This window comes from Serratia aquatilis, from assembly GCF_044865145.1.
In the GTDB taxonomy this organism is placed as follows: domain Bacteria; phylum Pseudomonadota; class Gammaproteobacteria; order Enterobacterales; family Enterobacteriaceae; genus Chania; species Chania aquatilis.
In genome coordinates this window covers 4,430,491-4,545,833 of the sequence record NZ_CP173186.1, presented here as the reverse complement: position 1 = coordinate 4,545,833, position 115,343 = coordinate 4,430,491, and the positions used below count along the sequence as shown (strand labels likewise).

General features: G+C 51.8%; 98 protein-coding genes, 3 tRNA genes and 9 pseudogenes (1 of these 110 running past the window's edge). 72 read left to right on the top strand and 38 right to left on the bottom strand.

Going from position 1 to position 115,343, the window contains the following annotated elements; translation table 11 throughout:
• The 12 genes from SAQUA_RS20525 to SAQUA_RS20470 form a co-directional block, all read left to right on the top strand.
• Nucleotides 1–125: the end of a fimbrial protein gene (locus SAQUA_RS20525; RefSeq protein ID WP_380678894.1), read on the top strand. 427 nt of this gene lie to the left of the window's left edge; 125 of the gene's 552 nt are visible here — the last part of the coding sequence; its start codon lies off the left edge, out of view; it ends in the stop codon at nt 123–125.
• A 68-nt stretch (nt 126–193) separates the two neighbouring features.
• Complete coding sequence (locus SAQUA_RS20520) at nt 194–715, top strand: fimbrial protein (RefSeq protein WP_380678897.1); 522 nt, start codon at nt 194–196, stop codon at nt 713–715.
• 265 nt (nt 716–980) lie between these two features.
• Nucleotides 981–3,521 carry an outer membrane usher protein gene (locus SAQUA_RS20515; RefSeq protein ID WP_380678900.1) on the top strand — a complete coding sequence of 847 codons (2,541 nt, stop codon included), beginning with the start codon at nt 981–983 and terminating at the stop codon, nt 3,519–3,521.
• A 55-nt stretch (nt 3,522–3,576) separates the two neighbouring features.
• Entirely contained in the window at nt 3,577–4,329 is a 753-nt protein-coding gene (locus SAQUA_RS20510) for a fimbria/pilus periplasmic chaperone (protein ID WP_380678927.1), read from the top strand.
• A 7-nt stretch (nt 4,330–4,336) separates the two neighbouring features.
• A complete protein-coding gene (locus SAQUA_RS20505) occupies nt 4,337–4,840 on the top strand; it encodes a fimbrial protein (protein WP_380678930.1) in 504 nt (167 codons plus the stop codon).
• 28 nt (nt 4,841–4,868) lie between these two features.
• Nucleotides 4,869–5,345 (top strand): fimbrial protein, encoded by a 477-nt coding sequence (locus SAQUA_RS20500; RefSeq protein WP_380678903.1) that lies wholly within the window; start codon nt 4,869–4,871, stop codon nt 5,343–5,345.
• Between the two features lie 15 nt (nt 5,346–5,360).
• The gene (locus tag SAQUA_RS20495; protein ID WP_380678906.1) at nt 5,361–5,879 is read left to right on the top strand and encodes a fimbrial protein; all 519 of its coding nucleotides are present in this window, start codon (nt 5,361–5,363) and stop codon (nt 5,877–5,879) included.
• A gap of 183 nt (nt 5,880–6,062) precedes the next feature.
• Nucleotides 6,063–6,866 (top strand): hypothetical protein, encoded by an 804-nt coding sequence (locus SAQUA_RS20490; RefSeq protein WP_380678909.1) that lies wholly within the window; start codon nt 6,063–6,065, stop codon nt 6,864–6,866.
• Between the two features lie 801 nt (nt 6,867–7,667).
• Nucleotides 7,668–8,384, top strand: coding sequence for a DUF4123 domain-containing protein (locus SAQUA_RS20485; protein ID WP_380678912.1), 717 nt, complete (start codon nt 7,668–7,670; stop codon nt 8,382–8,384).
• Nucleotides 8,385–8,404: 20 nt separating this feature from the next.
• Complete coding sequence (locus tag SAQUA_RS20480) at nt 8,405–9,550, top strand: hypothetical protein (protein ID WP_380678915.1); 1,146 nt, start codon at nt 8,405–8,407, stop codon at nt 9,548–9,550.
• Nucleotides 9,543–13,508 (top strand): RHS repeat-associated core domain-containing protein, encoded by a 3,966-nt coding sequence (locus tag SAQUA_RS20475; protein ID WP_380678918.1) that lies wholly within the window; start codon nt 9,543–9,545, stop codon nt 13,506–13,508. The genes SAQUA_RS20480 and SAQUA_RS20475 overlap by 8 nt, the downstream gene beginning before the upstream one ends.
• Entirely contained in the window at nt 13,505–13,894 is a 390-nt protein-coding gene (locus SAQUA_RS20470) for a hypothetical protein (RefSeq protein ID WP_380678921.1), read from the top strand. Before SAQUA_RS20475 ends, SAQUA_RS20470 begins: the two co-directional genes overlap by 4 nt.
• 166 nt (nt 13,895–14,060) lie before the next feature.
• On the opposite strand, the pseudogene SAQUA_RS20465 reads toward SAQUA_RS20470, so the two are convergent.
• Nucleotides 14,061–14,666 (bottom strand): annotated as a pseudogene (locus tag SAQUA_RS20465) (IS5 family transposase); the annotation flags it as partial.
• 138 nt (nt 14,667–14,804) lie between these two features.
• Here SAQUA_RS20465 and SAQUA_RS20460 point away from each other — a divergent pair.
• Both SAQUA_RS20460 and SAQUA_RS20455 read left to right on the top strand, forming a co-directional pair.
• Nucleotides 14,805–15,050: pseudogene (locus tag SAQUA_RS20460) on the top strand (transposase family protein); the annotation flags it as partial.
• 8 nt (nt 15,051–15,058) lie between these two features.
• Nucleotides 15,059–15,700: pseudogene (locus SAQUA_RS20455) on the top strand (RHS repeat-associated core domain-containing protein); the annotation flags it as partial.
• Here SAQUA_RS20455 and SAQUA_RS20450 read toward each other — a convergent pair.
• Entirely contained in the window at nt 15,649–16,776 is a 1,128-nt protein-coding gene (locus tag SAQUA_RS20450) for an ISAs1 family transposase (RefSeq protein ID WP_404413090.1), read from the bottom strand. The pseudogene SAQUA_RS20455 and the gene SAQUA_RS20450 overlap by 52 nt on opposite strands.
• Nucleotides 16,777–16,895: 119 nt before the next feature.
• Here SAQUA_RS20450 and SAQUA_RS20445 point away from each other — a divergent pair, with 119 nt between their 5' ends.
• The 3 genes and pseudogenes from SAQUA_RS20445 to SAQUA_RS20435 all read left to right on the top strand — a co-directional run bounded on the left by SAQUA_RS20445 (nt 16,896) and on the right by SAQUA_RS20435 (nt 19,059).
• Nucleotides 16,896–17,222, top strand: a complete 327-nt coding sequence (locus SAQUA_RS20445) for a hypothetical protein (protein ID WP_380679808.1) — start codon at nt 16,896–16,898, stop codon at nt 17,220–17,222.
• Nucleotides 17,222–17,608 (top strand): hypothetical protein, encoded by a 387-nt coding sequence (locus SAQUA_RS20440; RefSeq protein WP_380679811.1) that lies wholly within the window; start codon nt 17,222–17,224, stop codon nt 17,606–17,608. Before SAQUA_RS20445 ends, SAQUA_RS20440 begins: the two co-directional genes overlap by 1 nt.
• A gap of 317 nt (nt 17,609–17,925) precedes the next feature.
• Nucleotides 17,926–19,059, top strand: a pseudogene (locus tag SAQUA_RS20435) (ISAs1 family transposase).
• A 7-nt stretch (nt 19,060–19,066) separates the two neighbouring features.
• Here the strand turns inward: SAQUA_RS20435 and SAQUA_RS20430 are convergent.
• From SAQUA_RS20430 to SAQUA_RS20420, 3 genes and pseudogenes are all read right to left on the bottom strand, one after another.
• A pseudogene (locus SAQUA_RS20430) lies at nt 19,067–19,168 on the bottom strand (winged helix-turn-helix domain-containing protein); the annotation flags it as partial.
• A gap of 36 nt (nt 19,169–19,204) precedes the next feature.
• Nucleotides 19,205–20,413: an IS256 family transposase gene (locus SAQUA_RS20425; RefSeq protein ID WP_404413008.1), complete on the bottom strand. Its 1,209-nt coding sequence runs from the start codon at nt 20,411–20,413 to the stop codon at nt 19,205–19,207.
• Nucleotides 20,414–20,485: 72 nt separating this feature from the next.
• Nucleotides 20,486–20,764 (bottom strand): annotated as a pseudogene (locus tag SAQUA_RS20420) (transposase); the annotation flags it as partial.
• Nucleotides 20,765–21,136: 372 nt separating this feature from the next.
• Here SAQUA_RS20420 and SAQUA_RS20415 point away from each other — a divergent pair.
• The 4 genes from SAQUA_RS20415 (at nt 21,137) to SAQUA_RS20400 (ending at nt 23,376) form a co-directional block, all read left to right on the top strand.
• Nucleotides 21,137–21,544 carry a hypothetical protein gene (locus SAQUA_RS20415; protein WP_380674533.1) on the top strand — a complete coding sequence of 136 codons (408 nt, stop codon included), beginning with the start codon at nt 21,137–21,139 and terminating at the stop codon, nt 21,542–21,544.
• Nucleotides 21,545–21,815: 271 nt separating this feature from the next.
• On the top strand, nt 21,816–22,196 hold the full coding sequence (locus SAQUA_RS20410; RefSeq protein ID WP_380674531.1) for a hypothetical protein: 381 nt from the start codon (nt 21,816–21,818) through the stop codon (nt 22,194–22,196).
• Nucleotides 22,197–22,247: 51 nt separating this feature from the next.
• On the top strand, nt 22,248–22,433 hold the full coding sequence (locus SAQUA_RS20405) for a hypothetical protein (RefSeq protein WP_380674529.1): 186 nt from the start codon (nt 22,248–22,250) through the stop codon (nt 22,431–22,433).
• 160 nt (nt 22,434–22,593) lie between these two features.
• Entirely contained in the window at nt 22,594–23,376 is a 783-nt protein-coding gene (locus SAQUA_RS20400) for a DUF4253 domain-containing protein (protein ID WP_380674527.1), read from the top strand.
• Between the two features lie 326 nt (nt 23,377–23,702).
• On the opposite strand, the gene SAQUA_RS20395 is transcribed toward SAQUA_RS20400, so the two are convergent.
• From SAQUA_RS20395 to SAQUA_RS20385, 3 genes are all read right to left on the bottom strand, one after another.
• Complete coding sequence (locus SAQUA_RS20395) at nt 23,703–24,176, bottom strand: hypothetical protein (protein ID WP_380674525.1); 474 nt, start codon at nt 24,174–24,176, stop codon at nt 23,703–23,705.
• A 73-nt stretch (nt 24,177–24,249) separates the two neighbouring features.
• Entirely contained in the window at nt 24,250–25,251 is a 1,002-nt protein-coding gene (proX, locus tag SAQUA_RS20390; protein WP_380674523.1) for a glycine betaine/L-proline ABC transporter substrate-binding protein ProX, read from the bottom strand.
• 682 nt (nt 25,252–25,933) lie between these two features.
• A complete protein-coding gene (locus SAQUA_RS20385; protein WP_380674521.1) occupies nt 25,934–26,854 on the bottom strand; it encodes a LysR family transcriptional regulator in 921 nt (306 codons plus the stop codon).
• A gap of 96 nt (nt 26,855–26,950) precedes the next feature.
• On the opposite strand from SAQUA_RS20385, the gene SAQUA_RS20380 reads away from it, so the two are divergent.
• The gene (locus tag SAQUA_RS20380; RefSeq protein ID WP_380674519.1) at nt 26,951–27,337 is read left to right on the top strand and encodes a hypothetical protein; all 387 of its coding nucleotides are present in this window, start codon (nt 26,951–26,953) and stop codon (nt 27,335–27,337) included.
• 1 nt (nt 27,338) lies between these two features.
• Nucleotides 27,339–28,274, top strand: a complete 936-nt coding sequence (locus tag SAQUA_RS20375) for a DMT family transporter (protein WP_380674517.1) — start codon at nt 27,339–27,341, stop codon at nt 28,272–28,274.
• A 116-nt stretch (nt 28,275–28,390) separates the two neighbouring features.
• Here the strand turns inward: SAQUA_RS20375 and SAQUA_RS20370 are convergent, their stop codons facing one another.
• The gene (locus SAQUA_RS20370) at nt 28,391–29,506 is read right to left on the bottom strand and encodes an MFS transporter (protein WP_380674545.1); all 1,116 of its coding nucleotides are present in this window, start codon (nt 29,504–29,506) and stop codon (nt 28,391–28,393) included.
• A gap of 474 nt (nt 29,507–29,980) precedes the next feature.
• Between SAQUA_RS20370 and SAQUA_RS20365 the strand changes: the two genes are divergently transcribed.
• Nucleotides 29,981–30,865, top strand: coding sequence for a LysR family transcriptional regulator (locus SAQUA_RS20365; RefSeq protein WP_380674515.1), 885 nt, complete (start codon nt 29,981–29,983; stop codon nt 30,863–30,865).
• 66 nt (nt 30,866–30,931) lie between these two features.
• Here the strand turns inward: SAQUA_RS20365 and SAQUA_RS20360 are convergent, their stop codons facing one another.
• The 3 genes from SAQUA_RS20360 to SAQUA_RS20350 all read right to left on the bottom strand — a co-directional run bounded on the left by SAQUA_RS20360 (nt 30,932) and on the right by SAQUA_RS20350 (nt 34,978).
• Entirely contained in the window at nt 30,932–32,290 is a 1,359-nt protein-coding gene (locus SAQUA_RS20360; RefSeq protein ID WP_380674513.1) for an MFS transporter, read from the bottom strand.
• Nucleotides 32,291–32,364: 74 nt separating this feature from the next.
• The gene (locus tag SAQUA_RS20355) at nt 32,365–33,837 is read right to left on the bottom strand and encodes a 2-hydroxymuconic semialdehyde dehydrogenase (RefSeq protein WP_380674511.1); all 1,473 of its coding nucleotides are present in this window, start codon (nt 33,835–33,837) and stop codon (nt 32,365–32,367) included.
• Nucleotides 33,838–33,997: 160 nt separating this feature from the next.
• The gene (locus SAQUA_RS20350) at nt 33,998–34,978 is read right to left on the bottom strand and encodes a LysR substrate-binding domain-containing protein (RefSeq protein ID WP_380674509.1); all 981 of its coding nucleotides are present in this window, start codon (nt 34,976–34,978) and stop codon (nt 33,998–34,000) included.
• Between the two features lie 271 nt (nt 34,979–35,249).
• Here SAQUA_RS20350 and mhpD point away from each other — a divergent pair, with 271 nt between their 5' ends.
• The 8 genes from mhpD to ppsA all read left to right on the top strand — a co-directional run bounded on the left by mhpD (nt 35,250) and on the right by ppsA (nt 43,344).
• Nucleotides 35,250–36,020 carry a 2-keto-4-pentenoate hydratase gene (mhpD, locus tag SAQUA_RS20345; protein WP_404413219.1) on the top strand — a complete coding sequence of 257 codons (771 nt, stop codon included), beginning with the start codon at nt 35,250–35,252 and terminating at the stop codon, nt 36,018–36,020.
• Nucleotides 36,017–36,964 (top strand): acetaldehyde dehydrogenase (acetylating), encoded by a 948-nt coding sequence (locus tag SAQUA_RS20340; protein ID WP_380674505.1) that lies wholly within the window; start codon nt 36,017–36,019, stop codon nt 36,962–36,964. The genes mhpD and SAQUA_RS20340 overlap by 4 nt, the downstream gene beginning before the upstream one ends.
• The gene (dmpG, locus tag SAQUA_RS20335; protein WP_380674503.1) at nt 36,961–37,998 is read left to right on the top strand and encodes a 4-hydroxy-2-oxovalerate aldolase; all 1,038 of its coding nucleotides are present in this window, start codon (nt 36,961–36,963) and stop codon (nt 37,996–37,998) included. The genes SAQUA_RS20340 and dmpG overlap by 4 nt, the downstream gene beginning before the upstream one ends.
• On the top strand, nt 37,995–38,777 hold the full coding sequence (locus tag SAQUA_RS20330) for a 2-keto-4-pentenoate hydratase (protein WP_380674501.1): 783 nt from the start codon (nt 37,995–37,997) through the stop codon (nt 38,775–38,777). Before dmpG ends, SAQUA_RS20330 begins: the two co-directional genes overlap by 4 nt.
• Nucleotides 38,774–39,193 carry a RidA family protein gene (locus tag SAQUA_RS20325; RefSeq protein ID WP_380674499.1) on the top strand — a complete coding sequence of 140 codons (420 nt, stop codon included), beginning with the start codon at nt 38,774–38,776 and terminating at the stop codon, nt 39,191–39,193. The genes SAQUA_RS20330 and SAQUA_RS20325 overlap by 4 nt, the downstream gene beginning before the upstream one ends.
• A gap of 39 nt (nt 39,194–39,232) precedes the next feature.
• Nucleotides 39,233–39,802: a 3-hydroxyanthranilate 3,4-dioxygenase gene (locus SAQUA_RS20320; RefSeq protein ID WP_380674497.1), complete on the top strand. Its 570-nt coding sequence runs from the start codon at nt 39,233–39,235 to the stop codon at nt 39,800–39,802.
• Nucleotides 39,802–40,788 (top strand): amidohydrolase family protein, encoded by a 987-nt coding sequence (locus SAQUA_RS20315; RefSeq protein ID WP_380674495.1) that lies wholly within the window; start codon nt 39,802–39,804, stop codon nt 40,786–40,788. The genes SAQUA_RS20320 and SAQUA_RS20315 overlap by 1 nt, the downstream gene beginning before the upstream one ends.
• A gap of 177 nt (nt 40,789–40,965) precedes the next feature.
• A complete protein-coding gene (gene ppsA / locus SAQUA_RS20310; RefSeq protein ID WP_380674493.1) occupies nt 40,966–43,344 on the top strand; it encodes a phosphoenolpyruvate synthase in 2,379 nt (792 codons plus the stop codon).
• 96 nt (nt 43,345–43,440) lie between these two features.
• Here the strand turns inward: ppsA and pcaD are convergent, their stop codons facing one another.
• Genes pcaD through SAQUA_RS20290 form a run of 4 tightly spaced genes read right to left on the bottom strand, consistent with a single transcriptional unit; the run spans nt 43,441 to nt 46,754 of the window.
• Nucleotides 43,441–44,196, bottom strand: a complete 756-nt coding sequence (gene pcaD / locus SAQUA_RS20305) for a 3-oxoadipate enol-lactonase (protein WP_380674491.1) — start codon at nt 44,194–44,196, stop codon at nt 43,441–43,443.
• Between the two features lies 1 nt (nt 44,197).
• Nucleotides 44,198–45,400 (bottom strand): 3-oxoadipyl-CoA thiolase, encoded by a 1,203-nt coding sequence (pcaF, locus tag SAQUA_RS20300; RefSeq protein WP_380674489.1) that lies wholly within the window; start codon nt 45,398–45,400, stop codon nt 44,198–44,200.
• Nucleotides 45,378–46,058 (bottom strand): 3-oxoacid CoA-transferase subunit B, encoded by a 681-nt coding sequence (locus SAQUA_RS20295; RefSeq protein ID WP_380674487.1) that lies wholly within the window; start codon nt 46,056–46,058, stop codon nt 45,378–45,380. Before SAQUA_RS20295 ends, pcaF begins: the two co-directional genes overlap by 23 nt.
• 9 nt (nt 46,059–46,067) lie before the next feature.
• The gene (locus SAQUA_RS20290) at nt 46,068–46,754 is read right to left on the bottom strand and encodes a 3-oxoacid CoA-transferase subunit A (RefSeq protein WP_380674485.1); all 687 of its coding nucleotides are present in this window, start codon (nt 46,752–46,754) and stop codon (nt 46,068–46,070) included.
• 243 nt (nt 46,755–46,997) lie between these two features.
• Here SAQUA_RS20290 and SAQUA_RS20285 point away from each other — a divergent pair, with 243 nt between their 5' ends.
• Entirely contained in the window at nt 46,998–47,831 is an 834-nt protein-coding gene (locus SAQUA_RS20285) for an IclR family transcriptional regulator C-terminal domain-containing protein (RefSeq protein WP_380674483.1), read from the top strand.
• An 11-nt stretch (nt 47,832–47,842) separates the two neighbouring features.
• Here SAQUA_RS20285 and SAQUA_RS20280 read toward each other — a convergent pair whose 3' ends face one another.
• Nucleotides 47,843–48,760 (bottom strand): LysR family transcriptional regulator, encoded by a 918-nt coding sequence (locus SAQUA_RS20280; RefSeq protein ID WP_380674481.1) that lies wholly within the window; start codon nt 48,758–48,760, stop codon nt 47,843–47,845.
• Between the two features lie 112 nt (nt 48,761–48,872).
• Between SAQUA_RS20280 and SAQUA_RS20275 the strand changes: the two genes are divergently transcribed.
• The 7 genes from SAQUA_RS20275 (at nt 48,873) to SAQUA_RS20245 (ending at nt 55,889) form a co-directional block, all read left to right on the top strand.
• Nucleotides 48,873–49,982, top strand: coding sequence for a muconate/chloromuconate family cycloisomerase (locus tag SAQUA_RS20275; RefSeq protein WP_380674479.1), 1,110 nt, complete (start codon nt 48,873–48,875; stop codon nt 49,980–49,982).
• 28 nt (nt 49,983–50,010) lie between these two features.
• Nucleotides 50,011–50,301: a muconolactone Delta-isomerase gene (catC, locus tag SAQUA_RS20270; protein ID WP_380674477.1), complete on the top strand. Its 291-nt coding sequence runs from the start codon at nt 50,011–50,013 to the stop codon at nt 50,299–50,301.
• A 157-nt stretch (nt 50,302–50,458) separates the two neighbouring features.
• The gene (gene catA / locus SAQUA_RS20265) at nt 50,459–51,379 is read left to right on the top strand and encodes a catechol 1,2-dioxygenase (RefSeq protein ID WP_380674475.1); all 921 of its coding nucleotides are present in this window, start codon (nt 50,459–50,461) and stop codon (nt 51,377–51,379) included.
• Between the two features lie 152 nt (nt 51,380–51,531).
• A complete protein-coding gene (gene antA, locus SAQUA_RS20260) occupies nt 51,532–52,923 on the top strand; it encodes an anthranilate 1,2-dioxygenase large subunit (RefSeq protein ID WP_380674473.1) in 1,392 nt (463 codons plus the stop codon).
• Between the two features lie 23 nt (nt 52,924–52,946).
• Nucleotides 52,947–53,447 (top strand): anthranilate 1,2-dioxygenase small subunit, encoded by a 501-nt coding sequence (antB, locus tag SAQUA_RS20255; protein ID WP_380674471.1) that lies wholly within the window; start codon nt 52,947–52,949, stop codon nt 53,445–53,447.
• Nucleotides 53,448–53,509: 62 nt separating this feature from the next.
• A complete protein-coding gene (antC, locus tag SAQUA_RS20250) occupies nt 53,510–54,523 on the top strand; it encodes an anthranilate 1,2-dioxygenase electron transfer component AntC (protein ID WP_380674468.1) in 1,014 nt (337 codons plus the stop codon).
• 37 nt (nt 54,524–54,560) lie between these two features.
• Nucleotides 54,561–55,889: an MFS transporter gene (locus SAQUA_RS20245; protein WP_380674466.1), complete on the top strand. Its 1,329-nt coding sequence runs from the start codon at nt 54,561–54,563 to the stop codon at nt 55,887–55,889.
• Nucleotides 55,890–56,059: 170 nt separating this feature from the next.
• Here the strand turns inward: SAQUA_RS20245 and SAQUA_RS20240 are convergent, their stop codons facing one another.
• The 4 genes and pseudogenes from SAQUA_RS20240 to pfkB form a co-directional block, all read right to left on the bottom strand.
• Nucleotides 56,060–56,476 carry a type II toxin-antitoxin system VapC family toxin gene (locus SAQUA_RS20240; RefSeq protein ID WP_380674464.1) on the bottom strand — a complete coding sequence of 139 codons (417 nt, stop codon included), beginning with the start codon at nt 56,474–56,476 and terminating at the stop codon, nt 56,060–56,062.
• Entirely contained in the window at nt 56,473–56,703 is a 231-nt protein-coding gene (vapB, locus tag SAQUA_RS20235; protein ID WP_380674462.1) for a type II toxin-antitoxin system VapB family antitoxin, read from the bottom strand. The genes SAQUA_RS20240 and vapB overlap by 4 nt, the downstream gene beginning before the upstream one ends.
• A gap of 90 nt (nt 56,704–56,793) precedes the next feature.
• Nucleotides 56,794–56,977: pseudogene (locus tag SAQUA_RS20230) on the bottom strand (IS6 family transposase); the annotation flags it as partial.
• A gap of 282 nt (nt 56,978–57,259) precedes the next feature.
• Nucleotides 57,260–58,201 (bottom strand): 6-phosphofructokinase II, encoded by a 942-nt coding sequence (gene pfkB / locus SAQUA_RS20225; RefSeq protein ID WP_380674460.1) that lies wholly within the window; start codon nt 58,199–58,201, stop codon nt 57,260–57,262.
• Between the two features lie 1,743 nt (nt 58,202–59,944).
• Between pfkB and SAQUA_RS20220 the strand changes: the two genes are divergently transcribed.
• The 5 genes from SAQUA_RS20220 to SAQUA_RS20200 all read left to right on the top strand — a co-directional run bounded on the left by SAQUA_RS20220 (nt 59,945) and on the right by SAQUA_RS20200 (nt 66,201).
• The gene (locus tag SAQUA_RS20220) at nt 59,945–60,544 is read left to right on the top strand and encodes a common pilus major fimbrillin subunit EcpA (protein WP_380674543.1); all 600 of its coding nucleotides are present in this window, start codon (nt 59,945–59,947) and stop codon (nt 60,542–60,544) included.
• A gap of 62 nt (nt 60,545–60,606) precedes the next feature.
• Nucleotides 60,607–61,290, top strand: a complete 684-nt coding sequence (locus tag SAQUA_RS20215) for a hypothetical protein (RefSeq protein WP_380674541.1) — start codon at nt 60,607–60,609, stop codon at nt 61,288–61,290.
• A 155-nt stretch (nt 61,291–61,445) separates the two neighbouring features.
• On the top strand, nt 61,446–63,917 hold the full coding sequence (locus SAQUA_RS20210) for a CS1-pili formation C-terminal domain-containing protein (protein ID WP_380674458.1): 2,472 nt from the start codon (nt 61,446–61,448) through the stop codon (nt 63,915–63,917).
• A gap of 14 nt (nt 63,918–63,931) precedes the next feature.
• The gene (locus SAQUA_RS20205) at nt 63,932–65,524 is read left to right on the top strand and encodes a fimbrial protein (protein WP_380674456.1); all 1,593 of its coding nucleotides are present in this window, start codon (nt 63,932–63,934) and stop codon (nt 65,522–65,524) included.
• Nucleotides 65,521–66,201 carry a fimbrial protein gene (locus SAQUA_RS20200; protein ID WP_380674454.1) on the top strand — a complete coding sequence of 227 codons (681 nt, stop codon included), beginning with the start codon at nt 65,521–65,523 and terminating at the stop codon, nt 66,199–66,201. Before SAQUA_RS20205 ends, SAQUA_RS20200 begins: the two co-directional genes overlap by 4 nt.
• A 41-nt stretch (nt 66,202–66,242) precedes the next feature.
• On the opposite strand, the gene SAQUA_RS20195 is transcribed toward SAQUA_RS20200, so the two are convergent.
• Nucleotides 66,243–67,556 (bottom strand): NAD(P)/FAD-dependent oxidoreductase, encoded by a 1,314-nt coding sequence (locus SAQUA_RS20195; protein WP_380674452.1) that lies wholly within the window; start codon nt 67,554–67,556, stop codon nt 66,243–66,245.
• 432 nt (nt 67,557–67,988) lie between these two features.
• Here SAQUA_RS20195 and SAQUA_RS20190 point away from each other — a divergent pair, with 432 nt between their 5' ends.
• Genes SAQUA_RS20190 through SAQUA_RS20180 form a run of 3 tightly spaced genes read left to right on the top strand, consistent with a single transcriptional unit; the run spans nt 67,989 to nt 71,637 of the window.
• On the top strand, nt 67,989–69,209 hold the full coding sequence (locus SAQUA_RS20190) for a hypothetical protein (protein ID WP_380674450.1): 1,221 nt from the start codon (nt 67,989–67,991) through the stop codon (nt 69,207–69,209).
• 3 nt (nt 69,210–69,212) lie between these two features.
• Complete coding sequence (locus SAQUA_RS20185; RefSeq protein ID WP_380674448.1) at nt 69,213–70,463, top strand: Zn-dependent hydrolase; 1,251 nt, start codon at nt 69,213–69,215, stop codon at nt 70,461–70,463.
• A complete protein-coding gene (locus tag SAQUA_RS20180; protein ID WP_380674446.1) occupies nt 70,453–71,637 on the top strand; it encodes an amidohydrolase in 1,185 nt (394 codons plus the stop codon). The genes SAQUA_RS20185 and SAQUA_RS20180 overlap by 11 nt, the downstream gene beginning before the upstream one ends.
• A gap of 43 nt (nt 71,638–71,680) precedes the next feature.
• Here the strand turns inward: SAQUA_RS20180 and SAQUA_RS20175 are convergent, their stop codons facing one another.
• Nucleotides 71,681–72,889: a lysozyme inhibitor LprI family protein gene (locus SAQUA_RS20175; protein WP_380674444.1), complete on the bottom strand. Its 1,209-nt coding sequence runs from the start codon at nt 72,887–72,889 to the stop codon at nt 71,681–71,683.
• A gap of 590 nt (nt 72,890–73,479) precedes the next feature.
• On the bottom strand, nt 73,480–75,663 hold the full coding sequence (locus SAQUA_RS20170; RefSeq protein ID WP_380674442.1) for a carbon starvation CstA family protein: 2,184 nt from the start codon (nt 75,661–75,663) through the stop codon (nt 73,480–73,482).
• 169 nt (nt 75,664–75,832) lie between these two features.
• Between SAQUA_RS20170 and SAQUA_RS20165 the strand changes: the two genes are divergently transcribed.
• Nucleotides 75,833–76,006, top strand: coding sequence for a hypothetical protein (locus SAQUA_RS20165; RefSeq protein ID WP_380674440.1), 174 nt, complete (start codon nt 75,833–75,835; stop codon nt 76,004–76,006).
• Between the two features lie 789 nt (nt 76,007–76,795).
• Here the strand turns inward: SAQUA_RS20165 and SAQUA_RS20160 are convergent.
• Together SAQUA_RS20160 and SAQUA_RS20155 are read right to left on the bottom strand one after the other, a co-directional pair.
• On the bottom strand, nt 76,796–77,392 hold the full coding sequence (locus SAQUA_RS20160; RefSeq protein WP_380674438.1) for a histidine phosphatase family protein: 597 nt from the start codon (nt 77,390–77,392) through the stop codon (nt 76,796–76,798).
• Between the two features lie 27 nt (nt 77,393–77,419).
• Nucleotides 77,420–78,883 carry an SLC13 family permease gene (locus SAQUA_RS20155; RefSeq protein ID WP_380674436.1) on the bottom strand — a complete coding sequence of 488 codons (1,464 nt, stop codon included), beginning with the start codon at nt 78,881–78,883 and terminating at the stop codon, nt 77,420–77,422.
• A gap of 106 nt (nt 78,884–78,989) precedes the next feature.
• Here SAQUA_RS20155 and SAQUA_RS20150 point away from each other — a divergent pair, with 106 nt between their 5' ends.
• Complete coding sequence (locus SAQUA_RS20150; RefSeq protein WP_380674434.1) at nt 78,990–79,886, top strand: LysR family transcriptional regulator; 897 nt, start codon at nt 78,990–78,992, stop codon at nt 79,884–79,886.
• Between the two features lie 56 nt (nt 79,887–79,942).
• Here the strand turns inward: SAQUA_RS20150 and SAQUA_RS20145 are convergent, their stop codons facing one another.
• Together SAQUA_RS20145 and SAQUA_RS20140 are read right to left on the bottom strand one after the other, a co-directional pair.
• Entirely contained in the window at nt 79,943–82,963 is a 3,021-nt protein-coding gene (locus SAQUA_RS20145) for an autotransporter outer membrane beta-barrel domain-containing protein (protein WP_380674432.1), read from the bottom strand.
• 483 nt (nt 82,964–83,446) lie between these two features.
• Nucleotides 83,447–84,448: an SMP-30/gluconolactonase/LRE family protein gene (locus SAQUA_RS20140; protein WP_380674539.1), complete on the bottom strand. Its 1,002-nt coding sequence runs from the start codon at nt 84,446–84,448 to the stop codon at nt 83,447–83,449.
• A 590-nt stretch (nt 84,449–85,038) separates the two neighbouring features.
• Here SAQUA_RS20140 and SAQUA_RS20135 point away from each other — a divergent pair.
• Together SAQUA_RS20135 and SAQUA_RS20130 are read left to right on the top strand one after the other, a co-directional pair.
• Entirely contained in the window at nt 85,039–86,166 is a 1,128-nt protein-coding gene (locus SAQUA_RS20135; RefSeq protein ID WP_380674537.1) for a fimbrial protein, read from the top strand.
• 335 nt (nt 86,167–86,501) lie between these two features.
• Nucleotides 86,502–87,422, top strand: a complete 921-nt coding sequence (locus tag SAQUA_RS20130; RefSeq protein WP_380674430.1) for a L,D-transpeptidase family protein — start codon at nt 86,502–86,504, stop codon at nt 87,420–87,422.
• A gap of 200 nt (nt 87,423–87,622) precedes the next feature.
• On the opposite strand, the gene SAQUA_RS20125 is transcribed toward SAQUA_RS20130, so the two are convergent.
• Nucleotides 87,623–88,339 carry a GntR family transcriptional regulator gene (locus SAQUA_RS20125; protein WP_380674428.1) on the bottom strand — a complete coding sequence of 239 codons (717 nt, stop codon included), beginning with the start codon at nt 88,337–88,339 and terminating at the stop codon, nt 87,623–87,625.
• Between the two features lie 257 nt (nt 88,340–88,596).
• Between SAQUA_RS20125 and mngA the strand changes: the two genes are divergently transcribed.
• Both mngA and mngB read left to right on the top strand, forming a co-directional pair.
• Nucleotides 88,597–90,528: a PTS 2-O-a-mannosyl-D-glycerate transporter subunit IIABC gene (mngA, locus tag SAQUA_RS20120; protein ID WP_380674535.1), complete on the top strand. Its 1,932-nt coding sequence runs from the start codon at nt 88,597–88,599 to the stop codon at nt 90,526–90,528.
• 46 nt (nt 90,529–90,574) lie between these two features.
• Nucleotides 90,575–93,226 carry a mannosylglycerate hydrolase gene (gene mngB, locus SAQUA_RS20115; RefSeq protein WP_380674426.1) on the top strand — a complete coding sequence of 884 codons (2,652 nt, stop codon included), beginning with the start codon at nt 90,575–90,577 and terminating at the stop codon, nt 93,224–93,226.
• A gap of 224 nt (nt 93,227–93,450) precedes the next feature.
• Here the strand turns inward: mngB and SAQUA_RS20110 are convergent.
• Nucleotides 93,451–93,611 (bottom strand): annotated as a pseudogene (locus tag SAQUA_RS20110) (hypothetical protein); the annotation flags it as partial.
• A 127-nt stretch (nt 93,612–93,738) separates the two neighbouring features.
• Nucleotides 93,739–94,398, bottom strand: a complete 660-nt coding sequence (locus tag SAQUA_RS20105) for a response regulator transcription factor (RefSeq protein WP_380674424.1) — start codon at nt 94,396–94,398, stop codon at nt 93,739–93,741.
• Nucleotides 94,399–94,870: 472 nt separating this feature from the next.
• Here SAQUA_RS20105 and SAQUA_RS20100 point away from each other — a divergent pair, with 472 nt between their 5' ends.
• The 4 genes and pseudogenes from SAQUA_RS20100 (at nt 94,871) to SAQUA_RS20085 (ending at nt 97,927) form a co-directional block, all read left to right on the top strand.
• Nucleotides 94,871–96,364: an APC family permease gene (locus SAQUA_RS20100; protein ID WP_380674422.1), complete on the top strand. Its 1,494-nt coding sequence runs from the start codon at nt 94,871–94,873 to the stop codon at nt 96,362–96,364.
• Entirely contained in the window at nt 96,339–96,926 is a 588-nt protein-coding gene (locus SAQUA_RS20095) for a DUF3156 family protein (protein ID WP_380674420.1), read from the top strand. The genes SAQUA_RS20100 and SAQUA_RS20095 overlap by 26 nt, the downstream gene beginning before the upstream one ends.
• Nucleotides 96,919–97,080, top strand: a pseudogene (locus SAQUA_RS20090) (SDR family NAD(P)-dependent oxidoreductase); the annotation flags it as partial. The gene SAQUA_RS20095 and the pseudogene SAQUA_RS20090, both read left to right, overlap by 8 nt.
• Nucleotides 97,081–97,132: 52 nt before the next feature.
• Entirely contained in the window at nt 97,133–97,927 is a 795-nt protein-coding gene (locus SAQUA_RS20085; protein WP_380674418.1) for a MoaF C-terminal domain-containing protein, read from the top strand.
• Between the two features lie 45 nt (nt 97,928–97,972).
• Here SAQUA_RS20085 and hpaR read toward each other — a convergent pair whose 3' ends face one another.
• A complete protein-coding gene (gene hpaR / locus SAQUA_RS20080) occupies nt 97,973–98,425 on the bottom strand; it encodes a homoprotocatechuate degradation operon regulator HpaR (protein WP_380674416.1) in 453 nt (150 codons plus the stop codon).
• A gap of 334 nt (nt 98,426–98,759) precedes the next feature.
• On the opposite strand from hpaR, the gene SAQUA_RS20075 reads away from it, so the two are divergent.
• From SAQUA_RS20075 to hpaA, 9 genes are all read left to right on the top strand, one after another.
• A complete protein-coding gene (locus SAQUA_RS20075; protein WP_380674414.1) occupies nt 98,760–99,386 on the top strand; it encodes a fumarylacetoacetate hydrolase family protein in 627 nt (208 codons plus the stop codon).
• Nucleotides 99,387–99,388: 2 nt separating this feature from the next.
• A complete protein-coding gene (locus SAQUA_RS20070; RefSeq protein ID WP_380674412.1) occupies nt 99,389–100,153 on the top strand; it encodes a fumarylacetoacetate hydrolase family protein in 765 nt (254 codons plus the stop codon).
• A complete protein-coding gene (gene hpaE, locus SAQUA_RS20065; RefSeq protein WP_380674410.1) occupies nt 100,150–101,604 on the top strand; it encodes a 5-carboxymethyl-2-hydroxymuconate semialdehyde dehydrogenase in 1,455 nt (484 codons plus the stop codon). Before SAQUA_RS20070 ends, hpaE begins: the two co-directional genes overlap by 4 nt.
• A gap of 168 nt (nt 101,605–101,772) precedes the next feature.
• Nucleotides 101,773–102,630, top strand: coding sequence for a 3,4-dihydroxyphenylacetate 2,3-dioxygenase (gene hpaD / locus SAQUA_RS20060; RefSeq protein WP_380674408.1), 858 nt, complete (start codon nt 101,773–101,775; stop codon nt 102,628–102,630).
• A gap of 9 nt (nt 102,631–102,639) precedes the next feature.
• Nucleotides 102,640–103,026, top strand: a complete 387-nt coding sequence (locus SAQUA_RS20055; protein WP_380674406.1) for a 5-carboxymethyl-2-hydroxymuconate Delta-isomerase — start codon at nt 102,640–102,642, stop codon at nt 103,024–103,026.
• A gap of 13 nt (nt 103,027–103,039) precedes the next feature.
• Nucleotides 103,040–103,843 carry a 2-oxo-hept-4-ene-1,7-dioate hydratase gene (gene hpaH / locus SAQUA_RS20050; protein WP_380674404.1) on the top strand — a complete coding sequence of 268 codons (804 nt, stop codon included), beginning with the start codon at nt 103,040–103,042 and terminating at the stop codon, nt 103,841–103,843.
• Nucleotides 103,844–103,852: 9 nt separating this feature from the next.
• Complete coding sequence (hpaI, locus tag SAQUA_RS20045) at nt 103,853–104,647, top strand: 4-hydroxy-2-oxoheptanedioate aldolase (protein ID WP_380674402.1); 795 nt, start codon at nt 103,853–103,855, stop codon at nt 104,645–104,647.
• A 12-nt stretch (nt 104,648–104,659) separates the two neighbouring features.
• Nucleotides 104,660–106,030: a 4-hydroxyphenylacetate permease gene (gene hpaX / locus SAQUA_RS20040; protein ID WP_380674400.1), complete on the top strand. Its 1,371-nt coding sequence runs from the start codon at nt 104,660–104,662 to the stop codon at nt 106,028–106,030.
• A 56-nt stretch (nt 106,031–106,086) separates the two neighbouring features.
• On the top strand, nt 106,087–106,983 hold the full coding sequence (gene hpaA, locus SAQUA_RS20035) for a 4-hydroxyphenylacetate catabolism regulatory protein HpaA (RefSeq protein ID WP_380674398.1): 897 nt from the start codon (nt 106,087–106,089) through the stop codon (nt 106,981–106,983).
• On the opposite strand, the gene ampH is transcribed toward hpaA, so the two are convergent.
• Complete coding sequence (ampH, locus tag SAQUA_RS20030) at nt 106,980–108,122, bottom strand: D-alanyl-D-alanine-carboxypeptidase/endopeptidase AmpH (protein ID WP_380674396.1); 1,143 nt, start codon at nt 108,120–108,122, stop codon at nt 106,980–106,982. The two genes, hpaA and ampH, sit on opposite strands and share 4 nt — an antisense overlap.
• Before the next feature lie 308 nt (nt 108,123–108,430).
• On the opposite strand from ampH, the gene SAQUA_RS20025 reads away from it, so the two are divergent.
• Nucleotides 108,431–108,715, top strand: coding sequence for a DUF1435 domain-containing protein (locus tag SAQUA_RS20025; RefSeq protein WP_380674394.1), 285 nt, complete (start codon nt 108,431–108,433; stop codon nt 108,713–108,715).
• 80 nt (nt 108,716–108,795) lie between these two features.
• Here the strand turns inward: SAQUA_RS20025 and SAQUA_RS20020 are convergent.
• The 4 genes from SAQUA_RS20020 to SAQUA_RS20005 all read right to left on the bottom strand — a co-directional run bounded on the left by SAQUA_RS20020 (nt 108,796) and on the right by SAQUA_RS20005 (nt 110,157).
• Nucleotides 108,796–108,882: transfer RNA gene (locus tag SAQUA_RS20020), tRNA-Leu, on the bottom strand.
• 35 nt (nt 108,883–108,917) lie between these two features.
• Nucleotides 108,918–109,004, bottom strand: a tRNA-Leu gene (locus tag SAQUA_RS20015).
• 34 nt (nt 109,005–109,038) lie between these two features.
• A tRNA-Leu gene (locus SAQUA_RS20010) sits at nt 109,039–109,125 on the bottom strand.
• 138 nt (nt 109,126–109,263) lie between these two features.
• The gene (locus SAQUA_RS20005) at nt 109,264–110,157 is read right to left on the bottom strand and encodes a LysR family transcriptional regulator (RefSeq protein WP_380674392.1); all 894 of its coding nucleotides are present in this window, start codon (nt 110,155–110,157) and stop codon (nt 109,264–109,266) included.
• Nucleotides 110,158–110,274: 117 nt separating this feature from the next.
• Between SAQUA_RS20005 and SAQUA_RS20000 the strand changes: the two genes are divergently transcribed.
• Nucleotides 110,275–111,267 (top strand): aldo/keto reductase, encoded by a 993-nt coding sequence (locus tag SAQUA_RS20000; protein ID WP_380674390.1) that lies wholly within the window; start codon nt 110,275–110,277, stop codon nt 111,265–111,267.
• Between the two features lie 55 nt (nt 111,268–111,322).
• Here the strand turns inward: SAQUA_RS20000 and rsmC are convergent, their stop codons facing one another.
• A complete protein-coding gene (gene rsmC, locus SAQUA_RS19995; protein ID WP_380674388.1) occupies nt 111,323–112,366 on the bottom strand; it encodes a 16S rRNA (guanine(1207)-N(2))-methyltransferase RsmC in 1,044 nt (347 codons plus the stop codon).
• 266 nt (nt 112,367–112,632) lie between these two features.
• Here rsmC and SAQUA_RS19990 point away from each other — a divergent pair, with 266 nt between their 5' ends.
• The 3 genes from SAQUA_RS19990 (at nt 112,633) to prfC (ending at nt 115,316) form a co-directional block, all read left to right on the top strand.
• Nucleotides 112,633–113,070 (top strand): DNA polymerase III subunit psi, encoded by a 438-nt coding sequence (locus SAQUA_RS19990; RefSeq protein WP_380674386.1) that lies wholly within the window; start codon nt 112,633–112,635, stop codon nt 113,068–113,070.
• Nucleotides 113,015–113,458, top strand: coding sequence for a ribosomal protein S18-alanine N-acetyltransferase (gene rimI, locus SAQUA_RS19985; protein ID WP_380674384.1), 444 nt, complete (start codon nt 113,015–113,017; stop codon nt 113,456–113,458). The genes SAQUA_RS19990 and rimI overlap by 56 nt, the downstream gene beginning before the upstream one ends.
• Before the next feature lie 268 nt (nt 113,459–113,726).
• Entirely contained in the window at nt 113,727–115,316 is a 1,590-nt protein-coding gene (prfC, locus tag SAQUA_RS19980) for a peptide chain release factor 3 (RefSeq protein WP_380674381.1), read from the top strand.
• Nucleotides 115,317–115,343: the final 27 nt, after the last annotated feature.

Below are 115,343 nucleotides of genomic sequence, written 5' to 3'. Positions count from 1 at the left end.
CCAATGGTAATGGCAATGTGTTGGAGTTCACTGCCTATCTGACGCCAAACCCAGGCGTAACAGAAGCGCAGATTGTGGAAGGGGCGTTTACCTCCACAGCCAACTTCATCATGAACTATGAGTAAGTAGTCGTAATACTGCATACGGATGATGCGAATTCCGTATGCAGCATGCCAGCCACACGGAGTTGTTTATGTCATGGAAAACGCCTGCTCTAGCAACCATACCTTTGCTGTGCCTGCTGAATGGAACTGTGTGTTGGGCTGGGGATATCAATCTGTCTGGCTCGATTATTGATGTTCCTTGTTCTATTGATGTCGATAGCCGTAACCAGACATTGGATATGGGGCTGTTACCGGCCACGCAAATTATCCGTGAAGGCCAAGGTGGGGAACATGCGTTTACTATAAAACTGGTAAACTGCTTGTTATTCAGAGTCAATGAACAACTACCTGAATGGCGTTATTTTCAAATAACTTTTGATGGCCTTAATGATAATGGCAAGTTCGGTATTATTGGTAATGCCGCAGGAGTAGCGCTGCAAATATCCGATAACCAAGGGCGCATTGCCGTACCCGGCGTTCCTTTACCAACCGGACAGCTCAGCTCGGGAGAAATGTCTTTGCATTATTCGGCCCGTTTGGTCAGCAACTCCCGGCAATTGCATACTGGGGAATATTCTTCTCTGGTGAGTTTTAAAATGGATTATTACTGAGCATACCCAAAAAATTCGAGTTACTTGAAGTATGAAGTGTATGTTGAATTCTATATTTCATCGCTGCCACATATAAAAATTGGTAATCGTGCTTATGCTCTAAATAATTCGAGTTGCATGTGGGCGGCAAACTTGTGCGTTCCCAGGAGCATAGATAATTATGTGACTGGAGTGAGCAAGTGAGGTCAACACACAGGCAATTTGAAGTGTGACGAGTATATTTTGAATAAATAAAAGATTAATTACTATAATAAAAGGTCAACGGATGATGATCTCCTCCCATTCTTCTTTGCGAACTTTTCAGCCTCGATTGCTGAGTGGATTGATCATCCTTGCATTGTGGGGGGGAAGTTGTTGGGGCAATGCGGAAGAGGTTCAGTTCAATACCGACGTCATGGATTTAAAAGACAGTAGCAATATCGATCTGGGGCAGTTTTCCCGCAGCGGCTACATTATGCCCGGCGAATATAGTATGGCAGTACAAATTAATAACGTGAATCTGCCCGAACAGAACATCGCCTTCTATCCAGCAGAAAATGATCCGCAAAGCAGTGAGCCCTGTCTCTCGCCTACGCTGGTTCAGCAGTTGGGGCTCAAATCCCAGGCGCAATCCAACCTGCAGTGGTGGCATCAAGGGCAGTGCCTGCTGCTTGGCAGCCTTGAAGGGATGGAGGCGCGTGGCGATCTGGCGACCTCAACGCTGTACATCAGCATTCCGCAGGCCTATCTGGAATATGTGTCTGCCGACTGGGAACCGCCGTCACGCTGGGATAATGGCATCCCAGGCATCTTGCTGGATTATAACGTTAATGCGCAGGTCCAACGGCAGGAACGGCAAGCGGGTAGCCAGAGCCAGGATCTGAGTGGTAACGGCGTATTGGGCGTCAATCAGGGATCCTGGCGATTGCGTGCCAACTGGCAGAGCCAGATGGTGCATCACACCGGGAGTGAATTGCCGACTGAGAAAAACTGGGATTGGGAGCGCTTCTATGCTTACCGCGCGATTGCCCGTCTGAAAGCTCAATTGACGGTAGGGGAACAGCTTTTGAGTTCCAACCTGTTCGATAGCTTCCGCTTTACCGGCGTTAGCCTGGCGACGGATGACCGCATGCTACCGCCAAACCTGCGCGGCTACGCCCCAGAAGTACGCGGTATTGCCCGTACCAATGCCAAGGTGATTATCAGCCAGCAGGGGCGGGTGCTCTATGAGGCACTGGTGGCCGCAGGCCCATTCCGTATTCAGGATATTAACAGTGCCGTTTCTGGTCAGTTGGATGTTCGCGTGGAAGAACAGGATGGCAGCGTTCAGTCATTCAGCCTCAGTACCGCCAATATTCCCTATCTGACCCGGGCCGGAACTGTGCGTTACAAGCTGATTGCCGGGCGTCCGTCGGATAGGCAGCGCCATATCATTGGCCCGATCTTCACCAGCGGTGAGTTTTCCTGGGGTGTGAGCAACGGTTGGTCACTTTATGGCGGCGGTGTAGCGGGGGAACAATATAACGCACTCGCGTCGGGGCTGGGGCGCGATCTGATGATGTTCGGTGCGCTGGCCTTTGATGTGACCCACTCTCGTGCTCGCCCGGACAGCGAGAATAAGGTGTTGTCCGGTAACTCATATCGTCTCAGCTATTCAAAGCGCTTTGATGATTATGACAGTGAAGTGGCTTTTGCTGGTTATCGCTTTTCACAACAGAACTTTATGAGCATGTCCGAGTTTGTGGACATACGGAATACCGGCGTTCGCTCCCAGAACAGTAAGGAGATGTATACGGTTTCCCTGACCAAGCAATTCCTTGAGTCAGGAGTCAGTGCCTATTTGAACTATGAGCATCGAACCTATTGGGATCGTAGCGATAACAACCGTTACAGCCTCTCGGTGGCACGCTATTTCGACTTTGGGCGTTTCAAGAACCTGAGCCTGTCGATTAATGCCTATCGCAATCGCAACAACAACACCACAGATGATGGCGCGTTCTTATCGTTATCCCTGCCTTGGGGCGATGGTGGAACGATTGGCTATAGCAGTGCGTATACCCGGCAGAACAACGACCAGCGGGTGAGTTATTTCGGCCAGCTTAAAGGCGATGACAGCTACCAGTTGAGTAGCGGAGCAGATCGCGATGGGCTGCGGTTATCCGGTTTTTATAACCACTACGGTGACAGTGCATTAATGAACGCCAGCGCCAGCTATGCCCAGGGACGTTATACCTCATTAGGCATGTCACTACAGGGGGGGGCAACCATGACGATGAATGGTGGCGGGCTGCACCGCGTCGGGACACTGGGTGGGGCTCGTTTACTGCTGGATACCGATGGCGTCGCCGGGATCCCGATTCGCGGCAACAGTCTGGCCAATACCCGCAGCAATAGATTTGGTAAGGCGATATTGGCCGACGTTAACAGCTACTACCGTGATAACGCCAGCATCGACCTGAATCAACTGCCTGAAAAGGCTGAAGCTATCAGTTCAGTTGTCCAGGCGACGCTGACCGAAGGTGCTATAGGTTATCGCCGTTTTGATGTTGTAGCCGGTGAGAAAGTGATGGCCGTGATCCGTCTGCCAGAAGGAACGACGCCACCGTTTGGTGCCACCGTGGTTAATCAGCAACAGAGAACCCTTGGCATGGTGGGCGATGGAGGCAGCGTCTACCTAAGCGGAGTGGCGTTTGGCGAAGAGATGACGGTCAATTGGGGCGGTAGCGCCCATTGCACGGTTTCGCTGCCACAGAATTTGCCGGACGACAAAATGGCCGATCTGCTGCTGCCTTGCCGTCGGCTGGCAGAGAGTAAGCAGGCCCACTAGCACAGAAGCACCGTGCTGCACAGGGTATTTGAGAACGTAAAAAATGAGAAACATGATGAAAATGAATGCCGTTATGGCCGCAACCGTTGGCGTACTGTTAGGCGCGCTTGGCACCCAGTCTGTGCAGGCTGCCATAGCACTCGATCGTACACGGGTAATTTTTAATGGTAGTGATAAGTCTGTCAGCCTGAGCGTCAGTAACGACAACAAGCAGCAGCCCTATCTGGCACAGGGTTGGCTGGAAGATATTCAGGGCAACAAGATAAGCAGCCCGTTGCTGGTACTGCCGCCGCTCCAACGCATAGAGCCGGGCGCCAAGAGCCAAATCAAAGTACAGGCCCTGCCTGCCGTCACCCAATTGCCGCAGGATCGGGAGTCAGTGTTCTACTTCAACCTGCGCGAAGTACCGCCGCGCAGCAACGAAGGTAATACCCTGCAAATCGCCCTGCAAACGCGCATCAAGCTGTTCTACCGGCCGAAAGCCATTGAGCTTACGGCAACGGATCAGGCAACGCCATGGCAGGAGAAAGTCACATTGACGCGGCTGGGCGACAAATATCAGGTGAATAATCCCACCCCTTATTTTGTCACTATCGTGGATGCCAGCAGCAAAAAAGGGGCGCAGAGCATAAAAGGTTTTGAGCCGCTGATGGTGGCACCGAAGAGCAGCGGAACCCTCAGCGTTAGCGCCAATTCATTGGGAAATGCTCCGGTACTGACCTATGTCAATGATTACGGTGGTCGCCCGGCGCTGTCTTTTAACTGCGTTACCAGCACCTGCCAGGTAACGCCGGAGAAGCGTGGTTAGCAACGTGATGAAAACCTTGGGCCGTGTGCTTTACCTGTTGTTTCCTCTGCCGCTGCTGGTTTCGTCCGCGCTAGCTGCAGACAGCAGAACGCTAACGGTAACGGCGAATATCATCGCGATGGTGCCGTGCACGATTGATGTTAGCGGGGTGAATCCATTGAGCCTGGGTGAAATCGTTACCGATAAGGTCAATGGGGTTAATGGCAAAACATTGATCCCCTATACGGTGAGCTGTAGCAGCGCGGCCAATTTGAAGATGACCCTTATCACCAGCAGTGCGGCAACCTGGTATGGGCAGGGCACATTGGTAACGGCTGGGCTGAATTATCAAAATCTGGGGGTGCAATTGTTAAAAGAGGACGGTTCGCCAGTGGTTTTTAATCAGGCCATGTCATTTCACTCATCCAGCCGGCCCAAACTATATGCCGTATTGGTGAAACGCGCTGGCACAAACTTGGTTGCCGCCAATTTTTATTCGGCATCCGCCACGATGAGAGTTGAATATCCGTAGGATCACCATGAAACAGGAGTGTTTATAAATGAAAAAATATAGCGTGTTACTGATGTTGTTTTCTTCCATTGCCATCAACCATTCAGCGCAGGCGGTTGATGCCACCATGTCTTTTTCCGGTGAGTTGGTCAACGCCCCGTGTGTTATTAACAACAATGGGGCAATTAACGTGCCCTTCGGTTATGTCGTGACGACACAGGTTGATGGAACCTATAAAAAACAGTTGGTGAATTATACCCTGACCTGCACGGCCACCGTTCCAATCACCATGAAGATTAGCGGAGCCCCATCGTTATTTACCTATGCGGGCACCCTGCAAACTTCAGTGAGTGATCTAGGTATTCAACTACTGGAAGGAACCACGCCGATTAACTTGAATACCGCCTGGACATTTAACCCTACGGCCAAGCCTGTATTATATGCCGTGCCGGTAAAACGCTCAGGAAGTACCTTATCCGCTCAAGCCTTTACTGCATCGGCAACGATGACGGTCGATTATCCATAAATCAGGGGGGCTGTGATGAGACAAGGTTTTTTCAAGCCAGCTTTATTGCTTGTGGGGATCCTCATCTGCAGCGATTCACTATTTGCAGCTGATATGGCATTTTCCGGGGAGCTGATTGATCCAGCCTGCTCGCTTGGCAAAGATAGGATCTCTGTCAACCTGGGGCGGGTTTATGAACAGTATCTTTATAAGAATCAGCGAACACCCGGAACATTATTTGAGTTGTCTCTAAATAATTGCAATATTACTCAAATAAATAAAGTGAAGATAAAGTTTGATGGAACGCGTAATAGCGCATTGACTGAATACCTGGTGGTCACTGGCTCAACGGTCAGAGGCGTAGCGATTGGCTTGGAAACACCAGCAGGGCAGGCCTTACCGCTGGGGAGCAGTGCGGAATACTCACTGCAACCTGGCGATAACGTGATTAAGCTGAATGCCTATATCCGGGGTGAACCCAATGCACTTATTAATAAGGCCATTAGACCGGGAGCCTTTAGCGCTTTGGCAACGTTTACTCTGGAGTATTTCTAGCGCCGTTATTTCCTTTATATACTCGTCAATCTTCAAGCTGCCTGCGTGTTGGCTGCACTTGTTCACTCCAGTTACATAGTTATTTATGCTATTGGGAACTCACAAGTTTGCCGTCTGAATGCAACTCGAATTATTTAGGGTATTAACGGTTTTTATATTTCACAATGCTTGACAGGTGTCGCGATGCCTATATTTTCGTTGATAAAAATACCAACCACGTTGTCTGTTTTGATGACTGCCTTACTGATATTTACCTCTGAATGCCGGGCCTCATATATATTGCTTTTTGTCAGTTCCCGAATCTCTGGCAGTGAGGTTATTTTTACCTACAACTATCCTGGGCCGTTGATTCCGGTAGGGTGTTCTGGCAATGGTCCTCCAGCAGTGGGGGGCGCCTGGTATATCGGTTATCCGGGGTATGGCTATCCTGGGCCGACCTATTACGCATTTTGTACCTGGAATGGTTACCAATATAGAGGCGAATGGACGCAGGATGTGATCACGCTCAGAGTGCCACTCAGTTTGGTCAAGGAGGGTGTTTGCCCTTCGGTAAAGTATCAGGATTATGGTATTTCTGATGAGTACAACCTGGGTTGTACGGTACCACCGATAGTCACACCGCTGAGTTGTACTTTCGGTAGCGCCTCCAACTTTGTTATCCCCCATGGTGACGTTTCAATTGCAGAGATCAAGAACAATACCGGGAAGGCTACCAAGACGATCAATGGCAATATTTCCTGTACTGGAAGCGGGAGTGGCACCGTGAAATTAAGCTTGCTCAATAACGGATTTGTTAATCTTGCCAGCGACGCAGGGGGGACGTTACGCTCTATGCTGGCGATCAACGGTATTTTAGGCTCGAATCAAATCAATGTCAGTGCGGGTTCTACAACCTTTGAGATCCGTAGCATACTTAATATGCTCAATAACTTCACCACCTCTGGCATGGTTTCTGGGTCAACCACGCTGACTCTGGAGATACCTTGAGGTAGCAAGGTAAAATGAGAAAGCAGACTTAAGAATAAGACACTCTTATCGACAATGGATATCGACATGGAGCTAGGCTGTGTCCCTTAATTGCACGCGAGCGCCGCTGGCGGTCATTTGCGCGCAGAGCAAGGCGTGAGCCGTGAGGTTTGGTGGCCCCAAATAAGCGGCGAACAACGCAGCAATGCGCGCAAATGGCCCCAGCCCGAAGGGTCGCGCCCCAAAAGCCCGTTATCTGTGTTGTCGGGCTTGAACAGAGGGCCACTCTGCTCTTCACCCTCCGCCTTGATAACGGGCTTTTGGGTCTGCGACGGCACCACGGGCAATTAAGGGACACAGCCTAACTTCCTGCGGTATCCAACCCTGCCACTACTGCGGTGTAGAAGACTTCTGCAATAAACCCGAAAGCTGCGCGTTAGAAAATTCTGTAATCTATCGGTAGCGGTTGGAAATATCAGCAAGTCTAATCATACAGACCCTGTCTACTTAGAGTAATCCTCTGTTTTTGCAAGATTTCTAACAGAACTTGCCTTTACTTGTGCCAGCTAAAAATACTAGTATTTTCAGCCATACGCGCACTGTTGAATCAACAATCAGGCTACGGCGTAATACCTCCACCAGCGGGCACCTAGGCTGTCTCCCTCAATTGCCAGCGGCGCTCGCGTGCAATAGAGGGACACAGCCTAATACTACTCATTATTTTTTATTATGAATCTATTCCAAGTGGGGAGCGCCTGGTCACTCTAGTGTGAAAAATGCCAACAGGAAGGCTGTGGGGATCGCCGTCAAGGAGCAATGCAGATGCAACAGACCGTACAGGACTGGGTATACAAAACGGCGGGTGCGCCGCTATACGCCATCCTGGCCAATACGCAGGGGGCGCATGCCGTTAAGGCCTATTACCGTGAGGATGGCAGCCGGACTCCGTTCGGGCTCTATGCGGATACCCCTTATGCCAACTGGTTTGAGGTGATGCCTTTCCTGGTCCCGCTCAGCGACGCCAGCCCTTTTCTACGTTGGGTGGCAGATACACCATTGCGCAACTGGGGGTGGCTGGCGCGTTCCCCTTTACCGCAGACGACCCTGATTGCCCATCTGCGCGGCCTGACCCAGGTGTTGATGCCCGACGGCAAAGCCGTGTTTTTCCGTTACTGGGATGGCCAATATTTTCCCGGCCATCTGGCGTATTACGGCGACGGCTGGGCCGATATCCTCCCCGTGTTCAGCGATTACTGGATCAATGGCCGCACCTTCACCTGCCCCGTCATCCACGATGCCCCGCTACAGTCATTCCCCTGGTGGCGTGTGCCGCAGGGCCTGATAGATGCACTGCTGGATGAGGAACTGTTGCCACTGGTGCTTAACATCAAACAGACCCTGCGGCAGGACTACCCCGAGCAGGTTGCCCGCTGGCCCGACGCGATACTGGATAAAAAAATACGCCGGCTGCTTACCCCGCAGCGCCGCCGTGATCCCCAGTTACTGGCCGAGATCTTGCGCACCCTCGAACACGCCTGATTATCATGGAGATCTGACGAATGGATAACGTTTACGAATTGCGACGCAAACTGAGTGCTGGGCGCAGTGCGATGAGAGGCAATCCCCCGTTACCCACTATGCCGCACAAAGAGGACGAATATGCAGCGATGATCGCCGATTTCAGCCAGGTGATTGAACGCTATAAAAAGGAAAACGGCGACTGGTTCTACGGGCCATTACTCAGCATGAAGCAGCGGATCCGCGTTGGCGATATGAAAAACCAGGATGCCGAACTGACGCAGAGCACGATCGGTGTCGCCATGACCTGCGGTAAAGAGCAGCAGCAAATTACCCTGACCCACGCTTTTCGCTCAACTTTTTATGTACCCATTCCAAACGCCAGTTACAAGTTGGTTAAACGCCCCGCACTCTCCCTCCATGAAAGGATCGCTTTCTCACGTGCTGGGCTTGATGCCAGACGGCTTGATCCCAGCAAGGACATCCCTCTGGATCCCAGCAGCGATCCCGGCCCGCTGAATTTCGATAAAGACGGTAAGGCGCTCATTACCTTACCCCCCTGCCAGATCGGATATGACTATCTGCTGCTGGTCAATCCCGATATTACCGAGGAGGATAAAACGCATTTATATCAATCCTATCAGGCGGTGATTAAGGAATACTCCGACTTTCTGGTTAAGAAATGGGAGATGTCACAGCGGGCTGAATGGGCGAGTTTTATTGAGACAGGTCCTGATGTCGACGTATTGCAAGCCGCGGCGGAGTTTATGCACGGTGCGTATTCTCAACTTGCCCAGCTTTACACCACCCTTGAAGAGGTGTGGAAGTGGCTGACTAATGTCGACAAGTACGCAGAAAAATTACGGGCATTTTTTGACGATGAGGGTCTGGCGCAGTTAAAAGCCATGGCAGAGCAAGGCAATGAAGAGCTGACTGATGCTCTGAGTCTGTTGAGTGACGAGATCATGATGTTCATTATGGGTACGGCCATCTACAACTATTTCCAGTTACTCACCCCACAGCAAATCACCAACTTTCTTGCCAATGCCTTTGGTAACCTGCTGGTGATGTTTGCCCTGATGCTGGTTCTGCCCGTCGGGATGTGCCAAAAAATGCTGTCCATGCTGGATACGCTCAGCGGCCTGGTTCACACCCCTGATGAGAGTAAGGCGGTTAAACATGGCTAAAACACCGATGAACATCACCGCGCTGAGGCTTATCAGTCAGGATCTTGGCAAACTGTACCAACTTCCTCTCGACGTGAGAAAACGCCTCAAAGGTACTCCGGTGCGGGGGGCGCTCCCGTTTAATCCGGAGAATTACAAAACCGCTACCCAACCCCGAGTGGGTGAGTTAACAAACCACACCAATGCGGGAATGGAGTATAAAGCGGGCACCAACAAAGTGGTGGTCAAGTCAACAGCCCCTAATGCGAACGCCAGCGCGCAAACTCCCGGTGGAGAGAGTGCCCTCCCCGCAGGCAAGACGCGGGACAGTGGCGATCCGGTATCGCTGTTTTCGGGTGAAGAATTACTCACCTTAAGTGACATCACCCTGCCCGGTATTCTGCCCTTTGTCTGGCGGCGCTTCTACCGCAGCAGTGGTATAGAACAGCGTGATGCATTGGGCTGGGGTTGGAGTCATAGCGCCAACCCGCAACTGATCTTCGGCGTTGATGAGCAGACAGGGGAAGCCATTGCCTGGTTCTTCGATGATGAAAACCGCGTCACCCGTTTCCTGTTGCCGACGCCGCAAACACCGGTCACCACCAATCGTCTTGGAGGAGGCGTCATCAGCCTGAAGCAGGATGAGTTCAGCAATGAATACTGCGTACAGTGGAGCGAAGGGCAAGGCACCTATCACTTCCTGCGTGACGGTGATGCTTCCTGGTTCCGCGGGATCAGCGATAACTACGGTAACCGTGTCAACACCAGTTACGACAATCAAGGACGGTTGGCGACGCTGGGGCACGACGAAGCCCGGCTCTGTTTTAGCTATGACGATCCCGTTTACCCGCAAGGGATCAGTCAAGTGCGGCTACAGGCACATAATCACGGCAGCCACAGCGCAGAGACCTACTGGCAACCCGGTACGGTGGTAGCACACTACGTTTACAACGCGCAGCAGCAACTGGTGAGTGCCACCAATGCCGCCGGCGAGACCGAGCATTACCGCTACCGCGACGACCACGTGATCCTGTGCCGCACCCTGGCGGGGGGCGCTGAATTTCATTGGGAGTGGCACGGCGAGGGAAAAACAGCGCGTTGCATCCGCCAGTACGGTAACTTTGGCCAACTGGACATCCTGTATCACTGGGATAATGCCAACCAGAGTGTCACCGTGACGCAAAAGGATGGGAGCCAGCAGCGCTATCAGCACTCTCCTCACGCCTTGTTGTTATCAGAAAAGGGAGCCGACGGTGCAGAAACTCACTACGAGTACAATGATGACGGTGCCTGCATACGGGTGACCGATGCGCTAGGTTATCACACAGACTCTCTCTATGATGATGATGGCACCCTGAGCACGATCATCACGCCCGATGGCCAGATCACCACTTACCACTGGTTGTTTAATAAGCTGATTACGCGCACTCAGGGCGTCGGCGAAAGTGCACAGAAATGGCATTACACGTATGACATTAATGGCGCATTAACGAGCGAAACCGGCCCGGCGGGCACCACCACCCATTACCGCTACACCCCGCGTGGGCAGCTTAGCCATATCCGCTTCCCGGACGGCAGCGAACAGCACCTGCAGTGGGATACCTTGGGCCGCTTGCTGAGTGATACCTCCCCGCAAGGCAGCCGCCAACTGCGCTATCAGGGGTTACAGACCCAACCCTGCGAAGTGGAGGAAAACGGCCAGACCACCCATTACCAGTGGGATGCGCTGGAGCGGCTGATAAAAATCACCCACCCGGATGGCAGCACCCGGCAGTATCAGTACAATGCCTATGGTAAAGTGACGCAACTTGTTGATGAAGCGGGCCGCGTCACCGACTATCACTATGCAGCCCCCCTGCATCTGCTGACCGAGAAACGTCTGCCGGACGGCGGTAGCCTGCGCTATCGCTACGATAACGTGCATCTGCAAGTCAGCGAAATTGAGAACCCACTGGGCGAAAAGTACCGCCTTGGCTACACCGGCAGCGGCCTGCTGAGTGAAGAGATTGGTTTTGATAACAGCAAAACCACCTATCACTATGACGCCTGTGGTCGGCTGAGCGAAAAGCGCGAATACGGCAATGACCACCAAAGCCCGCCATTCATCACGCAATACCAACGTGACCCACTAGGCCGCCTGACGCGCAAAATCCTGCCCGATGGCAAAGAGGAAGAGTACCGTTACGACGAGGCGGGCCGCCTGAGTGAGGTATTAGACGGCGAAAATCCGCTAGCCTGGCAATATGACGCCGCCGGACGGCTGGAAGCAGAGCACCAGTCCTGGGCGACAATCCGTTACCGCTACGACGAAGACACGGGACGCCTGACCGGCATCAAACAGCCCAACGGCCAGTGGCAGGAATTCCATTACCAGCATGGCAAACTGCAGGCCTCCAGCCTGGAAGGCCAACCGCTGACGGCGTACGGCTACGACCCTCATCAGCGTCTGCAACAACTGCGCCAAGGCAATCGGCTGGTCAATACCTTCGGGTATGACCCGTTAGGTCGATTGAGCCAACACAGCCTGCATGAAGTGGGCACTTCGCCGGAAGAAAACCTGCTGCGCTGGCAGCAACGGTATGCCTATCAAGCCGACGGCGAACTGGCGCGCATTGAGGGCGACGATGCACGGCAGTATCACTACAGCGCCAGCGGGGCGTTAACCTCGGTCAACTACCCCAACCCGCAGTCGATTATCCCACCTGCCCGGCAGCGCGTTTACCGTCTGCCGCAGTTCCAGCCGGTGGGGGCGACCAAGGAACAACACCACGCCAACCCCAGTGAAAGTTTCCGCTGGGACGGGCGGGGCAACCCGGTCAGCGATGAGCAGCAGCACAGCGCGCCAGGCAACCGGCTGGCGTTTTATGCCGACCGCCATTTTGAGTATGACCGTTTCGGTAACCTTATTGCCGAACGGCGCGGCAAAGACCACAAACTGGTCACACGCTATGAGTATGACTGCCGTCATCGCCTGACGCGGCTGACAACCCCAAACGGCAGTGTCAGCACTTATACCTACGACGCGTTCAACCGGCGGTTGAGCAAAACCGTTAACGGCAAACTGACGGAGTACGTCTGGCGCGGCAATCAGATGGTGGCGGAAACCGATGGCAAGGGCTATTGGCAGAGCTACCTGTATGAACCGGGCAGCTATCGCCCGCTGGCGCTGGTAGTGGGCGAACCTTCTCGGGATCCACAGGACAAACCGCCAGCGATATTCTGGTATCAGAACGACCATCTGGGCACCCCGCTGGAACTGACCGACAGTAATGGCAAGGCGGTGTGGAAAGGGCGGTTCAGCGCCTTTGGGCAACGGCGGGAGGAGTGGCATGCCGAGGATGCCAGCACCCTTAACCAACCGCTGCGGTTCCAGGGGCAGTACGCGGATGAAGAGAGCGGACTGTATTACAACCTGAACCGGTATTATGACCCGGGGATGGGACGGTATCTAACGGCAGATCCAGTAAAACTCGATGGTGGGCTTAACTCTTATCAATATGTTGATGGGAATCCGGTTGGCTGGGTAGATCCGTTGGGGCTGTTTAAAACTGATGTAACAGGTGCAGAGAGGAGTTCGGTTAATACAGGAACCCCACAGTTGCCTGAAATTCCGTGGTCAAACTCAACCGTTAAAAGAGCATCAGATCAACTAGATCGCGGGGCAAGAGACGTCTATGTTAATAGTCGTGCTGAAGCAGAGGAACTATTTCGGGGAAAATATGTAGGCCAGGGCTATAGAAATGCGGAGAATTTCAACTCAGTAACGGCTAAAGATTACTTTGAAGTTAACCGAACCACTAAAGAGCCATATTATCACTGGGATGATGTGCCTGTTTCTGATATCTCGACAAGGAAAGTACACATGGTGAACCATGAGGTTAATAATGTACATGGAGAAATGCCACATCTGCAATTACATCCTATTGAAGGACGAGCAAAAAGAATATACTGGCCTAATAAAATGGAGAGCAAGAAATGAATATTAAATTAGGAATACCGGCAAAGATTTGGAATGGAATTGAATTTAGTAATTACGCGAAAATAGCCCAGGAAGTCTTATCCAATTCAAGTGACATGAGACGATGGATTGCTTTGTATGCTTTATTTAACATTTCTGATGAAATTAAAAATAGCGTAGATACATATGGATTTATAACGGAGTCAAAGGACTTCAAGTATTGCGTGGTCGATTTTGAAATACCAAAGAAAGAGATCGAGTTTAATGATGGACTAGATTCTGATAATGCAGTCAATCTGAAATGTTTAACAGCGAATACCGAAGAGGAATTAAGTTTAATTTTCAAACAGGAAGGAATAAATCCAGCCTTATTTGTTCCGCCTTGGCGTTGCGATTATCCAATTTGACTTATACCCCCCGGCCGCTACATTGATATCGGGGGTGCTTCCTCACTATTTTCTCGACTGAGGAAGTAAAAAACACGATGTGAATTTGGAAAGTCTTTCTCAACAATACCGGCTTTGTTGAATAAATCACATTTGGACAAAAGAGCCCCTTGAGTGTGCATATATCTCAGGCAACGCGAACACTTTTTGGCATACCCGCGAGCGTCATCTTGTTCAATGCGCGGAGCATCGCCATAGCCTCTGCCACTTGCGCATCATAATCACGCAAGGTCAGGTGACCACCAAACAGCTGTTTTACTCGGTATATCGCCGTTTCCGCTATTGAACGCCGGTGGTAGCCGGTCATGTTTTTCCACCGCGAGTTGTCGCCGGTAAGGCGTTGGTTCGCCACGGCTTCATTTCGGTCTGCGTAGTCTGCGGGCCAATAACGGGCTCCGCTTCTGGGCGGTATTAGCGCCTTGATCTTCTTGCGCCTTAACTCATCGTGACACACTCGCGTATCGTAAGCTCCATCCGCTGAGACCACCTTGATTTTACGATGTGTCTGTCTAATAAGGCCCGGAAAAGCTTCCGTATCGGTGATATTGCTCAATGACAGGTCTGCACAGATGACTTCATGCGTTTTCGCGTCTACCGCCAAGTGCAGTTTTCGCCAGATACGCCGTTTCTCCTGACCGTGTTTTTTCACCTTCCACTCCCCTTCACCAAAGACTTTGAGGTCGGTGGAGTCGATAACGAGGTGTGCAATTTAACCCCGTGTTGAGGTAGGGAAAACTCACGAAAAGTATGTTTTTTGAACTGTAATGGTGAGTGATTTTGTGCAGAAAGCAACCACACAAATGAGTATGCACTTCCATTAAGTCCTTGTTTATGATCTGATGCCTCTAATGAAAAAGAAAGGAAATCAGAAATTAGCATAGCGAAATTGATGGAGCACATTACCATTCTTCCTGACTACCGGCAGTCGTGGAAAGTAGAGCATAAATTATCAGATATCTTGTTACTAACTATTTGCGCTGTGATTTCAGGCGCTGAAGGTTGGGAAGATATTGAAGGTTTCGGTCACATACGTCTCGAGTGGATAAAGCAGTATGGTGACTTTGAAAATGGTATTCCTATTCATGATACGATTGCCAGAGTTGTCAGTAATGTGAACGCAAAATGCTGCGGTTTCAGGGGCAGTATGCGGATGAAGAGAGCGGGCTGTATTACAACCTGAACCGGTATTATGACCCGGGGATGGGGCGGTATCTGACGGCGGATCCGGTTGGATTGGCCGGCGGGCTGAATGCGTATGCCTATGTTGAGGGTAACCCGGTTGGTTGGGTGGATCCGCTGGGGCTAGCACCTAATTTACCAAAATCAGTTGGGCAATCTAAGTCACAGGTAGATTTGGCAAGGGAACGTCAAGCTCAAATGCTAGTTGATGATGTGGGGTATAATATAAGTCCAACAAGCTGGGATAAGTATCCATCTATAGGGCACGATGGAACTTTCGTTACAGATAGAACTGGTGCTCTTAAATATTTTGAAAGTGTGAGCGGTGGTAGTACTACTATTACTCCTGCTCATGCCGCAATAATTGAACGAGATATGGGATTGGTACCTGGAGCTTGGCATGGTGGATTTAATGTCAGAAAAATTGAAGGGATAACTGCTCTGTCTCCACGTAGTCCATTAAGTGGTAATGATTATTTCCTTGGGTCTGGTCAGCATCTCCCAGGCGGTGCCCCTCAGGGCAAACGCATGTATGCTTACTTTTTATCCACCCCATTAATACCTGCCAGTATCACTTGTTCAAGATAATCGCTGTTCATAGCAGCCATCTTCTGTTTACGTCTGATGCTGGCCTTTTTACCGCTCTCTAAACGCAGCATGTTAAGTGCCATATGGCGTACTGTCGCCAAATTTACCGCCCCGTTGTCCCGATAAATCGAACAGTTATCCTCCTTCATCGTGACATCCAACACCCAATGCAGTTGATTTTCAATGCACCAATGGCTTCGCACCGCATTGGCAAATTGAGCCTTGTTTAGCTCCGCTGAACTGATGTAATAACGGTATTCCAGCGACTCTTTGCCCTGTGGGTCGTATCGGTAGCCTATCGCTACACCCAGCGTCGTTAGCCCTTTCCAGATGGGGAACTCACGAGCGACCTCAGTGGCAGGGATAACGTGGTATTCCCGCATTTCTGCACGGCCTCGGTTTTGCTCAACGCAGGCGATATCACTCATGCCGGGCACTACACTACTCAACGCCTTGCGCACCGCCTTGGACAAACGCTCCTGATTACCTTTAACGGCCAGCAGGTAATCGCCGCCTTTTTCGACAATGTGGGCAGCGATAGCGGTTTGACACCCCATGGCGTCAATGGAAATCAGGCAACCACGAATATCCAATAACGCCAATAAGGCGGGGATAGCGGTAATTTCGTTAGACTTGGCATCTGTTTTTACCTGGCCCAAGACCACGCCATTGGCACTGGCAAAGGCACTGACCATATGGAGGGTTGAGGCACGGTCTTCAGGGTTGTAAGACCTCCGCAACACCTTGCCATCAATAGCGATGACAGCCCCGTTACTGAGGGAGCTTACCGCACGCATCCAGTTGATAAAGCTGCATTGAAATTGCTCCGGGTTGAGGCGTGAAATCACTCTGGCAATCGTATCGTCAACGGGCAATCCTGCGGGGAAAAGCCCTCGCTTCTGAAACCATGGGAGATGAGCTTCGCCAAAATCCTCAATATCTTGCCAACCTTCGGCTCCGCCGACCACCGCACAGACTGTCAGAAACAGAATATCGAACAGGGAATAGGCGACCTTGGCCGTCTGCCGGGGATCTTGCAGGTCAGCGAAGTGTTCTGAAAAGGCGTTGATAGACATGGTGATGCTCCCGTAAAAGGGAGTATAAGATCACAGCTTGTACACTCAGTCAAACAGGATAGCCTTGCTCATAAAACGTTCGTGATCTTGCCCTGGGTTTTACACCCACTGAACGTGTGATGCAGCCGGGAGAACGGTTTAATATTGCGTTATCATCTGATCAGAAAGTTACCACTCCAGGTAATTTCGGAACATTTGATGATATAAATAATGTTAGTTATGTAAGAAATGAGTTGGCAGTGAAAGAAGGATGGAAAAAAGATGTTAGCAAGGTTACAACTTATGAAGTCACAAAGCCGATTAATGTATTTGAAGGTCCAGTAGGTCCGCAAATTGACGGTGGGAAATACTTATCAGGTGGAGGTTCACAGATTCAATTATTGCTTAAGCGAGAAGATAATAAGATGTTGTATTTAAATCCGGTTAATACTAAGGAGATTAAATAATGGATGCTGATGTTAATTTAATAAGTAAAGATAATGCAGGGGTGTTCTGGGAGTTTAATAAAAGGAGGATACATATCCCCTTTGAACCTGATGGAACGGCTATTTATAGTAAAAAATATAAAATCATAGTTGTTATGAATATAAAACCTGGAGATTACTCATTAAATATGAAAGCTTATGATTTAAATGGAGAGTTAAAAGCGAGCATATTACCATATAATAAAGATGAGCTTTCATATGGATATATGTCAACTAGCGATAGAGTAGACTCAGGGATTGTGGTTGTTGCAGGATATAAAAACAGAAAGGATGAATTTTACGATTGGCAATTTGAAGTTGATCTCAAAGAATTTAAAATATCAAATTGTATAGACAGAGCTTATTAAGTAAAAAGTTAGCAAAGATAGTTTATTATCTATGCTATTTAAAATAGAGACTAAAGGTCCGACGATTTAATCTATGTCTACGGTAACGACGGCATGTTGCTCAGTCGCACGCAGGGTGAGGGCGAGACTGCGTAGACCTTATGCTAGAACAATTACCCTGACGGTGCGTAGCCAAGGAAAGAACACGAAAAGTATGTTTTTTGAACTTTAATGGTGAGTGATCTTGTGCAGAAAGCAACCACGCAAATGAGTATGCACCTCTATTAAGTCCTTGTTTATGATCTGATACCTCTAATTAAAAATAAAGGAAATCAGAAATGAGCATAGAGAAATTGATGGAGCACATTACCATTCTTCCTGACTACCGGCAGTCGTGGAAAGTAGAGCATAAATTATCAGATATCTTGTTACTGACTATTTGCGCTGTGATTTCAGGCGCTGAGGGTTGGGAAGAGATTGAAAATTTTGGTCACATCCGTCTCGAGTGGCTAAAGCAGTATGGCGACTTTGAAAATGGTATTCCTGTTCATGATACGATTGCCAGAGTTGTCAGTAACGTGAACGCTAAATTCTTTCAAGAATGTTTTATTAACTGGATGAAAGATTGCCATGATATAGGCTGTGGTAGTGTTATCGCGATAGATGGAAAAACAGTTAGTAGATCTTACGATAAAAGTCGTCGGCAAGGCGCGATCCATATGGTTAGTGCATTCTCTGCCGCTAACGAATTGGTTCTCGGTCAGGTGAAGACGGATGAGAAATCTAATGAGATGACGGCAATACCGGAGTTTATTAATCTATTGGATATAAAGGGTAAAGTGGTTACCATAGATGCAATTGGATGCCAGAAAGAAATCGCAAAAAAATCATAGATAAAGAAGGTGATTACTTGCTTTCTGTCAAAGGAAATCAGGGTAAATTACATAAAGCGATTCAGTCTACATTTCCATGCCTCGAATAAATGGGCCAGATTTAGATAATTTTGCGACTGAGGAAAAAATAGAGGTAGAAAGAAAATACGATTGCATATTGTCAGTGACATACCTGATGAGCTATTGGATTTTACCTTTGAATAGCCAAGTTTGAGAAAACTTTGTGTTGCGGTATCATTTCGCTCAGAAATAAAAGAGAACAAAAAATCTCCAGAGATGCAAGTGCGTTATTATATTAGCCCTGCAAATTTAAAGGCGAAAGAATTCGCGACAGCAATGAGAGTACACTGGAGCATAGAAAATAAATTACACTGTAAACTTGATGTGGCGATGCGAGAAGATGATTTTCGGATAAGAAGAGGCAATGCGGCAGGGTTACTATCAGGGGGCCGTCATATAGCGGTAAATATATTGACGGAGAACAAGAGCTTTAAGGCGGGCCTGAAGAGAAAGATGAAAAGAGCGGGAATGGACGAAGAGTACCTGTCCTCAGTCCTTGCAGGGAGTGGGGTTTCGTAATCTTTCCCTGGTGCAGCCATTTATTCATTCCAGGGATACTGTATGTGATCCCCCAGGTTTGCGCGACATAAGCCACAATCTGGAGAGTATGATGAAATAAATGTTGAGACGAGCCTGTCCATAATTCTGTGTAACTGCCAACCTATTAAAGGTGACCGTCTAAGCGGTCACCGAACTCGATAATAAAACGACTCATCGCCAACCGCCAGTTCTGGATCGGCATACTCCATTTTTTCGACGCCGCCTGGATGGCCAGATAAATCACTTTTCTCACTGAGTCATCTGTCGGGAACACTTTACGTTTCTTTATCGCCTGACGGATCACGCTGTTCAGCGATTCTATGGCGTTGGTCGTGTAGATCGCTTTGCGGATATCCGCGGGATAACCGAAGAACGTGTTGAGATTTTCCCAGTGAGTACGCCAACTCTTGCTGATTTGCGGGTATTTTTCATCCCACACACCCGCGAACTTGTCCAACGCCATCAGTGCCGCTTCCTCTGTCGGGGCCTGATACACCGTTTTCAACCCGCTGGTGACCGCTTTGTAGTCTTTCCACGACACGTACTTCAGGCTGTTACGCACCATGTGGATAATGCACAACTGGATGTGGGTTTGCGGATAGACGCTGTTTATCGCCTCTGGGAAGCCCTTCAGGCCGTCTACACAGGCAATCAGGATGTCCTGAAGCCCCCGATTTTTTAGCTCGGTCAACACGTTAAGCCAGAACTTGGCCCCTTCATTTTCTGCCAGCCACATGCCCAGAAGTTCTTTCTGACCCTCGGTATTGATGCCCAAGGCAAGGAACACGGCCTTGTTGATGACGCTGCCATTTTGACGCACCTTCACCACGATACAGTCAAGGTAAACAATGGGATACAGTGAGTCCAGTGGCCGGTTTTGCCACTCGGTAACCTGCTCTTTAACGGCATCGGTGACTTTGGATATCAGCGTGGGCGACACGTCGGCATCGTACATCTCCTTGAACGTGGCGACGATTTCCCTCGTCGTCATCCCTTTGGCATATAAGGATAAAATCTGGCTGTCCATCTGCGTGATACGCGTCTGGTTTTTCTTTATCAGTTGGGGCTCAAAGGAGCCTTCACGGTCACGGGGTGTATTCAGTTCGAACTCACCATCATCAGTGAGCAACGTTTTAGACGAGTAACCGTTACGGGTATTCGAGCCTTTTTTAGGGGTATTTTTTTCATGACCGAGGTGGTCAGTCAGCTCGGCATTCAAGGCAGTTTCGACGGTGAGCTTGGTCAACATACGAGAAAACGCATTGAGATCGGCTTCTGTTTTAATGCCTTTGGCCAGCTCAGCAGCGAGTGCCTTAAGTTTCTTTTCGTCCATAATTTGCCTGTCTCCATTGTCAGGAAGAACATATCAAAAACAGGCAATTACACAATTTAAATTACAGTCTCGTTGAGACAGATGGCGGATAAGTTGTTCGGTTTGTTCTGCGCTGAGCATCCCTTCAGAACCGCCATTTTCAGGCTTTAGCTTGCCTTTATTCAGGTATTCATGGATGTGGTGATAAACCGTTGTTTGGTGCAGGCGTAAAGCCTGAGCAATCATCACAGAACTCCAGCCTTCAGAAGCGAGAAGGACGGCTTTTATACGACCACAAACGAGCTTATCCCTACTGGAATCATGTAGGCGTTCGAGTTTGATTTTCTGTTCTGCGGTGATAAATATCTTCATGGCAAAAAGCATGATCCTCGTAGCGAACAAAATCAAGCATTTTCAATGATCACGGGTATATACACCTCATACTTCAAGTTGCTTGGTGTTTGCTGCATCCTGTTGCCCCAGTCACATAGTGGGCTATGCTGCTGGGGCCTCCAGTGCTTGCCGCCTACAAGCAACTCGAATTATTTTGTGTATAGATAGATTGTGGAAACAACCTAGAAATACCTATCGTGGAGACACCTACAATACGGGGAATCCAAGCTCAGATATAGTTCACAGCACTCCAGGCAATAGAGTCCATGACACTCACGCCCATTACAACATACTATTCGGTGATGGAACAAAGGCTGCTATTTTAATTAAAAACTAGGAATATAAATTGCTATGAAAACATTATGGAGTGACATAAACTTACCCGACATGCCATATGTCTATCAAGAAATATCAGTAAGTGAAAATAAATTGTATATAACATTCGGAATCGTAGGAAATCATGATTTTGAATTGTCTTTATGCAAAGAATATGATAACCATGATTCAATGAAGAGGTCATTTTTAGAATTTAGTGAATATACAGATAAAAAACCAGAAAAGGAATGGGAGCAATTAAAAGACCTGAGGACAGGTCGTGATAAAGTTCAACTTGAAGCACAGCTAGAGCTAATTAAAAAAGCAATCGACAATAAATTAGACTTACCTGACAACGGGGCTGGTTATAACTTGATTACTGATATTTACACACTTAACTATTGTTACGATGGATGCCTAAAAGCGTTAGAAAAATTCAAATAAAAAATATTAAATCCGGATGTGATCTCAACGATCATTCCGGCTGAATTATTTACTCTCAGTATTACCTTCACTTAATCACATAGATTGTCGCCGTGTTTGAATAGGGGTTGAGGTTTTTACAGCATAGCCATGCCAACAGAAATCTCTAAAATTCACAAGGGAAATTATGGTGTTAATAGCCCTCGCGGAGCTATACTTTACTTGCAACTTCATCCTATTGATAATAAATAAAAAAGAATTTTCCTGCCAAATAAATCTGAAGGTAAATAACATGGAAATCTTAAAAATACCTCAAAAGGTATGGAATGGTATAGAATTCGGATCTTACACTAAAATAGCTCAGGAGATATTAACAAACAGCGAATCCAAGAGGAGATGGATTGCTATATACGCAAATTACAAATTGGACTTTGTTAATAATAAATACTGTTTTTTTCTTGAAAAAACAAAAGAAAATATGTTTTGCATAATTGATTTTGAAATGGATATCGCTCTTGTGGAACTTCATGAGGGCATTAATTCCGATGAGGATTTATTAAATTTAAAAATATATACAGCAAATAACACTGAAGAACTATCTCACTTACTTGACAAAGAAGGCATCAATCAAGAGTTATTTGTTCCCGAGTGGCGGTGTGATTATCCACTTTAATTTTACGCCCCCTCCCCGTTCTTACCAACTGGAGCGGGGATTATATAGGTAATGAATTTAACCAAGGAAATAGGTATGGCATCCGCGCTAAGTTGGCTTGATCATGATGCAGACGCACAGGTCAAAACGTCACAGGCAGCTCTGACCTTGATTTTGCAGGGTGAAACGGTGAACTGTGTGACAGAAAAAACAGGGATTTCACGAGCTACATACTTTCGGCTGAAAAGAAAAATTTAAATGATGATGAAAATTAACAAATTTCTCATTTAAATTCATAGTGATATGACGTGAAGGTGGGGTTTTTGGAGGGAATGTGTACGGAACCCCCTAGAGAGTCCGTGGCGATTTACTTATGATTGCTCACTCACTCGAGTAACGACAAGGGGCAGACCACTATATGGATATCGAATTTCGCGGCAATGGGATGAGTGAGAACCCGTCTGTAGGTACATGTGATGAGTACGGGGTGAGCGGGATTACCAGCTTTGACGATCTGACCGAAGCTCGTCGTAAGATTGGTGCATCGCACCCAGGCTTTAAACCTCTGTTCTCGCTAGATGACCTGCACCAAGCCCGCTACACCTCATGGCATGTGCGCAATAATTTAGGGATGGACGATGCATCAGAGCAGGACATAGCGGGCTTACCTCCAGAGTGCTTCGAGAATGGCGAATACATAGGCTATCCGACTACGAAAGCGGAGTTCGCAATCTGCCTTCGCAATTTCACAAATTTGGTTGCAGCCACGTCTTTCGAGGATGCTTGCGCTCATGGTTTAACGCTTGATGAGCCTGCCTTACAGGAATGGATCGGTTACCAACACAACCCTATCTCCCTTCTAGAGCAGCCTCTTTCAGCACTCCTGGTACCCGTTCAGCATTCTTGCCAGGCACTTGCGGCTTTTCCGAATGGATATTTCACTTCCGACCTTGATCCTGCGAAAAACTTTGCGGTTGCGCGTCACTTTTCAGAAGCGCATGGCTATGAGCTGATGGGCGTGGGGGCGTCTTACCTCGGCTTCATGCGTGAGGTGCCGTCTGATACAACAGTCGCTAACGCTGTGGCCCAAGACTTCTGTGCGCTCTACAACACTAGCGATGAAAACCTACAGGCACGTGTTTCCAAAGTTGCGCAGGCGATCTCCGGTCGGACGCATCTTTGGTTGCGTTACGTGGAATGAGCTCCGTGAATAGCCAAGGTTCAGTTGGTTAAATACCTTATGCCGGCTGGATCCACAGAGAAACTAACCCAAACCTGCCGCCAGCGGTTAACCGAACCTTCGATGAGCTACAGGTTCACCTTTAGCGATGCTCCGATCAGCTTGCCGCATCCGCGCGGCAAGCTGAAAATCCCACCGCGTTCAGCACTAATTGTCACGAAACGTCATGTGCATATCATCTTGGCGGGCTTATATATAATTGGGGAACTCAGCCTAGCACGAAACTCTAGGAACGAACATCGGTTCGCTCCTTAACAGTTGGCAACCCACGGGCGTGGATAAAATGATTATTTCGAAGCGGGAGTAAACCATGCACGTTCGATTTCATCGTAGTATTCGGCTAAATCATCGTCGCGTCCAGGCCCGTTGCAAACCAACATGTCTTTGAATATATCCCCCTTGAGAGTCGTGTGAATTAAAGCATAGCCATTCATGGGATCGATGCAATACCAGGCTCCTGCGTTTTGTTCCTTGATTTCAAATAAAGTGAAGTGGGGATTATCTTTACCGCGCATCGACTCTTTTCCGTAACCATTGGAGCAGGCCACCAACCAGAGTCCACCAACCTCCACAGGTCTACATTTATATTTATCATCAAATTTACTTATGTATCTGTTTTGCAGCACGGTGTTTGCCTTGCTGACATACTCAGGAACAGGAATGCGATAAGTGATTTTTTCTTCTTTATCATCACCGCAGCCGCTTAGAAGCAGACCAAGGGAAATTATTAAGGCTATTTTACTTCCATGTAACTTATTCATATTCATCCATGTCATTGATTTATGTTCTATCGTCAGATTGTAACATTTGTCACTTCCAGATTCCTTATTACGTTTATTGCTTGGCAGCTTCTGTAGCGGTCTTGACCCAACCGTCAAAAGTAGCCTGATGCGCTTTGATCCAACTATCAACATGGTTTTTGATATCGGCTTCAGAGGCATGGCCTTCGTGCATGCGCAGGTTCTGCGCATTGATGTCGGCAACCGGCAACTTCATGATAGAAAACAGCTTTGCAGCAGCAGGGTTAGCTTGCGTCCACTGTTTATTGGCGGCGATATGCATACTGCTAAGAGGGAAGCCATAGTTGACGCCGTTCGGCAACTTGGTATCCACATCTTTGTTTTCGCCTGGTAGTGAAGAAAAGGGGACCTGCAGCCACACCACATCACGTCCAAGGACCATCACATCACTGACCCAGTAGGGCATCCAGGTGTAATACAGCACCGGTTTGCCTTCCTTGAAGCGAGTAATCGTATCGGCAATCATAGCCGCGTAGTTACCCTGATTGTGTTCCACCGTGTCGCTTAAGCCGTAGACATCAATATGGTGATCAATCACGGCCTCACAGCCCCAACCCGGTGTACAACCGGTCATATCAGCCTTGCCGTTGCCATTGGTATCAAAGAGCTTGGCAAGCTTGGGATCTTTTAGCTGCTCAAAGTTGGTAATGTGATATTGGTCGGCAGTTTTTTTATCGATCAAATAACCTTGTGCCAATCCCTTAACGTACACCCCTTTCCGATATAATTTGTTATCACCGCCTGCGGCCTGATATTGATCGGCATGTAACGGTTCCCAACTGACCGCTAGAAAGGTTGCGTCACCAGAGGCGACCGAGGTGTAGGCCACGTTGTAGTCCACTTCGCGGGGTTCTTTAACGTCATAACCGAGTTTTTCCAGCGCCCTGCTGACCAGCAATGTCTGGAATGTTTCTTCAGAAATAGTGCTCTGTACCGGTTGCACCAAAATACCTTTTCCCGGTAAATCAGCAGCGGTCGCACCCTGTGAGCCAAGCAGCGTGGCAAGAACAACGGCCCAGATTCCTGTGGAACGCATAGTATTTCCTTTTTCTGGCCTAAATCACTAGGCTGTATTATTTGTAATGTTGTGCCACAGCAGCGCTCGGGCTGCGTGTACGCGCTGCCCATACCTAAACTGTCTGCGACGATTACGCCGATTGAATTAGGTGCATATAATTGAATTAGGTGCATATATTATTCAAATTTTCTTGATTAACGTCCATACGAAAAATTTAATTTTTCCTAGTGCGCTTATAAATACTTGCTAATTTTATGTGAGAATTCGTGTTATTTAATAAAGAAATATAGGGCATTAATGTGAATGGTTGAAATGCCGCACTGACAATATGGTTCATTAGAGCCAATATGGTATCATATTAACGCCTAAATAATTCTCTTTCACCATATTGAGCTTTTAAACGAAAATTTATTTTCCAACAGTACTAAATGTGTCCTATACCGTAACACACTGACATTTTGAGGCAACCCTCAATATAACATATTGAGATATTTTGTAGTGGCACCGTAAATCTTGCCACCTGAATAGAGGAAACTCACCATCACCAAATAGTCAAAATATTCCCTAAAGTCTTGTCGCTGACACCCGATAAGATTGAGGTTCGGCAGTTAAATAAAAACACAACGCATTGAAGTTAATGATGTATTTAAAAAGCCATACTCTTTATGTTATGGCTAAGTCCCCTGAAAAGTTTCAGTACTTATTCTGGAGCACCTGTGTCATCGTTGCCATAATCTAGCAAAGAGTTTTCTTTAACAAACGTTTTAGCTATCAGGCGGACAACCTCATTCGCCATGCGGTCGGCTTGTAATGATTGTGAAAGCCTTATAGTCATACAGATATCGGGCAGTGCGGGGAGCTCTAACGTCAAACTTATGTCATCGTGGTTTAATAGCATGGCTCTCGGAGGAAGAGGGGAAATCCCCATTCCGGCAGAGACCGCTTCCTGAATATTGCTGTAGCTGTAACTTGAATAGGCTATTCTCCACGCTATCCCACTATTATTTAAAGCATCAATAGCACATTGCCGATAAAGACATCCCTCATGAAATACCACTAATGGAATGGGCGACGATGTTAAAACAAAATTTTGCGCAGCCACCCACCTTAGCGGTTCAACCGATAGCGGTGTCTCTAAAAAATCAGGGGTATAAATATGTTTGTTAAGAATAGCGTCGAGATTCCCTCTTTGTAATCCTTCATTAAGTCGCCATGAGAGTTCTGACGTTATTTCTAATTCAACATTTGGGTACATTACCCGGCAAGAGCGGATCAGAGTGGGTATATACTTGGCTTGAAAGTCATCTAGAACACCAATTCTTAACTTACCGGAAAATGGTGAGCCTCGAATGGAGAAGAAGGCTTCATCTGTTGCATCTAGAACTTTTTTGGCTTTGAGATAAAAAATCCGCCCGTCAGGAGTCGGAGTCTCAATCCGCCCTTGCTTACGCAGCAAAAGTGGAAACGCTAAAATGTCTTCAAGCCTTTTGATTATTTGCGTTATAGCAGGCTGAGATTTTCCTAGCTCCTCCCCAGCTTTTGAAAAGCTTTCTGTTTCAATCACAGCGACAAAAACACGCATGTGCTCTAACGTCAGTTGCCTTGCGTTGCCGTGCAACATAAGCCCCTCTTATTTTAATCAGCTAATTCATGATTTCCTATTGAATGCCAAACCTGTCAGTTTCGATTGATGCACCGAGCACAGCATAGGATGTCAATGATGAAGTTACCCACCAACCTGGCAACGTACGCTACCGGTCTAAAACAGGTCCTCACTGCCCTGAGAGCGAAACCCCCTGTTTGCGGCATAAATCCGGAAGATTTCAAATGGCAAACTTCCTATGCAATACAACAGGATAGTAATAATTTAATATCTCTCAAAGAATTAGGTTACTCCTTAAACGACTATCAAGACAGCCTAATGAGCCATCACTATCCTGAAGATAATGATTGCCAGAATAAAAAGATCGCAAAATGGCATGTTACTGGTGACGACGGAGCTCCGGCCACGCTGAAGAATTGGTTTTTTTTCGAGCCGCTCAAAAAAGGGGCCATGCTGCATGTTCTGCTATCGTTTGTGCTCCTATTTCATGGGAAGATTTAGCATGACGCTGTCCAAAGCAAGTTTGATAAATATGATTTTATCGGCAGGTTTTGTATTAACCTGGAGCTCTGGATTCATCGGCGCTCTGTTAGTCGGTGATAATAATCCGTTTCAAATTTTATTTTTACGGTTTTTAGTTATTGTCGTCATAATGTCACCTGTTGTAATCATATTCAGGAAAAATATCCTGTCCGTGTTAGGCGACTTTAACAAATTAAAATTTGTTGCAATAACAGCTTTGTTTGGACAGTTTATTTACTTGGTATGCGTGTTTTACGCTATTAAATTAGGATTGCAAGCGGGTATTGTTGCACTTATTGCAGCCTTGCAGCCCGTGGTTACTGCCCTGCTTTCCGGTGTATTGCTAAAAGAAAATCTCATTTTTAGACAATGGGTTGGGCTTGGTATTGGTTTGTTTGGTACTTGTTTTGTTATCATCGGCGGGACTATTGCTGGCAACGCTTCTTCATTACCTTTTTGGATTTATTTACTGCCATTTATCTCGATGCTAAGTCTTACTGTCTCCACTATTTATCAGAAAAAGAATGTCAAGATAGAAGTTAAACTCACTCCATTGATGTTTATGCAATCCATAATCAATATGATTGCATTTTTGGTCATCTGTACATTTCAAGTCCCTCTTGAAGATTGGTCTGGTTTTGATAACTGGTTTGCGGTGCTCTGGTTGGCTTTATTTTCTACGCTTGGCGCATATGGTCTTCTGGCAATTATGCTTCGCCGAGGTGAGCTTAATAAAACGGCGAGTCTTATTTATTTGGAACCACCTGCAACGATGATTTTCGCTTATTTGTGGTTTGGTCAACAGTTGAATATTTATGAGATTATTGGATCCGTAATTGCGTTGTCTGGCGTAGTAATGGTTATTTATCGGCGTTCCCACCCATCGCTCAGAAAAAATGACTTGCCAGAAAACTAGGCTGTGTCCCTTAACTGTCCGCCAGCGGCGCTCGCGTCCAGTTAAGGGACACAGCCTAATCATTGGCTGACTTGATTAGCAAGAACCGGTTATTCCCCGGCCCTTTGCAAGAAAAGTTATTTCGTTTTCGATAATGCCTTATTCATCGCGAAGGTTGTACCTAATAGCGAGATAACCAGAATTCCGATGACCACCCAGGCAAAAGATGTGGGCCCAGAACGATCAAGCAGGATCCCTCCGATAATACCGCCACAGGCAACTGCGGTATTCCAACCCGTGGTATACATTGATTGCGCTACATCAACCGAGTCACCCGCAAAACGAGAGAGTGCTGTTTGGGTGAGCGTTGCAAAACCACCGAAGGCGAGGCCCCAGATAAAGACCGAAGGATAGACCATCTGCGGTTGGTATCCCCAGAAGCCAAGTAGCAAGGCCGCAAGACCAAAGATCATAATGCTCGCCACGGCCAGGGATTGCAGCCGCCGATCTACGGTTGCGCCAACGAACCACAAGCCAATGACAGAACCAACGCCAAAGACTAGCAGAATGATATCGACATTCGCCGAGAGGTTAGATGTGGCAAGAAAAGGCTCAATGTAAATATAGAAAATGTTGTGGGCGACAACGAAGGTGAAGACCACAAACAGCACGGAGCGAACTCCAGCTTTCAGAAATACGCCGGTTAATGGCTGGCGTTGCTCCCTGGTTTGGCCTGGGAAATCCGGCACGATAGCGATGATCCATACGATGAGCAGAATTGCCACGGCGCTCATCAGGCCAAAAGCACCTTGCCAGCCAACGATCCTGCCGAGCAATGAACCTAGCGGCACGCCTAATACCAAGGCTATTGTCGCACCCGCACCGGAAATCGCTATGGCTCGCCCGCTGAGCCGAGGTGGGGACATACGCACGGCATAACCTGCCAGCAGCGACCAGACGATGCCACCAAAAACGCCGACGAAGAAGCGCGCAATCATAGAAATGGTATAGCTGTCGGTAATTGCTGTAACGAAATTGACTAACGCAAACCCGAATATCGCTGTCACTAAAAGTGGCCGTCGGCGTATTCCCTGGGTAAGCACCGTCACGGGGATGGCTGCAATCAGCGCTCCCACCGCATAGGCTGTAATAAATTGCCCAGCCAGGCTTTCAGATACACCTAACCCCTCCGAAATGGATGAAAGTAATCCGGCTGGCATAATCTCGGTTAAAAGGGTGATGAACGCTGCCATTGAAAGCGCTAAAAGCGCTGCTAAAGGCAAACCATTATCGGCGATGCGTGCACCTGAAGGTTTAGCGCTTGTCATGCCAACCTTGTCTCTGGATGTCATTCTATTTTCCTCAATTTGCTACCTATCTGCGGCAGAATGAAAACCTGCAGTCCTGAATAATGCGCTAGGCCGTGTCCCTTAACTGGCCCCAGCTCTGCGGATCGCGCCCTAAAAGCCCATACTCTGTGTTGTCGGGCTTGAACAGAGGGCCACTCTGCCCTGCGCTCTCCGCCATTGATAATGGGCTTTTGGGTCTGCGACGGCACCACGGACAGTTAAGGGACACAGCCTAGATGCTTTTCTATGAACGTCCAAAACCACTTGGCTTGATTGCATTAATTTAACAATCTGAATTATGTGGCCATACGGATGCAGGACAAATAGGGTAAGGTTCACAACACATGTGACAATAATGTCACTAGTGAAGGAATGCCGATGGAAAGCTTGAGTGTGCTTGAGTTATTTGTACGCGTTGGCGAAACGAGGAGTTTTACCGCCGCTGGCAGACAGTTGGGAATATCTGCCTCGGCAGTCAGTAAGGCGATCGGTCGTTTGGAAGATAGATTGCGTGTCAGTCTACTCTACCGCTCCACGCGCACGGTGAGCCTAACGCCTGAAGGTGAGCGCTTTCTAGAGCGCTGTAGGCGTATTCTTTGTGAAGTAGCGGCCGCAGAAAATGAAATATCTCAATCCCAATCCGTTCCTTCCGGCAAGCTAAGAATTAGTTTACCTTCTGTGGGAATGTTGTTTATGTCCAAATTTGCCGCATTCGGGAAAAATTACCCTGGCATTGAATTAGACATAGACTGTACTGACCGCTTAGTGGATGTTATTGAAGAAGGTTTTGATGTTGTGATCCGCACGGGGGAATTAACTGATTCCCGGCTAACATCCCGTAAGGTTGGCTGTTATAGCAGTGTTATTGTCGGTTCTCCTCTATATTTTCAACGAGCGGGTTTTCCCTGCACGCCAGAAGATTTAAACAATCATGACTGTCTGTTGTATCGCTATAGAAGCACAGGGAAAATAGCCGGTTGGCCTTTTGGGGGAGCGCAACCAGCCAGTTTTGAATTACTTGGTAGCATGGTAACTAATACCCTTGAGCCATTGGTAACATTTGCTGAACACGGGCTGGGAATAGCTTGCATACCGGATATTGCTATTAAACACCAGTTGGCGTCCGGGAGTTTAATTCCGGTACTTGATAGCTTTAATAAAGAGATCATTACCCTGCGAATTGTCTGGCCCGCAGGCCGCTATCCAAGCCCTAAGCTAAGAGTTTTCGTAGACTTTATGGTCGAAAATCTATTGCCCGATTAGTCAGCATAAAAATGTGCCTGTCGTCGAGAACATCACCCGCCATAACGGCGGGTGATGAGAGCAATACTACTCTTGCACCCGGGCCAACAGCGGTTCCCGCTTGCGTCCACTGAAGTATTTCAGCATTAACGCCAGGCAGACCAACCAAGCGGGGATCAGCAATAGGCTAAAAATGGTAGTGGCAGGGAACTGGTAGCGTAGTAACTCGGCACCGGCAAGTACACCGGTAATGGCACCAAAGCGACCAACACCATACATACTGCCTACGCCGGTAGCGCGGCAGTTGGTGGGGTAATACGATGCTGCCAGCGAAGCCAGTGCAGACTGCCCGCCGCCGGAAGCAAAGCCCATAAAGAATACCAGCGACCCCAAGATCAGGGTTTGGCTGACGTTACCCACCGCCATCCCAACGCTATAGGCTAATCCCCCGGCAATCAGATAGGTGAACGCCAACACCTTGTTTGGTTCACGGCGGTCCATCACCCAGCCGATCAGTATTGAACCCACGCCACCGCCTAATGGGAACAGTGCACTAATGTGGGAGAATTGCTGTATCGAAAGCCCTGCCTCTTTCAGCAGCAGCGGCATCCAACTGACGATCATGTAGAACACCAGCATGCTCATGAAACAGCTGAGCCAGAGTAGGCCGGTAATGGTGCGGTGGGGCGAGACCAGAATGGTGCGGATAGCCGAATGGCCGTCGGCGATTTTCTCGGCGATGACAAAGTGCTCTACCTGTTCCATCCCCTCTTTTTTTATACGCCGCAGAATGGCGCGGATACTGGCGTTGGGATAGCCCTTCAATACCATATAACGGACTGATTCCGGCAACACCCAAGGCAATATTCCGCACAGCAGGATCGGTACGATCCCCCCCACCACCAGCACCGAGCGCCAGCCAAATACCGGGATCAGGTAGCCAGCCAGCAGCCCACCGGCTGCAGCACCCAACGGAAAGCCACACAGCATGGCGCTGACGATCATGGTGCGTCGCCTTTTGGGGCAGTACTCAGACAGCAGCGTAATGGCATTGGGCATTGCGGCACCCAGGCCTAATCCGGTAATAAAACGCAGTACGGTCAGTGAGCCGATGGAGGAAGCCCAGGCCGTTGCCAGACTGAATCCCCCAAACAGCAGCACAGAGTAGATCACCGCCGGTTTGCGGCCAATCTTATCTGCCAGCGGCCCGGACAGCAGTGAGCCAAAAGCCAGGCCAAACAGCGCGGCGCTCATGGCGGGGCCAAGTTCTGCCTTCTGTAGACCCCATTCGTCCAGCAGTGAAGGAGCCACATAGGCAATGGCGGCCATGTCGTAGCCGTCCATGAAAATCACTAAAAAACACAGCAGTAGCAGTAGCCATTGGAACGGCGAGAACTTGGTGTTATCGATAAAGTCTTCAATATCCAGCGATGTAGGGTGAGACATGAGGTAAATCTCCTATCAGCGTATAGGGCAAGACTCACATGCCGCCAGCCGGTCTGGCAGCGGCCGGTGGTCGATTATAGTTTTATGCAGATGTTGCTGATTTCAGAGTAAAAATCGAGTGAGTGGCGGCCACCTTCACGGCCCATGCCGGACAACTTGCTGCCGCCAAACGGGGTGCGCAGATCGCGGGCATACCAACTGTTGACCCAGACAATCCCGGTGTGGATCCGCCGGGCCAGACGATGTGCACGGCCCACCTGGCTGGTCCACAACGCGCAGGCCAGACCATATTGGCTGTCGTTGACCCGCGCCAGCACTTCCTCTTCGTCATCGAAAGGAGAGATATGGCATACAGGCCCGAAGATCTCTTCTCGCACACAGCGAGCATCGTCACCTAGCCCGGTCCAGATGGTCGGACGGATCCAAGAGCCGTTATCACGTTCATCACCGAATACCGGTATCTCGCCGCCGGTGATCACGTTAGCGCCTTCTGTTCGTGCCAGCGCAAAGTAAGAAAGCACTTTATCCCGGTGCTTCTGCGACACCAGTGGGCCAAGGTCTACCCCTTCTTCATCGGGATAACCTATTTTCAGGGCCTCAGCACGCTCTTTTAGCGCTGCTACAAAACGGTCGAAGATCGGGCGCTGAACATAGACCCGTTCGGAGCACAGGCACACCTGCCCGGTATTAAAGAATGAGGAGCGTGCTACGCCCGCTACGGCGGCGTCAAAATCGGCATCGGCAAATACCACCGCCGCATTTTTCCCACCCAGCTCGAAAGAGACTTCTTTTACCCCATCCGCCACCGCTTTCATAATGGCGCTACCGGTGCGAGATTCACCGGTAAAGGACACGGCGGCGATCTCCGGTTGGCGGGTCAGAAACTCCCCCGCTGAACCCGGGCCAAAGCCGTGGATCAGGTTGAATACCCCGGCAGGCAGACCGGCATCGTGCATCACTTGGGCCAGCAAGGTGGCCGAAGACGGCGTTTCTTCCGAGGGTTTGCACACAACGGTGTTACCCATTGCCAGTGCAGGCCCCAGCTTCCAGGTCAGCAGCAACAGCGGTAGGTTCCAGGGAGAGATGACTGCCACAACGCCAAGGGGTTTGCGCACTGTGTAGTTGAACAGCATGCCACCGTCTGCCTGCGGGGTTTCGCAGCACTCACTCACCGAGGTTGCCGCCAGATCGGCAAAGGTGCGGAAGTTGGCAATGGCACGCGGCACGTCCAGCGTGCGTGCCAGTGCTTCTGGCCGCCCTGTGTCGGCCACTTCTGCCGAAACAAACTCTTCAAAACGGGCTTGAATGCCATCGGCTACCCGATGCATCAAGGCACAACGTTCTGGAACGTTCAGTTGCCCCCAAGGCCCGGAGAGCGCGGCATAAGCGGCCTTTACGGCGGCGGCTACCTGAGCCTCTCCTGCCTCTGCAACGCGTGAGACGAGATGCCCGTCAACCGGGCTGATATTGTCGAACTGTCGGATCCCATCGACAAACTGCCCGTCGATATACAAGGGTAAATCCGGTGCGGATTGATAAGTTGCCACGGCACTATTCCTCCTGAGTAACAAGTCAGCACGAAGGAACCGTCCATTCGCGTCTGAATGCAACGCCGTTGGAAGAGGACCTTCGGCCGGGTATCGTTACGCAGTGTAAGGAGCCGTTGAAATAAGTTGAAAATGAATAAAGGGGGTTTTGCTATTCTGTTTAGTTATAGCCAGGTAATTCGCTGTCCTCCTGCACCGCCAGCTTAAGGCATTCGATCAGCTTCCTGCATGCCGGGGTCAGTGGTTTATCTTCGCGCACGGAAAACCCTACCTCAGCCGGAGGACCCACATCGCCAAGGGGCAGTTGGATCAGCAGGCCCGCCGCGATAAAACGCCGCGCCGCTGCGGTGGGCATCAGGCCAAGGAAGGAGGAGTCCATCAGCAGGTTAACGTTGGTCAACAGCGACAGGGATTCCACAATATTTTCCGGTATCGGTAGCCCGGACTCTTTGAAGAAGTGATCGGCCACGCGTCGGGCCGGTGAATCGAGCGGTGGCAGGATCCAGGGCCATTCAGCAAGATGTTGCAATTGCAGATTTGCCTGCTGAACCAGCGGATGGTGGCCAGCGGCAACCACGCACAGGCTGTTGCGGTACAGCGCCCGGTGGTTCAGTGCCATCCTGGCTGTCAAAGGGGAGTCTGGCTCAGGTAAACGCCCCACCACCACATCCAATTCACCGCAGGCTAATGCAGGAAACAGATAATCCTGCGGCCCCTCGCGTACCGTAACCAGGATCTTGGGGGCCCGTTCTTTCAGCCGCAGGATAGCGCGCGGCAGCAAACGGGCACTGGCCGAAATCTGCGTTCCTACCACCACGTGGCCAACGGCGCCGCCCTTGAAGGTGTTCAACTCATCGGTCAGATAGCGCAGTTCGGCAATCACCGACTTGATGCGCTCCCCCAACAACACCCCGCAGTCGGTCGGGGTCACTCCCCGGTTATTTCGATCAAACAGCACCGTATCCAACTGTTGTTCCAGCTCGCGGATCGCTTTGGTCACCGCTGGTTGCGTCAGGTTCAATTCCCGTGCTGCGCGGGCAATCGACAGATTACGCAGTACCCGGTCGAAGATCAGCAGCGGGCGCAGTTTCAGCCGGTTCAGGATCATATCGCTAACGGTAAAGGGGGAACGCTCGCTCATTGCCATTTACTCCCGGGTGTTTTTTGACCAAATCGGTTGTTGATTCGACTATGGCATAACTTTAGGGAATAGCAAAACCCGCTTTATTCATTTTCGCTTATTACCAGTCTGGCTAGACTGCCACTATACCCAATCTCAATGGCATTCCTCGCAGGGGGCAACATGCTGCAGCGATGTCAGGTAGTAGGGAAAACGTCCATGCCCCGTGACAAACAAACAGGAGAGTCATGTGTCAAATCAACTGAAGCCTTCTTATCATGAAGCCGCCAGAATGCTCAGGCAGGCGGCCAGCAGTGGCCAGCCCTGCGCGCCGGTTCGTAACCTGATTGGCACCAGTGATATCGATGCCGCCTACGCCGTACAGCGACTGAATAACGACTACCAGATTGAAGAGGGGCGTCGCCTGGTTGGCAGCAAAATCGGGCTGACTTCCCCTGCGGTGCAAAAGCAACTGGGGGTTAACCAGCCGGATTTTGGCCGCTTGTTTGCCGACATGGCGCTGTGTGACGGGGAAGAAATTGCTGCGGGTCGCCTGATCCAACCCAAGGTGGAAGCCGAGATCGTCCTGGTGCTTGAACACGATCTGCCCCATGAGAAACACACGCTCGCCGATCTGATCCGCGCCACCGCCTACCTGTTGCCAGCCATTGAGATCGTAGACAGCCGCATTGCCGGTTGGGATATCTCGCTGGCGGACACCATTGCCGATAACGCCTCTTGCGGTCTGTTTGTGCTGGGTAACCGCCCGGTACAGTTGAAAGATCTGGATCTGCTTGGCTGCGGAATGGTGCTGGAGCGAGCTGGGGAGCCGGTTTCGGTAGGGGCCGGAGCGGCCTGCCTGGGCAACCCGCTACTCGCCGCACTGTGGTTGGCCGACACGTTGGCACAACGGGGTGATGCACTGAAGGCGGGCGATATTATCCTCACCGGCGCGTTAGGGCCGATGGTGGCCGCCAGCGCAGGGGACGTGTTTACCGCCCGTATTGAAGGCCTTGGGCAAGTTAGCGCCCGCTTCGCACATGCCGCTGGAGGCACGCAATGAGTCAGTCAGCACAGATTTCTGCCGCCATTATCGGTTCAGGCAATATTGGTACCGATCTTATGATCAAGATCCTACGCCAGGGAAAACGCCTGAAAATGGCGGCAATGGTGGGCATCGATCCCGCCTCTGATGGCTTGGCCCGTGCCAGCCGGATGGGTGTGGCGACCACCCATGAAGGGATCGACGGGCTGTTGGCCCTGCCGGATTTCAGTGAGATCAAAGTCGTGTTTGACGCCACTTCTGCCGGGGCGCACGCCCATCACAACAAACTGCTGCAACAACACGGCGTGCGGGTGATCGATCTGACCCCGGCGGCCATCGGCCCCTACGTGGTGCCAGTGGTTAACCTGGAGAAACAGGGCGATGCGCCAAATCTGAATATGGTCACCTGCGGTGGGCAAGCCACCATTCCGATGGTGGCCGCCGTTGCCAGCGTCACCGACGTTTACTATGCGGAAATCGTGGCCTCGATCTCCAGCCGTTCCGCTGGCCCCGGTACCCGCGCCAATATCGACGAATTTACCGAGACCACCTCGCAGGCGCTGCAAACGGTGGGCGGGGCAAGACGTGGCAAAGCCATCATTATCCTCAACCCGGCCGAGCCGCCGCTGATGATGCGCGATACCGTTTTCTGCCTGACGCCACCCGGTCAGCAGCATGTTATCAGCGAAGCGGTTACCGCCATGGTCGCCAAAGTACAAGAGTACGTACCGGGCTATCGGTTGAAGCAGGAAGTACAGTTTGACGTGATATCCCCGGCTGATGCGCCTCTTTATCCCGATCTGGGGCCTGAAGGTGGCCTGAAAGTTTCCATATTTCTGGAGGTTGAAGGTGCTGCCCACTATCTGCCGGCCTACGCTGGCAACCTCGATATCATGACGTCAGCCGCACTGGCCTGCGGTGAACATATCGCCGCCCGTCTGCTGCAGCATCAGGGAGTATGAAGATGAAAAAACTGTATATCTCCGACGTAACGCTGCGTGACGGTTCCCACGTTGTGCGCCACCGTTACACGTTGCCGCAGGTGCGGCAGATCGCCGCCGCGCTGGATCGTGCCGGTGTTGACTCTATCGAAGTGGCCCATGGTGACGGGCTGTCAGGTTCCAGCCTGAACTACGGCTTTGGCGCACATAGCGATGTTGAGTGGATCGCCGCTGCGGCAGAATCGGTCAGCAACGCCAGGATCGCCACGCTGCTGTTGCCGGGGATCGGTACCGTTCACGATCTTCGCAATGCCTATGATGCAGGTGCACGTGTAGTGCGCGTCGCTACCCACTGTACCGAAGCTGACATTTCACGCCAGCACATCGCCTATGCCCGTGAACTGGGGATGGATACCGTCGGTTTTCTGATGATGTCCCACATGGCTGAACCGAAAAAACTGGCGCAGCAGGCCAAGCTGATGGAGTCCTACGGAGCTACCTGTATTTATGTGGTCGACTCCGGCGGTGCGATGCTGATGCAGGATATCCGTGACCGTTTCCGTGCTCTGCGCGACGTGCTTAACGAAAACACCGAAATCGGCATGCACGCTCACCACAATCTGGCACTGGGTGTTGCCAACTCCATCGTTGCGGTGGAAGAAGGCTGCCAGCGGGTTGATGCTTCGCTGGCCGGGCAGGGGGCGGGGGCGGGAAATGCGCCGCTTGAAGTGTTTATTGCCGCTGTCGATCGTCTGGGCTGGAACCATGGCTGCGATCTGATGCAACTGATGGATGCGGCCGACGACCTGGTGCGTCCGCTGCAAGATCGCCCGGTGCGTGTCGACCGTGAAAGCCTATCGCTGGGCTACGCCGGTGTTTATTCCAGTTTCCTGCGCCATGCCGAGAAAGCCGCAGAACGCTATCAGCTCAAAGCCGCCGATATTTTGCTGGAAGTTGGTCGCCGCCACATGGTGGGCGGGCAGGAAGATATGATCGTGGATGTCGCCCTGGATTTGCTGGCGCAGCGGGCAGGGAAACAGGAGAAAACCGTATGAGCAAAATAATGGATCTGACCGCCTTGGCTACCCAGTTGGACCAAGCCACGTTGCGCCAGCAAGCCGCAGCACAGTTAACTGGGCAAGTAGAACTGGATCTTGCCACCGCCTACCGTGTGCAGGCGGAGGGGATCCGCCTACGTGAGCAGCGTGGCGAGCGCCGTGTCGGCCTGAAGCTGGGCTTTACCAGCCGCGCCAAAATGCAGCAAATGGGGGTCGATCATCTGATCTGGGGGGAACTGACCGACGCGATGCAGATCGAAGAAGGCGGTTCACTGGATCTGAGCGAGTTGATCCACCCACGCGTTGAGCCTGAGCTCTGTTTTATCACCAGTAAAGAGATCAATGGCCCGTTATCGCTGGCGGAAGCGGGTTTGGTGCTTGAAGGGGTCGGTCCTGCGCTGGAGATCATTGACTCCCGCTATCGGGACTTCCGTTTCACCCTTGAGGATGTGGTGGCTGATAACTGTTCATCCGCCAAATTTGTTATTGGTGCTTTGCAGAGTCCACTGCGTGCCATTGATAACCTGGGCGTTGTGATGAACTTTAACGGTCGCACGGTTCAGGTGGGCAGTACGGCAGCGATCCTCGGGCATCCGCTGCGGGCACTGGTACAGATCGCCAGCCTGTTGCACCAACAGGAACGCGTATTGCCAGCCGGTTCGGTGATCCTGGCCGGTGCCGCTACCGCTGCTGAAGCACTGCGGCCAGGGTTGCACGTCAGCGTTGATATTTCCGGTTTTGGTCGGACAGCCTTTCACACCGGGGGTGCACAATGAGCAGCCAGTCTTTAGTAGTAGAAGGAAAAGCGACCCCGCGCGGGCGCTTTCCACACCTGAAACGTGCCGGTGATTTTCTGTTTGTCTCCGGCACCAGTTCAAGATTGCCGGATAACAGTATTGCCGGTGCTGAAGTGGATGCCATGGGCGCCACTCGTCTGGATATCGACGTGCAGACCCGCGCCGTACTCGACAATATCCGTGACATTCTGCGCAGCGCAGGTGCCGATCTGAGTGATGTGGTCGAGATCAGCGCATTTCTTGTCAATATGAACGATTTTTCCGGCTATAACGCCGTATATGCCGACTACTTTGACTACGACGGTCCTACTCGCACCACGGTAGCCGTGCATCAATTGCCCCACCCGCACTTGCTCATAGAGATCAAGGCGATTGCCTATAAACCACAACAATAAGCTGTTCGTATCCTCTGCCCTACAAATCGGAGAATTACCATGTCTAACTTCAAATATGGATTACCGCTTAACTTCAAGAATTGGCTAGACACGAATACACATCTGCTCAAACCCCCAGTGAACAACCAGCAGATCTGGCAGGACAGCGATTTTATGGTCACCGTTGTTGGCGGACCTAATCAGCGCACCGACTTTCATGACGATCCGGTAGAGGAGTTTTTCTACCAGTTAAAAGGCAATGCCTACCTCAACATCTGGGATAACGGCCATTACGACCGTGTTGACCTGCGCGAAGGGGATATTTTCCTGATGGCCCCTCATGTGATCCACTCCCCGCAACGGCCAGAAGAGGGAAGCCTTTGTCTGGTGATTGAACGGGTACGCCCGAAAGGGGAAGTTGACGCATTACAGTGGTCCTGCGCCGCCTGCGGAACGTTGATCAAGCGCTATGAAATGGAACTGGAAAGCATCGTGCTGGATCTTCCTCCGGTTTATGAACAATTTTATGCAACCAGCGATGAAGAGCGCCGCTGCAGTAAGTGCGGTGAAATTCACTCAGGCCGCGACTGGCAGACCTGGCATCGCATACTCAAGGCAACAAAAAACTGATGAAAATAGATATTCACTCGCACTTCTTCCCGAAAATCAGCCAGCAAGAGGCTGCCAGGCTCGATGTTCAGCGGGCTCCCTGGCTGGCAATTGACGGGCGTGAAGGCCAGATCATGTTGGACGATAAGCCGTTCAGACCGGTCTACGACGCGTTATGGGATGCCGAATGCCGTCTGGAACAGTTGGATGAGCAGCAGATCGACATTCAGATCATGTGCGCTACTCCGGTGATGTTTGCCTACGACGTCGCCATCGAGCGCGCCCTGCCATGGGCGCAACTGATGAACGACCGGGCGCTGGAAATGGCATCTGCCAACCCGCAGCGTTTGAAAGTGCTGGCACAGGTGCCGCTGCAGGATAGCGATGCTGCCTGCCGCGAAGCCAGCCGGGCAATGGCCTGTGGCCACATTGGCGTGCAGATTGGCAACCACGTGGGGGCGAAGGATCTGGATCATGAGTCACTGATTACCTTTCTGACCCACTGCGCCAGGGAAGATATCCCGGTACTGGTGCACCCGTGGGATATGATGGGTGGATCGGAGCGCATGAAGAAGTGGATGCTGCCTTGGCTGGTCGCAATGCCAGCAGAAACGCAGTTGGCGATCCTGTCGCTGATCCTTTCCGGTGCCTTCGAACGTCTGCCGCGTAACCTGAAGCTGTGTTTTGCCCACGGTGGCGGCAGCTTCGCCTATCTGATGGGCCGAGTGGATAACGCTTGGGAACAACGCGATATCGTGCGTGAAGATTGCCCGCAGAAACCGTCAAGTTACCTGGATCGTTTCTACGTTGACTCCGCCGTGTTTGACCCACTGGCCCTCCAGTTTTTAGTGGATACCATGGGCGCAGAGCGGGTGATGCTGGGTTCGGATGCCCCCTTCCCACTGGGAGAGCAGCAGGTCGGCCAACTGGTTGGCAACTCTGCCCTGCCTGAGGAGAGTAAGCGTCAAATCCTGGGGTTAAACGCGCGTTCGTTCTTCTCACTGTAGTGAGTGTGGTAACAACCTGGCGGGGATGGCGTCAGCCGTTTCCGCCAGGTTATCAGCGCCACACTGCCTGATTCCAGCCCCCAATTTAGACTGTGTCGCTTAAACGTTCGCCAGCGGCGCCCACGTGCAATAAGGGACACTGCCTAGACCCTATTGATAGCAAAAAGGATTGTCTCAATGTCTAACAATGGATCAGACTTGCGCAATGTGCTTTGGTACAACCAGCTTGGCATGCACGACGTTGACCGTGTAGGCGGTAAAAATGCCTCCCTCGGTGAAATGATCACCAACCTTTCCGAACTGGGCGTGTCCGTGCCAAACGGTTTTGCTACCACGGCACAAGCGTTCAATGACTTTCTCGAACAAAGCGGTGTTAACCAACGTATCTATCAGTTACTGGATCAAACCGACGTTAGCGACGTTGCCCAATTGGCCCGGACGGGTGCGCAAATTCGTCAGTGGGTGATCGACACCCCTTTCCATCCAGAGTTTGAACGTGAAATTACCCTGGCTTACCGGCAATTGGAAGAGGGGGAAAGCAATGCGTCTTTTGCCGTGCGTTCTTCCGCTACGGCAGAGGATATGCCGGATGCATCGTTTGCCGGCCAGCAGGAAACGTTCCTCAACGTGCAGGGGATCGACGCGGTAATGGTGGCGATCAAGCATGTGTTTGCTTCGCTGTTTAACGACCGAGCGATCTCCTACCGGGTACATCAAGGGTATGACCACCGTGGTGTGGCCCTATCCGCCGGGGTGCAGCGCATGGTGCGTTCCGATATGGCTGCGTCTGGGGTGATGTTTACCATCGAAACAGAGTCCGGTTTTGATCAGATCGTGTTTATTACCTCTGCATTCGGCCTTGGCGAAATGGTGGTGCAGGGGGCGGTTAACCCGGATGAATTCTATGTGCACAAGCCGACGCTGCTGAAAGGCAAACCTGCCATCGTGCGCCGCAATCTTGGCTCGAAGCAACTGCGTATGGTGTATGCACCGTCAAAGGATCATGGCAAACAGGTGCGTATCGAAGAGGTGCCAGAGGCGCAGCGTAATCGCTTCTCGTTAACGGATGATGAAGTGCAGGCTTTGGCGCATCAGGCTTTATTGATTGAAAAACACTACGGCCGCCCGATGGATATCGAGTGGGCAAAAGACGGCCATACCGGCAAGCTGCTGATTGTGCAGGCGCGCCCGGAAACCGTGCGTTCCAATGAGCAGGTGATGGAACGCTACCTGCTTAACGGCAATAGCCCGGTGCTGGTGGAAGGGCGAGCGATTGGTCACCGTATCGGCGCGGGCCCGGTGAAAGTGATCTTCGATATCAATGAAATGGACCGCATTCAGCCTGGCGACGTGCTGGTGACCGACATGACCGACCCGGACTGGGAGCCGATCATGAAAAAAGCCGCAGCGATTATCACCAACCGGGGCGGGCGCACCTGTCATGCGGCAATTATAGCCCGAGAGCTGGGGATCCCCGCTGTAGTTGGCTGTGGTAACGCAACCGATCTGCTGAAAGACGGGCAAAAAGTCACCGTTTCTTGTGCCGAAGGTGATACCGGTTTTGTCTACAGCGACATGCTGGAGTTCAGCGTGCAAAGCTCTGAAGTTAGCGAACTGCCCGAACTTCCGCTGAAGATCATGATGAACGTCGGTAACCCCGATCGCGCCTTCGATTTTGCCCGTTTGCCAAACCAAGGCGTCGGTCTGGCTCGTCTGGAATTTATCATTAACCGTATGATTGGCGTGCATCCGCGTGCGCTGCTGGAGTTTGACCAGCAATCACCTGCGCTGCAAGCTGAAATCAGGGGATTGATGCTGGGCTATGACGATCCGATTGAATTCTATGTCAGCCGTTTGACCGAAGGTATTGCCACACTAGGCGCAGCCTTCTGGCCGAAGCCCGTTATCGTGCGTTTTTCCGACTTTAAATCCAACGAATACGCCAATCTGGTGGGCGGTGCACAGTATGAACCGCACGAAGAGAATCCGATGTTGGGTTTCCGTGGTGCTGGTCGCTATGTTTCTGACAGTTTCCGTGAGTGTTTTGCCATGGAATGTACGGCGATGAAGCGGGTGCGTAATGATATGGGGTTGACTAACGTCGAGGTGATGGTGCCGTTTGTCCGTACTGTGGCGCAGGCTGAAGCGGTAGTCGCCGAATTGGCTCGTCAGGGGCTCAAGCGCGGTGAGAATGGCTTGAAGATGATCATGATGTGCGAGATCCCTGCCAACGCTCTGTTGGCCGATCAGTTCCTCGAACATTTTGACGGGTTCTCCATCGGCTCCAACGACATGACACAGCTCGCCCTGGGGCTGGATCGCGATTCGGGGGTGGTTTCCGAACTGTTCGATGAACGCAACGAAGCGGTTAAAATGCTGCTTACTTTGGCAATACAGGCCGCCAAGCGGCAGGGTAAGTACGTGGGCATTTGTGGGCAAGGGCCATCGGACCATGAAGATTTTGCCGAGTGGTTAATGGAGCAGGGGATCGACAGCTTGTCGCTTAACCCGGATACCGTGGTGCGAACCTGGATGAATTTGGCGCAGAAAAGGTAATCGTTCCTTCGGGTATAAAATCAAAACCGCAGCTGAGAAGTTGCGGTTTTTTATCAGTGCCCCTGCACCCGTTGGTTTAACTTTTACCGCCGATCTTCAATCAGCAAAAAACTGCGTTATCTGCTGGTTGAAAAGCTGCGGACAAGCCACGTTCGAAATATGTGAGGTTGGCAGTAGTGCCAGTTTTGCCTTGGGCGCATGGGCGACCAGCCATTGAGCATCTGCTACGGTAGTGACCGGATCCTGCTCACCGGCAATCACCAGCATGGGAGCAAGCATATGCGGCACTTCAGCACGCAGGTCGGCCTGCGCCAAAGCCTCACAGCAGGCCGCGTAGCCAGCCGCATTGCCCTGTGCCAATTGCCCTATCAGGGCCGCGACCTGTTGCTGTTCGTGATGCTGGAACTCCTCGCTGAACCAGCGGGCAGGGGAGGCGGCGGCGATAGGTGCCAAGCCTTCCTGACGCACCTGTTGCGCACGCTGTTGCCAACCTTCGGCGCTGCCAATACGGGCGGCGGTGTTGGCCACCGCCAGTTTATGGAAACGATGCGGGTGGAAGCGGTTAAGCCACAGCCCGGTCAATCCGCCCATGGAAATGCCACAGAAATAGGCCCGTTCAACATCCAGGCTATCAAGCAGGGCGATCACGTCTTGGCCGAGGATCTCCAGCGTGAGCGGCCCCTGCGGCAATGGGGTGGTACCATGCCCCCGCTGGTTGTAGCGCAACAGGCGGAATCTTTCGCTTAGCGCGGCAATTTGTGGTTGCCATAATTCAAGGGTGGTACCCAGTGAATTGGACAGCACCAGCAGTGGCGCTGCGCTCGGACCATCCAGACGATAGTCGATATCCATCCTATACCCTCTCAATAATCAGCGCGATGCCTTGGCCGACGCCGATACACATGGCACACAGCCCATAGCGGCCGCCCGTTCTCTGCAATTGCCAGGCGGCATTCATCACCAGCCTGCCACCGGATGCGCCCAGTGGATGACCCAGTGCAATCGCCCCACCGTTCGGATTCACCTGTTGCGCGTCGTCTGCCAGCCCCAGATCGCGGGTGACGGCCAGCGCCTGTGCGGCAAAGGCTTCGTTAAGTTCGAAGACATCCATCTGTTCCAACCGCAGGCCAGCCAGCTTCAGCACTTTACGCACGGCCTGTGCGGGGCCAAAGCCCATAATGCTGGGTTCAATGCCGGTTACGGCGCTGGCGACGATGCGTGCCATCGGTTGCAGACCATGCTGCTGCACACCACGTTCGCTGGCCAGTAACAGCGCGCAAGCCCCGTCGTTGAGACCAGATGCGTTGCCGGCGGTGACGCTCCCTTGCGGATTAACTACCGGCTTCAGTTTTTCTAACGCCTGAAGCGTTGTCGCCCTTGGGTGTTCGTCCTGAGTAAAGCGCAAGGCTTCACCTTTCTTCTGCGGGATGCTCACTTCAATCAGTTGGTTGGCAAAGAAACCACTCTCTTGTGCGGCGGCGGTGCGCTGTTGGCTGCGCAGGGCGAAAGCGTCCTGATCGTGGCGGTTGATGCCAAACTTTAACGCAACGTTCTCCGCAGTCTGTGGCATCGACTCCACACCGTAAAGCGCTTTCATCTGTGGATTGATAAAGCGCCAGCCCATGGTGGTGTCTTCCAACTGCATGCTGCGGCTGAAGGCGCTTTCCGCTTTACCCATCACGAACGGCGCGCGCGACATACTCTCCACGCCACCGGCAAGCATTAAATCACTTTCACCAGTCTTGATGGAACGTGCCGCCATCGCGACGGCATCCAGGCTGGAACCACACAGACGATTAATGGTACAGCCGGGTACCGAGGTTGGCAGGCCCGCCAGCAACAGCGCCATGCGTGCCACATTACGGTTATCTTCTCCGGCCTGGTTGGCGCAGCCAAACAGCACATCGTCCAGCGCACGCCAGTCCAGCGTGGGGTGGCGCTGTTGCAGTGCCTTGATGGGCAGCGCGGCAAGATCGTCGGCGCGGATGCTCGCCAGACTGCCGTTAAGCTTGCCAAACGGCGTTCGAACGGCATCACACAGATACGCTGGATTCATGCTGTTTCTCTCCATGTTGTAGGGCAAAGGTTAACTCGACCGGGGTGATCTCCTGGAGTTGCTGCGGCGTTAGGCCGCCAAAGATTTCACGCACCACCAGACCTTGCGGGGTGACGTCGATGACAGCCAGATCGCTGTAGATACGGTCGATACAGCCGAGCCCGGTCAGCGGGTAGCTGCACTCTTTGACTATTTTGCACTCGCCTTTTTTAGTGACATGCTCGGTCATGACATAGACCCGGCGTGCACCAATCGCCAAATCCATCGCCCCGCCTACGGCCGGTATGGCACCCGGTGCCCCGGTGCTCCAGTTGGCCAGATCGCCACGCTCTGAAACCTGGTAAGCCCCTAATACACAGATATCCAAATGCCCACCGCGCATCATGGCAAAGGAATCACCGTGGTGAAAAAAACAGCCGCCGGGCAGTAGGGTGACCGCCTGTTTACCCGCATTGATCAACTCGGGATCTTCTTCCCCTGGCAACGGTGCCGGGCCCATACCGAGGATCCCGTTTTCGCTGTGCAGAAAGATCTCTTTGTCTGCAGGCAGGTAGTTAGCGATCTGGGTCGGGATCCCGATCCCCAGATTGACATAGGCCCCTTCCGGGATATCGCGGGCGATCCGCTCCGCCAACTGTGCATGAGTGAGTTTTGACATAAAGGTTCCTTAAGCCGAAAGCTGCTGCGCTGCCGCAGGGGCGACAACCACGCGTTGTACGAAGATCCCCGGTGTGATGACGGTTTCTGGATCCAGTTCACCCAGCGAAACCTGCTGATTAACCTCGGCAATGGTGCAGGTAGCGGCCATCGCCATGATCGGGCCGAAGTTGCGCCCGGTTTTGTTGTACTCCAGGTTCCCCCAGCGGTCGGCGCGTTCAGCCTTGATCAGCGCAAAGTCGGCTTTCAGCGGGAGTTCGAAAACGTACTGGCGGCCGTCGATCTCGCGAGTCTCTTTGTTTGCTGCCAGCAAGGTGCCAAAACCCGTCGGGGTGTAAATCCCACCGAGGCCAGAGCCTCCGGCCTGAATGCGGGCGGCCAGGTTGCCCTGTGGGATCAGCTCCAGCTCCAGTTGGCCGCTGCGATAGAGTTCGTCAAACACCCATGAGTCTGACTGGCGTGGGAAGGAGCAAATCACCTTGCGCACGCAGCCGGCTTTCAGCAACGCAGCCAGCCCAAACTCGCCGTTACCGGCGTTATTACTGATCAAGGTCAGATCCCGTGGGCGGCGGCGGATCAGTGCATCCAGCAGAGCATAAGGTTGGCCAGCCGGGCCAAAACCCCCCACCATCAGGGTGGCGCCATCTGGAATGTCGGCCACCGCGGCGTCGGTGGAAGGTATGCTTTTATCGATCATTGCCTCTCCTGAGTGTGGGGGTTGAATGAGGTGCCAAGCGTATTGGCTGGCTCTAACTTAGGGGATGAAAAATTGACCGACAAGTGCGAATATCAGATGTATGTGCGATTATCGGACAGTTTGTTACTTTGATGTTAATTTTGTGATGCAGGTAGATAATTTGGCATTTGCGATGGATCGCCACGCTGTTTCAAGTGGTGCTGCGTATAATGCTATGATTCATATGAAAATTTGGAGTGGGTGATGAGCGATAAACCGGAGTTTGCTAGCGAAGAGTTGCGGCGGTTACAGGAAATCCGTGAGTTGACCAACGATAAATACAAAGGTGATCCGGATTTTATGACTTCGCTGGCCAGGGGGTTGGAAGTGCTACAGGCATTTCAGCCGCAGTACTCGGAGATGTCAGTGTCGGAAATTGCACAGATCACCGCCATTCCCCGAGCGGCGGTGCGGCGTTGTCTGTATACGCTGAAGGCACTGGGATTTGTGCATTGCCCCGACGGGCGTCATTACCGTTTGTTACCCCGGGTGCTAACGCTGGGCCATGCCTATCTTTCCTCTTCGGAGCTGGCGAAGGCGGCGCAGAATTCGCTGGATTACTTGAGTAAGGTGCTCAATGAGTCCTGCTCGGTGGCAACGCTGGATGGGGACAATATTCTGTATATTGCCCGTGCTTCGGTTAAACGCATTATGACTATCGATCTGGGACGCGGCAGCCGTCTGCCAGCCTATGCCACATCAATGGGGATGGTGCTGCTTAGCGCGTTGGATGATCGGCAGTTGGAGGACTACCTGTCGCGTGTGGCTATCGAGCCGTTGACCGGTTTTACCGTCACCAGTGCCGAGGCTTTGCGTGCCCAACTGGAGCAAGTGCGCCGCCAGGGTTATGCGATCAACGATCAGCAGTTGGAGGTTGGTCTGCGTTCTATCGCTGTACCGATGTATTCGCGTAAAGGCGGAGTGGTGGCAGCGATGAACGTGGGGGTCAATGCCGCGCAGATCCCGGCGTCAGAACTGCGTGAAAGAATTTTACCCCAATTGCAGCGCACGGCGATGGAGCTGGCGTTATTGCTGTAACGCGGCCCGCCTCAATCCATTGGCGCGGGCTTTTGGTAGGCGATGCCTTCCTCTTCATACAGGGTGTAGATCATCTGCAACAGTGTCTTGATGTCTTCCGATTCATCCAGCAGCCGGGTGCTCATGATGATCGGCGAGACCAGATGCTGTTCATGCAACGTTTTGTAGATCACATCCTGACGCTTCAGGCTGTGCAGGCACTGTGGAACCAGAGTGATGCCTTCACCTGCGGCGACCAAACCCAAAGCCACCTGCAGTTCCCGAACCTCCATCACTTTGCGCGGTTCAAGCGCTCGATCATGAAACGTTGCCAAGACCTGATCGGCAAAGCTGGGGCGAGGGGTCTGCGGATAAACGATCAGTGTTTCGGATTGCAGGTTGCGTAGCGTCAGTTCTGGGATATGTGCCAACGGGTGATCAACCGCCAGAGCGGCTATCAAAGGCTCGTCGCGCAGGATGATACGGCGCACATTGGCATCTTCATAACGGATACGGCCAAATCCAACGTCAATCCTCCCGTCTTTCAACGCCTGGATCTGCTCCATGGTGGTCATTTCATGCAGGCCCATGGTCACTTCAGGATGTTGCGCCCGAAAGCGGCGGATCAGGCGCGGCATGATCCCGTACAGCGTGGAGGCAACAAAACCAATTGATAGTGAGCGATCAAGCTGCCCGACGCGGCGGGTCATCGATTTCAGTTCGACGCTCTGCGCCAGAAATTGCTGTGCATGTCCGTAGAGAAAACGGCCCGCATCGGTCAGCTTGAGCGGGCGTGAACCCCGCTCAAACAGTGAAACCCCCAGATCCTCTTCCAACTGCTGGATCTGACGGCTAAGCGGCGGTTGGCTAATATGTAGCCGCTCAGCTGCACGGCTGAAATTCTGCTCATCGGCAACGGCAATAAAATAGCGTAAATGACGGAGTTCCATAATTATACCTTTAAGGTATCAAGATGATGCGAAATCGGTGTTAGACGGCCAGCATACGTCGGATATATGGTCATATACAACCTGAATCCGCCAAGTTTGATACTGTAAAAGCATGATTAAAACTATTGAAACTCTGCTGCTGGATGTTCCGGCAATCCGTCCCCACCGCCTTTCGGTGGCCACGGTGAATGTACAGACCCTGGTGCTGGTCCGCGTGTTGTGCGAGGACGGCATCGAGGGTTGGGGAGAAGCGACAACCATCGGCGGCCTGAGTTACGGCGAAGAAAGCCCGGAAAGCGTGAAGGTCAATATCGACACCTATCTGGCACCGCTGCTGGTGGGGATGGATGCCAGCCAGGTAGCTCCGGCCATGGCCAGACTGCGCAAATCAATTCAGGGCAACCGGTTTGCCAAATGCGCGCTGGAGACGGCGTTGCTGGATGCGCAGGCTCGGCGGTTGAATATTCCACTCAGTGAATTGCTGGGGGGCCGGGTACGTGACGCGTTGCCAGTGGCATGGACCCTGGCCAGCGGCGATACCCTGAAAGATATTGCGGAAGCGGAAAAGATGCTGGAGCTGCGTCGCCACCGTATTTTCAAGCTTAAGATTGGTCTGCGTGCGGTGGAGTCTGACGTGGCACACGTGCTGGCCATCAAACAGGCACTGGGCGATGCGGTCAGCGTGCGTGTTGACGTCAATCAGGCCTGGAGCGAACGGGATGCTGAACGTGGGATCGCTGCACTGGAAGCGGGTGGGATCGACCTGATCGAGCAGCCTATCAAGGCAGAAAACCGTGCGGGTCTGGCCCGTCTGGCCAGGCGCTTTACCGTGCCGATTATGGCGGACGAGGTGCTTAAAGGGCCATTGGATGCCTTTGATTTGGCCACCCATGATGGTGCTGACGTGTTCTCGGTGAAAATCACCCAGTCTGGTGGCCTGACGCAGGCACGGCAGGTGGCCGATATCGCCACGCTAGCGGGGATTGGCCTGTATGGCGGAACCATGCTGGAAGGTGCGATAGGCACCGCCGCTTCTGCTCATCTGTTTTCCACTTTCAGCGAGCTTGAGCAGGGGACTGAACTGTTCGGCCCACTGCTGCTGACTGAAGACATTCTGGCCGAACCCCTGGTCTACCGTGATTTTATGTTGCAGGTACCGAACGGGCCGGGGTTGGGCATTGAGATCGACCGTGACAAGGTGGCGGCCCTGCGCCGTTGCTGATATCCCCAAGCTTAAAGGACTCATCGCTATGCTGTTTCACGTAAGGATGGACGTTAACCTACCGGCCTCGATGCCGGAGGCAGAGGCTACGGCACTCAAGGCAACGGAAAAAGCCCAATCGCAGGCGTTGCAGGCCAGCGGACAATGGCGTCATCTGTGGCGTATTGCGGGCCAGTATTCCAATATCAGCCTGTTTGATGTCAGCAGCATTGATGAATTGCATCAGTTGTTGTCGCAACTGCCGCTGTTTCCCTACATGAAGATCCAGGTTATGCCATTGTGCCGGCATCCCTCCTCTATCAGGGAGGACGATCGCTGATCCAGGCCGTTAATTGCATCACCTGCCAATGTTTATGTCGCTGTTCCCTACGGGTTGAATAACCGTAGGGAGAATAAAAAAGAAAGCCGTTAAAACCTATATAGCCGCAGGACTGTACCCCCTCGGCTCGCTAATAATATCAATACGGAGCAATGACATGACTCATAACGACATCGACACCCTGGTCAACAGCTTTATTGTTGACACCGCCAAAGGCGAAGTTAATCCACGCGTTCAGCAGGTTACCGTACGCATATTAAGTGATTTGTTTAAGACCATAGAAGACCTGGATCTGCAGCCAAGCGAGATCTGGAAAGGGTTGGAATACCTGGCGGAAACTGGTGCCAGCCACGAAATGGGGCTGTTGGCGGCAGGGTTGGGGCTTGAGCGGTTCATCGACATTCGTGCCGACGAAGCTGAAGCCAAGGCTGGCCTGACTGGCGGCACTCCGCGCACTATCGAAGGGCCGCTGTACGTGTCCGGTGCGCCGGTTTGCCAGGGATTTGCCCGCCTGGATGACGGTACCGAGAGTGCTGACGGCGAAGTGCTGTTTATGCAGGGGACCGTAACGGATGACAACGGCAAGCCGCTGCCGGGTGCCACCGTCGAGGTTTGGCACGCTAATCTGATGGGCAACTATTCGTTCTTTGACAAGAGCCAACCAGCGTTCAACCTGCGCCGCACCATTGTTACCGATAGCCAGGGTAACTATCAGTTCCGCAGCATCGTGCCTTCAGGTTACGGCTGCCCGCCAGAGGGCACCACCCAGCGGTTGCTGAACCTGTTGGGCCGCCACGGACGCCGCCCTGCGCATATCCACTTCTTCGTGTATGCCGACGGCTACCGCAAACTGACCACACAGATCAACATCGACGGTGACGAATATCTGTGGGATGACTTCGCCTTCGCCAGCCGCGAAGGGTTAGTACCGCAGGTGAATAAGATCGCCGCACCGGATCAGTTAGACAGCAAGCAACTCAGCAAACCTTTCTCGTCAATCGACTTTAACTTCACGCTGCATCGTGAACGTGCCGCCGCACCCGAAGCAGAAGTGGAACGTAAGCGCGCCCAAGCGTAGCCCAGCCTTTCACTGCCCCTGCTCGGGGGCAGTGAGTCTTTCAACACCGTGAATGACTTCCGCTGGCGCAACCCCTGCCACCCTTGTTTTTATATCCATATACCTGCCATTGCTGCCCATAAGTGCGGCACCAGGTACAGAGGAGTACGAATGTGAGCACGCCACAAGAGTTACAAAACTGGCAGCATATTATTGAAAACAGCCTCGATTTTCGTCCGCAGGAGGGTGTTTACCGCATTGCCCGCTCGATGTTTACCAACCAGCAGCTGTTTGACCTGGAAATGGAGCTGATTTTCGAGAAGCAATGGATCTTTGCTTGCCACGAAAGCCAGATCCCCAATCCACACGACTTTATTACCCTGCAGGCGGGGCGTCAGCCGATGCTGGTTACCCGCGACGGCAAGGGTGAACTCCACGCCTTGGCAAATACCTGCCAGCACCGGGGAGCTACGCTGACCCGTGTTTGCCAAGGCAACCAGAGTACTTTTACCTGCCCGTTTCACGCCTGGTGCTACAAGTCTGACGGCGCGCTGGCAAAGTTAAAAGCCCCAGAGGAATACGGCGGCGATTTTGATAAAAGCCGCCACGGTTTAAAACAGGCGCGTATTGCCAGCTATCGGGGGTTTGTATTTATCAGCCTGGATAGCGAGTCTGAGCAGAGCTTGACCGACTTCCTGGGGGACACCGCGCTGTTCTTTGACATGATGTTGGAACAGTCGGAAAACGCCGAGCTGGAAGTACTGCCCGGAATCTCGACCTATACCTACCCCGGTAACTGGAAGCTGCAGAATGAGAACGGGCTGGATGGTTACCACGTCAGTACCGTGCACTATAACTACGTTTCAACGGTAACCCATCGCCGCGAACTGAATATCAAACGCAACGGCACCAGCGACAGCACCCTCGACTACAGCAAGTTAGGTGCCGGGGATAAAGACACTGACGATGGTTGGTTCTCATTCAAGCATGGTCATGGTTTGCTGTTCAGCGATATGCCGAATGCGGCGGATGTTCGCCCTGGCTACGCCAGCATTATGCCGAGGCTGTTGGATCAATACCCACCGGAGCGAGCGCAGTGGACCATGCACCGCCTGCGTAACCTGAATATTTACCCCAGCCTGTTCTTTATGGATCAGATCAGTTCCCAACTGCGCATTATCCGCCCGGTGAGCTGGAACAAAACCGAGGTGATCAGCCTCTGTTTGGGCGTGAAAGGCGAGTCAGACCGGGATCGCGAGAGCCGCATCCGTCAGTTTGAAGACTTTTTCAACGTGTCCGGCATGGGAACCCCCGACGACTTGGTGGAGTTCCGTGAGCAGCAGCGTGGCTTTGAAGCGCGCAGCACGTTGTGGAGTGATATTTCCCGGGGGCATCAGCACTGGCAGTACGGTGCGACGCGTAACAGTGACATTTTAAACATTACGCCAGCTATCACCGGGGTCGAAATTACCCACGAAGGGCTGTATGTGAACCAGCACCGGGCATGGCAGCAGATGATGCTGGCTGGACTGGAGAAAAAAATAGCGCAGGCGTCGGTGCGCTGAACCTGCCATGACGGAGAAATATCATGCAAAACATTACGCCTGAGCAGCAGCATGCAGTTGAACAATTTTTGTACCAAGTGTCGGAGGCTTGCGACCAGCAGGATTGGGATCGCTATCTTGGCTACTTTACTGAAGATGCGGAGTTCCATGTACCGCAGTGGCGCAGTGAACATGAATATACGCGGGACCCGAAGCGGGAAATGTCATTGATCTACTATGCCAGCCGTTCGGGCCTGGAGGATCGGGTATTCCGCATTCGTACCGGTAAGTCAGCCGCCTGTACGCCGATGCCTCGCACGCTGCATCTGGTCGACAACGTGCGCTGCCAGACCGGGGAAAACGACCAACTGATCGTCAGCGTTAACTGGGTGACGCACTACTACCGTTTTGGCGAGAGCCGTCACTTCTTTGGCCGTGCCAACTATCGTCTGTGCTGGCAGGGCGAGCAGTTGAAAATCGCTGGCAAGCATGTGCTGGTGATGAATGACAAGGTCGACTCAGTGCTCGATTTTTACCATCTTTGATTTGTCTCGGCACGGCGGCTGTGGCCGCCGTTGCCATGAACAGTAACGATACAGGAGTGATCATGACCCATCGCGCAGCCATTATTTTCCGGGATGGACTCACGCAGTTTATTCAGGTGCAACATAACGAAAAACTGCTGGATGCGGCTTTTCGGCACGGGATCCAGTTACCGCTCGACTGCCGCGAAGGGGTTTGCGCTACCTGCCGTGGACGCTGTGAGTCGGGCAGCATTGAAATGGAATATGTCGATGATGATGCGTTGAGCGCCAGCGATCTGGAACAAGGCTATATGCTGGCTTGCCAGACGCGGTTGAAGTCGGCCGCCTCCTTCTACTTCGATGTTGATTCCAATATTTGCAATATCAGCCAGCAGCGCTATCGCGGGCGAGTGAGCGCGATGACACTACTCTCCGATACGGTGGCGAGCCTGGAACTCACCCTTGAAGAAGGGGAGCCTGAACTTCGTTACCTGCCGGGACAATACGCGCGTATTCAGATCCCCGGCAGCGAGGAGAGCCGTGCGTACTCGTATGCCAGCGCCAGCGCGCAGTCTTCAGTGGTGCGCTTTTTGATCCGCCTGTTGCCAAGCGGGTTAATGAGTGACTATCTGCGCCAGCGTTGCCAAGTGGGGGACAGCATCCACTTTACCGCTCCCTTTGGTGCGTTCTACCTGCGTGAGGTAAAACGTCCGCTGCTGTTTGTTGCTGGGGGGACAGGGCTTTCAGCCTTTCTCAGTATGTTGGAGAGCCTGGTTGAGCAGGGGGAAAGCGATCAGCCTGTCACGCTCTATTATGGGGTTAACCGTGAGAGCGAGATCAGCGAACTGGTACGGCTTAATGCACTGACCGAACAGCTTGGCAACTTCAGCTATCAGGTAGTGGTCGCCGATCCCGGTGCCGAATGGCAGGGGAAAAAGGGCTGGGTTACTCAAGCGCTGGAAAGCCATCAGCTACAACAACCGTTCGATGCTTACCTGTGTGGACCGCCGCCAATGATCGAGGCGACCTGCAACTGGTTGTCTACCCAGCCGGTTGCCGAACACAAAATTTACTTTGAGCGCTTTGTTTCCAGTTGAAATAAACCGAAAGGCATATTTATGCCAAGGAGAGCTTATGGCTCAGATTGATATAAACGTCGTTGATGTTACGCCAATAATCGATAATGCAAAGTTTCAGAATATCCATCGCCTGACTATTTTCTGGTGTGCTTATATCATTATATTTGATGGCTATGATCTGGCCGTACTAGGGGTTATTTTACCGAAGTTGATGGCTGAATGGGGCCTGACAGCCGCACAGGCCGGCCTGCTGGGAAGCTATACGTTAATTGGAATGATGATCGGTGCGCTCACTTTAGGCTCACTCTCAGATAAACTGGGTAAAAAGAAAGTGATAACGCTCTGCGTGATTACCTTCAGTTTATTCACCTTTCTCTGTGGGTTTACCGTTAATGCTTCCCAGTTTGGCTGGTGCCGTTTTATTGCGGGGATCGGCTTGGGGGGGGTGATGCCTACCGTTACGGCACTTACCAGTGAATATTCGCCGAAAAGTAAACGTAGTTTGATGGTGGGTTTAATGTTCAGCGGTTACTCTATTGGTGGCATGTGGGCTGCGATATTAGGTATCTATTTAATTCCTCTCTTTGGCTGGCAATCTATATTTTATGTTGCCATTTTCCCGATCTTTTTCTTACCCTTGATGTTAAAACATCTCCCCGAATCAGCCGCTTTTTTAATTAAGACCAAGCAGAATGAACGTTTAAAGCGTGCGCTGGAAAAAATTGATCCAGGCTATATCCACCAACCAGGCAGTGAGTTTATCAGCCAGTCAGCGACGGCGGCAGGACCGGTGAAGATGGCCATCGGTGATCTGTTTGCCGAGCGGCGCATGCTGAGTACGCTGATGTTCTGGCTGGTTTTTTTCATGTCGCTCTATGTTATCTACGGCATGACGTCCTGGTTGCCCAAGCTTATGCTGCAGGCGGGTTATCCTTTAGGGTCCAGTCTGCTTTTCCTGTTTACTCTGCATTTGGGCACCATTGCTGGTGCATTAAGCAGCTGCTGGTTAATGGATAAAATAAGTGGCAGAACGGTGTTGATTGGTTATTTCCTGTTAGGTTCGCTTACCATAGCGCTTCTGGGTAGCCAGACTTCGATGAGCCTGCTCTATGTGCTGCTGCTGATCGCCGGAGCCAGCACTATCGGTACTCAGATCGCCATGACGTCTTATGTTGCCCGCTTTTACCCCAGCACCATGACCTCGACGGGGTTGGGATGGGGGCTCGGCATGGGGCGCATCGGAGCCATTCTTGGGCCTTTCGCCGGTGGGTTGTTAATCGATATGGAATTAACACTACAGCAGAACTTTATGGCTTTCGCTTTACCGTCATTGCTGGCGGCCTGCTGCATGTTCTTCGTTAACCCTCGGTTGGCTGCTTCCTAGATGTCGCAATAGAAACTTGCCTAAAAAGCCCGTTTTTACTGTTGTTGGGCTTTTTGGGCATGGCACTCAGGATGGAGGGTTCAGGGTAAGGGACTAAGTTGGGTTCTGTTCGGGTGCGGACAAAAACTTGGCGTTGACAGTTATGAGTGGTGATCCCTTAAACCATCCGCTTACTTCACCCAGTCCTCCAACTTCAGGTCCGGTACCCGCGCAAATTCCCGCGTATTATTCGTCACCAGTATGGCGTCTGCCGCAATGGCATGCCCGGCAATCGCCGTGTCGTTGGGACCTATGGGTGTCCCGGCTGCAGACAGCACCGCCTTAATTTCTGTGGTGGCGTCCACCGCCGCTCGGTCCCAAGCCAGGACTGCATCCAGGCGGGCGCAGAATGCGTCGACCAGCAGTGCGTGGCGCGGGGAGGCCTTTTTTCCGATAGCGCTGAAGCGCATCTCGGCGTAGGTGATGGCCGAAATCACGATGCGGTGATTGCGCAGTACGGCCTGCTCAAGACACTTAATCACTGCTTCCGGCTGCTCGCGCATGATGAACGAGCAAATGTTGGTGTCCAGCATATAGGTCTTGTTCACAGGTCAAATCGTCCTTCGTCGTTGACGACGTCCTCACGCTCCGCCATAAAGTCCGTGTCGGCTTTTTCGAGTTGTGTGAAAGATCCCCAGGTCGGCCGGATGGGACGCAGGATGATGCGGTCCCCTTCCCGAAAGATTTCCAACTCGCTCACCCCCTCAAAATCCAGATCGCGGGGCAGACGGATGGCACGGTTATTACCATTCTTAAATATAGATACGGTTCGCATGTTGTCCTCTTGGTACTATGGCTTCATAGCTCTCTACATATGCTAAGTACATGTGGACTCCGTGCGTATGCATAGTGTTGGCATGCAAGCGTAGAGAAGTTAGGCGGATAACCCCGCGGTGAAGCGTGGAATGGTCAACAATAATGCCCCGCTCTGCCATCATCTCTTCCAGATTTCGCAAACTCAGTGAGTAAGTCAGATACCAGCGAACACACTGAGCGATAATATCAACGGGATAATGCAGGCGTTTAAAGGCATTTCGGATCAGAGACATGGTAGTAAAAATTAAAAAAAACAGTATTTTACCTTCATGAGGCTTAATGCAACAGAACCGGGCGGCTCGGGTTTCAACAGGAAATCGGTTCTTCTGTCTGGCGATAAGCCCGTTCTGTTTCATGTAGCAGGAGTTAACCAATCCATTCTTAAGATACATGCATGACGAGTTTTTGCAGAACTTGCCACGAGCGAATTAACTCCATTGAGCAAGGGCGAAAGTATACGTTTAACGACCGCCCATAATTCCTTCAGATTATCGTCAAGCAAGCCACTGGCTGCCTTAACCACGCGAACTTTTGCAAATGTAGTCATACAGGCGCTGGGTGTCCGCCAGTGAACAGAGCCGTGTTCCCAGATTAAGCGTGGCGGCGCTGCCTGCTGCGACGCCGAAACGAACCATATCCACCAGATCTGCACCGTTCGCCAATTTGAGCGCCATTGCGCCGACCATGCTGTCCCCGGCCCCGACGGTACTCATTTTCTTGACCGGTGGCGGCACTATCTGCGCACAGGTATCACGATCAACCGCGAGAGCTCCTTGTGGGCCAAGCGATACCACAACCCGTTCAGCACCACCCTGGCGCACCAGTTCCTGAGCGGCACTACGGACATCATCAGGATCTTCCAATGAGCGCCCGATCAGCGCGGACAGCTCATTCTGATTCGGTTTTACCAACGCCAGCCCACCCAAATCCAGACAGGCCTGTAATGCATCCCCTGAGCTGTCAACGATACAGCGCAACCCCATCGTTTGTGCCTGCTTAACCAGGTCGGTCAATTTTGCCAGCGAGGTGCCCGGCGGTAAGCTGCCACTAATCACCAGAATCGAACCATGAGGGATGTTCTGCACCTTCAATAGGATCTGGTCAAACTCGGCGTCACTGAGCCGTGCCCCCGGCATAACAAAGCGAAACTGTTCTCCGCTGTTGTCCGCATGGACATGCAGGTTCTGGCGCGTCCAGTCCTGAGTTTTCAGGGTGTCGGTATCAATGCCCTCCCGATCGAGCAATTCTTTTAAATGCTCGCCGGTTGGGCCACCAATTGGGAAGATTGCACTGGCTTGGCCGCCAAGATAGACAACGGCACGGGCAACGTTGATCCCTCCGCCGCCCGGCTCAAAAATGGGCGTAGTGCAACGTAGTTTTCCTTCCGGGTAGATCTTTGGGGTCGTCGTCGCGCTATCGAGAGAGGGGGATAATGTTAAAGTAAAAATCTTATTCATGATGGGCAAACCTCTTATTTTGATTTTACTTTGTTGATTTGGTTGAGGAATGTGAGGGCACATGTTGCCCTTGGGCTGGAAGCGTTTTTCCAAGCCAGAATATACCCGTCGCCCTTCAAGCTGCATGGGTGTTGGCTGCGTTACTCGCCCTTAGGAGCTGCTGCAAGCAGCTCAGTTGCCGCCTACATGCAACTTGAAGTAACTTGGGTATAGATGTATACACCACAAGTATATACCTAAGTCCATTCAAGCAGCAGAAAGGCTGAGATACCGTTTTGCCTTCAGTTCATCATCGAATATCCGCCAAAGCTGACAGTGAGTGTGTCGGTTAATAAATTGAAATCGGTATCATCGAGTTTACTACCCCAGCAAAATAGATATTTTAAAATGCATGGCAAGACATAATGCTTGTCAGTTAAGACTAGGCTGTGTCCCTTAATTGCACGCGAGCGCCGCTGGCGGTCATTTGCGCACAGGGCAAGGCGAGAGCCGCGAGGTTTGGTGGGCCAAATAAGCGGCGAACAACGCCGCAATGCGCGCAAATGGCCCCAGCCCGAAGGGTCGTGCCCCAAAAGCCCGTTTTCTGTGTTGTCGGGCTTGAACAGAGGGCCACTCTGCCCTTCACCCTCCGCCTTGATAACGGGCTTTTGGGTCTGCGACCGCACCACGGGCAATTAAGGGACACAGCCTAGCCCCTGCACTCCGGCCTTGGCCATATCAGGCGGTCGCTGCGCGACTACCGAATACTCGGCTCATCCCTGAGCCTCGCCCCTTGTATCCTCGCCCGCGTTGGGCAAGGTTTTACGGCAGATTAGCGAGTTTAGACCGTTGAGATCTCATTTTTTGAGGTTAAGAGGAGATTTTTTTCGCAAAGCAGGAACCAATTCGTTATTAAAACCCAGACGATTGCTAGGAAAGTGTTTCTAAAATGTTGGTATTTTCATGGGTTATTTTGATCGATAAATAAACAGTAAATCTGATGATAGGCAACATAGAGAAATGTATTAAAATAAGAATTTTCATTATTTCTTGTTTAAGTTTGGTTTAATGAGAATGGTCTTCTATTGAGGATTGACCTCTTCTATTTATACCTGTCATCCTTCAAGATAACGGGTGAATCTCATTGAGGTTTACCCGGTACCTTGAAGCAACTTGAATATCTATTTTTAAGTGCTGATATGGAATATTCTTACTTTTCATATTCATTAGGTTGCGTATTATTTGTGCTATTTTAAAATTTATAATTCTGTACTTTAAAATAACGTTAACATTTCAATAGATATTGGCTATTAATTTGTTTTTGATTGAGAGCTATTACCGATTTTGCATAATTATGTTTCATCGTTAATATCTTTTTACGATTTAAGATGATGTTGAATATGAAAGTAATAATCGGTGTTCTTTTTATGGGTCGAATATTTTAATGTGCCGGAAATTGCTGATATTGTATATACTCTAAATAATTCGAGTTGCATGTAGGCGGCGAGTCTGAGAGTTACCAGGAGCATAGCTCACTATGTGACTGGTGCGAGCGGGTGAAGCCAACACCCATGCAACTTTAAGTATGACGAGTATATATAAACAAACACTGTAGTTACTCCTGATACGGTTGGCTTTCCTTTTTTTATAACCAAGGTCCTATTCGGAAATGTTATTTCCGAATGCGTCCTTACGCCGCATTTACTATGCCGAATCAGTAAATATTAGTGGGCATGAATTTATATAAATAAAGGAAGATAGATGATGAAGAGGTTAGTTCTGGTTTTGGTTGCAGCTTCTACGATGGGATCCATTAACCTGGTTAATGCAGAGACTCGTACTGCGAACGCGACAGCTTCTTGGGATGCTAAAGCAATCAAAGACACCCACAGTATGCTGGTTGTTACCCCACTGAAATCGCTGACTTTTGATTATGCAGAAGGTCTGGAACGTTTTAATACCCAGGATGGCGCATTTGATATCACTATTGCCGGTCAATCTGGTGCCAGTGATTTTAAACTGACCTCAAAAATCATTTCTAACACATTGAGCCGCACCAGTGATGATTCTGAACTGACGGTGGGGGTCAAGTGGAATGATACCGAACTGTCAAATAGTACTGATACCGTGATGATAGACACTTCAAAAGGTATAAGCGCGGGCCTTGCTGCACTGGCAGAAAAAAGTGCCTACGCAGGTGCTGACCGGACCAGTACCCAGGGTGTTTTCGCCTTTAATATCGTAAAAGCCATGAAAGGCGGTGAAGAAACCGCTTTTAAAGAGCTAACGGATGGTTACTGGGACGGTAACGTCAATGTTGAGTTTGCTGCAACCTGGGACGGTGATTTCGCGCCAGTACCATAATTAATTTGCTGTTATGACATAGCCAAGATCGGGGGAATAGCCCCGATCTTGTGGAGGGTATGATGAAAATATTTTTTTCCGTTTTAATGTGCTCTGCACTGTTCTATGTCACTCAAGTTCGAGCTATTAACGTGGGCGCTATTACCTCGATGATGGCACCTGATCAGAATATACTTGCGAAGGAGGTGATTAACACTGTTGATGATGCCCGGTTGGTCAGCTTGGGCGTGGAGCGTATTTCCTCTCCAATGGAGGGGGGAACCGTTATCCCGATGGTGAGCAAGCTGGAGTTAATGGTTACACCGTCGAACCTGATTTTGCCCGGTAAGGGTAAAGACGTTTTCCGGGTTTTTTATGCTGGCCCTAAAGACGATAAGGAACGGTATTACCGTTTAGTCTGGCGTGATAATCCAGTAGTGGAAGAAGGGTTGTCAAAAACACGCAAAGCAGCCACGGCAACTACGTCCGCCACTATCAGCACTATTCTGGTAGTAGCGCCACGACAGAATAATTTCAATTACCAATATCGCGACGGGGTGGTTTATAACAGCGGTAATAGTTCTTTCCGGGTGGTGGCATTTGGCCCCTGTAAGCAACTACAGAAAAATCAGGACGGGAGTAAAGGTTGCCGTGAACGCTATTACGTTATGCCTGGGCTTGGAGTCCATTTAAAATTTGTTGATGTCAATAACAAAAAACTCAATGTTGGAATTTGGCATAATGAGGATTATATCACCGTGAAATAGCTATGCTCGTCATGCAACTCGAATTATTTAGAGTATATTTTATTACTGGCCTGCGGTTTTTCTCGTTATTTATATTTGTGCAATAATAGGGGTGTTGCTTGGGGAAGAATATGGGTGATAATTTCATCTTCAAGGCAAGGCTCGTCATAATATATATGTCATTAGCTATAATATCTTTTCAAGTTAATGCGGAAAACTTACAGGATGTCCGTTTAGGCAATTATCTCATCCCGGGGATTTTTGGTCAGGCTTTGGCTGAAGGTATGACCATACCCGTATTTCTTCGTTATAAAGGCGGTGACCTGCAAGAAAAGCAAAAAGTGGCAGATGCGCTTCTTGTGCTGGGAAAAGATGGGCTAATAATAGAAGACATTGTACTGGTTGATAATCCTGATGGAGCAATGCTTGCTGAAAATACGCGAAAACTAATCAGCAGCCTGAAAGATCATCTCTTTAATAAAAATACGCGCATTGTGCTTTCGCCTGATGCGGAATTAAATCTGAACCTGCGCTCGTTTGTTCTGACGCTAGATGTAAGCGAAAAAAGCCTGTCTGCGGCTATTATCCCACGACAGAGTGTGCTGGGCCGTTCCTCGGTGCAGAATTTCAGCTCGGTGCTTAATTATGATCTCGGTATTTACCGTTCTCAGACAAAACGGGGAAACAGTTCTTCTAATAGTTACCTGAATCTCGATAACACTTTTGGCATTGCCGAGCATCATTTTAATGTGAATGGTTCTCTTTATGGCATCGGAGACGCGCAACAGAGCGCGCAACTTTACCGTTTGATGTATGAACGAGATATGAATGGCAGGCGTCTGGCGTTTGGGCTGGTCGATACTTGGGATCTACAGTCGCTTGGTAGCCTTTCGGCACTCAGTACCAGTCATGTCTATGGTGTCACTTATGGTAATAAGTCATCAACCAGGATCCAGCATAACCAGCATTCATTGACGCCAATCACCGTCTTTTTACCCAGTGCTGGCGAGGTGCGCATCTATCGTCAGGGGCGTTTACTGAACCTTCAGAATTTCTCGATGGGAAGTTTTGAAGTGGATACCAGCCGTTTGCCGTTTGGTATTTATGATGTTGATGTTGAGGTTGTGATTGACGGTAAAGTACATTCGCGGATCCGCCAGACCATCAATAAGGTTTTCTCCGGTAATTATGTTGCGGCGAAAGAGCTAAATTGGCAGGTCTATGGCGGATATGTTGATTACGACAACCGCAGTAACCGTAAGGATAATAGCAACCAAACTTATCTGGCTGGGGCTTCGGCGGCGATCTCGTATCCTGAAATACTCAAACTCGCTTCGGCACAGGCAATTTTCGGGTTAGCGATACAAACCTCCGCCTATACCGTTGAGGATCATCTGGTGAATGAAACCTCAGCCAGTTTGAGTGTGAACCAATATGGAAATCTGGGATGGCAAGGGCTGATCACGCAGGGGGGACACTATCGCAATATTTTCAATATCAACGCGTCATTGCCGGGGGGGAGTGGCTCTTTATGGGCTAACCGGGAAAAAAGCTACATCGGGACTAGTTTGCCAATCTATGAGTCGGATACCTATTCGTATGGTGGAACGGTTAGCCTGAACCGGTTCTTTGAACGCGGTGGGCAGATGACCCTGAGTCGAACCGTTGATAAGCGGGATCGCAGCAGCTCGAATAACTTCGAATATTCCACGGCGCTATTTACCGGGCGTTACGGCACGGTAGACCTGCGCGCAGGGATACAGCGTTATCAGTACGGCTATCAGGCAAACAGTTCCAGTCAACGCTATATCTCGCTGGACTTTTCGTTGCCACTGGCTACTTGGCTGAGTACCGGCATCTCTTCGAGTAATGGCAACATACGGGCCCATTTAGCTGCGAGAAAAAGCTTTGAGGATGCGGTGCTCTCTTCTGCAGGTGTTAATCTGGCAAAGCTGATAAAGGATAATAACAACGGTGAAAGTGACTATTCCGCTTCTGGTTTTGCGGCATTTGATACCAAATACAGCGCTGGAACATTTTCCCTTTCACGCCCTGATAATAACCGCCTCAATGGCAACATGACAGCGCGTGGTGCAGTGGCTTACAGCGATAAAAATTTCGCTGCTAGCGGTCTTCAGGAGAAATCAGGCGTGATTGTGAAAACTGACATTCTCGATGGTGCCGTGCTATCCGCGCAGGTCAACGGTCGCAGCTATCGCCTTACCGGTTCAGATAACTTCATTCCGTTACCACCTTATGCCCAATACAAAGTTGAACTGATGAATGACAAGAACTCGATGGATAGTTTTGACATCGTGAAAGGGCGAACCAGTAACGTCACCTTGTATCCAGGCAACGTCGCGGTGTATGCGCCGGAAGTCAAACAGTTGGTCACGGTTTTTGGCCGGATGACGACAAAAAACGGTCAGGCCATCGCCAATGCGGTGGTGCGTAATCACATCGGAAAAACCACTACGGACGCTACGGGAACCTTTGCTATGGATGTAGACAAGCGTTTCCCCAGCGTCTCGTTAGTCAGGGAGGATTCTGGTATTTGCGAAGTCGATCTGGACCTGGACAAGGCAAGGGGCGTGAAGTGGGTCGGCAACGTTATCTGCACGCCACAGACCGCTCTGGTACAAAGATAAAGACAAGGGTTGACATGAAACTGCGTAATTTTTTCAGGCTGGTTGTGATGTTGTTACTGGCCCCATCGGCTACTCAAGCGGCAAACGTGAATAACCAGTATTTCTTTATCGAAAATCAGGTTGATAGTGAATACTTTATCTCTCCATTGCGTACTGACCCACGCTTTAGTGGTGCCAATGCGTTTACCAAATATGCCTCTAACGAACAGCTCAGTCTGGGTTATATGGGGTATACCGGTCTTTTGCAGAGTAGCTCTTTTGCGGATATCTGGCTGGAGGAGGCCCCAATCAATCAGCCCTTTATTGGTAACCGCTGTATGCGCAGCGGCAATGCTTGCCCAGCGAATGGCTATTTACCCGGTTATATCGGCAAAGCTGGGGTTTACCACGTTGAGGTGAATACCAGTAACGGTGAAGCGCGCTATGCTCGTGGAATATTTTCTGACTCGGCTTACGAATATTTTAGAAACCTCTCGGTAGGCTCGGTTGAAACTTATAAGTTCCATTTTTGCTCGACTCGTACAGATTACAATCCTGCCGCCGGGCAAACCTGTGTCTCTGTAGGAGGACAGCAGACCAGTCATGCATTCACCATGACCAAAGTGGGTAATATGCGGCTGGAATCTACCAACGCGATGCAAGAGATCTTTATCGACAGCAACGGCAACCCGATTATTGGGCTAGGCTCGCAGTTTTGCAGCGTGGGTTATATTGGTTCGCAGACTGGCGCCATCTGCAAACTGGTTTCTTACCAGATGGAAGGGGCCGTACTTGCACCTATGCGGGTTAATTTGAATGTTAATAAGACACTGTTGGGTTTCAGCCCGGGGGCAGCCACTATTCTTCTCAGTGCCAATGGTGCCAATGGTTGGGTGAACTACAGTGCAAAGACCGCGGCCTCAGCGCTCGTCAAAGCCGGTAATGGCGGCATTTATGTGTTTTTTTCCCAGACATTCCTCAAGAATCTGATCGACCGTGGTGTCGATATGACTCGCAGCCAAGATTTTTTCACTTTCCTGTTTACCAATACAGCGGCTCCGCAGTCAGGGTATTACGAGTTTTCCCCTTCCAACAGTATGATCCTGCGCCCCCGAGACTTTGGCATTAGCATCATTTCCAAAGATTTGGTTTCCGAGCCTAAACGCGAGGGGAAAGTGGGTGAAAAAGAGCCAGCGATTGTCTTTGATTACGTCGTGACGACCAGTGGACCAAGGCAAGCAGATACGATCACCGCACAGGTTTCGGGGCCGATGGAGCATGTTAATGGTCGTCCGTACTGCATATTTTCTTCCAGCGATGGCAAGCTTCATGTGCCATTCTCGGCCTATCTGACGTATACCGATGAAAGCGGTCAGGCCATCCGCTCTCGTAACAGTTGTGATAACGTGCCGATCAGCTTGAATGCCGCTCGATGGATAGAGTCCCAGTGGCCGGATCCCTACCAAAATGATGGCAGTTTCTACCGTACCGATTTATCGCTCACATTCCCCATGAATGAGTCTCAATCGATGTGGGCTTTGGATGGGAACGACTGGATGGGCGTGGTGAGCGCCTCTGGTGAGGTACGGGTTACGGCAACCTGGACCGGTGCTGATATCAAGAAATGATTAAAATAACATTATGGCTGGTGGCTTTGCTGCTGGTGTCTCCGGCACAGGCAATTTATCTCTCTTCCGGCGTGTTTACGCTGGAAAGCGGCAGCAGCTTTTTCTCGCGCCAGTTTGTCAACAATACCCAAAATACCAATCTGTATGTCATTAGCGCTTACCGGATCAATAAACCGGGTGTCGATGAGCGTCCTTTGCCGGTGGAAAATGGCGAGATACTCTATACGCCACTGAAGAAAATGGTGGAGCCTGGCGGTTGGGAATATTTTAAAATCTTCTACCGTGGTGCGGCGGATGATCGTGAACGTTATTACCGTATCGTCATCAAAGAGATCCCTGCCAATGCGATTGCTATACCGAATCAAAGCAAGATGCCGCTGGTTACGCCCACGGTAGCGCTTGACACCATTCTGGTAATCAGGCCGCGGCAGATGCGTTTCACCTACCACTATGATCCGCGAAGCGGGCAGTTGAAAAATACCGGTAATAGCTATTTCCGCGTGATGATCCACCAAAGCTGTGATGCCAAAGATGACATTGCCAAGGTGTTCAATCTGCTACCGGGGGAAAGCTATATCGGCGAGGACCTGCGCGGGCAGCACCGCAAGTTTATTATTGCGTTCAACAAATATATCCATCTGGGGGAACAGTGTTTCGAATCCGTTCCCTCCTCTTAGAGCCTACCCCAATTGCTTGCTATGCAACAAAGGGACACCACCTAGATTTCTTTTCGCCCCAGATAGCGTTCTTTCATCAATGATGCGGCGATAGCGACATCAAGGATCGGGGAAGGTGGCAGATAGTTTGCCTTGCCGAGTTCCTGCATTGCACCGATCAGTGGGTGATCCTGGCCCAAGGCATAGTCTGCCAGCAACGTCCCGGCAATGGTCTGCTTGGAGACACCGGCACCATTACATCCCCCTGCGGTGTAAATATTCTTACCCAAAGCGCCCCAAACCGGTGCTCCATTTCTGGTTACGCTGATGGTGCCTGACCAGGTACGTGTGAGGGGAACATCCCCCAACTGCGGATAAATTTTCTGGAAGAGGCGCTGGTGTAATTGGGTTGCCCGATAGGTTTGCGCAGCGGTTATTCTGCCGTTCAGCGCTGCTGTGACATGTTGGCGGATCAGGAAACGGTGATCTTGCGTGTAGCGTAATGTCGCTCCGGCAATGGCGTTGACTGGAGTCAGCCCCCAACTGCTCATTGCAGGGAGCCTGCGCCGTTGTTCCGGGTTTAGCGGTGCAGTGATGCTGGCAAAGGTGGCCATGGCGGCCTGCTTGCTGATGACGGGGGCAAGCTCTCTGGAGAGGGCGTTGGTGGCTAGCATGATCTTGGCGGTTTTGATCGTGCCATATGGTGTTACTACCTGTGCGATATTACCCGGCAGGATCTCCAATACCGGCGTGTTGTTATAAACCGTCACATTTTCCGGCAGGCAATTCGCCAGGGCGGTAATCAGGCTGGCAGGATTAACCAGGATCGCACTGGGGGTATAAATGCCTTTATTATAAAAACGCGTTCCCAACTTTTGATAAAGTGATTCTTTTTCCAATACTTGATACGGTTCGCTCATGGTATCGAGATTGTCAGTATATTCTTTCAATACGCGTTCTTGGGTGGTATCAACCTGGCAGTGATATTTACCGACATTCTCCCATTCACATTCAATACCCTGTTGCTCAATCAAAGTTGTTAATTGGTTGATCCCTTCTTGTAATAAAGAACGATAAGAATGGGCCTTTTTAAGTTCCGCTGTGGAACTGCCAATATTATGAGGTAACCCGATAATAAACCCTGAGTTTCTTGCAGAGGAACTTTCCGCCGCACTGGCTGCATCAATGAGGATAATTTTCAGATTCCGATCGTGATTTGCCAGCCGTCTGGCAAAGGAAACCCCAGCAAACCCTGAGCCCACTACTACCCAGTCGGCCTGGGTGTTTCCCACCAGTGTCGGGAAAGCAGTGGATAACAGGTCTTCTTTCAGCCAGCCATTCTGGTTTTGATTTAATGGCACCGATGCATATTTCAACGCTAACGTCCTTTTGAGAATTTTGCCCTGAAGGGGATCTGAGTAGGGTTATAAAACATTTGGCTGAAGTGAACCAGCAGATTCATTCAGTGGTAAATGTCTACTGACAGGCTATTTATAAGCAATGGTTAAGTAGCATAACCAGAATGGTAACGAGAATTGCTACCTGTGGGGATGTCTAATCACTGGAATGCACCAAGTGCCACGGCATACAGAAACTTTTTTTCTGATTTTTCTGTTATTCCCTAGTCATCTTATACAGGGGTGTTTAGTATCGAAATAAGCATGGAATTCAGAATTGCTGATTTTACTGTCTGGTAAGTGAATATTCATGCTAAAAATCCAAAGAGTGATTAACTGTATTTGTTATTTTATTTAGTGATTCAAGCTATCTAAATGAAAACTGTAAAAATATAAAAATGGAATTATTCTATGTCACAGATGTTAGCACTTTTGATTGTCATGGTGATTTTATACCTGGGAGATGCGGTATCCGTGCGAACGAAAGCCTGGATCCCTTCTGTATTTGTCTGTGCAGTGCTGTTCTTGTTTGGTTACTGGACGTTCTTCCCAAAAGATATCGTTAGCGTAGCCGGGATCACGCCAGTAGTAGCAGTAATGCTGATGTATCTGCTTATCACCAATATGGGCACCCTGCTTTCCGTGCCGGAACTGATACGGCAATGGAAGACCGTTATTATCTCGTTGGCGGGAGTTACCGGTATTGCCGCAGCAGTGTTTGTTACCTGTATGTTGCTGTTTGATATGAATACCGCCATCGTCACTATTCCTCCATTGGTTGGTGGGATTGTTTCGGCGCTGATTATGTCGAAAGGGGCTGCGAGTGCCGGGCTGGTTGATCTCTCGGTTTTCGCGATCCTGATCTACGTTATGCAGGGCTTTGCCGGTTATCCATTAACCGCCATTATGCTTCAGCGGGAAGGTAGACGCGTTCTGGAGAAATATCGCAAAGGCGAATGGCATGAGTCGGCGGTACTTCTCCCTGAGGATAAAGCGGCTACCACGGTCGCGGCAGAGGATAAAATGCCGCGCATGTTCAGCTTTATCCCTGCGCAATACAACACCAGCTACTTCAAGTTCCTGCGTTTGGCGCTGGTAGCTTATCTGGCCTATCAGGCATCACATTTGTTGGCTCCGGTGGTTACTGTCAGCCCATTCGTGCTGTGTTTGCTGTTTGGTGTGATTGCTGCCACGTTTGGCTTCCTGGAAAAACACCCGCTGCAAAAAGCCAACGGCTTTGGTTTTGCAGTGATGGGGCTGATGCTGTTTATCTTTGATACGTTGAATCGAGCGACGCCGGAAATGCTGCTGCGGCTGGTGTTCCCGATGGTGGTCCTGATTGTTGTCGCTGTGGTGGGGATGTTCGTTGTCTCCTGGCTGGTGGGCAAATTGCTTGGTGTCAGCACCGAGATGGCGTTTGCCATCTCTCTGACCGCAATGTACGGTTTCCCGGCGGATTACATCATTACCAATGAAGCGATCACCGCACTTACCAAGGACGAAAAAGAGCGTGAGGTCCTGACACACCACATGTTGGCACCGATGCTGGTTGGTGGTTTTATTTCGGTCACCATGGTTTCCGTGGTGTTGGCGGGTATTATGGTGGGCTACATCACCCCAGTTGCAGGATAAGTTATGACTCATGCAAATACAGGTCGCATTCAACAGCACCTTGAGAAAATGGCCGAGTTTACCGCCACGCCGGGAGAAGGCACTACGCGTATGAGCTATAGCCCGCAGGGGCAGCAAGCACGTGAATATATCAAAGCGCAGATGCATGCTGCAGGTCTCACCGTGCGTGAGGATGCCATCGGCAATATCTTTGGCAAAAGTGCTGCTCAGGACCCAACGCTGCCATCCGTCATGATTGGTTCGCACTTTGACTCGGTGCCCAACGGTGGTGCCTTCGATGGTCCTGCTGGAGTAGTGATGGGGCTGGAAATTGCCACGCTTTTCCAGGAGCAGCGTTTGCTGCCGCGCTATCCTTTGGAAGTGGTAGCCCTGGTGGAAGAGGAAGGTGCCAGCTTTGGCCGTGGCCTGCTGGCCTCCAGCGCGATAGCGGGCAAGGTTGATGCGCAGGAACTGCACCGCCTGCAGGATAGCCGTGGTCAGTCGGCTGCGCAGTGTATGGCACAGGTCGGTTTTGATGCCGATAACGTTGCCAGCGTGGTGCGGGCTCCGCAAACCCTCAAAGCCTTTATTGAGCTGCATATTGAACAAGGCCCGGTACTGGAACAGGAAGCGCTCGATGTTGGCCTGGTGGATGTGATTGTCGGTATCTCCCAACTGGTGGTAACCATTACTGGTAAGGCTGGGCATGCGGGTACGACACCGATGGATCGCCGCCATGATGCATTGGTTGCCGCCAGCCGGGTGATCGCCAGCGTCGGGGATTTTGCCCGTCAGGCCGGGGAAGAGACGGTGGCTACCGTTGGCAAGATCCAGGTGTTGCCTAACGGGGCCAATGTGATACCGAGCAAAGTGATCTTTACCGTCGATATCCGCTCCAAGCAGTTGGATAAGCTACAACAGGTGCTGGAACAAACCCGAGCCTGCATCCAACAGCAGGCGGGGGCAGGGATCGAATGCCGTATCGAACAACCACTGCTGGTAGAGCCAACGCGTCTTGATGCCGGTATTCACGGCCTGTTGAAAAAACACAGCGAAGCGTTGGGCCTAGGGCACCGCACCATGGTCAGCGGTGCCGGGCATGACGCTATGATTTTTGCCGGGATCACTAATGTGGGGCTGGTGTTTGTGCCAAGCAAAGATGGCTTGAGCCACCATCCCGACGAATGGACCGACTACGCACAAATTCAGAAGGGAATTGACGTTATTTTTCAAACGGTAAAAGAGCTTACGGAGGCAACCTCTCATGACCAATAATGCTATCGCGCAATCCGTTCACGCCCATGCGGAGGCGATGATTGCGTTCCGCCGCGATCTGCATGCTCATCCGGAATTGCCTTGGGAAGAGGTACGCACCACGCAAAAAGTGGCGCAAGCGCTGGAAGCTATCGGCATTCCTTATCGTCTGACGACCCCCACGGGAGTGATCGCCGAGATAACTGGTGGGCAGCCAGGCAAGACCGTAGCGCTGCGCGCCGATATGGATGCGCTGCCGGTGCAGGAGTTAAACGAAGCATTAAGTTATAAATCGAAAACCGACGGTAAAATGCACGCTTGCGGGCACGACGCGCATACCGCGATGTTGCTGACCGCAGCCAAGGCGCTGTATGAGAACCGAGCCAGCCTGCGTGGCAATGTGCGGTTGATTTTCCAGCCTGCGGAAGAGATTGCCCAAGGGGCCCGCGAGATGGTGAAACAGGGGGCGATTGAAGGCGTGGACAACGTGTTCGGTATGCATATCTGGACCACTAGCCCTTCAGGCAAAATCTCTTGTAATGCCGGTTCCAGTTTTGCTTCTGCCGATTTACTCAAGGTGAAGTTTAAAGGGCGTGGGGGCCATGGCTCGATGCCGGAAGCCTGCGTGGATGCGGCGGTTGTCGCCTCGGCTTTTGTGATGAATGTGCAGGCGATCGTTTCGCGTGAAACGTCCCCGCTGGAATCGGCAGTGGTTACCATCGGGCGCATGGAAGTGGGTACCCGCTTTAATGTTATCGCTGAAAACGCGGTGCTGGATGGCACGGTGCGTTGCTTTGATGTGGCAACGCGTGAGCGCATCAAGGCTGCTATTGAGCGTTACGCCCAACATACCGCAGCCATTTACGGTGCGAGCGCTGAAGTGGAATACACCTACGGTACTTTGCCGGTGATCAACGAGGAGCGCAGTGCACGTTTGGCACAGGCGGTCGTGCGTTCGGCGTTCGGTGAGGAAGTGTTGTTTGCTGAAAAACCGACCACTGGCGGGGAAGATTTCAGCTTCTACATCGAGAATATCCCTGGTTGCTTTGCCTTGTTGGGCTGTGGCAACCCCGAGAAGGGAACCGATTGGGCGCATCATCATGGTTGTTTCAACATCGATGAAGATGTGATGGTGAAAGGTGCTGAGCTGTATGCCCAGTATGCCTGGAGCTATCTGCAGCAGGATGCGTTCTAGAGTATAGCGTTGTCGGGCCCACGGATGGGCCCGACAACGTGGTTTACTCAGGCGAGCCGCTCATCTCAAGAATAAAGCCCATTCTGTCACTCAACCATTCCGTGACGATCATATTGGCAGCTTTGGCCGCATCGCTGGCGGAGAAGCTGCGTTCGGTCTGCAACCAACCCATGGTGGCCAGGCGAGCAGGTTCAATGGCTGCGAGCAGTTGCTCGCGTTGCTCTTTGGGCCAAGTCTTGTTATCGCCCCAGGATCGGATCTGTTGCTCCGGATCACCCGCCTCTTGAACGCGCTGACTGGGGGTGAGGAAATCCTCAGGAGATACCGTTGCCCGCAGCCGGAATATCGACCACGCGGCGTAGCTGGCAAAGCGAATAGTGCCGGTGTTTTCGCTGGCCTGCTCAAGCATGGGGTTCATCAGCTTGCTTAGCTTTTTCCACGCTGGGAGTTCGAACAAATCACCTTGTGGCGAGCAGATGGGAGCCTGAGAATCTCGTGTGGAGCCATATAACGGCCCAAAGGCTTCATAGGCCGCTGCCCCCTGACGCTTGAAGATAAAACAGTGGACATACGGGCGACCGTATTCGTTTTCATAACCCGCTCGTTCAATAACCATGCGCAGTAATGTCAGCACCGCAGTGGCCTGACTCACCTTGGGATCCTTCTCGATGTCCTGTAACAAGGACTGAGGAAAACTATCATCTTTCATCGACACGATAATGTTTTGATGCCTTTGCTCTACTTCGGCGTCGGTGACATTGCTGCCAGGCTCAAACTGATGCAGGTAGATCAGCCAGGCAGAAGCCAGGGGGCCGCGATATGAGCGGAGCAGTTGTGCGGCTTTGGCAGGATTGGTTGGGATGCTGACAATAATAGCGTCCATTGCAGAAGTAGCGTGTTTGGCCGCCTCATGTAACTGGCTTGCACGCTGGTTGATTAACTGGTTCAGGCAAGCCTCCTGGCTACCGCAGACGTTGCGCTGTTTTAACCACTCACGCTGGCTGCTGCGCAGTGCATCAGCCTGAGCCGCAGGCAGGTTGGCCAGTGCTGATTGGTAATTGTCGTGCAGTATCGTGTCAAGGCGGCTCAACTCAGTGCTATGGCAAATTGCCTGCTCGACACTGCTGGTGGCTTTTTCACAGTCGAAAGAGGCAGCCTGGATCGGCGTACTGATGCCTAGCGTCAGGCTCAGGCAGAGCAGAAGGCGTGATAACGGGTTAGGAGTATCGGTACGTTGAAGCTGAGTGGTCATCTGAGTTCCTTCTGGTGTCTTGGCTGTTAATTGGTTCTATCAAACATTTTCAGCTTATGGAGTGCTATTAATACCCCAACGAAGTATATATTTTTTATATTTCTGTATTGAAAGTGACGTGACCTTTCTAGGCTGCGGGCCAACCTAAGGGAGGGCACTCACGCCCTCAAACCCACGATTACTGGCATTCCAACTCGCGCAACGCACGCCCGATGACGTTGCACAACAGCGGTACCAGGTGTAGTGGCATTCAGGTAATGATTCACCTGTTCCCAAGCTTGCAGTTAAGGGACACAGCCTAACTTCGGACACGGAATTTGCCGTAACCCTGCAATGATAATGCTTTGGCCCAGAGCAAAACATAGGCTGGATGGATTTACAGGTAATTGTGGCTGAGATTGGAGTCATGATCGCAAAACGTTGTTGGAGAAAGGCAAATACCTTGTGCCGCTTGCCCGAGATAATTACCTGCCTAGGTTGCCGAACATCAGCCCTCACCCCAAAAAATATACACAGCCTAATAGGTTAAATAATCCGAGTGGCAGGGAAGCCACTCGGATTATGGTCGGTATCAGCAGGATCCGTCGTGCTTAATTTGCAGCGTTGTTGGCTGTGTTATTAAACGGGTGCGACGGTTCTTTAACGCTCTCTTCAGGAACCGGTACGTAAGGGGTTTCCTGATCGGTACGTTTGGGGGTTTTGTATGCAGCCATGGCGGTTTTGATACCGAAGAAGATGATGCTGTACACCACCAGCAGGAACAGAATACTCAAACCGGCGTTGGTGTAGTTGTTCACCACGATATGGTTCATGTTGGCAATCTGTTGCGTGGTCAGCTCTGCGCCACCTTCGGCAATTTTGCGTTTGTACTCATTGGCCAGGAAGAAGAAGCCTTCCAATTGCGGATTGTCACTGAACAGCTTCAGGCCCAGCGCATAGGTAGTGCAGATCAGCAACCAGATAGCGGGGATTAGGGTTACCCAGATGTACTGGGCGCGTTTCATTTTGATCAGAACCACGGTACTCAACACCAGCGCCACAGCGGCCAACATCTGGTTGGAGATGCCGAACAGTGGCCAAAGGCTCTTAACGCCACCCAATGGGTCAACCACGCCTTGGTACAGCAGATAGCCCCACAGACCCACGCAGCCAGCAGTACCCACGATGCCCGCGACCAGCGAGTCGGTTTTCTTCAGGAACGGGACGAAGTTGCCTAACAGATCCTGCAGCATAAAGCGGCCAGAGCGGGTGCCTGCATCCAGCGCGGTGAGGATGAACAGCGCTTCGAACAGAATACCGAAGTGGTACCAGAAGCCCATATTGGCACCAGGGATGATCTGGTGGAAGACGTGAGCGATACCTACCGCCAGCGTGGGCGCACCACCGGCACGGTTCAGCACCGAAGGTTCACCGATATCTTTGGCAGTCTGCAGAATTTGCTCAGGGCTGATCACGAAGCCCCAGGAACTGACGGTGGCGGCTGCATGTGTGGTGACATCACGCAGAGAAGCCATGATCATCGGTGCATCTTCGGTACCCAGACGGTGCAAGTCGGGCATGGTAATACCCAGTGCGGCAGGCGGGGTGTTCATGGCGAAGTACAAACCGGGCTCGATGATTGAAGCGGCCACCAGCGCCATAATCGCAACAAAGGATTCCATCAGCATGGCGCCGTAACCAATAAAGCGGGCGTCGGTTTCGTTAGCCAGCAGTTTGGGGGTGGTACCAGAAGCGATCAGGGCGTGGAAGCCAGACACTGCACCACAGGCGATGGTAATAAACAGGAACGGGAACAGCGTGCCTTTCCACACCGGGCCAGTACCATCAACAAATTGGGTTACCGCAGGCATTTTCAGTTCGGGATTGAGGATCACAATACCGATTGCCAGCCCGACGATCACGCCGATTTTCAGGAAGGTTGCCAGATAGTCACGCGGTGCCAGGATCAGCCAAACCGGCAGCAGGGCGGAGACAAATGCATAACCAATCAACGTGTAGGTAATGGTGGTATCTTTAAAGGTCAGTGCCGGGCCCCAGTAAGGGTCGTGGGCGATCACACCACCAAACCAGATGGACGCGAGCAGTAGCACGATACCTATCACGGACACTTCACCCACTCGGCCAGGGCGCAGGAAGCGCATATAGACGCCCATAAACAGCGCAATTGGCACGGTAGAACAGACGGTAAACACCCCCCACGGGCTTTCGGCCAAGGCTTTAACTACGATCAGCGCCAGCACCGCTAGAATGATGATCATGATCAGGAAGCAGCCGAACAAGGCGATAGTGCCAGGGACAGGGCCCATTTCCTTTTTGATGATCTCACCCAGAGAAGCACCGTTGCGGCGTGAGGAAATGAACAGCACCAGGAAGTCCTGCACTGCCCCTGCAAGCACTACCCCGCCTAGCAGCCACAGCGTACCGGGCAGATAACCGACCTGGGCAGCCAGTACTGGGCCCACCAGTGGACCCGCTCCGGCGATGGCCGCAAAGTGGTGTCCGAACAGCACGTTCTTATTGGTTGGGACATAGTTGAGGCCATCATTGTTCACCACTGCCGGTGTGGCACGGGTGGTGTCCAATTGCATTACTTTGCTGGCGATGTAAAGGCTGTAGTAGCGATACGCCACCAGATAGACCGCTATCGAGGCGACGATGATCCACAATGCGCTGATGCTTTCGCCCCGGCGTAGTGCCACCACGCCCAGGCAAGAGGCCCCGAGTATCCCCAGTAACATCCATGGGATGTGTTTTAAAATTCCCTCGCTTTTCATGAGGTATCCTTATTCCTTTTTAAAAATTATTGATAAATCAGTTTCTTATCGTGTTCCTGTTCATTGCGCTCGAACCATCGTTGGCTGGAGTAAAACGGGCTGGAAGCGAGGTTTATGGCGCCAGACTCCCAGCCAGGAAGATCGGCAACGGCACCAGGATCGATTAAGCGTGGGCCTGTTTTTCACTCGCTGTTGCAATGCATTTGCCGGGGCAGAACGGGTTGAGGAACAGCCCATCATCACCAGCCCGGTGAAGGGAATACATATGAATTTCAGTCAGTGGTTTAATACGCTGGATGAACGGTTGGAATTGCAGGGTGAGTGGTTATGGGGGAGCGGTTGAACTCGCTATTGTTATTGCGCTGGGGCAAGGCTGGCCAAGGTACACTGCTCATGCGTTTATACCCGTCGACCTTCAAGCTGCATGGATGTTGGCTTTAGTGGTGTGGAGCCTCTTGTTGTTTTTGCCAACGGGTTATGTCAGTAAAACTATGAACCGAGAGATTTTAGCTTGATAAAAAGCCCTGAGGCTGACACTCAGGGCTTCAATCGATTGAAGGATTAATTGCACTTTTCGTGGTTTCTCCGATGTTCATAGCTATCGCAATGTTTATGTCTTTTTTTACACTCAGCGTTTTTTTGGTCGTCTTCATGTGTGTCTAGTGCGGCCATAGCGACCACAATACCTACTAGCGCGACAGCCAATAAACCGGCTTCAGCAACGTCTCTACCGCTCGTATTTGCGCAACCAACCATAGATAATGACAGTAAACCAATCAGCGCATTTCTCAACGACCTAACCATGATTATTAATCCTTTCGCCCACAGGGAGATAAAATCAATCTAACGCTACCCTATGCCAGAGAGTATTTTTGCTCAAGACAAGCGGAAGTAAGCTAAGCGAAAAGGATTGTAAGTGATGGTTGACACTAATTTACATAAAGAACCTATCACTGTTAGGGCTATTTTAAGGCTTGGGCAGTGCTCTAAATCCTCATGCTCTCGGTGTATGTGCCGGTATCTGCGTGCTGCCCGTGTCCAAACTGCCTGCGCTAAAAACGCCGCCAACACCCATTGAGATTGAAAGGCGACGTGTATATTGCAGGCTCAAGATAGGTTTGCTGGTGGCAGCCTAATCTGCCGCATCAGCATCGGGAATGAATGCGCCAATGTTATACGCTTCAAGCCGGGTTTTACCCTGTTCAATATTAAAAATCGTCAGCGTGGCTGGAGTAACAGGCAACAGGTTTTCCGGTGGCAATTTCATAAATACCTTGCATGCCGCTCTAATAACGCCACTGTGCACGATAGCCAACAGATCCGTATCCTCTTTTTCTATCCATCCCATCAGCGCTTGATGGATCCGCTGACAGAAGTCTTCCCAACTTTCACCGCCCGGAGGCGTATACAAGCCTTTTCTCCATTGCCAGTATTTCTCGGGTTCGTCAGCGATCAGGTCTGGTTTCCGCAGCCCGGTCCATTCCCCCATGTGGAGTTCACGAAGTGCGGGATCGGTGATTGCATGAGAATAACCGATAATTCCAGCCGTTTGCCTGGCTCTGCCGAGATCGGAACAAATTATCCTTACCGGCGATAATAGCCTGATGCTGTCTTTCAGTTTTTCCGCTTGCTGGATCCCTTTATTAGAAAGGGAAGAGTTATCATGCCCTTGTAAGCGGGACTCTTGATTCCAGAGGGTTTCACCGTGTCTCATTAAAATAAGACGCATATTGACTCCTTATTGTGTTTCTTATTATTAAATTCCGTAGCCGAGGAGCTGGAACCAAGTGAAAATAGCCACACATATTACACTCGCACCAATAAAACAGGTCGTCAGTCCATACTTCATTTGATCCAGAACGGAGAAATAACCCGTAGAGAAATAAATTGCATTAACCTTCGAATGCGGTGGCAATGTAATGGTATAGGTAAGCGTGAGTGATGCGGCCAATGCCAGTGTAACTGGGTCCATACCCAAAGTTTTTGCCAGAGCAATGACTGCCGGGATCAAGATCGTGGTTCTGACCGTTTTGCTAGTGAATATCAGGTGGCTATACATACAAATAAAGACAACGACAATGTAGACCAGCCAGGTACTCATGGTTTCCAACCCCAGCCCATAGACCAACTTGCCAATCAGCCATTGTGCTCCCCCGGTATTTTCGAGCGTATTACCTGCTGCATACGCCCCGGCGGCAAAAATCATCAGGTCCCATTTTATATTGGCTTCGGGCCAGGTAAGTAGCCCAATCCTAGGCATCAGGCATAATACGGCAGCAATAACTGCTGTCATATAAACGCTGACTTCAAATCCCAAAATGTCCTCGTGATAACTTTCTGTTGCCCACAGAGTGACAGCCATGAGGAAAATACCCATCGCTTTCTTCTCATTAAACGACAGTTTGCCTAACTGGAGCCTCTCTTGCTTAAGTTTTTCCAGCGCCCCCTGAAAGTCTATTTCATCTTTAAAGGAGTAAAACTTTAATCCAATAAGAAAAGAGAGAAACATACTGGTCAGTGCCAGAGGGAAAGAGGCTATTAACCAATCCATGTAACCGATATTACCGCCTGCCTGTTGATTAATAAAACCAACGGCAATGATATTCGCGGCTGTGCCGGTCATTACGCCTGAGGTGGCAATAGCATCTGCCTGAACGCCCTGCAGCATCATGACTTTACCGAAGTTACTCTTTCCTGGGGCTGCTTTATAAATCTCGAGTAGTATTAGGCAGATAGGCACCATCAGTGTTGCCCGTGCCGTTGTTGAAGGGACAAAAAACACCAGGCAGAAATTGATGATGACCAGAACAAATAAGGCTTTACGAGGTGTTTGACCAAATGTAGTGATCATCCATAACGCAAATCGCCGGGCAATGTCTGATTTAATCATGGCTGATGTCAGCACGAAGGCTGAAACCATCAACCAGATAACATCGTATCCTAGTGTACCAAAGACTAATTTTTCCTTTGATACTGTCCCCGTTAAGGGCAGGAGAATAATGACTATCATCGACGTCAGGTAAATAGGGAGAGAACCGCATACCCAGAGCGTGAGTGCGGCACAAAATATCGCAATAGACTTTAATCCCTGAGGAGATAGCCCTTCAGGTACCGGCATATTCATCAGAACAAGCAGAATAATAACTGCCAGAGGAATACCTACTTGTTTTAATGTTGGAAACTTTTTCGGTGGTGTAGGCTTCTCTAATAGCTTTTCCATAAGTTAATCCCTGGTGAGGTAAGAGAATTAGAGTTTGACTCCTGAAGGTGATTACGTAAAATTATAATAAAATATAAATACCATAAAAATTATTTATGAGGTAGGTATGGAAATACGCCAACTTGAGGCATTTGCTATTCTTTCAGAGTGCCTCAGCGTTACCCGTACGGCTGAACGTCTCTTTTGTACACAACCAGCGGTGAGCATTAGTATCAGGAAATTGGAAGAAAGCTTGAACACCACCTTGTTTGAGAGAACTAACAATCGGCTGAGGTTAACGCCACAAGGGAGAACGTATCGTGAGTATGTTCTGCAAATTCTTAGTCTTGCCAAACAGTCTCAGGAACACATGCGGCTGTTTGATCACCCTGAATCAGGTAGTATCAATATCGGAGCTAGCCACTTTTGTGGTGTTTGGGTTCTTCCCTCCGTTATTGCGCAATTTAATAAGAAATATCCCAATATTACCATCCGGTTGGATATTGATAAGACCGGGCAGTTGTTACAGAAACTTAATGTCCATGATGTGGATTTCGTGGTTATTTCTGACTACATCAATGTCAGCTCTGAAAAGAATACGTTAATGTATCTTATGGATGATCCGTTTGTATTAATTTGCCATCCACAACATAAACTGGCTAGCAAGAAAATATGTACGCAAGAAGAGCTAAAAAGTGAAACCTTTCTGATTAAACCCCAGCATTCAACGACCCGAATGTTTATGGATAAATGTTTTTCAATGTGCGGAATTCAACTGGGGAATTTAATTGAAATTGACAGTTTGGAGGGTATTAAACAGGGGGTTATCCACGGGCTTGGTGTGTCAGTTGTTCCGGCAAGATCCGTATCTCAGGAAATTAGAACAGGACTTCTGAGTGAAGTTGTACTACCAAATGTCGCTATTTCTAGAAGAATAAATAGTGTGCAGCATAAAGATAAATTGAGCTCTCCAGCAGCTCAGCTTTTCTTGACGGAAATAAAAAACAGTTTGACGGAATGGTAGTGGTTCATCAGGCAGCGAAACCCCTTCTCCTTTCAGAGAAGGGGTGATCGAGAAGATTAGAAACTCCAGGCAAAACCAGCATTAACCCGGTTATCCTGATGATTCTGCGAGACCAGACCGCCATAGCCCAATGACAGCGTAGCATTTTTGCTCACTGCCACTTCGGCGCTGGCTTTTACCACGGCACCATCCCGTGAGACCGGCACGCTGTTAACTACAAACGCTGAACTGCTGCCGCTGAACATCAACGCAGTAGCGCGATCCCGTTCACTGTACTGGTGCTGCCATCCCAACTCGCCGCGCAGGGTAACCGCTTGCAGTTGGCTATCGGCACGTAATCCCAGCGTCGAAACGGTCGCCTCAGTGTGCTGCTTATTACCTTGTAGCGCCGCTGCACCGCCATTCTCATCAATACCGCTGTTCTGGAAATTGATATAGGCCAGATTGACGAAAGGCTCAAGATTCACTGCCGAAGACTTGATACTGTAGCCCGCTTCAGCGAACAGTTGCTGAGTGCGGGCGCTATAGCTGGCGTTAGGATTATCAGACTGCGCGCCAAAACTGACGCGGCGGGAAGTCTCAATACGGTGCCAGGTATAGGTGCTGCCTGCACGCAAAGCTAAATCACCTAACTGTTTGCTGCCATATACGCCCAGATGGTAGTTGTCGCTATCGGCACTGGCGCCGAAGCCGCCATCGAGTGAAGTACGGGTGTATCCGGTGGAGATACCCATCCGCCACTGTTCAGCCAGCGCCGAATCCAACCCCATCAGAACACCGTAAGTCGAGGCCTGATAGCCTGTGGCGTTGGCATCCCCAGAAGCGTGATCCCATGCGCCTAGCAACTGCGCCCAGGCACCACCCTGGTTAACTTTGATCTCGGATGAACTGGATAGCCCTTCGCTCTGGCGCAGGCGTTCGTTCAGCGTGTCACGCAGGTAACGGCTGTCATTGATCTGGGTTGAAGCGATATCGGCATGAATTTGCCCGGTCAACTGGCTAAATGCCTGCCGTGCCTGGAACGGGGAACTGCTGGTCAGGATACTTTCATAGAGCGGGTTACCTGCCGCCAAGGTATCTGCCGCCGTGGCTACCGCACGCTGGTTTGCCGTTTGCGCTAAATCGGCGAAGGCAGTGGCGCTGCGCCCTACGCTAAGAATGACCTGATTGGGTTGATAACTCAGCGTGGTGCCGAGGAACAGATAATTAGGCTGTACGCTATCAAAATGCCCACTGATGCCCTGCTGCGCCGTCAGAATGGAATATTGTTTGCCCAGCAGGCTGTGTACCTGGCTTTCGCTAAGCAGGTTACCGCTGTTTTCCAGTGATACCGCAACCTCGCCACCGTTGAGCACGGCGGCTCCGGTGCTTTGTAGCAGATCGCTACGGCCATCTGCGGCAATTTCTACCGCATAGCGTGACCCTGACTGGAAGTTGACGCCATTGGTGACATTCATGGTGCCAATTGAGTTACCCGGAGCGACGCCACCACCCGATAACGCGGTCAATGAACCCACGGTGCCAGAACCGCCAAGCAGTGCACCCTTTTCAACCGTGACTGCGGAACTACCGTGGTTGCCGTTGACCAGCAGTGTGCCGCCCGCAACCGTTGTTTTGCCGGAGAAGCTGTTGTTCCCTGTCAGTTCGAGGATACCTGAGCCGTCTTTCTTGAAGTTGCCGTGCCCGGCAATATCATTGCCCCAGGTATCAAAAGCGCTGAAGCCCCCTTTGCTGGCATCCATGGCAACTGACACGTTGCCGTTGAAAGCGGCGTAGCCATCGGCTGCCGCATACAGGTTAAGGCGCGCCCACCCAGAACCATTATCGAGCGCATGCCCGGATTCAATTTCCGTTGTGGCAAGCACATCGCGGCGCTGTTCAGCACTCAGATATGGGAAGCGGGTGGCAAGCAACACTTCCGCACCTTCAGGTACCACTGGGGCAAGATTGGTTGGGCCGACGGGTGCCAGGCCGTAGGTCAGGCGATAAGCATATGTGGCTTTATCGTTTGCCGCCTGGGCCGAACGTTCTGCTTTGTCTGCGGCTGCACACTGGGCAATCGTGCTTTGGCACCCTTGTTCCAGCAGCGCACGCAGATCCGTTTGTGCAGCCAGCATCAGGGCCTGGAAATCGCTGGTGGTGGACATTGGCGAACCCATGATGCTCGAAATACTTTGTCCCAGATAATCCGGGTTGTTATTGAGCATTTGCGCCAGGGCATAGGTGGTCATAATACGAGCGCCGATAACGTCCAGCGCGTAGTGGACGCCCAGCGTGATACGGCTATTGCCATATTCAGAGCCACGCAGGAGAAACTCCTGAAAACGCTCGGGTACCATTTCAGCAAACAGTAGGGTACTGGCGAAGCCAAAAGCTGCATGGCCACTTGGGAAAGCTGCATTACTCTTAACGGTAGGCAGGATGCCGATCGCACTGTTGGTCTCGATACCAAAGAAATCAGCGGCACTGAAGCTTTCTACCCTTTCTGGAGCAACCTGCACCGGGCGCGAGTTACCCACGCTATTGCGGTTTTGGTCCAGCGGTGCGTAGGCCAGATCGTAGACGTTAAACACGCCACCATCAGGCAGACTGATGTCAGTAGCCGGTTTTGTAGGATCGCCATTGGCACTGCCGTTAGCGTAATAGTTTTTGGCAAAGCTGGAATCGGCCTGGATCAGTGCGTTGACCTGCGAGAAAAGCGCTTCGAAATTCTTTGAGAACGTGGTGCTCGAATAGGTTGCCGGGATCAGCGTGTTATTGGCGGAGAAGATTTCACTCATTCTAGGCCCAAGCGCATTCGCCACTAGCAGGCCGTTGTTCATTGAGCCGATCAGTGCCGCTATCGTATTGTCTGAAATGGCTCTGGCGCGCTGCGCGTCGGAAGAACTGTTGTTGATATCAATCGAGGTGTTGAGGTTTTGGTTTAGGGCGTTGCGCCCTTCAACGCTGTTGTTAAGCTGGCTGAATCCTTCGATCAGCTTGGTGGCTTCGACGGTTCTTGTCGCGGCCCCATGGGCACTCCCCAGAGAAAGAAACACTGCTATCGACAGCGCTGATAATGTTGTTTTTTTTAGCATTTCCGGTCATCCCTAATAACCCTATGAATTAGCACGCCATGTATTAACAGTTTTTGATGACGTTTTTATTAATGCGGGCGCAGGGGAGGTGGTTACCAGTAACCCCAACCTGGGCATAGTGATGAAATTTGGTGGTAAAACCATGAAACCCTGAAGCAGTTTCAATAGCAGACTGGTGAATGGTAGAGGAAGTGACGTTATTTATGTCGCCCCAGTCAAAAACCCGGCAGCAAAGACCATTGCCACCGGAGATTTTACTGCAAACGCCGGTTTGGTAATGTCGGTGCAATAATTAAACGCCTGCGGGCAGGCACGAGGTTGATGACAAAGTCGCCTTCTGACCCGAGATACCCGGGGCTAGCGCACCGAGGGGCGCTCCGACGGCTTACGCCGTTACGACCCCATCGGCACGCTCTCCCTAATAACGGGGTTTGTCAGCAGTCTGACGCCTGCGGGCAGGCGCTTAATTAAACGGACAACGGATTACTTTAACGCAATTCTAATCACGTCATCTGGCTCACTGGCTTCTTTATCGCGGCTTGCTGCCTGTTTTACGCTCACATACAGGGTTTGACCATCGTGTGACAGCGCCAGACTGTTCGGGTGAACCGGCGTCTTGAAGGTATTGAGCAATTTGTAGCTTTTAGCGTCGACTACGCTAACGGTACCTGCTTTACGGTGAGTAACGTACACTTCATTGCGTATCGGGTTAAACAGCACCGCCAGTGATTCTGGTACATCGATCTTTTGCAGAATATTGCCGTTGCGGGTATCGGCCACAAACAGTTGCGGCTGTTTGGAGTCGGTAATAAATGCGCGGTGCGTGGCCGGATCCAGGCTGATATTCAACAAGAAATGTTCTTTCGACTCATCCAGCTTTTTACGCGAGATAATTTTGTTGGTTTTGGTGTCGATAGTGACCAGTTCACCATCGGCATTGGTCACGTAAAGGCGGCTGGCAGCGGCATCCAGTGCTAAACCGGTGCCGAATTTCCCGGTTTCGGTGATAGTGGTGCGCAGGGTCAGATCCTTGCCATCAACTACCCAGACCACGCTGGAATCACCCAAACCGGTGATATAGACCGTGTCTGTGCTGGCATCTGCTACCAGTTCGCGCGGTGCCAGCGGTTTGACGCTATCAGAGCGTTTACGAGCGTCCAGCACCAGACGGCCTTTGACTTCACCGGTTTTGCCATCGATGGCGGTCACTGAGTTATTGACCGTGTTACCGAAGTAAAGTGTGTTGGTTTGTGGATTGATAGCAGCACCAAACGGCTTTATCTCGTTATGAATGATTTGCGTGATCTCTAGCGTTTGTGGGTCCAGGCGATAGATGATGCCACCCTTATCCAGCTTGCGGCTTTGTGAGGTAGCGAGATAGAGTGCATTCTCACCCTGGCTGTACACCATTTCGTAAGCGCCTTTCCCCACGGCTTTTCTCAGTAACTCAGGTTCTGTTTGTGCTTGTAATACAGAGGAAAACATCAGCGTGCTCAGGAGCAAAAAAGGATAAATCGCACGTTTACTTAGCTTTCGGCCCGTTGTCATCTTGGGGGTCATAACATCTCCATTTGATCAAAGTACTACAGGTCACCGCAGGGAGACTCCCTGGGGGTTTGAGGCTCAGCATTGAGTCCCAGGAAAATCTGGTCGGTTACGCTACCTTACACTCAATTGTTGAACGCTAATGATAATCATTATTTTTAATAAATGGCAGCATTTTATCGCTGATGGAGAGGGATTCATGCGAGTGCAAGGGTAGGGGAAAACCTTTAGTGAAAGGATTTGCTTCCAGACAACGGGTTGTCCTGAGTGCCCTTGTGTATACGAGATAGCAGTGCAGGCTGTTGTAAAATGGCTTAAGCATATTTTATTGGTTAAATTTTTATATAAAAATTAAATCATTTTCTTGGTATAGGATTCTGGCTAATAGCAGGAATAAACTGCGTATTATTAACTGTTTTTTAACTTTTAAAGTTAATCATTAAGATCTATTTTGTTGATCGATATTTGAGAGTTTGTTACCTTTCATCACCTGGATTGTATAAATAAAACAATGGAATGAGAGTGTGGACATGGAAAGCTGCAAGCATCAGATGTTCAGTGTGTACTGCTGGGATAGCAGAATTTATCATGGTATAAACCGCCGGCAGCTAAAGCCTATTCGAGCGAAAGATAAGGTGAGGATTTATACAGCGACATTTTATTCACTAGCTGTTTTTTTTATTCTTATTTTCTGGAGTAAGTCTATTTTTGCCGATGTCCCTAATACTTTTTTTGGACACGGATTAAACAGGTTTGTGGTTGAAGTAGAGAGTAGCCGCTTTCCTAGTCGCCGTGCCGGGGCGACTCTTCAAGTATCTTATGTTGATGCATCTCGTAGGCAATATGGACTCTTTTATATTAATGAAACCGGTAAATCACGGCCTATGAGTTATTTTAGATCCGAAACTCAGCTTCCTCGTTCGACAATTAACCCCGGTTATTTAAAATTAAATGATAACCTTGATGTACAAGTTGAGATCGGTAGCCGACATATCGTCCCTTTCAATTGGACGACATTAGGAACGCCAGGTATCGACTTGGTTGATGGCTTTGGTTATAACTCAAGATTCGATTTTGGATTGAGGGGGGTGCTCCGACTGAAGTTACGTCGGGATATCATTGGCGGTGCCGTATTGCTGGACCGTGATGTTTTAGTGACTTCGGTGTATCGTTCTATGAGTTTAACTCCACCGCCTGCATGGATCCCGCAGGATCCGGAACCAGCTTTCGAAATCGCTCTTGAAGGGCAAATCGTTCCAACACCCGTTGAATGTCGTATTACGAATGTTCGAGGGGGCGATGTAAGGTTCGGCGATCTGAATGCGGCGGATATTACCACCAATGGCAGCCGTTATGGTCAGGAAATCCTGCTGTCTTATCAATGCAACAGTGAACTTAGCCTACCGATAAAACTTGATCTGGTTGCTGCCTCCAGCAGTTTCTCCAACAATTTTATCGCCACCAGCAACCCCGATCTGGGGATCGTGATGAAACATGGCGACACCACAGTAAGGCCCTGGAGTAGCTTCACCAGCATTCTGCTGTATGGTAAAGGTGGTGACCGTATTTATGTTGCCCCGGTTAAGAATCCGGCAGCAAAAACGATAAGTACCGGCGATTTTACCGCGTTTGCTGTCTTGATCATGTCGATTCTGTAATGCGGTGGCAGGGGCTGAAATAAAATCCTTTGCAGGGTGCATATAGCTGGTGGATCTATCTGCACCTTTCTCTGCACTTTAACTACGCGCGAGAATCATTAGGTGGCTCGAAACCCTGCTTGGAAGCGCCTAATTTTCTGCAGAAACGGTCGCTGAGGGGTAGTGTTTACAAAAAATTCACGTCGAACCACATTTGGCGACAAAAAAGTGTGATTTTTACTCCAGTAATGTTTCCCTCTTGGCGGCTAGTGCACATATAATGCGCATCCGGTCACACTTGGCCGGATTTAACCTATACCATCCATAGCCAGTGCGGCCAACACTCCAATACGAAGATGAAAATGAGCATTCGCGCGTTATTAACCCTGTTTACAGCTTTAGCTGCCTTCAGTCAGGCTGCTTTTGCCGTTGTATACCCTCTGCCAGCCAAAGATAGCCGCCTAGTCGGCGAGAATATCCAGATCACCGTGCCAGCAGATAGCAAGTTGCCGTTGGAGAGCTTCGCGGCTCAATACCAGATGGGCCTGAGCAATATGCTGGAAGCTAACCCTGGCGTTGACCCATTCCTGCCGCTACCGGGCAGTACGTTGACTATCCCACAGCAACTGATCCTGCCTGATACACCGCGTGAAGGCATTATCATTAACAGTGCTGAAATGCGCCTCTACTACTATCCGAAAGGCACCAAAACGGTGGTTGTGCTACCGATTGGTATCGGTCAGTTGGGTAAAGATACACCACTAAATTGGATCACCAGCGTACAGCGCAAAAAAGACGGCCCTACCTGGACACCGACGGCTAAAATGCGCGAAGAGTACGCCGCTGATGGCGTGATCCTGCCTCCGGTATACCCTGCGGGCCCGGATAACCCAATGGGGTTGTATGCGCTGTATGTTGGTCGTCTATACGCCATTCATGGCACTAACGCCAACTTTGGTATCGGCCTGCGCGTGAGCCACGGTTGTGTCCGCCTGCGCAATGACGACATTAAATATTTGTTCGACAGCGTGCCAGTGGGAACCCGCGTACAGTTTATCAACGAGCCAGTTAAGGCTTCCGTTGAACCAGACGGTTCACGCTATCTGGAAGTACACAATCCACTTTCAGCTTCTGAGGAAGAGTTAAAGTCGAAAGAGCCGGTGCCGATCACCATTTCTGAGTCAGTTGGCAAGGTGTTGAATGATCCTGCTATTAACCAGAGCGAAGTGGACGCGGCAATCCGTGCGCGTAGCGGTATGCCGGTTAGAGTAAACTAATCTTTGAGACGCCCATGGGCGTCTCAGACTGCTGACAAAGCCTGTTATTAGGGAGAGCGTGCCGATGGGGTCGTAACGGCGTAAGCCGTCGAAGCGCCCCTCGGTGCGCTAGGCCCGAGTATCTCGGGTCAGAAGGCGACTTTGTCATCAACCTCAGACGCCCATGGGCGTCTTTTTTATCTGGAAGGCCAAGCAAGAAATCAGCGTGCCCGCTTGGCTACCAGCGTGAACTTGTAATCTTCGCTTTTAAAGAAATTCCGGCTGAATTCAAACACAGTGCCGTCGCTGAGGAAACCGGTAGAGACTTTCTCCAGGATCGGTTTCTGCGCATCAATGCCGAGGGCGTTGACCACATCCTCGGTAGGCATTACCGGGATGATTTCCTGCTCACTGCGGTCGATGATCAGTTTCTTGACCTGCTCAATATAGTGATACTTGGATTTTTGCATCACTTCGTAACTGAGGTCGGGGAACAGTGCCAGCGGCATCCAGGTTTCTTCCAGCGTGACCGGTTTCTGTTTGATATAGCGTACCCGCTTTACGTAATACACCTTGTCTTCGGTTGTCAGGTGCAGCGCATTGGCAATTGCCGGGCTGGCTTTAGCCACTTCAAATACCAGCACGTCGCTGTGGGTTTCCACATTGCGATCCGCTAACTTTTCATAAAAGCTGGTGAGCTGATAGATATCGTAATTCACCTTCTCTTCTTTAACATACCAACCACTGCCTTGAAGGCTTTCGATCACATTCTCCTCGGTCAGCAATTTTAATGCCTGACGGACCGTTACCCGGCTCACCCCGTACTGTTCGCGCAACAGAGCCTCTGTTGGTAACGCGTCGCCGGGCTTAAGCTCACCGTCGGCAACCTGTTGACGCAGGGAGTCTGCGATCTGGCGATAGATAGGTTTCTTGCTCACGGTATATTGTCCCCGTTGGCGGTATGAAGTTCTGCCAGCATTCTAGCCTTGGCTAGCAGATAAACAAACTGATAACTCGGGCATAGAGAGAATTGTCACCGCTGTTGCTTTGAAAGTTGTTTAATACAAATATAATACAAAAATAGCATTGATTTGAAATTGATCACAAAATGGTATTAACTTGCTTGCTATGATCGCTGCCTAACTGCAGAGGAGCCGAATGGCCTCCTGTGAATGTGGCAAACCCGAGGATTATGATGAACCTGAGCAGCCTGACCCACCCCAGCCTGATAAACCTGCAAACGGAGTTTGCAGGGCGCGATCAGGCCATTCATCAGCTTGCCGATCAACTGGCCGCGCAAGGCAAACTGCATGACAAAGATGCTTTCCTGCAGGCGGTATTTGACCGTGAAGCGCAAGGCCCCACCGCACTAGGAGAAGGGCTGGCAGTGCCACATGGCAAAAGCGATGCCGTGAAGGAAGCGGCGTTTGCCGTTGCCACGTTGAAGACACCGCTGGAATGGCAAGGGATCGACGGCCCAGAGAGCGTCAATCTGATCTTCCTGCTGGCGATCCCGCAAGCTCAGGCCGGTTCCACCCACATGCAGTTGCTGACCACCCTGACGACGGCGTTGGTGGATGATGACGTTCGTGCGGCAGTGCTGCAGGCCAACTCGCCGGAACAACTTTTAGCCCTGTTGGCTGCGGGAGCGCCTGAGCCAGCACCCCAGCCGGAAAGTCAGGATAAGTCCCGGCCAACGGTGGTATGCGTCACGGCCTGCCCAGCGGGTATTGCGCACACCTATATGGCGGCAGAATATCTTGAAAAAGCAGGGCGTAAGCTCGGCATTAACGTCTATGTTGAGAAACAGGGCGCTAACGGAATCGAAGACCGACTGACTGCGGAACAGCTTAATCAGGCGACCGCCTGCATATTCGCTGCTGAAGTGGCGATCAAGGAAGTCGAACGCTTCAACGGTATTCCGCGTATTGAAACGCCGGTAGCAGAGCCGATCAAACATGCCGAGCGCATCCTGCAACAGGCGCTGGCCGCTGGCCAATCTGCAGAAGGTACAACGCGAGTGCTGCAGAAAGAAACGGTAGCACCAAAAAATAGCGTGAAGACCGAGCTCAAGCAGGCATTACTGAGCGGTATCTCTTTTGCCGTGCCGTTGATCGTGGCGGGCGGTACGGTGTTGGCCGTTTCGGTGTTATTGGCACAGATCCTTGGGCTGCAACATCTGTTTGATCAGGAGAACTCCTGGCTGTGGATGTATCGCAAACTGGGCGGCGGCATGCTCGGCACCCTAATGGTACCGGTTTTGGCCGCCTATACGGCGTATTCATTGGCGGATAAACCTGCTCTGGGCCCTGGCTTTGCCGCCGGTCTGGCAGCGAATATGATTGGTTCCGGTTTCCTTGGCGGTGTGGTCGGTGGTTTGATCGCCGGTTATCTAATGCGTTGGGTCAAGACCCATGTGCGTCTGAGCCCGAATTTCAATGGCTTCCTGACATTCTATCTTTACCCGGTGATTGGCACGCTGGTGGCGGGTAGCCTGATGCTGTTTGTGATTGGTCAGCCGGTAGCCTGGCTGAACAACAGCCTCACCGCCTGGCTTAACGGTCTCTCAGGTACCAATGCGCTGGTATTGGGTGCGATCCTCGGCTTTATGTGTTCGTTCGATCTGGGCGGCCCAGTCAATAAAGCGGCCTATGCGTTCTGCCTGGGGGCGATGGCTAACGGGGTTTTCGGCCCCTATGCCATTTTTGGCGCGGTCAAAATGGTATCTGCCTTTACCGTTACCGCTTCCACGATGTTGGCTCCACGCCTGTTCCAGCAGTTTGAGATTGAAACCGGCAAGTCCACCTGGCTGTTGGGGCTGGCGGGCATTACTGAAGGGGCTATCCCGATGGCGATTGAAGATCCATTGCGGGTGATCGGCTCCTTCCTGGTGGGTTCAATGGTTACCGGAGCGATTGTTGGCGGAATGGGCATTGGCCTGTCTACGCCGGGGGCGGGGATCTTCTCGCTGTTCCTGCTGCATGACAACGGCCTAGGAGGGTTGTTCTCTGCCGCCATCTGGCTGGGCGCGGCGCTGCTTGGCACTGTGATCTCCACTCTGGTGCTGATCATCTGGCGGCGTCAGGCAATGAAGCAAGGCAAGTACGCTATCGTTCAACCGCAGTAATTTTTTTGGCACGGTGCAGGCCGTGCCTTATTTTTAGGAATTGATAATGAAAGCTGTATCACGTGTTCACATTACGCCACATATGCATTGGGATCGTGAGTGGTATTTCACCACCGAGGAGTCACGCATCCTGCTGATTAATAATATGGAGGAAATACTGACCCGGCTGGAAACGGATCCTGAATACCGCTTCTATGTGTTGGATGGTCAAACGGCGGTGCTGGAAGACTATTTTGCCATCAAGCCAGAAAACCATGCGCGGGTGAAAGCGCTGGTCCAGGCTGGCAAGCTGATTGTTGGCCCCTGGTATAGTCAAACCGATACCATGGTGGTGTCCGGTGAATCCATCGTGCGTAACCTGATGTACGGACTGCGCGATTGCCTGTCTCTCGGGGAACCAATGAAGATTGGTTATCTGCCGGATTCGTTCAGCATGTCCTCGCAACTACCGCATATTTTCAACGGTTTTGGCATTACGCGCGCCATGTTCTGGCGCGGCTGTTCCGAACGTCACGGTACCGATAAGACCGAATTCCTGTGGCAAAGCAACGACGGCAGCGAAGTGGTGGCACAGGTGCTGCCATTAGGCTATGCCATTGGCAAATACCTGCCAGAAGATGAAGCCGGGCTGCGTAAACGGCTGGACAGCTATTTCAACGTGCTGGAAAACGCCTCGGTCACTAAAGATATCCTGCTGCCGAACGGCCATGACCAGATGCCGCTGCAACAAAATATCTTCCAGGTTATGGCCAAGCTGCGCGAGATTTACCCGCAGCGTGAATTTATCATGAGCCGTTTCGAGGAAGTGTTCGAGCGGATCGAAGCCAGCCGCGAACGCCTTGCCACGCTGAAAGGGGAGTTTAACGACGGCAAATACATGCGCGTGCACCGTACTATTTCGTCAACTCGCATGGACATCAAGATCGCTCACGCCGAGATCGAGAACAAGATCGTCAACATTCTCGAACCGCTGGCGGCTATCGCCTGGTCATTGGGCTTTGAATATCATCACGGCCTGTTGGAGAAAATGTGGAAAGAGATCCTGAAAAACCATGCCCACGACAGCATCGGTTGCTGCTGTAGTGACAAGGTACATCAGGAGATCATGACCCGCTTTATTCTGGCGGACGACATGGCGGAAAACCTGGTGCGCTTCTATATGCGCAAGATTGTCGACAATATGCCGGTGCAGCACAGCGATGCCGCAGGCTCGGTGGCCGACAAACTGACCTTCTTCAACCTGCTGCCATACCCACGTGAAGAGGTGATCAATACCACTCTGCGTATTCGTGCCCAACAGTTTTCGCTGGTAGACGAACAGGGCCAGCCGGTTGAGTACTTTATTCGTGCCGCACGGGAAATCGATCCTGGGCTGGTGGATCGCCAGATTGTCCATTACGGCAATTACGATCCCTTTATGGAGTACGACATTCAGCTGTATCAAACGCTGCCAGCAATGGGATATTGCACCCTGCATATTCATGCCAATCAGGCGGGTAAACAGCGTCAGCCTGCGGCGCAAGCGGCAGATCTGCTGGAAAATGCCTATTATCGCATCAGCCTGAATGCAAACGGCACGCTGGATATTGAAGATAAACACACTGGCTGCCGCTACCAGCAGGTATTGCAGTTGGAAGAGGGCTCTGACGACGGTGATGAGTATGACTATTCACCTTCCCGCGAAGAGTGGCTGATCTACTCTACCGAAACGGCAGTGACGACCGCGATCGCCCATGAAGCATGGCAGAGCACGGCAACGCTTTCGTTGCGTATGGCGCTGCCTGCCAATCTGCCACAGCGTGCGCAGCGTGTAACCGATGGTTATCTCGACGTGCAGTGTCAGATCACGCTGGCGCACAACAGCCGCCGGATCGATATAGACATGTGGCTGGATAATCAGGCCGACGATCACCGCGTGCGGGTGCTGATCCCAACGCCATTCGCCAGTGAAACCGTGCTGGCAGATAACCAGTTTGGCTGTATCACCCGCCCGGTAGACGATCCGGCCATGGCGTACTGGCAGGAGGAGGGCTGGAAAGAAGCCCCAATCCCGGTATGGCAGTTGATGAACTTTGCCGCGTTGCACAATGAACATCATGGGCTGGCGCTATTTACCGAAGGGCTGCGCGAGTTTGAGGTTATCGGTGAACGCCGGGATACCTTTGCCTTGACGCTGTTCCGTTCGGTGGGGGTATTGGGTAAAGAGGAATTGTTGCTGCGGCCAGGCCGCCCTTCGGGGATCAAGATGCCGACGCCGGATTCGCAGATGCGTGGCAAATTGCATTGCCGCTTCAGCCTGTTCAGTTTTGCCGGCGACCCGCATCAGGCAGGGGTTATGCAGCAGGCCAGGGCTTACGTTACGCCGGTTCGTTGTTACAACAAGATCCCGTTTGATGCGATGAAGTTGAATCAGGCCACTTTCCGCACCCCGCAAAGCTTTAGCCTGCTGTCGATGCCAGAGTCAGGCCCGGTATTGAGCGTGCTGAAAAAAGCCGAAGATGCCGATGCGCTGATTATCCGCGTCTACAATCCGTCCGAACAGGTAGCGATGGCGGGGCAGTTAACGGTTGCAACGCCACTGCAGGAATGGCTGGAAACCGCAATGGACGAACAGCCCCTGCCGCTGCAGGGTATATCCAAAGGTGATTTCACCACGTTGGCCCCTTGCCAGTCGAAAACGTTTCGCTTTAAGTCCTAAAGCGCGCTAGAGGCAGAGGCGTGGATTTCCATGCCTCAGACTGCTGACAAAGCGCGTTATTAGGGGGAGCGTGCCGAAGGGGTCGTAACGGCGTAAGCCGTCGGAGTACCCCTCGGTGCGCTAGCCCCGTGTATCTCAGGCTAAAAAGCGACTTTGTCATCAACCTCAGGCGTGGATTTCCACGCCTCTCACCGTTACTCCCTGAATTGACGCGCCAACTGATCGATAACCACCTCGACAGCGGAACACGCCAATCCGGCAGAGAGCTTGGCTATCTCATAGCTGCCGGGCCTAACGGTGCCTCCTCTCCCAACATTCCGCCGCTATGGTCGCTGAAGTGCCAGAAACAGCGTTCATCGAAGAAAAAACCGGTTTTTCTTTTCACCTTATGACTCCTGTTAAACGGCGCGGCGCGCGCGGTGAAGCCAGCGTTATCAACAACAGTGGCAGTAGTGCGCAGGTTGCGCCAGATTTGGTGGTTCTTGTCAGCAACTGACTGGAGTAAAGCGGGATCAGCCGTGGGCAATAAAGCCGCTGGAGACCAGTTCGGTGCGGTTTACCACGGCGGTTTTGGCAAAGATATTGCGCATATGTGTTTTCACCGTCGAAAGAGAAATATCCAGCTTCAGGGCAATGCGTTTATTACTGGCCCCTTCACGCACCATGTTGACGATCTCCTGCTCTTTGGCGGTGAGCAGCATGGCTTCTGCCTCTGGGAGCAGGTCGCGCGTGGCCAGTTCGATCAACGGCAGCACCGCCCGCAAACGGCTACGCTCCAGTTCGGTGAAGGGCGTGTCGCGGATCAGGGAAACACCGGCAATGATCCGCTTGCGCTGACGGATAAAGATCTCCGTCATATCGAGCATGCGGTTTGGCAGCATAAAGTCGTGATAATAGTGGCGATTGTTGGCGATTGCCGTGGGCGTCATGCTGACCATGGTGATGTCTTGCTGGTGGAAGTTGGCTGGCTTCATCGGATCAAGCTGTTGAAAGTGTTCCAGATACTGCTTGTGGGTGTTATCCGCAATGCCATGCAGCACATAGTGCTGCGGCAGCAGATTGTGATCCACTAGGTAAAACACCCCAGAAGAAACCGGGATCAGGTGCGCAATGGTAGTCAGACAGCTTGATATAAACGCGTCATTACGCATGGGGGATGATGTTGTTTGCATGATTCATTTTCCTCCCTGATCGCTCAGTAACCTGGAGAGTACCGGATAAGGTACCTGGCCAACATGTGAACGATGCAAGCATAGGCACAGCATTTAATTAACACAATGAAAACATATTAACAACGTGAGCGTGATTACAATAAAATACATTAATAACAACACCCCCGTGTTTATCTAACCGGCTTTTCTATGGTGTTCTCAAGCTGATTTATTAATACATTAATGAAATAAAATCGGCACTTTCATGCTGATTTTTCAATGAGTTTTCCACTTTCTCTGGGGGCTCAGCGCTCTGTTGGAATGATGCCCACCGAGCAGCCAATCAACGAGTATCACCTCGTCCTTAAGGACGATAGCCATTTTTTTCCTTTCCTTCCTATAGTGAGATTTCTGCCCTTGGCGCCATACCCTGACTTTGGGTATGTAACACCTTGTTAACAACACCGGGTCAAAATACTAAGAGGAAGTAACCATGAACCTGTCGTCACGGCTCCATGCCCAGCTTGAACGGGGCAAGGTCGGGTTCCCCACCACGTTGGCCAGTTCGGTTGGGGTAATAATGGCCAGCCCGGTGATCCTGACCGTCACCAGCGGTTTTGGTATCGGTGGCGATACCTTTGCGCTGGCGATGCTGATCGCCTTTATCATGATGCAAGCACAGCTCACTACCTTTTCCGAAGCGGCGGCAATGCTACCGACGACCGGTTCGGTGTATGACTATATTTCCTGTGGTATGGGGCGCTTCTTTGCCATTACCGGCACCCTGTCTGCTTACCTGATTGTCCATATCTTTGCTGGCACCGCTGAGACCATTCTTTCCGGCATCATGGCGTTGGTAAATTTTGAGCATCTCAACACCCTGATGGAAAGCCATAACAGTTCATGGATGGTGGGCGTTGGGCTGGTGATCACCTTCGGCGTGCTGAATGCGTTTGGGATTGAAGCTTTCGGCAAGGCGGAAGTGGTACTGACGTTTTGTATGTGGACCACGCTGATGATTTTCTCCATCAGTGGGTTACTGTTACCCCACGCGGTACCGTTGGAAGGGTGGTTTGGTTCTACGCTTAATGTCAGCGATCCCTTTGCGGTATTCAGCCTGGTCGGTATGGCTATGTTCATGTTCGTGGGCTGCGAACTGGTCACGCCGATGGCACCGGAGATTAAACAATCACACCGGGTGATCCCGCGTGCAATGTCGCTGGGACTGTGTGGCGTGGCGTTGTGCATGGCATTGTATGGTGCGGCACTCAGTCATCAGGTGGAAAACGTGATGGTAGATGCGGCCAATAACGTTCGTCTGCTGGACACGCCGATGGCTATTCCGGCATTTGCCGGTCAGATAATGGGTGACTTTGGCAAGTATTGGATGGGGATCGGGCTGCTGCTGGCTGGTGCCGCCACCATCAATACCCTGATGGCAGCCGTACCGCGCATTATCTATGGCATGGTGCTGGATGGGGCTATGCCGCGTATGTTTGCTTATCTGCACCCTCGCTTTAAGACACCTGTGGTGGCAATCGCGGCGGGGGTGTTGATCCCTTGCCTTCATGCTTTTGCCATTCAGGGTAACCTGGACCGCATTATGCCAATGGTGCTGGCAGCGGTGTGTGCCTGGGGCGTGGCCTACCTGCTAGTCACCTGCTCGGTGGTGATACTGCGTATCCGCCGCCCTGACCTGCCGCGCGCCTATAAATCGCCGTGGTTCCCGTTGCCGCAGATCGTCTCCAGTATCGGTATCCTGCTGGCAATCTTCAACATTACCCCGCCCGGAATGAACCCCAGTGATGTCTATATTCCCTTTGGCATCATGATTAGCCTGACCGCTGGCTACGCGCTGTTCTGGACGCTGTGCGTGCAGAAGGTCAACCCATTCAAGCCGGTACCGGTTGAGGAAGTGCTCGAGAGCGCTTTTAACAAGGCTGAAGCTGCGGAGGTGGAATTTGATCGGCTTACTTCCCTCACTTAATCGTTTCTGGCACCGCGATCCTCCCGGTTATCAGCCGGGGGTGACGCTGGATCGTCTGGTCAACAATCTGCGCCCTTATGCTGGTGAACGGCTGGCGGTTAACCAATTGCGGCTGACGCTCCCCGAAGGACCGGTTATCGATGTGACTGAGCAGGTGCAGTCACTGTTTCTGGCACATATCGTCACCCAGCGTTTTCACTCTCAAGGGAGCACCCGGTTCGCCGAACCTATGGTGCTGGACTTTATTACCGGCGGTTGGTTGCGCCGCAATGGCATGATTTATCGCACTAAAGCCCGCCATGAAGACGCCCGGCAACTTGTTGCCGCGCTGCATAAGTACCCGCAAATCGCTGAAACATTGGCAAAGCTCGATTTTCGTCGCGTCAGGCTGACGATTAAGCAGGGTAACTGGCGGTTGGAGATTGAGCATTTTGCCGCATCCGAAGTGGTTAGCCGCCTGCCTGCTAGCCGCCGCTATTTGCGCTTGGAAGCCGAACAACGCCGTTTACTGTTTAGCAGCTTCCTGATGATCGGCCAGTTGATGGAGAAACTTAATGAGTAGAGTGGTGGTGATTACCGGCGGGGGAACCGGCATTGGTGCTGCCTGTGCCCGCCTGCTGGCGCAGCAAGGCGACCGGGTGTTTATCGTTGGCCGCCGCCGTGAGCCGCTTGACGCCCTGGCCGATGAAATTGGCGCACAGGCTATTGTGGCCGATGGCGGATCGACGATTGTTGATGTGCCAACGTTATCCCTTTAAGGAGATTTTCATGAGTTCAGAAGCGGTTTTTATCCAGGTTGGTGCGCTGGCAGAAGGTTTCGCCCCTCACAGTCATACGTTGGAACAGCAGCAGGATTTAGCCGGTACTACGCTGGTTTTCCATTTCGCCGAGGGGGATAGCGTTAGTTGCCAGTTCAATCACGATCAAACGTTACTCTGGGGGCAACAGCGCGTTGATTATCGTGCCACCAGTATCCGCCCGGAGATCCTGTTTATCGATTTTCTCGATCCACAGCGTGCCAATGGCAGTATCACACTGGTGTGTCACCGCCAGATAGGCAATTTCACCGCTGTTTACGGCCAACTGCCGGATGAGGCACAGGCGCGGTTGGATGCGTTCAGCCGCGTGGAACAGGGGTTGCCGCTAACGGCGGTGAATGCCGAGTTCCGTTTTGGAAGATTGGATCACAGCACCGCACCGTTGCCACAGTTTACCGACGAACTGATCGGCATGCGTAATATGTATACCTACAGCCCGACCGAACGTTATGAGCATATTTATCTGAATGACAATTTCTATGCCTGGCAATGTCTGGATGGCGTTGAGAAAGGGTTGGCAGATGTTGATCGTTGCCATTACGTCAAGGTGGCAGAAAAACTCTACCTGTTTGTCTGGCGCGAAAAGATTATCCCGACGCTCGGCGTTGTGATGATTGATCTGCAGGGAATGCGTACCGACGGCAAGATCCTCGGTTATCAAGGCAGTGATTTCAACCGCCTGAGTAATTTTGCCGTCGGTGCTCATGCACAGATCCTTAACACTACTCGTCATCCACAGGCCTGAGCATCGGGTGTTCAAGAAACGCCTTGAGTAGAGCCTGAAGCCACCTTACTCGTCTGAATCATTGCCTGCCGGGTTATCCGGCAGTTTCTCCCTCAGACGAATCAACTCATCAAGCAAAGCCATCAGTTGTTCCATCTTCTGCTTCGAGAATGCCGCTTCGATTTCGCTATATCCCTGTTCCACCTGATGACGGGCCAGTTCATACAGCTCCTGGCCTTGCGGGGTTAGCGACACATACAGCTTGCGTTGATCGTTAACCGGCTTGAGGCGGAAGATCAGTTTATCCCGCTCCATGCGCGACAGAATGCCCGTCAGGCTGGGGCGCAGAATGCAGCTTTCTGCCGCCAGTTCATGGAACTCTATTGAACGGTTGTTGGCCAATACGCGAATGATGCGCCACTGCTGTTCCGTCAGATTATGGTTTTTCAGTATCGGGCGGAAGAATCCCATGGCGGTTTCACGCGCCTGCAGCAGGGAAATGGTTAAAGATTCATGCATGTTGTTGGCCTTTACTTCCTACGAGTTCAATCAGTGTATTTCGCCCTCCTCCTAATAGATCAGGTGAAGAGACATCTCAAATTTATTAACAACTTAATAGTAGCCAATTTTTGCGCACTGTAGAACGTGAAAACGCCTGCTACGGCGTAAAAATAGGCTGAAAATGCTTAAGGCGATGATTAATAGGGTTAATGTTCATTATTTGTGAATATTTCGTTATCACGATCACAAATTAAATTAACAACGTTGCGTAAAAGCTGAACAGCGTATAAAACTATTCGTTAATATATTAATGAATAGTGACTGTGCTGTTTTACCCTTTTAAGGAGTCTGCATGAAAGGCACCGTATTTTCCGTTGCACTAAACCACCGCAGCCAGCTTGACGCCTGGGATCAAGCGTTTCGTTCGGCCCCTTATCAAACACCGCCAAAGACACCGGTATGGTTTATCAAACCACGTAACACCCACCTTAATAATGGCGGCAGTATCCCGTTCCCGGCCGGTGAAACCGTGCAAAGCGGTGCCACATTGGCGGTGGTGATTGGCAGCACGGCACGCAAGGTAGCCGCAGATAAGGTGGCTGATTATGTTGCCGGTTACGCCTTGGCCAACGATGTCAGCCTGCCGGAAACCAGTTTTTATCGCCCGGCAATCAAAGCCAAGTGCCGTGATGGATTCTGCCCGCTGGGCGAGATTGCTCCACTCGCCAGCACCGGCAATCTGGACATTATCACTGAAATCAACGGGGTGGAGCAGGATCGCTGGTCAACCGCCGATCTGGTGCGTTCAGTGCCAGAACTTATCGCCGCTATCAGCGACTTTATTACTTTGCAGCCGGGTGATGCGGTGCTGATTGGCACGCCACACCAGCGGGTAGCTATCCAACCGGGTGATGAAGTAACGGTCCGGGCCGCTGGCTTGCCAACCCTTACCAACCGCGTGACGCAGGCAGGAGAATAACCATGAGACACGCCCGTATTCGCCATCATGGCCAGATTGTTAATGTCACCGTTGATGACCAGCTGCGCGTTACGCTGCCAGACGGCAGCCAATTAGCTGAACACGACGTTGAATGGCTGCCTCCAGTGGAAGGCACAGTGTTTGCCCTGGGCCTGAATTATGCCGATCACGCCAGTGAACTGGAGTTTAAAGCGCCAGAAGAGCCGCTGGTGTTCCTAAAAGGGCCAAATAGCCTGACCGGCCACCGTCAGGTTTCCGTCCGCCCAGCCGAAGTGGAATACATGCATTACGAAGCGGAGCTGGTGGCGGTGATTGGTAAAACCGCACGTAATGTCAGCCGCGAGCAGGCGATGGATTACGTAGCGGGTTATACGCTGTGCAATGACTACGCCATCCGCGACTATCTGGAAAACTACTACCGCCCGAATCTGCGGGTAAAAAGCCGCGATACTCTGACGCCAATTGGCCCCTACATTGTCGACCGTGACGATGTCAAAGACCCGCATAACCTGACACTCAGTACCTATGTCAACGGTGAACTGCGCCAGCGGGGTACCACCGCCGATATGATCTTCGATATCCCCTTCCTGATTGCTTACCTGAGCGAATTCATGACGCTGCAACCTGGCGACATGATCGCCACCGGCACGCCGAAAGGGCTGGCGGACGTTAAGCCCGGCGATGAAGTGGTGGTGGAGATTGAGAGCATTGGCCGTTTGGTCAACCACATCATCAGTGAAAAAGATTACGAGGAGAGCAGGGGATGAAAACCATTAACCATTGGATCAATGGCAAGAACGTTGCCAGCAAAGAGTATTTCACCACCAGCAACCCGGCGAACGGCGAGGTGTTGGCGGAAGTGGCCTCTGGTGGACAGCTCGAAGTCGATCAGGCGGTAGCCGCCGCAAAACAGGCATTCCCCAAGTGGGCCAACACGCCGATGAAAGAGCGTGCGCGCCTGATGCGCCGCCTGGGTGAGTTGATCGACCAGAATGTGCCGCAGATTGCCGAGATGGAAACAGCGGACACCGGCCTGCCGATCCACCAGACCAAAAACGTGCTGATCCCGCGCGCTTCGCACAACTTTGAGTTCTTCGCCGAGATCTGCCAGCAGATGAATGGCCGCACCTATCCGGTGGACGACAAGATGCTCAACTACACGCTGATCCAACCGGTGGGGGTCTGCGCACTGGTATCACCGTGGAACGTGCCCTTTATGACAGCGACCTGGAAGACGGCACCCTGCCTGGCGCTGGGAAATACCGCAGTGCTGAAAATGTCTGAATTGTCGCCGCTAACTGCCGATCGTTTGGGTGAACTGGCTCTGGAAGCGGGTATTCCTGCCGGGGTACTGAACGTGGTGCAGGGTTACGGTGCCACCGCCGGGGATGCCTTGGTGCGCCATAAAGATGTGCGTGCGGTGTCCTTCACCGGCGGTACGGCGACGGGCCGACGCATTATTGAAAGCGCCGGGCTGAAGAAATTCTCGATGGAACTGGGCGGCAAGTCGCCAGTGCTGATCTTTGAGGATGCGGATATCGAACGTGCGCTGGATGCTGCGCTGTTCACCATCTTCTCGATCAACGGCGAACGCTGTACCGCTGGTTCACGCATCTTCATTCAGGAAAGCATTTACCCGGAATTCGTCAAACGCTTTGCCGAGCGTGCCAACCGTTTGCGCGTGGGCGAACCGATGGATCCCAATACCCAGGTGGGGGCGCTAATCAGCCAGCAGCATTGGGAAAAAGTGTCTGGCTATATCCGTTTGGGCATCGAAGAAGGTGCCACCCTGTTGGCCGGTGGCCCGGATAAGCCGGCGGGGCTGAGCCACGGCCACTTCCTGCGCCCAACGGTGCTGGCCGATGTCGACAACCGTATGCGTGTTGCGCAGGAGGAGATCTTCGGGCCGGTGGCCTGTCTCCTGCCATTCAAATCAGAAGAAGACGGCCTGCGCATGGCCAACGATGTTGAGTACGGCCTGGCGTCGTACATCTGGACGCAGGATATCAGCAAGGTGCTGCGTCTGGCCCGCAGTATTGAAGCGGGCATGGTTTTCGTCAACACCCAGAACGTGCGTGATCTGCGCCAGCCGTTTGGCGGAGTGAAAGCCTCTGGCACTGGCCGCGAAGGCGGTGAGTACAGCTTCGAAGTGTTTGCCGAAATGAAAAACGTTTGTATCTCCATGGGGGATCACCCGATCCCACGCTGGGGCGTGTGAACTCACTCCACGCCTTTTTAATTAACCGAGAACTGAGTACCCAACAGATTTAGAAACGCAGTCAACAGCGACTGTAATTAAAAAATGAAGGGTATATACCCTAAATAATTCGAGTTGCAGGAGAGCCAACGCATCTGCAACTTGAAGTATGACGGGTATGGAGGACATATGGGTAAATTAGCACTAGCAGCAAAAATTACACACGTTCCCTCGATGTATCTGTCTGAACTGCCCGGCAAACACCAGGGTTGCCGCCAGGCTGCCATTGATGGTCACAAAGAAATAGGCGCCCGCTGCCGTGAGCTGGGCGTTGACACTATCATCGTGTTTGATACCCACTGGTTGGTAAACAGCGCCTACCACATCAACTGCTGTGAGCACTTCAAAGGTGTTTACACCAGTAACGAGTTGCCGCACTTCATTCGCGACATGACCTATGAATATGACGGTAACCCAGCGTTGGGGCACTTGATTGCCGACGAAGCCTGCAAGCTTGGGGTGCGTGCCAAGGCGCATGAGATCCCAAGCCTGGAGCTGGAATATGGCACGCTGGTTCCTATGCGCTATATGAACGCCGACAAACACTTCAAGGTGATTTCCATTTCGGCATTCTGCACCGTGCATGACTTTGCAGACAGCCGCCGCCTGGGCGAAGCGATTAAAACCGCCATCGAAAAGTATGACGGCACCGTGGCGGTATTGGCCAGCGGCTCGCTTTCTCACCGCTTTATCGACGACCAGCGCGCCGAGGAGGGTATGAATAGCTATACCCGTGAGTTCGACCACCAGATGGATGAACGCGTGGTGAAACTGTGGGAAGAGGGGCGTTTCCCTGAGTTCTGCCAAATGTTGCCAGAGTACGCCAACTACTGTTTTGGCGAGGGCAACATGCACGACACGGTGATGCTGTTGGGCCTGCTGGGTTGGGATCGGTATCAGGGCAAGGTGGAGTTTGTCACCCCGCTGTTCGCCAGTTCCGGCACCGGACAGGTTAACGCCATTTTCCCACTTCCTGCACAAGCTTGAGGCCACCCAATGCCCCATTTTTACGCTGAATGTACTGACAACATCCGCCGGGAGGCGGATTTGCCCGCGCTGTTCGCCAAGGTGAACCATGCGCTGGCTGAAACCGGCATCTTCCCATTGGCGGGGGTGCGTAGCCGCGCCATCTGGCTGGATACCTGGCAGATGGCCGATGGCAAACAGAATTATGCCTTCGTGCATATGACGCTGAAGATTGGCCATGGGCGCAGCCTGGAAAGCCGTCAGCAGGTGGGTGAAATGCTGTTCATCCTGATTAAGGATCACTTTGCTGCGCTGATGGCGAACCGTTATCTGGCGATCTCTTTCACCATCGAAGAGCTGGATCCGGTGCTGAATTATAAGCAGAACAACGTCCATGCGCTGTTTCGCAAGGACTGAATGAGGAGTGGAAATGCTGGATAAAGACGAACTGAGCCGAGCCGTGCAGCGCCTGCATCAGGCCGAGAAGAGCCGGGAACAGATCCGTGCCCTGTCACTGGATCACCCGGAAATCACCATCGAAGATGCCTATGCCATCCAGCGCCAATGGGTTGAGCTGAAGATTGCCGAAGGGCGCACCCTGAAGGGGCATAAAATCGGCCTTACCTCGCGTGCCATGCAGGTTAGCTCGCAGATCACCGAGCCGGACTACGGTGCGCTGCTTGACGATATGTTCTTTAACGACGGTAGCGATATTCCAATCGATCGCTTTATCGTGCCGCGTGTTGAGGTTGAGCTGGCATTCGTGCTGGCAAAACCGCTGCGTGGGCCAAATTGCTCGCTGTTTGATGTCTACAACGCCACCGACTACGTGATCCCAGCGTTGGAGATTATTGATGCACGCAGCCATAACGTCGATCCGCAGACCCAGAGGCCACGCAAGGTGTTCGACACCATTTCTGATAACGCTGCCAACGCAGGCGTCGTGATGGGGGGGCGCCCGATCAAGCCAGACGCGATGGATTTGCGTTGGATCAGCGCCTTGCTGTATCGCAACGGGGTGATCGAAGAGTCCGGTGTGGCGGCGGCGGTGCTCAATCATCCGGCTAACGGCGTCGCCTGGCTGGCTAACAAGCTATTCCCCTATGACGTAGAGCTGGAAGCCGGGCAGATCATCCTCGGTGGTTCTTTTACCCGCCCGGTGGCCGCACGGCGCGGCGATACGTTCCATGCGGATTACGGCCCGATGGGCTGCATCAGCTGCCGGTTTGTTTAAGGAGGCATTATGCTGACCAACCATTTCAAACTGGCGCTACAGGAAAAACGCCCGCAGATCGGCCTGTGGCTAGGGCTATGCAGCAGCTATAGCGCTGAACTGCTGGCCGGAACCGGGTTCGACTGGCTGCTGATCGACGGCGAACACGCGCCCAACAATGTGCAGACGGTGTTAAGCCAACTGCAAGCGGTGGCACCTTACCCTAGCCACCCGGTGGTGCGCCCGGCCTGGAACGATCCTGTCCTGATCAAGCAACTGCTGGATGTTGGGGCGCAAACTCTGCTGATCCCGATGATTCAGAACGCGGAACAGGCCCAGGAAGCGGTACGGGCAACCCGCTATCCACCCAACGGCATCCGTGGGGTAGGGAGTGCACTGGCTCGCGCCTCGCGCTGGAACCGGATACCGAATTATCTCCAGCAAGCCGACAGCCAGATGTGCGTGCTGGTGCAGATCGAAACCCGTGAAGCGGTGAAAAATCTGGATGCGATTCTACAGGTGGAAGGGGTCGATGGCGTGTTTATTGGCCCGGCGGATCTAAGTGCCGATATGGGCTTTGCCGGTAATCCTCAGCACCCCGAAGTGCAACACACCATTAATGATGCCATCGCCCGTATCCGTGCGGCGGGTAAAGCACCGGGTATCTTGATGGCGCAACAGGAACTGGCGCAACACTATCTGGCATCGGGCGCGTTGTTCGTTGCCGTCGGGGTGGATACTACTCTGCTGGTACGAGCGGCCGATGCTCTGCTAGGCAGTTTCAAACAGGGTAAACCGGCAGCACCATCCTCTGGCGTTTACTAATCGGAGTCACCTATGAGCAACGTCGATTCGCTCAAGCCGCTGAACCCGGCAGAGCAACATAAAGCGTTAACCGCCACCGAGCAGTCGGTGATTAAAAAGTTATTTCGGCGCCTGATTGTTTTCCTGTTCATTCTGTTTGTTTTTTCATTCCTTGATCGCATCAACATCGGGTTTGCTGGTTTAACCATGGGCAAAGATCTCGGTCTGAGCTCTACCATGTTTGGCTTGGCGGCAACGCTGTTTTACGTCACCTATGTGATCTTCGGTATCCCCAGCAATATCATGCTGGGCATCGTGGGTGCACGGCGCTGGATTGCCACCATCATGGTGCTGTGGGGCATTGCCTCTACCTGCACCATGTTCGCCACCGGGCCGACCAGCCTGTATATCTTGCGTATGATCGTCGGTATTACCGAGGCAGGCTTCCTGCCGGGGATACTGGTCTATCTTACCTACTGGTTCCCGGCGTTCTATCGTGCTCGCGCCAACGCATTGTTTATGATCGCCATGCCGGTGACGATGGCGATTGGCTCGCTGGTTTCCGGCTATATTCTGGCACTGGATGGGGTGATGAACCTCACCGGCTGGCAGTGGCTGTTCCTGCTGGAAGGTATTCCTTCGGTGATCCTCGGCGTGGTGGTGTGGTTCTATCTCGATGACACTCCGGCCAAGGCCAAATGGTTGACCGATGAGGAGAAAAGCAGCCTGAAGGCGATGATGGAAGCCGACAAGCTGCAACTGGTGCAGCCGGAAGGGCCTACCAGCCACCAAGCCTTGCAGCAACGCAGCCTGTGGCGTGAAGTGCTGACGCCGATCGTGCTGATGTATACGCTGGCCTATTTCTGTCTTACCAACACCCTGAGTGCCATCAATATCTGGACGCCGCAGATCCTGCAAAGTTTTAATCAGGGCAGTAGTAATATTGTGATCGGCATTCTGGCAGCGATCCCGCAGATCTGTACCATCGCCGGAATGATCTGGTGGAGTAAGCGTTCGGATCGTTTGCAGGAGCGTAAATACCACACCGCTTTGCCTTATCTGTTTGCCGCAGCAGGTTGGCTGCTGGCTTCGGCTACCAACCACAGTATGATCCAACTGCTGGGGATCGTGATGGCGTCGGTGGGGTCGTTTACCGCGATGGCGATCTTCTGGACCACGCCGGACCAATCTATCAGCTTTGAAGCGCGAGCGGTGGGGATCGCGGTGATCAACGCCACCGGTAATATCGGCTCGGCGGTCAGTCCGCTGTTGATCGGCTGGTTCAAGGATGTGACCGGCAGTTTCAACTCCGGGCTGTACTTTGTCTCGGCGCTGTTGATTATTGGTGCGGTGCTGGTGTGGCGTATCCCAATGAAGGATTCACGCCCACGGGCAACACCATAAAGCCATAGGGAGAAGGGGCTTTTCCCGGCCCTTCTCCCGCATTCCTGGAGGAAAGCGTGCAGAAAAATACCGGCTTTATCGCCAATATCGATATTTGCAAAGAGTATGACGCACGTTACGCCAACGATGAGGTGCACTACGAAACCTTTGCCGGGCTGGCGGCGTTTTTTGGCCGCGATATGCAGGTGCACTGGCATGATCGTTTCTTTCAACTGCATTTTCTGGAAACCGGCAAGATCGAGCTGCAACTCGACGATCAGCACTATTCGGTGCAGGCTCCGCTGTTTATCCTCACGCCACCTTCCGTACCGCACGCTTTTTTCACCGAACCGGATAGCGATGGGCACGTACTGACGGTGCGTCAGGAACTGATTTGGTCGCTACTGGAACGGCTGTATCCAGGGAGTAATCTGGCTTTGGATATGCCGGGTATTTGCCTTTCGCTGGCGGATGCCCCACAGGAGTTAGCGGCACTTGGGCATTACTGGGCGCTGATCCGCCATGAATTCAGCCAGAGGCTGGCCGGGCGAGAGCAAACGCTGGCGCTACTGGCCCAGGCGGTGTTCACGCTGTTGTTACGTAATACCTCGCTGGAAGATAAGGCTGCCAGCGGAGTACGCGGCGAGCTGCAAATGTTCCAGCGGTTTAACAAGATGGTGGATGAGCGTTTCCGTGAACACCTGCCGGTGCCAGAATATGCGCAGGCGTTGGGAGTGACGGAATCACGCCTTAACGACCTGTGCCGCCGCTTTGCCAACCGCCCGCCAAAACGGCTGGTTTTTGATCGCCTGCTGCGGGAAGCCAAACGCCTGCTGCTGTTCAGTGCCTGCACGGTACATGAAACCGCCTACGATCTGGGGTTCAAGGACCCGGCCTACTTCGCCCGTTTCTTCAACCGGCTGGAAGGCTGCTCCCCTTCTGCCTATCGCGCTACGCAAAACCCGCTGGCTTAGCTTTTGTTCGCCACCAAATCCGCTACCAGCCGGTTGACCGGATCGCTCATGTTGGTGAATTTGGTCAACTCTGAGCGGGTAACCACCACGAACACGCCGACATTTTGCTGCGGCACCATCGCCATGTAAGTAATAAAGCCGCCGCCGCCGCCGGTTTTCTGGATGATCCCCGGTAGGCCGTCTTTAGGGGCCATATACACCCAACCCAATCCCAACGCAGAGGCATCGCCCGGTACGTCCATGCCTTTCAATGACGTTAAATCCTGGCGCTGAAAGTACATGGTTTGCTCGCTCATTGCCGTCGGTTTGCGGTAGCCGTTGGCGCTGGAAGAGAGAAACTGCTGCATCCAGCGCTGCATATCACGCGGGGTAGAGTAAACGCCGCCGCTGCCTGCCGCTGCGGTAGTATCGCGACAGGTGCTTGGCCCTTTGGCCGCTACCATCAGGCGTGAGCACTGTTCAGCACTAGGGGTGAGCGTGGTATCCACCATTCCCAGTGGGGCGGTAATTTTTTCACGCAACAGCGCGCCATACGGCTTGCCTGCGGCCTTTGCCAGGGCATCAGCCAGCAGATCGTAGGCCAGATTGGAATAGGAAGCCGTTGTGCCCGGTGGCACGGTGATGCTGGCATGTGCCAGCCACTGCCAGCGCTGTGCTTTGGTCGGCCAGGTGAAAACCGGCGTTTTGGGCGGTTTTTTCCCCGGCTGTTCCCGAGGCAGGGCGCTGGTGTGGGTCGCCAGATTCAGCAGGGTGATCGGTTGGCGTGCGTTATACGATGGTACATAAGCCCCTTTGGGGGCATATTTACGCAACGGATCGGTGATTTTGACTTTTCCCTCCTCCGCCAGTTTAACCATCACTTCGCTGGTCATCAGCTTGGTGATAGAGGCGATACGGATCAGCGAATCGGGGCGAGGGCGCTGATCGTTACCTGGTTTGGTATCGCCAAAACTGCGGTTGACCACCTGATTGCCATCGATCACCACCAGCGCCATACCGGTTGCGCCGCTGTTGTAAAAGATGTGTTCGGCATAGTTATCGACAATCTGTGAGGTCAGTTGTGAACTGGCAGCCTGACTAGCCAGCGGCGCGGCACTCAGACCCAGTGCCACGAATAAAGAAGGGAGTAAAGTCTTCAATGGTGGTTTCCCATGCAAAAAAACGGTAGTGATCCTGAGTTTGTATCTAGGCTGTGTCCCTCAAATGACCGCCAGCGGCGCTCACGTGCAATTGAGGGACACAGCCTAGTTTAAAGCGTAATTGCCTGAATCGCATGTCGTAAAGGTGTTAAACGGTTAAAGTTTTCAGGATTTTCCCATACAAAGGCAGCATGCCACCGTTAGCCGCATAGATTGGAGTGAAGTTTCCCGCCGATTTATAAAAAAAATGGACGCCGGTAAAAAGTCATATATGATATTGGTTATCATTATCACTTGGGGATGGAGCCATGCTAGCCGCTGTGATTACTGCGTGTGGGATGTGGAGTGTCAGTTGGTATCTGGGGAACCGGCTTGCCAGCGCCTGGGGAGTATTACTACCCTGCGCCCTGATGCCATTTCTGGCAATGATCGAGCTGAATATGACGCAATTGCGTGCCTTGATCGTCATCGCTATGTTGGTGACGCTGGTGATGTTGTTCAATAGCCGCTGGCGTCACTATCTGCTGCTTCCTTCCACTATGGCTCTGGCCGGTGGGTTAGCGGCGATTAGTCTGCATTTCAGCTTTAACTGAAACGACAAAAGCACGCATTGGCGTGTTGGATTTTAGGGGGAGATTGATGCGCAATAGAGGCTGGAGAGAAACATATCGAGTGGTGCGAAGAGAGGGACTTGAACCCTCACGTCCGTAAGGACACTAACACCTGAAGCTAGCGCGTCTACCAATTCCGCCACCTTCGCACAAAAGATATGTTGCTTGATTTATATCACCAGCTTGGTGCGAAGAGAGGGACTTGAACCCTCACGTCCGTAAGGACACTAACACCTGAAGCTAGCGCGTCTACCAATTCCGCCACCTTCGCCCTGATGCTGTGTAATATAAATCATGTGGTTATTTGGTGCGAAGAGAGGGACTTGAACCCTCACGTCCGTAAGGACACTAACACCTGAAGCTAGCGCGTCTACCAATTCCGCCACCTTCGCATACCGAAACGTTACCACGGAGGCGAATTCTAGAGATTTTGGCGGGGACGTCAATAGTTATTTCCCGGTTTAGCGGTGTTTGCTGTAAAAACCGCCATATCCTTCTTCCTGTTTGAAATTGCAGTTACGGGGCGCAGCCTAATACTTACCGAACAAGGAAATCAGCCAATCAATCAGTACTCTGACTCGGGGCGCGAGGAAACGACCGGGGGGATACATGATATAGATTGGCATCGGCGGCGGTGGCGTAGCGCTCAGAATCTCGACTAGTTCACCGCTTTGCAGCCACTTGGCAACCGAGTAGCGAGCACCCTGAATCAGCCCCATATCGGCACGGCAGGCGGCGGTATAGGCGTCGGCCCCGCTGACGGTCAATCGACTGGGTAATTCACGTTGTTCAAGTTTACCGTTCCGGCAGAATTCCAGCGGATAGTTGCGATTGTTCACCAGCGAGAAATACCCCACAGCCTGGTGATGCCGCAGCTCGTCAATTGATTGCGGTTCGCCAAACTTCTGCAGGTAGCCGGGGGAAACACAGGTCAGTTGCGGCATCTGGGCAATGCGCCTAGCAACCAGCGTATCGTCTGCGGTTTCCCAGGCGCGCAGTACGCAATCCACCCCTTCGCGCAGTAGATCAACATGGGTGTCATTAGCGCCGAGCGCAATTTCCATCTCTGGATAGCGCTGGTAAAAATCATCCAGCGCGGGGATGACAATCTCGCGTGCCAGCGAATGCGGCATATCGATGCGTACTTTACCGGTTGGCTGCAACTTGTGGTGGCTGAACAGGGTATCCGCCTCCTCCAGTGCATCCAGCAGTTGCAGGCAGCGCTGATAATAGAGTGAACCCTCGGCGGTGATCTGCACCTGGCGCGTGGTGCGGATTAACAGACGGACTCCCAGCCGCTGTTCCAGACGTTTCAGAACGTTACTTACCGTGGCTCGCGGTAGTTGTAACCGCTCAGCTGCCCGGCTGAAACTACCCAGTTCCACGATCCGTGTGAAGACCCGCATGGCCTGAATCTGATCCATCTTGTTGTCCGCATTGTTAGTGATTTATGAACAGTGATGTGTAATCTGCATTATTTATCTTTGTCAGCTAAACAACCAGACTTTGTTGCGACATTAACGCTCTATGAGGACAAGGTAATGCAACAACGCAAATTAGGCTCCAATGGCCCCATCATCTCAGCCCTGGGGTTAGGCTGCATGGGGATGAGCGACTTCTATTCCCCCGGTAGTGACGATCGGGAAGCTATTGCCACGCTGCACCGGGCGCTGGAGTTGGGGGTAACCCTATTGGATACCGCCGACATGTATGGTCCGTATACCAATGAGCAACTGATCGGCAAGGCGATAAAAGGCAAACGGGACCAGGTGTTTCTGGCGACCAAATTCGGTATCGTGCGCGATCCGGCCGATCCCAATGCGCGTGGCGTGAGCAGCAAGCCTGAGTATATCCGCCGCTCGGTTGAAGGCAGCCTGCAACGGCTGGGCGTAGAGACGATAGACCTTTACTATCAGCATCGTGTCGATCCTACGGTGCCAATCGAAGAGGTGGTCGGAACGATGGCGGATCTGATCAAAGAGGGCAAGATCCGCTACATCGGTTTGAGTGAAACCTCGGTGAGTACCCTGGAACGGGCACATCAGGTGCATCCGATAACCGCTTTGCAGACCGAGTATTCTCTGTGGAGCAGAGAAGCAGAGCAGGGCCAGCTTGCGGCTTGCCAGCGGTTGGGTATCGGTTTTGTGGCATACAGCCCATTGGGCCGTGGTTTCCTGACCGGAGCGATCCAGAGCGTCGAGGATCTGGCTACGGATGATTTCCGCCGCAATAATCCGCGCTTTCAGGGGGATAATTTTGCCCGCAATCTGGCGCTGGTGGAAAAGGTCAGCGAGTTGGCGAAACAGAAAGGGGTGGCTCCTTCACAACTGGCGCTGGCCTGGGTGCTGGCACAAGGGGAGCACATTGTACCGATCCCCGGCACCAAGCGCAGACGCTACCTGGAGGAGAACGTCGCTGCGGCGGATATTACGCTGAGCAAGCAGGAGTTGGCGGCTATCGAGGCGGTGTTTCCAGTGACGGGCGTGGCGGGTGCGCGTTATACGCCGGTGGGGATGGCGCATCTTAACGGCTGAGTGGGGTATTTCCCCTCACTATTAGTTAGTAAGGGGAAACCGTTGAACCTCAGATTTACTTTTTCTTCTTCGGATCGCGCGGTGGGCGGCCTACGGTCGCTTGGTACACTTTGAAACGGCCATTCTGCACCAGCACTTCGTGGCTGCCGAAAGTGGCATCCAGAATATCCGGGTAAGGCAGGAAGGCGTTGGCAACGATGCGTAACTGGCCACCGATTGGCAGGTGTTTGATTGCCCCACGGATCAGGGTTTCCGCTGCGGTCAGGCTGGTTGCCAGGCCGTCGTGGAAAGGTGGGTTGGAGATGATCAGATCAAAGCGGCCGGTAATATCGGAGTAAACGTTACTGACGATCACTTCACCTTCGATGCCGTTGGCTGCCAGCGTAGCGCGGCTGGATTCCACCGCTGCCGCATTCACGTCGCTGAGGGTCAGCTTCATTTTTGGCGACATTCTGGACACGACCGAAGCCATGACGCCTGCGCCACAGCCTACGTCCAGTAATTTGCCTTTCATGTGTTTATCCAGCGTGGAGAGCAGCAATGAACTGCCGACGTCCAGACCGTCGCGGCTAAATACGCCGGGTAATGTCTTCACGTTAAGATCGTGTAACTGGTAGCTTTCCCACCAGTCGGACAGATCAAATTCGGTTTGCACATCGATGCGGCCATGATACAGCCCGCAACGGCGAGCGCTGTCAATCTTGGCCAGCTTGGCGTGGCCTTCCAGGGTTTGCTCGGCACTGCGCACACCGCTGCGGTTTTCACCTACCACAAAGATTTCCGCGCCAACTGGCAGCAGAGCCAGGATATTGCACAGTTGGAATTGTGCTTCCTGCTTGCTCTTCGGCCAGTAATAAATCAACGTGTCGCACTCCGCGACGAAGGTAGGATCCACGGTCAGACCGAACTGCGCATTTTCGCCCATCGTCCGGTTCAGTAACTGCCAGTGATGGTATTGCTGGGTGTGGACACGAACATCCGCGGCCTCGAATTGGGCGGGCAATGTGTCCTGCAGATCGCCAGCAAACAGCACGCGGCGTTCAATAAATTCATCACTATGGCGCAGCATCACTTCACTGGCGGGGGTTAATGCAGACATCAGTTTTCGGCTCCTCAAGATTTGACCGAAGATTATAGAGCTTTGTGACCAGATGTTCGATGGGTTTGTTGGCGCAGGGGGCGCTGGTTTGTTAGCATATACCCGTCGCCCCTCAAGGTGCTGGGGTGTTGGCTGCTCTCTCACCCGAATCACTTACCATTGTAAGCTCATCGGGATTTATTCGATTGCCGCCTACCAGCATCTCGAAGTAACTCGGGTATAGCGCGGCACAGGGTAGGTAGGGGGCACAACTCACGGGGATCGGCATGGCATCAAGACGCGACTGGCTGTTACAACAACTGGGTATTACGCAGTGGACATTGCGCCGCCCAGGCGTGTTGCTGGGGGAGGTTGCGGTAAGTGTGCCACCCAACGTGCGTTTGTTGGTGGTGGCGCAGGACTTGCCCGATCATCACGATCCGCTGTTTTGCGATGTGCTGCGCAGCCTGGACCTGACACCAGCACAAACCTATGGCCTGACACCGGATCAGGTAGTGATGCTGCCCGAAGACACCGAGTGCAACAGTTGGCGGCTGGGCGTTGTGGAGCCGCTTGCGGTGGCCGGTGCGCAGCTATATAGCCCGGCTCTGGCCGAGCTTTCTCAAGACGCGGGTGCGAAACGCGCACTTTGGCAGCAGATTTGTCACCATGAACAACATTTCTATCCTGACAACGGCCGATCTGGCCACAGCCTTCAAGATTGAACAAGCCAGCCATGCATTTCCCTGGACGGCAGCGACCTTTGCCAGTAATCAGGGTGAACGTTACCTTAATCTGAAGCTTGAAGTGAACGGGCAGATGGCCGGGTTTGCCATTACCCAGATAGTATTGGACGAAGCTACACTGTTTAATATCGCCATCCACCCCGACTGGCAACGCCAAGGGCTGGGGCGCACTCTGCTGAACGCATTAATAGAGCAGTTGGCAACGCGGGGCATTGTCACGCTGTGGCTGGAGGTCCGTGCTTCCAACCTGGGGGCGATAGCCCTGTATGAAGACCTTGGTTTCAACGAGGTGACGGTGCGCAGTAACTATTATCCTGCTGCCAATGGCCGTGAAGATGCGATCGTTATGGCCCTGCCATTAGGCTAATGCCACGAAAGCATTGATTGTCACGGGGTGGTAAATCAGCGAAAATAACCCGCTATACTCGTCATACTTCAAGCTGCATGGGTGTTGGCTACGTCCGTTCGCACCAGTCACATAGTGGGCTATGCTCCTGGCGACTCTCGGACTTGCCGCCTACATGCAACTCGAATTATTTAGAGTATATACTCTTTTTATTACCGCTTTGTCTGGCGCCGCGATCCGCGCGTTCTCATGACTAACAGGGCGGACTAACCATAGAAACGTGAAAAACATGTCTCCTAGTGAATTCGCTCGCGAAGTCTCCAAAAGAAGAACTTTTGCCATTATCTCGCACCCCGATGCCGGTAAAACAACCATTACCGAGAAGGTGTTGTTGTTCGGGCAGGCTATCCAGACCGCCGGTACGGTAAAGGGCCGTGGCTCTAACCAGCATGCCAAGTCTGACTGGATGGAGATGGAGAAACAGCGTGGGATCTCGATCACCACCTCGGTGATGCAGTTCCCCTACCGTGAATGTCTGATCAACCTGCTGGATACCCCAGGGCACGAAGACTTCTCTGAAGATACTTACCGTACCCTGACGGCAGTGGACTGCTGCCTGATGGTGATCGATGCCGCGAAAGGGGTAGAAGATCGTACCCGTAAGCTGATGGAAGTGACTCGTTTGCGTGATACGCCAATCCTGACCTTCATGAACAAGCTTGACCGTGACATTCGTGATCCGATGGAAGTGATGGATGAAGTTGAACGCGAGCTGAAAATCGCCTGTTCACCAATCACCTGGCCGATTGGCTGCGGCAAATTGTTCAAAGGGGTTTACCACCTCTATAAAGACGAAACCTATCTGTATCAGACCGGTAAAGGCCACACCATTCAGGAAGTTCGCATCGTCAAGGGGCTCAATAACCCGGATCTGGATGCTGCCGTGGGGGAAGATCTGGCGGCACAACTGCGTGAAGAGCTGGAACTGGTGCAAGGGGCTTCCCACGAGTTTGAACAGGAAGCCTTCCTTGCAGGTGAACTGACGCCGGTGTTCTTCGGAACGGCATTAGGTAACTTTGGCGTTGACCACATGCTCGACGGTTTGGTGGCCTGGGCGCCAGCGCCAATGCCACGTAAGACGGATACCCGTGAAGTCGTAGCCGCAGAAGAAAAATTCACCGGTTTTGTGTTCAAGATCCAGGCCAACATGGATCCGAAGCATCGTGACCGTGTGGCTTTTATGCGTGTGGTGTCCGGCAGGTATGAGAAAGGCATGAAGTTACGTCAGGTTCGTACCGGTAAAGACGTGGTGATCTCTGACGCGCTGACCTTCATGGCGGGTGACCGCTCACATGTTGAAGAGGCGTATCCGGGCGACATTATTGGTTTACATAACCACGGAACAATCCAGATCGGTGACACCTTTACACAGGGTGAAGATATGAAGTTCACCGGCATTCCTAACTTTGCCCCTGAACTGTTCCGCCGCATCCGTCTGCGCGATCCTCTCAAGCAGAAACAACTGCTGAAAGGGCTGGTCCAGCTTTCCGAAGAGGGGGCTGTGCAGGTGTTCCGGCCAATCTCCAACAACGATCTGATCGTCGGAGCTGTGGGTGTTCTGCAGTTTGATGTCGTGGTAGCACGTTTGAAGAGCGAATATAACGTTGAAGCGTTATACGAGTCGGTAAACGTTTCCACCGCCCGCTGGGTGGAGTGTGACGACGTGAAAAAATTCGAAGAATTCAAGCGTAAGAACGAGCTGAATCTGGCGTTGGACGGAGGGGACAACCTTTCATATATAGCGCCAACCATGGTTAACCTTAACCTGACACAAGAGCGTTACCCTGACGTTGTGTTCCGCAAGACCCGCGAGCATTGATCGAACCCAAAATCGGGCGCTTAAGGG

Excerpts from the sequence above, each read along its gene's own strand:
- SAQUA_RS20520 (WP_380678897.1), top strand. The coding sequence starts at position 194 with ATGTCATGGAAAACGCCTGCTCTAGCAACCATACCTTTGCTGTGCCTG.
- SAQUA_RS20515 (WP_380678900.1), top strand. The coding sequence starts at position 981 with ATGATGATCTCCTCCCATTCTTCTTTGCGAACTTTTCAGCCTCGATTG.
- SAQUA_RS20510 (WP_380678927.1), top strand. The coding sequence starts at position 3,577 with ATGAAAATGAATGCCGTTATGGCCGCAACCGTTGGCGTACTGTTAGGC.
- SAQUA_RS20505 (WP_380678930.1), top strand. The coding sequence starts at position 4,337 with ATGAAAACCTTGGGCCGTGTGCTTTACCTGTTGTTTCCTCTGCCGCTG.
- SAQUA_RS20500 (WP_380678903.1), top strand. The coding sequence starts at position 4,869 with ATGAAAAAATATAGCGTGTTACTGATGTTGTTTTCTTCCATTGCCATC.
- SAQUA_RS20495 (WP_380678906.1), top strand. The coding sequence starts at position 5,361 with ATGAGACAAGGTTTTTTCAAGCCAGCTTTATTGCTTGTGGGGATCCTC.
- SAQUA_RS20490 (WP_380678909.1), top strand. The coding sequence starts at position 6,063 with ATGCCTATATTTTCGTTGATAAAAATACCAACCACGTTGTCTGTTTTG.
- SAQUA_RS20485 (WP_380678912.1), top strand. The coding sequence starts at position 7,668 with ATGCAACAGACCGTACAGGACTGGGTATACAAAACGGCGGGTGCGCCG.
- SAQUA_RS20480 (WP_380678915.1), top strand. The coding sequence starts at position 8,405 with ATGGATAACGTTTACGAATTGCGACGCAAACTGAGTGCTGGGCGCAGT.
- SAQUA_RS20475 (WP_380678918.1), top strand. The coding sequence starts at position 9,543 with ATGGCTAAAACACCGATGAACATCACCGCGCTGAGGCTTATCAGTCAG.
- SAQUA_RS20470 (WP_380678921.1), top strand. The coding sequence starts at position 13,505 with ATGAATATTAAATTAGGAATACCGGCAAAGATTTGGAATGGAATTGAA.
- SAQUA_RS20450 (WP_404413090.1), bottom strand. The coding sequence starts at position 16,776 with ATGTCTATCAACGCCTTTTCAGAACACTTCGCTGACCTGCAAGATCCC.
- SAQUA_RS20445 (WP_380679808.1), top strand. The coding sequence starts at position 16,896 with ATGCAGCCGGGAGAACGGTTTAATATTGCGTTATCATCTGATCAGAAA.
- SAQUA_RS20440 (WP_380679811.1), top strand. The coding sequence starts at position 17,222 with ATGGATGCTGATGTTAATTTAATAAGTAAAGATAATGCAGGGGTGTTC.
- SAQUA_RS20425 (WP_404413008.1), bottom strand. The coding sequence starts at position 20,413 with ATGGACGAAAAGAAACTTAAGGCACTCGCTGCTGAGCTGGCCAAAGGC.
- SAQUA_RS20415 (WP_380674533.1), top strand. The coding sequence starts at position 21,137 with ATGAAAACATTATGGAGTGACATAAACTTACCCGACATGCCATATGTC.
- SAQUA_RS20410 (WP_380674531.1), top strand. The coding sequence starts at position 21,816 with ATGGAAATCTTAAAAATACCTCAAAAGGTATGGAATGGTATAGAATTC.
- SAQUA_RS20405 (WP_380674529.1), top strand. The coding sequence starts at position 22,248 with ATGAATTTAACCAAGGAAATAGGTATGGCATCCGCGCTAAGTTGGCTT.
- SAQUA_RS20400 (WP_380674527.1), top strand. The coding sequence starts at position 22,594 with ATGGATATCGAATTTCGCGGCAATGGGATGAGTGAGAACCCGTCTGTA.
- SAQUA_RS20395 (WP_380674525.1), bottom strand. The coding sequence starts at position 24,176 with ATGAATAAGTTACATGGAAGTAAAATAGCCTTAATAATTTCCCTTGGT.
- proX (WP_380674523.1), bottom strand. The coding sequence starts at position 25,251 with ATGCGTTCCACAGGAATCTGGGCCGTTGTTCTTGCCACGCTGCTTGGC.
- SAQUA_RS20385 (WP_380674521.1), bottom strand. The coding sequence starts at position 26,854 with ATGTTGCACGGCAACGCAAGGCAACTGACGTTAGAGCACATGCGTGTT.
- SAQUA_RS20380 (WP_380674519.1), top strand. The coding sequence starts at position 26,951 with ATGATGAAGTTACCCACCAACCTGGCAACGTACGCTACCGGTCTAAAA.
- SAQUA_RS20375 (WP_380674517.1), top strand. The coding sequence starts at position 27,339 with ATGACGCTGTCCAAAGCAAGTTTGATAAATATGATTTTATCGGCAGGT.
- SAQUA_RS20370 (WP_380674545.1), bottom strand. The coding sequence starts at position 29,506 with ATGGCAGCGTTCATCACCCTTTTAACCGAGATTATGCCAGCCGGATTA.
- SAQUA_RS20365 (WP_380674515.1), top strand. The coding sequence starts at position 29,981 with ATGGAAAGCTTGAGTGTGCTTGAGTTATTTGTACGCGTTGGCGAAACG.
- SAQUA_RS20360 (WP_380674513.1), bottom strand. The coding sequence starts at position 32,290 with ATGTCTCACCCTACATCGCTGGATATTGAAGACTTTATCGATAACACC.
- SAQUA_RS20350 (WP_380674509.1), bottom strand. The coding sequence starts at position 34,978 with ATGAGCGAGCGTTCCCCCTTTACCGTTAGCGATATGATCCTGAACCGG.
- mhpD (WP_404413219.1), top strand. The coding sequence starts at position 35,250 with ATGCTCAGGCAGGCGGCCAGCAGTGGCCAGCCCTGCGCGCCGGTTCGT.
- SAQUA_RS20340 (WP_380674505.1), top strand. The coding sequence starts at position 36,017 with ATGAGTCAGTCAGCACAGATTTCTGCCGCCATTATCGGTTCAGGCAAT.
- dmpG (WP_380674503.1), top strand. The coding sequence starts at position 36,961 with ATGAAGATGAAAAAACTGTATATCTCCGACGTAACGCTGCGTGACGGT.
- SAQUA_RS20330 (WP_380674501.1), top strand. The coding sequence starts at position 37,995 with ATGAGCAAAATAATGGATCTGACCGCCTTGGCTACCCAGTTGGACCAA.
- SAQUA_RS20325 (WP_380674499.1), top strand. The coding sequence starts at position 38,774 with ATGAGCAGCCAGTCTTTAGTAGTAGAAGGAAAAGCGACCCCGCGCGGG.
- SAQUA_RS20320 (WP_380674497.1), top strand. The coding sequence starts at position 39,233 with ATGTCTAACTTCAAATATGGATTACCGCTTAACTTCAAGAATTGGCTA.
- SAQUA_RS20315 (WP_380674495.1), top strand. The coding sequence starts at position 39,802 with ATGAAAATAGATATTCACTCGCACTTCTTCCCGAAAATCAGCCAGCAA.
- ppsA (WP_380674493.1), top strand. The coding sequence starts at position 40,966 with ATGTCTAACAATGGATCAGACTTGCGCAATGTGCTTTGGTACAACCAG.
- pcaD (WP_380674491.1), bottom strand. The coding sequence starts at position 44,196 with ATGGATATCGACTATCGTCTGGATGGTCCGAGCGCAGCGCCACTGCTG.
- pcaF (WP_380674489.1), bottom strand. The coding sequence starts at position 45,400 with ATGAATCCAGCGTATCTGTGTGATGCCGTTCGAACGCCGTTTGGCAAG.
- SAQUA_RS20295 (WP_380674487.1), bottom strand. The coding sequence starts at position 46,058 with ATGTCAAAACTCACTCATGCACAGTTGGCGGAGCGGATCGCCCGCGAT.
- SAQUA_RS20290 (WP_380674485.1), bottom strand. The coding sequence starts at position 46,754 with ATGATCGATAAAAGCATACCTTCCACCGACGCCGCGGTGGCCGACATT.
- SAQUA_RS20285 (WP_380674483.1), top strand. The coding sequence starts at position 46,998 with ATGAGCGATAAACCGGAGTTTGCTAGCGAAGAGTTGCGGCGGTTACAG.
- SAQUA_RS20280 (WP_380674481.1), bottom strand. The coding sequence starts at position 48,760 with ATGGAACTCCGTCATTTACGCTATTTTATTGCCGTTGCCGATGAGCAG.
- SAQUA_RS20275 (WP_380674479.1), top strand. The coding sequence starts at position 48,873 with ATGATTAAAACTATTGAAACTCTGCTGCTGGATGTTCCGGCAATCCGT.
- catC (WP_380674477.1), top strand. The coding sequence starts at position 50,011 with ATGCTGTTTCACGTAAGGATGGACGTTAACCTACCGGCCTCGATGCCG.
- catA (WP_380674475.1), top strand. The coding sequence starts at position 50,459 with ATGACTCATAACGACATCGACACCCTGGTCAACAGCTTTATTGTTGAC.
- antB (WP_380674471.1), top strand. The coding sequence starts at position 52,947 with ATGCAAAACATTACGCCTGAGCAGCAGCATGCAGTTGAACAATTTTTG.
- antC (WP_380674468.1), top strand. The coding sequence starts at position 53,510 with ATGACCCATCGCGCAGCCATTATTTTCCGGGATGGACTCACGCAGTTT.
- SAQUA_RS20245 (WP_380674466.1), top strand. The coding sequence starts at position 54,561 with ATGGCTCAGATTGATATAAACGTCGTTGATGTTACGCCAATAATCGAT.
- vapB (WP_380674462.1), bottom strand. The coding sequence starts at position 56,703 with ATGCGAACCGTATCTATATTTAAGAATGGTAATAACCGTGCCATCCGT.
- pfkB (WP_380674460.1), bottom strand. The coding sequence starts at position 58,201 with ATGAATAAGATTTTTACTTTAACATTATCCCCCTCTCTCGATAGCGCG.
- SAQUA_RS20220 (WP_380674543.1), top strand. The coding sequence starts at position 59,945 with ATGAAGAGGTTAGTTCTGGTTTTGGTTGCAGCTTCTACGATGGGATCC.
- SAQUA_RS20215 (WP_380674541.1), top strand. The coding sequence starts at position 60,607 with ATGAAAATATTTTTTTCCGTTTTAATGTGCTCTGCACTGTTCTATGTC.
- SAQUA_RS20210 (WP_380674458.1), top strand. The coding sequence starts at position 61,446 with ATGTCATTAGCTATAATATCTTTTCAAGTTAATGCGGAAAACTTACAG.
- SAQUA_RS20205 (WP_380674456.1), top strand. The coding sequence starts at position 63,932 with ATGAAACTGCGTAATTTTTTCAGGCTGGTTGTGATGTTGTTACTGGCC.
- SAQUA_RS20200 (WP_380674454.1), top strand. The coding sequence starts at position 65,521 with ATGATTAAAATAACATTATGGCTGGTGGCTTTGCTGCTGGTGTCTCCG.
- SAQUA_RS20190 (WP_380674450.1), top strand. The coding sequence starts at position 67,989 with ATGTCACAGATGTTAGCACTTTTGATTGTCATGGTGATTTTATACCTG.
- SAQUA_RS20185 (WP_380674448.1), top strand. The coding sequence starts at position 69,213 with ATGACTCATGCAAATACAGGTCGCATTCAACAGCACCTTGAGAAAATG.
- SAQUA_RS20180 (WP_380674446.1), top strand. The coding sequence starts at position 70,453 with ATGACCAATAATGCTATCGCGCAATCCGTTCACGCCCATGCGGAGGCG.
- SAQUA_RS20175 (WP_380674444.1), bottom strand. The coding sequence starts at position 72,889 with ATGACCACTCAGCTTCAACGTACCGATACTCCTAACCCGTTATCACGC.
- SAQUA_RS20170 (WP_380674442.1), bottom strand. The coding sequence starts at position 75,663 with ATGAAAAGCGAGGGAATTTTAAAACACATCCCATGGATGTTACTGGGG.
- SAQUA_RS20160 (WP_380674438.1), bottom strand. The coding sequence starts at position 77,392 with ATGCGTCTTATTTTAATGAGACACGGTGAAACCCTCTGGAATCAAGAG.
- SAQUA_RS20155 (WP_380674436.1), bottom strand. The coding sequence starts at position 78,883 with ATGGAAAAGCTATTAGAGAAGCCTACACCACCGAAAAAGTTTCCAACA.
- SAQUA_RS20150 (WP_380674434.1), top strand. The coding sequence starts at position 78,990 with ATGGAAATACGCCAACTTGAGGCATTTGCTATTCTTTCAGAGTGCCTC.
- SAQUA_RS20145 (WP_380674432.1), bottom strand. The coding sequence starts at position 82,963 with ATGCTAAAAAAAACAACATTATCAGCGCTGTCGATAGCAGTGTTTCTT.
- SAQUA_RS20140 (WP_380674539.1), bottom strand. The coding sequence starts at position 84,448 with ATGTTTTCCTCTGTATTACAAGCACAAACAGAACCTGAGTTACTGAGA.
- SAQUA_RS20135 (WP_380674537.1), top strand. The coding sequence starts at position 85,039 with ATGGAAAGCTGCAAGCATCAGATGTTCAGTGTGTACTGCTGGGATAGC.
- SAQUA_RS20130 (WP_380674430.1), top strand. The coding sequence starts at position 86,502 with ATGAAAATGAGCATTCGCGCGTTATTAACCCTGTTTACAGCTTTAGCT.
- mngA (WP_380674535.1), top strand. The coding sequence starts at position 88,597 with ATGAACCTGAGCAGCCTGACCCACCCCAGCCTGATAAACCTGCAAACG.
- mngB (WP_380674426.1), top strand. The coding sequence starts at position 90,575 with ATGAAAGCTGTATCACGTGTTCACATTACGCCACATATGCATTGGGAT.
- SAQUA_RS20105 (WP_380674424.1), bottom strand. The coding sequence starts at position 94,398 with ATGCAAACAACATCATCCCCCATGCGTAATGACGCGTTTATATCAAGC.
- SAQUA_RS20100 (WP_380674422.1), top strand. The coding sequence starts at position 94,871 with ATGAACCTGTCGTCACGGCTCCATGCCCAGCTTGAACGGGGCAAGGTC.
- SAQUA_RS20085 (WP_380674418.1), top strand. The coding sequence starts at position 97,133 with ATGAGTTCAGAAGCGGTTTTTATCCAGGTTGGTGCGCTGGCAGAAGGT.
- hpaR (WP_380674416.1), bottom strand. The coding sequence starts at position 98,425 with ATGCATGAATCTTTAACCATTTCCCTGCTGCAGGCGCGTGAAACCGCC.
- SAQUA_RS20075 (WP_380674414.1), top strand. The coding sequence starts at position 98,760 with ATGAAAGGCACCGTATTTTCCGTTGCACTAAACCACCGCAGCCAGCTT.
- SAQUA_RS20070 (WP_380674412.1), top strand. The coding sequence starts at position 99,389 with ATGAGACACGCCCGTATTCGCCATCATGGCCAGATTGTTAATGTCACC.
- hpaE (WP_380674410.1), top strand. The coding sequence starts at position 100,150 with ATGAAAACCATTAACCATTGGATCAATGGCAAGAACGTTGCCAGCAAA.
- hpaD (WP_380674408.1), top strand. The coding sequence starts at position 101,773 with ATGGGTAAATTAGCACTAGCAGCAAAAATTACACACGTTCCCTCGATG.
- SAQUA_RS20055 (WP_380674406.1), top strand. The coding sequence starts at position 102,640 with ATGCCCCATTTTTACGCTGAATGTACTGACAACATCCGCCGGGAGGCG.
- hpaH (WP_380674404.1), top strand. The coding sequence starts at position 103,040 with ATGCTGGATAAAGACGAACTGAGCCGAGCCGTGCAGCGCCTGCATCAG.
- hpaI (WP_380674402.1), top strand. The coding sequence starts at position 103,853 with ATGCTGACCAACCATTTCAAACTGGCGCTACAGGAAAAACGCCCGCAG.
- hpaX (WP_380674400.1), top strand. The coding sequence starts at position 104,660 with ATGAGCAACGTCGATTCGCTCAAGCCGCTGAACCCGGCAGAGCAACAT.
- SAQUA_RS20025 (WP_380674394.1), top strand. The coding sequence starts at position 108,431 with ATGCTAGCCGCTGTGATTACTGCGTGTGGGATGTGGAGTGTCAGTTGG.
- SAQUA_RS20005 (WP_380674392.1), bottom strand. The coding sequence starts at position 110,157 with ATGGATCAGATTCAGGCCATGCGGGTCTTCACACGGATCGTGGAACTG.
- SAQUA_RS20000 (WP_380674390.1), top strand. The coding sequence starts at position 110,275 with ATGCAACAACGCAAATTAGGCTCCAATGGCCCCATCATCTCAGCCCTG.
- rsmC (WP_380674388.1), bottom strand. The coding sequence starts at position 112,366 with ATGTCTGCATTAACCCCCGCCAGTGAAGTGATGCTGCGCCATAGTGAT.
- SAQUA_RS19990 (WP_380674386.1), top strand. The coding sequence starts at position 112,633 with ATGGCATCAAGACGCGACTGGCTGTTACAACAACTGGGTATTACGCAG.
- rimI (WP_380674384.1), top strand. The coding sequence starts at position 113,015 with ATGAACAACATTTCTATCCTGACAACGGCCGATCTGGCCACAGCCTTC.
- prfC (WP_380674381.1), top strand. The coding sequence starts at position 113,727 with ATGTCTCCTAGTGAATTCGCTCGCGAAGTCTCCAAAAGAAGAACTTTT.